This is a genomic window from Streptomyces sp. NPDC048671, assembly GCF_055587045.1.
Genome location: NZ_JBVJHB010000013.1, coordinates 1 through 111547, shown reverse-complemented (window position 1 = coordinate 111547; position 111547 = coordinate 1). Strand labels below are relative to the sequence as shown.

General features: G+C 69.4%; 105 protein-coding genes and 4 pseudogenes (1 of these 109 cut by a window edge). 47 read left to right on the top strand and 62 right to left on the bottom strand.

Going from position 1 to position 111547, the window contains the following annotated elements; genetic code table 11:
* The 11 genes in view from nuoK to ACZ6S6_RS26005 are tightly spaced (at most 29 nt apart) and all read right to left on the bottom strand, a layout consistent with a single transcriptional unit that may run on beyond the window.
* On the bottom strand, positions 1-103 hold the 5' end (the start) of the coding sequence (gene nuoK / locus ACZ6S6_RS26055) for an NADH-quinone oxidoreductase subunit NuoK (protein WP_362960508.1). It extends 197 nt beyond the left edge of the window; the window shows 103 of its 300 coding nt (coding positions 1-103); the start codon lies at positions 101-103; its stop codon lies beyond the left edge, outside the window.
* The gene (locus ACZ6S6_RS26050) at positions 100-930 is read right to left on the bottom strand and encodes an NADH-quinone oxidoreductase subunit J (RefSeq protein WP_469707083.1); all 831 of its coding nucleotides are present in this window, start codon (positions 928-930) and stop codon (positions 100-102) included. Before ACZ6S6_RS26050 ends, nuoK begins: the two co-directional genes overlap by 4 nt.
* Entirely contained in the window at positions 927-1655 is a 729-nt protein-coding gene (gene nuoI, locus ACZ6S6_RS26045) for an NADH-quinone oxidoreductase subunit NuoI (RefSeq protein ID WP_469707082.1), read from the bottom strand. Before nuoI ends, ACZ6S6_RS26050 begins: the two co-directional genes overlap by 4 nt.
* On the bottom strand, positions 1648-3051 hold the full coding sequence (gene nuoH / locus ACZ6S6_RS26040) for an NADH-quinone oxidoreductase subunit NuoH (RefSeq protein WP_469707081.1): 1404 nt from the start codon (positions 3049-3051) through the stop codon (positions 1648-1650). The genes nuoI and nuoH overlap by 8 nt, the downstream gene beginning before the upstream one ends.
* Positions 3048-5579 (bottom strand): NADH-quinone oxidoreductase subunit G, encoded by a 2532-nt coding sequence (locus ACZ6S6_RS26035; RefSeq protein ID WP_469707080.1) that lies wholly within the window; start codon positions 5577-5579, stop codon positions 3048-3050. The genes nuoH and ACZ6S6_RS26035 overlap by 4 nt, the downstream gene beginning before the upstream one ends.
* Positions 5576-6943: an NADH-quinone oxidoreductase subunit NuoF gene (gene nuoF, locus ACZ6S6_RS26030; RefSeq protein ID WP_362960493.1), complete on the bottom strand. Its 1368-nt coding sequence runs from the start codon at positions 6941-6943 to the stop codon at positions 5576-5578. Before nuoF ends, ACZ6S6_RS26035 begins: the two co-directional genes overlap by 4 nt.
* On the bottom strand, positions 6940-7755 hold the full coding sequence (gene nuoE, locus ACZ6S6_RS26025; RefSeq protein ID WP_362960685.1) for an NADH-quinone oxidoreductase subunit NuoE: 816 nt from the start codon (positions 7753-7755) through the stop codon (positions 6940-6942). The genes nuoF and nuoE overlap by 4 nt, the downstream gene beginning before the upstream one ends.
* Positions 7756-7784: 29 nt before the next feature.
* Positions 7785-9107: an NADH-quinone oxidoreductase subunit D gene (locus tag ACZ6S6_RS26020; protein ID WP_362960490.1), complete on the bottom strand. Its 1323-nt coding sequence runs from the start codon at positions 9105-9107 to the stop codon at positions 7785-7787.
* Positions 9107-9820 carry an NADH-quinone oxidoreductase subunit C gene (locus ACZ6S6_RS26015; RefSeq protein ID WP_362960487.1) on the bottom strand — a complete coding sequence of 238 codons (714 nt, stop codon included), beginning with the start codon at positions 9818-9820 and terminating at the stop codon, positions 9107-9109. Before ACZ6S6_RS26015 ends, ACZ6S6_RS26020 begins: the two co-directional genes overlap by 1 nt.
* On the bottom strand, positions 9817-10371 hold the full coding sequence (locus ACZ6S6_RS26010) for a NuoB/complex I 20 kDa subunit family protein (RefSeq protein WP_024491742.1): 555 nt from the start codon (positions 10369-10371) through the stop codon (positions 9817-9819). The genes ACZ6S6_RS26015 and ACZ6S6_RS26010 overlap by 4 nt, the downstream gene beginning before the upstream one ends.
* Positions 10372-10389: 18 nt before the next feature.
* Positions 10390-10749, bottom strand: coding sequence for an NADH-quinone oxidoreductase subunit A (locus ACZ6S6_RS26005; RefSeq protein ID WP_123460983.1), 360 nt, complete (start codon positions 10747-10749; stop codon positions 10390-10392).
* A 792-nt stretch (positions 10750-11541) separates the two neighbouring features.
* Here ACZ6S6_RS26005 and ACZ6S6_RS26000 point away from each other — a divergent pair.
* Together ACZ6S6_RS26000 and ACZ6S6_RS25995 are read left to right on the top strand one after the other, a co-directional pair.
* Positions 11542-12390 (top strand): C40 family peptidase, encoded by an 849-nt coding sequence (locus tag ACZ6S6_RS26000; RefSeq protein WP_469707079.1) that lies wholly within the window; start codon positions 11542-11544, stop codon positions 12388-12390.
* A 210-nt stretch (positions 12391-12600) separates the two neighbouring features.
* Complete coding sequence (locus ACZ6S6_RS25995; protein WP_362960481.1) at positions 12601-13497, top strand: glycosyltransferase family 2 protein; 897 nt, start codon at positions 12601-12603, stop codon at positions 13495-13497.
* A gap of 212 nt (positions 13498-13709) precedes the next feature.
* Here ACZ6S6_RS25995 and ACZ6S6_RS25990 read toward each other — a convergent pair whose 3' ends face one another.
* Complete coding sequence (locus ACZ6S6_RS25990; RefSeq protein WP_362960478.1) at positions 13710-14162, bottom strand: ATP-binding protein; 453 nt, start codon at positions 14160-14162, stop codon at positions 13710-13712.
* A gap of 255 nt (positions 14163-14417) precedes the next feature.
* Here ACZ6S6_RS25990 and ACZ6S6_RS25985 point away from each other — a divergent pair, with 255 nt between their 5' ends.
* The 3 genes from ACZ6S6_RS25985 to ACZ6S6_RS25975 all read left to right on the top strand — a co-directional run bounded on the left by ACZ6S6_RS25985 (position 14418) and on the right by ACZ6S6_RS25975 (position 16108).
* A complete protein-coding gene (locus ACZ6S6_RS25985) occupies positions 14418-15272 on the top strand; it encodes a helix-turn-helix domain-containing protein (RefSeq protein ID WP_362960475.1) in 855 nt (284 codons plus the stop codon).
* 11 nt (positions 15273-15283) lie between these two features.
* Complete coding sequence (locus tag ACZ6S6_RS25980; RefSeq protein WP_362960473.1) at positions 15284-15481, top strand: DUF397 domain-containing protein; 198 nt, start codon at positions 15284-15286, stop codon at positions 15479-15481.
* A gap of 240 nt (positions 15482-15721) precedes the next feature.
* A complete protein-coding gene (locus ACZ6S6_RS25975) occupies positions 15722-16108 on the top strand; it encodes a hypothetical protein (protein ID WP_362960470.1) in 387 nt (128 codons plus the stop codon).
* On the opposite strand, the pseudogene ACZ6S6_RS25970 reads toward ACZ6S6_RS25975, so the two are convergent.
* Positions 16074-16213, bottom strand: a pseudogene (locus tag ACZ6S6_RS25970) (FAD-dependent oxidoreductase); the annotation flags it as partial. The gene ACZ6S6_RS25975 and the pseudogene ACZ6S6_RS25970 overlap by 35 nt on opposite strands.
* A 303-nt stretch (positions 16214-16516) precedes the next feature.
* Here ACZ6S6_RS25970 and ACZ6S6_RS25965 point away from each other — a divergent pair.
* Entirely contained in the window at positions 16517-16948 is a 432-nt protein-coding gene (locus tag ACZ6S6_RS25965; protein WP_362960467.1) for a DUF8189 domain-containing protein, read from the top strand.
* Between the two features lie 159 nt (positions 16949-17107).
* Positions 17108-17395, top strand: a complete 288-nt coding sequence (locus ACZ6S6_RS25960) for a DNA-binding protein (protein ID WP_362960465.1) — start codon at positions 17108-17110, stop codon at positions 17393-17395.
* On the opposite strand, the pseudogene ACZ6S6_RS25955 reads toward ACZ6S6_RS25960, so the two are convergent.
* The 6 genes and pseudogenes from ACZ6S6_RS25955 to ACZ6S6_RS25930 all read right to left on the bottom strand — a co-directional run.
* Positions 17382-17833 (bottom strand): annotated as a pseudogene (locus ACZ6S6_RS25955) (hydroxymethylbilane synthase); the annotation flags it as partial. The gene ACZ6S6_RS25960 and the pseudogene ACZ6S6_RS25955 sit on opposite strands and share 14 nt — an antisense overlap.
* 1706 nt (positions 17834-19539) lie before the next feature.
* On the bottom strand, positions 19540-20073 hold the full coding sequence (locus ACZ6S6_RS25950) for a hypothetical protein (RefSeq protein WP_362960462.1): 534 nt from the start codon (positions 20071-20073) through the stop codon (positions 19540-19542).
* A gap of 1175 nt (positions 20074-21248) precedes the next feature.
* Positions 21249-21662 carry a hypothetical protein gene (locus tag ACZ6S6_RS25945; protein WP_362960459.1) on the bottom strand — a complete coding sequence of 138 codons (414 nt, stop codon included), beginning with the start codon at positions 21660-21662 and terminating at the stop codon, positions 21249-21251.
* A gap of 93 nt (positions 21663-21755) precedes the next feature.
* The gene (locus ACZ6S6_RS25940; RefSeq protein ID WP_469707078.1) at positions 21756-22268 is read right to left on the bottom strand and encodes an integrase core domain-containing protein; all 513 of its coding nucleotides are present in this window, start codon (positions 22266-22268) and stop codon (positions 21756-21758) included.
* Positions 22269-22319: 51 nt separating this feature from the next.
* A complete protein-coding gene (locus ACZ6S6_RS25935) occupies positions 22320-22706 on the bottom strand; it encodes a hypothetical protein (RefSeq protein ID WP_362967559.1) in 387 nt (128 codons plus the stop codon).
* 847 nt (positions 22707-23553) lie between these two features.
* Positions 23554-23890, bottom strand: a pseudogene (locus ACZ6S6_RS25930) (RHS repeat-associated core domain-containing protein); the annotation flags it as partial.
* A gap of 358 nt (positions 23891-24248) precedes the next feature.
* Here ACZ6S6_RS25930 and ACZ6S6_RS25925 point away from each other — a divergent pair.
* Entirely contained in the window at positions 24249-24647 is a 399-nt protein-coding gene (locus ACZ6S6_RS25925) for a transposase (protein ID WP_469707077.1), read from the top strand.
* Positions 24648-24736: 89 nt separating this feature from the next.
* Here ACZ6S6_RS25925 and ACZ6S6_RS25920 read toward each other — a convergent pair whose 3' ends face one another.
* Both ACZ6S6_RS25920 and ACZ6S6_RS25915 read right to left on the bottom strand, forming a co-directional pair.
* A complete protein-coding gene (locus ACZ6S6_RS25920) occupies positions 24737-25003 on the bottom strand; it encodes a hypothetical protein (protein WP_362962102.1) in 267 nt (88 codons plus the stop codon).
* A gap of 58 nt (positions 25004-25061) precedes the next feature.
* Positions 25062-31379 carry an RHS repeat domain-containing protein gene (locus ACZ6S6_RS25915; protein ID WP_469707076.1) on the bottom strand — a complete coding sequence of 2106 codons (6318 nt, stop codon included), beginning with the start codon at positions 31377-31379 and terminating at the stop codon, positions 25062-25064.
* 357 nt (positions 31380-31736) lie between these two features.
* Between ACZ6S6_RS25915 and ACZ6S6_RS25910 the strand changes: the two genes are divergently transcribed.
* Positions 31737-34796 (top strand): FG-GAP-like repeat-containing protein, encoded by a 3060-nt coding sequence (locus ACZ6S6_RS25910; protein WP_469707075.1) that lies wholly within the window; start codon positions 31737-31739, stop codon positions 34794-34796.
* Between the two features lie 196 nt (positions 34797-34992).
* Positions 34993-37506, top strand: a complete 2514-nt coding sequence (locus ACZ6S6_RS25905) for an ATP-dependent Clp protease ATP-binding subunit (protein ID WP_469707074.1) — start codon at positions 34993-34995, stop codon at positions 37504-37506.
* Positions 37507-37601: 95 nt separating this feature from the next.
* Here the strand turns inward: ACZ6S6_RS25905 and ACZ6S6_RS25900 are convergent, their stop codons facing one another.
* Together ACZ6S6_RS25900 and ACZ6S6_RS25895 are read right to left on the bottom strand one after the other, a co-directional pair.
* Entirely contained in the window at positions 37602-38201 is a 600-nt protein-coding gene (locus tag ACZ6S6_RS25900) for a TIGR03086 family metal-binding protein (protein ID WP_469707073.1), read from the bottom strand.
* A gap of 216 nt (positions 38202-38417) precedes the next feature.
* Positions 38418-39701 carry a geranylgeranyl reductase family protein gene (locus ACZ6S6_RS25895; RefSeq protein WP_362962108.1) on the bottom strand — a complete coding sequence of 428 codons (1284 nt, stop codon included), beginning with the start codon at positions 39699-39701 and terminating at the stop codon, positions 38418-38420.
* A 97-nt stretch (positions 39702-39798) separates the two neighbouring features.
* Between ACZ6S6_RS25895 and ACZ6S6_RS25890 the strand changes: the two genes are divergently transcribed.
* Positions 39799-40323, top strand: a complete 525-nt coding sequence (locus ACZ6S6_RS25890) for a GNAT family N-acetyltransferase (RefSeq protein WP_362962110.1) — start codon at positions 39799-39801, stop codon at positions 40321-40323.
* A 47-nt stretch (positions 40324-40370) separates the two neighbouring features.
* Here the strand turns inward: ACZ6S6_RS25890 and ACZ6S6_RS25885 are convergent, their stop codons facing one another.
* The 5 genes from ACZ6S6_RS25885 to ACZ6S6_RS25865 all read right to left on the bottom strand — a co-directional run bounded on the left by ACZ6S6_RS25885 (position 40371) and on the right by ACZ6S6_RS25865 (position 44993).
* On the bottom strand, positions 40371-41063 hold the full coding sequence (locus ACZ6S6_RS25885) for a demethylmenaquinone methyltransferase (protein ID WP_469707072.1): 693 nt from the start codon (positions 41061-41063) through the stop codon (positions 40371-40373).
* A gap of 71 nt (positions 41064-41134) precedes the next feature.
* The gene (locus ACZ6S6_RS25880; protein ID WP_469707071.1) at positions 41135-42340 is read right to left on the bottom strand and encodes an ABC transporter permease; all 1206 of its coding nucleotides are present in this window, start codon (positions 42338-42340) and stop codon (positions 41135-41137) included.
* Positions 42337-43026 (bottom strand): ABC transporter ATP-binding protein, encoded by a 690-nt coding sequence (locus ACZ6S6_RS25875; protein WP_469707070.1) that lies wholly within the window; start codon positions 43024-43026, stop codon positions 42337-42339. Before ACZ6S6_RS25875 ends, ACZ6S6_RS25880 begins: the two co-directional genes overlap by 4 nt.
* Positions 43023-44441, bottom strand: a complete 1419-nt coding sequence (locus ACZ6S6_RS25870; RefSeq protein ID WP_469707069.1) for a peptidoglycan-binding protein — start codon at positions 44439-44441, stop codon at positions 43023-43025. The genes ACZ6S6_RS25875 and ACZ6S6_RS25870 overlap by 4 nt, the downstream gene beginning before the upstream one ends.
* A gap of 24 nt (positions 44442-44465) precedes the next feature.
* Positions 44466-44993, bottom strand: coding sequence for a hypothetical protein (locus tag ACZ6S6_RS25865; RefSeq protein WP_469707068.1), 528 nt, complete (start codon positions 44991-44993; stop codon positions 44466-44468).
* Positions 44994-45262: 269 nt separating this feature from the next.
* Here ACZ6S6_RS25865 and ACZ6S6_RS25860 point away from each other — a divergent pair, with 269 nt between their 5' ends.
* The 7 genes from ACZ6S6_RS25860 to ACZ6S6_RS25830 all read left to right on the top strand — a co-directional run bounded on the left by ACZ6S6_RS25860 (position 45263) and on the right by ACZ6S6_RS25830 (position 50577).
* Positions 45263-45688: a peptidase inhibitor family I36 protein gene (locus tag ACZ6S6_RS25860; protein WP_469707067.1), complete on the top strand. Its 426-nt coding sequence runs from the start codon at positions 45263-45265 to the stop codon at positions 45686-45688.
* 112 nt (positions 45689-45800) lie between these two features.
* A complete protein-coding gene (locus ACZ6S6_RS25855) occupies positions 45801-46772 on the top strand; it encodes a hypothetical protein (RefSeq protein ID WP_362962122.1) in 972 nt (323 codons plus the stop codon).
* 114 nt (positions 46773-46886) lie between these two features.
* Positions 46887-47351, top strand: a complete 465-nt coding sequence (locus ACZ6S6_RS25850; protein WP_469707066.1) for a helix-turn-helix domain-containing protein — start codon at positions 46887-46889, stop codon at positions 47349-47351.
* A 10-nt stretch (positions 47352-47361) separates the two neighbouring features.
* Positions 47362-47871: a SigE family RNA polymerase sigma factor gene (locus ACZ6S6_RS25845; protein ID WP_362962126.1), complete on the top strand. Its 510-nt coding sequence runs from the start codon at positions 47362-47364 to the stop codon at positions 47869-47871.
* 17 nt (positions 47872-47888) lie between these two features.
* A complete protein-coding gene (locus ACZ6S6_RS25840; protein ID WP_469707148.1) occupies positions 47889-48848 on the top strand; it encodes a hypothetical protein in 960 nt (319 codons plus the stop codon).
* Positions 48849-48951: 103 nt separating this feature from the next.
* Entirely contained in the window at positions 48952-49758 is an 807-nt protein-coding gene (locus tag ACZ6S6_RS25835) for a DUF3152 domain-containing protein (RefSeq protein WP_362962128.1), read from the top strand.
* A gap of 189 nt (positions 49759-49947) precedes the next feature.
* On the top strand, positions 49948-50577 hold the full coding sequence (locus ACZ6S6_RS25830; RefSeq protein ID WP_469707065.1) for a DUF3152 domain-containing protein: 630 nt from the start codon (positions 49948-49950) through the stop codon (positions 50575-50577).
* 64 nt (positions 50578-50641) lie between these two features.
* On the opposite strand, the gene ACZ6S6_RS25825 is transcribed toward ACZ6S6_RS25830, so the two are convergent.
* The 4 genes from ACZ6S6_RS25825 to ACZ6S6_RS25810 form a co-directional block, all read right to left on the bottom strand.
* The gene (locus ACZ6S6_RS25825; RefSeq protein WP_469707064.1) at positions 50642-51319 is read right to left on the bottom strand and encodes an amidohydrolase family protein; all 678 of its coding nucleotides are present in this window, start codon (positions 51317-51319) and stop codon (positions 50642-50644) included.
* Between the two features lie 7 nt (positions 51320-51326).
* Positions 51327-52526 (bottom strand): cyclic dehypoxanthinyl futalosine synthase, encoded by a 1200-nt coding sequence (gene mqnC, locus ACZ6S6_RS25820; protein WP_362962134.1) that lies wholly within the window; start codon positions 52524-52526, stop codon positions 51327-51329.
* Positions 52527-52598: 72 nt separating this feature from the next.
* Positions 52599-54320, bottom strand: coding sequence for a serine/threonine-protein kinase (locus tag ACZ6S6_RS25815; RefSeq protein WP_469707063.1), 1722 nt, complete (start codon positions 54318-54320; stop codon positions 52599-52601).
* Between the two features lie 379 nt (positions 54321-54699).
* On the bottom strand, positions 54700-55578 hold the full coding sequence (locus ACZ6S6_RS25810; protein WP_362962138.1) for a menaquinone biosynthetic enzyme MqnA/MqnD family protein: 879 nt from the start codon (positions 55576-55578) through the stop codon (positions 54700-54702).
* 353 nt (positions 55579-55931) lie between these two features.
* On the opposite strand from ACZ6S6_RS25810, the gene ACZ6S6_RS25805 reads away from it, so the two are divergent.
* Both ACZ6S6_RS25805 and ACZ6S6_RS25800 read left to right on the top strand, forming a co-directional pair.
* Complete coding sequence (locus ACZ6S6_RS25805; protein WP_003967102.1) at positions 55932-56135, top strand: cold-shock protein; 204 nt, start codon at positions 55932-55934, stop codon at positions 56133-56135.
* A gap of 209 nt (positions 56136-56344) precedes the next feature.
* Positions 56345-57172, top strand: coding sequence for a MerR family transcriptional regulator (locus ACZ6S6_RS25800; RefSeq protein WP_469707062.1), 828 nt, complete (start codon positions 56345-56347; stop codon positions 57170-57172).
* 187 nt (positions 57173-57359) lie between these two features.
* On the opposite strand, the gene ACZ6S6_RS25795 is transcribed toward ACZ6S6_RS25800, so the two are convergent.
* Positions 57360-58592, bottom strand: coding sequence for an amidohydrolase family protein (locus ACZ6S6_RS25795; RefSeq protein ID WP_362962142.1), 1233 nt, complete (start codon positions 58590-58592; stop codon positions 57360-57362).
* A gap of 236 nt (positions 58593-58828) precedes the next feature.
* Between ACZ6S6_RS25795 and afsR the strand changes: the two genes are divergently transcribed.
* Both afsR and ACZ6S6_RS25785 read left to right on the top strand, forming a co-directional pair.
* Complete coding sequence (gene afsR, locus ACZ6S6_RS25790) at positions 58829-61795, top strand: SARP-family global regulator AfsR (protein WP_469707061.1); 2967 nt, start codon at positions 58829-58831, stop codon at positions 61793-61795.
* Between the two features lie 201 nt (positions 61796-61996).
* Entirely contained in the window at positions 61997-62188 is a 192-nt protein-coding gene (locus tag ACZ6S6_RS25785) for a hypothetical protein (protein WP_145765001.1), read from the top strand.
* A 78-nt stretch (positions 62189-62266) separates the two neighbouring features.
* Here the strand turns inward: ACZ6S6_RS25785 and ACZ6S6_RS25780 are convergent.
* A pseudogene (locus tag ACZ6S6_RS25780) lies at positions 62267-62582 on the bottom strand (hypothetical protein).
* A 79-nt stretch (positions 62583-62661) separates the two neighbouring features.
* Here ACZ6S6_RS25780 and ACZ6S6_RS25775 point away from each other — a divergent pair.
* Positions 62662-62943, top strand: coding sequence for a hypothetical protein (locus ACZ6S6_RS25775; RefSeq protein WP_362962148.1), 282 nt, complete (start codon positions 62662-62664; stop codon positions 62941-62943).
* A complete protein-coding gene (locus tag ACZ6S6_RS25770; protein WP_362962150.1) occupies positions 62940-63338 on the top strand; it encodes a type II toxin-antitoxin system VapC family toxin in 399 nt (132 codons plus the stop codon). Before ACZ6S6_RS25775 ends, ACZ6S6_RS25770 begins: the two co-directional genes overlap by 4 nt.
* A 4-nt stretch (positions 63339-63342) precedes the next feature.
* On the opposite strand, the gene ACZ6S6_RS25765 is transcribed toward ACZ6S6_RS25770, so the two are convergent.
* Positions 63343-64917, bottom strand: coding sequence for a FadD3 family acyl-CoA ligase (locus ACZ6S6_RS25765; protein WP_469707060.1), 1575 nt, complete (start codon positions 64915-64917; stop codon positions 63343-63345).
* Positions 64918-65051: 134 nt separating this feature from the next.
* Here ACZ6S6_RS25765 and ACZ6S6_RS25760 point away from each other — a divergent pair, with 134 nt between their 5' ends.
* The 4 genes from ACZ6S6_RS25760 to ACZ6S6_RS25745 are packed head-to-tail and all read left to right on the top strand — an operon-like array spanning position 65052 to position 67587.
* Positions 65052-66200 (top strand): lipid-transfer protein, encoded by a 1149-nt coding sequence (locus ACZ6S6_RS25760; protein ID WP_362962261.1) that lies wholly within the window; start codon positions 65052-65054, stop codon positions 66198-66200.
* A 5-nt stretch (positions 66201-66205) separates the two neighbouring features.
* Positions 66206-66646, top strand: coding sequence for a Zn-ribbon domain-containing OB-fold protein (locus ACZ6S6_RS25755; protein WP_362962154.1), 441 nt, complete (start codon positions 66206-66208; stop codon positions 66644-66646).
* Positions 66647-66652: 6 nt separating this feature from the next.
* On the top strand, positions 66653-67438 hold the full coding sequence (locus ACZ6S6_RS25750) for an enoyl-CoA hydratase/isomerase family protein (RefSeq protein ID WP_362962156.1): 786 nt from the start codon (positions 66653-66655) through the stop codon (positions 67436-67438).
* Positions 67435-67587 carry a hypothetical protein gene (locus ACZ6S6_RS25745; protein WP_469707059.1) on the top strand — a complete coding sequence of 51 codons (153 nt, stop codon included), beginning with the start codon at positions 67435-67437 and terminating at the stop codon, positions 67585-67587. The genes ACZ6S6_RS25750 and ACZ6S6_RS25745 overlap by 4 nt, the downstream gene beginning before the upstream one ends.
* Here the strand turns inward: ACZ6S6_RS25745 and ACZ6S6_RS25740 are convergent.
* A complete protein-coding gene (locus ACZ6S6_RS25740; protein ID WP_469707058.1) occupies positions 67577-68107 on the bottom strand; it encodes a hypothetical protein in 531 nt (176 codons plus the stop codon). The two genes, ACZ6S6_RS25745 and ACZ6S6_RS25740, sit on opposite strands and share 11 nt — an antisense overlap.
* Before the next feature lie 254 nt (positions 68108-68361).
* Here ACZ6S6_RS25740 and ACZ6S6_RS25735 point away from each other — a divergent pair, with 254 nt between their 5' ends.
* Positions 68362-68967, top strand: coding sequence for a hypothetical protein (locus ACZ6S6_RS25735; protein WP_362962160.1), 606 nt, complete (start codon positions 68362-68364; stop codon positions 68965-68967).
* A gap of 61 nt (positions 68968-69028) precedes the next feature.
* Here ACZ6S6_RS25735 and afsK read toward each other — a convergent pair whose 3' ends face one another.
* The gene (afsK, locus tag ACZ6S6_RS25730) at positions 69029-71443 is read right to left on the bottom strand and encodes a protein serine/threonine kinase AfsK (protein WP_469707057.1); all 2415 of its coding nucleotides are present in this window, start codon (positions 71441-71443) and stop codon (positions 69029-69031) included.
* Positions 71444-71622: 179 nt separating this feature from the next.
* Complete coding sequence (locus ACZ6S6_RS25725; protein ID WP_469707056.1) at positions 71623-72423, bottom strand: VOC family protein; 801 nt, start codon at positions 72421-72423, stop codon at positions 71623-71625.
* Positions 72424-72745: 322 nt separating this feature from the next.
* Between ACZ6S6_RS25725 and ACZ6S6_RS25720 the strand changes: the two genes are divergently transcribed.
* On the top strand, positions 72746-73393 hold the full coding sequence (locus ACZ6S6_RS25720; protein WP_362962166.1) for a TetR family transcriptional regulator: 648 nt from the start codon (positions 72746-72748) through the stop codon (positions 73391-73393).
* 298 nt (positions 73394-73691) lie between these two features.
* Here the strand turns inward: ACZ6S6_RS25720 and ACZ6S6_RS25715 are convergent, their stop codons facing one another.
* Positions 73692-74213, bottom strand: coding sequence for a nitroreductase family deazaflavin-dependent oxidoreductase (locus tag ACZ6S6_RS25715; RefSeq protein WP_469707055.1), 522 nt, complete (start codon positions 74211-74213; stop codon positions 73692-73694).
* Positions 74213-75448, bottom strand: a complete 1236-nt coding sequence (locus ACZ6S6_RS25710) for an acyl-CoA dehydrogenase family protein (protein WP_469707054.1) — start codon at positions 75446-75448, stop codon at positions 74213-74215. The genes ACZ6S6_RS25715 and ACZ6S6_RS25710 overlap by 1 nt, the downstream gene beginning before the upstream one ends.
* A 163-nt stretch (positions 75449-75611) precedes the next feature.
* On the opposite strand from ACZ6S6_RS25710, the gene ACZ6S6_RS25705 reads away from it, so the two are divergent.
* Complete coding sequence (locus ACZ6S6_RS25705) at positions 75612-76781, top strand: thiolase C-terminal domain-containing protein (protein ID WP_469707053.1); 1170 nt, start codon at positions 75612-75614, stop codon at positions 76779-76781.
* Between the two features lie 112 nt (positions 76782-76893).
* Here the strand turns inward: ACZ6S6_RS25705 and ACZ6S6_RS25700 are convergent, their stop codons facing one another.
* The gene (locus tag ACZ6S6_RS25700; protein WP_469707052.1) at positions 76894-77172 is read right to left on the bottom strand and encodes a type II toxin-antitoxin system Phd/YefM family antitoxin; all 279 of its coding nucleotides are present in this window, start codon (positions 77170-77172) and stop codon (positions 76894-76896) included.
* A 78-nt stretch (positions 77173-77250) separates the two neighbouring features.
* On the opposite strand from ACZ6S6_RS25700, the gene ACZ6S6_RS25695 reads away from it, so the two are divergent.
* Positions 77251-77973 (top strand): pyridoxine/pyridoxamine 5'-phosphate oxidase, encoded by a 723-nt coding sequence (locus ACZ6S6_RS25695; protein WP_469707051.1) that lies wholly within the window; start codon positions 77251-77253, stop codon positions 77971-77973.
* Between the two features lie 144 nt (positions 77974-78117).
* On the opposite strand, the gene ACZ6S6_RS25690 is transcribed toward ACZ6S6_RS25695, so the two are convergent.
* Positions 78118-78306, bottom strand: a complete 189-nt coding sequence (locus tag ACZ6S6_RS25690) for a ferredoxin (protein WP_123462335.1) — start codon at positions 78304-78306, stop codon at positions 78118-78120.
* A gap of 35 nt (positions 78307-78341) precedes the next feature.
* On the bottom strand, positions 78342-79562 hold the full coding sequence (locus ACZ6S6_RS25685; RefSeq protein WP_362962178.1) for a cytochrome P450: 1221 nt from the start codon (positions 79560-79562) through the stop codon (positions 78342-78344).
* 284 nt (positions 79563-79846) lie between these two features.
* Here ACZ6S6_RS25685 and htpX point away from each other — a divergent pair, with 284 nt between their 5' ends.
* Positions 79847-80758 carry a zinc metalloprotease HtpX gene (htpX, locus tag ACZ6S6_RS25680; protein ID WP_362962179.1) on the top strand — a complete coding sequence of 304 codons (912 nt, stop codon included), beginning with the start codon at positions 79847-79849 and terminating at the stop codon, positions 80756-80758.
* A gap of 9 nt (positions 80759-80767) precedes the next feature.
* Complete coding sequence (gene pspAB, locus ACZ6S6_RS25675) at positions 80768-81349, top strand: PspA-associated protein PspAB (protein ID WP_362962181.1); 582 nt, start codon at positions 80768-80770, stop codon at positions 81347-81349.
* A 177-nt stretch (positions 81350-81526) separates the two neighbouring features.
* Here pspAB and ACZ6S6_RS25670 read toward each other — a convergent pair whose 3' ends face one another.
* From ACZ6S6_RS25670 to ACZ6S6_RS25640, 7 genes are read right to left on the bottom strand one after another with little or no spacing between them, the layout of a single operon-like run.
* On the bottom strand, positions 81527-81982 hold the full coding sequence (locus ACZ6S6_RS25670; protein ID WP_362962183.1) for an NUDIX hydrolase: 456 nt from the start codon (positions 81980-81982) through the stop codon (positions 81527-81529).
* 22 nt (positions 81983-82004) lie between these two features.
* A complete protein-coding gene (locus ACZ6S6_RS25665; RefSeq protein WP_362962185.1) occupies positions 82005-83624 on the bottom strand; it encodes a carbamoyltransferase family protein in 1620 nt (539 codons plus the stop codon).
* Positions 83624-84490, bottom strand: coding sequence for an AAA family ATPase (locus ACZ6S6_RS25660; RefSeq protein WP_362962187.1), 867 nt, complete (start codon positions 84488-84490; stop codon positions 83624-83626). Before ACZ6S6_RS25660 ends, ACZ6S6_RS25665 begins: the two co-directional genes overlap by 1 nt.
* A 1-nt stretch (position 84491) precedes the next feature.
* Positions 84492-85523, bottom strand: a complete 1032-nt coding sequence (locus ACZ6S6_RS25655) for a Gfo/Idh/MocA family oxidoreductase (protein ID WP_469707050.1) — start codon at positions 85521-85523, stop codon at positions 84492-84494.
* Complete coding sequence (locus tag ACZ6S6_RS25650) at positions 85520-86422, bottom strand: sugar phosphate isomerase/epimerase family protein (protein ID WP_362962191.1); 903 nt, start codon at positions 86420-86422, stop codon at positions 85520-85522. The genes ACZ6S6_RS25655 and ACZ6S6_RS25650 overlap by 4 nt, the downstream gene beginning before the upstream one ends.
* Positions 86419-87663: a methionine adenosyltransferase gene (locus ACZ6S6_RS25645; protein WP_469707049.1), complete on the bottom strand. Its 1245-nt coding sequence runs from the start codon at positions 87661-87663 to the stop codon at positions 86419-86421. The genes ACZ6S6_RS25650 and ACZ6S6_RS25645 overlap by 4 nt, the downstream gene beginning before the upstream one ends.
* Complete coding sequence (locus ACZ6S6_RS25640) at positions 87663-88649, bottom strand: glycosyltransferase family 2 protein (protein ID WP_469707048.1); 987 nt, start codon at positions 88647-88649, stop codon at positions 87663-87665. The genes ACZ6S6_RS25645 and ACZ6S6_RS25640 overlap by 1 nt, the downstream gene beginning before the upstream one ends.
* Before the next feature lie 182 nt (positions 88650-88831).
* Here ACZ6S6_RS25640 and ACZ6S6_RS25635 point away from each other — a divergent pair, with 182 nt between their 5' ends.
* Positions 88832-90190 (top strand): hypothetical protein, encoded by a 1359-nt coding sequence (locus tag ACZ6S6_RS25635; protein ID WP_469707047.1) that lies wholly within the window; start codon positions 88832-88834, stop codon positions 90188-90190.
* A 534-nt stretch (positions 90191-90724) separates the two neighbouring features.
* Here ACZ6S6_RS25635 and ACZ6S6_RS25630 read toward each other — a convergent pair.
* Entirely contained in the window at positions 90725-90973 is a 249-nt protein-coding gene (locus ACZ6S6_RS25630) for a DUF397 domain-containing protein (protein WP_469707046.1), read from the bottom strand.
* Positions 90970-91797, bottom strand: coding sequence for a helix-turn-helix domain-containing protein (locus ACZ6S6_RS25625; RefSeq protein WP_469707045.1), 828 nt, complete (start codon positions 91795-91797; stop codon positions 90970-90972). Before ACZ6S6_RS25625 ends, ACZ6S6_RS25630 begins: the two co-directional genes overlap by 4 nt.
* Before the next feature lie 72 nt (positions 91798-91869).
* On the opposite strand from ACZ6S6_RS25625, the gene ACZ6S6_RS25620 reads away from it, so the two are divergent.
* Together ACZ6S6_RS25620 and ACZ6S6_RS25615 are read left to right on the top strand one after the other, a co-directional pair.
* Positions 91870-92274, top strand: a complete 405-nt coding sequence (locus ACZ6S6_RS25620; protein WP_362962203.1) for a hypothetical protein — start codon at positions 91870-91872, stop codon at positions 92272-92274.
* Between the two features lie 66 nt (positions 92275-92340).
* Positions 92341-92931 (top strand): DUF1707 SHOCT-like domain-containing protein, encoded by a 591-nt coding sequence (locus tag ACZ6S6_RS25615; protein ID WP_362962205.1) that lies wholly within the window; start codon positions 92341-92343, stop codon positions 92929-92931.
* A gap of 21 nt (positions 92932-92952) precedes the next feature.
* Here ACZ6S6_RS25615 and ACZ6S6_RS25610 read toward each other — a convergent pair whose 3' ends face one another.
* Positions 92953-93735 (bottom strand): thioesterase family protein, encoded by a 783-nt coding sequence (locus ACZ6S6_RS25610; RefSeq protein WP_362962207.1) that lies wholly within the window; start codon positions 93733-93735, stop codon positions 92953-92955.
* A 200-nt stretch (positions 93736-93935) separates the two neighbouring features.
* Positions 93936-94904, bottom strand: coding sequence for a helix-turn-helix transcriptional regulator (locus ACZ6S6_RS25605; RefSeq protein ID WP_469707044.1), 969 nt, complete (start codon positions 94902-94904; stop codon positions 93936-93938).
* Positions 94905-95146: 242 nt separating this feature from the next.
* On the opposite strand from ACZ6S6_RS25605, the gene ACZ6S6_RS25600 reads away from it, so the two are divergent.
* From ACZ6S6_RS25600 to ACZ6S6_RS25590, 3 genes are all read left to right on the top strand, one after another.
* Positions 95147-95347 carry a hypothetical protein gene (locus ACZ6S6_RS25600; protein WP_362962211.1) on the top strand — a complete coding sequence of 67 codons (201 nt, stop codon included), beginning with the start codon at positions 95147-95149 and terminating at the stop codon, positions 95345-95347.
* A gap of 161 nt (positions 95348-95508) precedes the next feature.
* The gene (locus tag ACZ6S6_RS25595) at positions 95509-96012 is read left to right on the top strand and encodes a hypothetical protein (protein ID WP_362962213.1); all 504 of its coding nucleotides are present in this window, start codon (positions 95509-95511) and stop codon (positions 96010-96012) included.
* Positions 96013-96152: 140 nt separating this feature from the next.
* Positions 96153-96377 carry a hypothetical protein gene (locus tag ACZ6S6_RS25590; protein WP_362962215.1) on the top strand — a complete coding sequence of 75 codons (225 nt, stop codon included), beginning with the start codon at positions 96153-96155 and terminating at the stop codon, positions 96375-96377.
* Between the two features lie 142 nt (positions 96378-96519).
* On the opposite strand, the gene ACZ6S6_RS25585 is transcribed toward ACZ6S6_RS25590, so the two are convergent.
* Positions 96520-96873 carry a hypothetical protein gene (locus ACZ6S6_RS25585; protein ID WP_362962217.1) on the bottom strand — a complete coding sequence of 118 codons (354 nt, stop codon included), beginning with the start codon at positions 96871-96873 and terminating at the stop codon, positions 96520-96522.
* Positions 96874-97399: 526 nt separating this feature from the next.
* Here ACZ6S6_RS25585 and ACZ6S6_RS25580 point away from each other — a divergent pair.
* Entirely contained in the window at positions 97400-97900 is a 501-nt protein-coding gene (locus ACZ6S6_RS25580) for an RICIN domain-containing protein (RefSeq protein ID WP_362962219.1), read from the top strand.
* Positions 97901-98004: 104 nt separating this feature from the next.
* Entirely contained in the window at positions 98005-98502 is a 498-nt protein-coding gene (locus ACZ6S6_RS25575) for an RICIN domain-containing protein (protein ID WP_469707043.1), read from the top strand.
* Positions 98503-98777: 275 nt separating this feature from the next.
* Here the strand turns inward: ACZ6S6_RS25575 and ACZ6S6_RS25570 are convergent, their stop codons facing one another.
* Together ACZ6S6_RS25570 and ACZ6S6_RS25565 are read right to left on the bottom strand one after the other, a co-directional pair.
* Positions 98778-99242, bottom strand: a complete 465-nt coding sequence (locus ACZ6S6_RS25570) for a Zn-ribbon domain-containing OB-fold protein (RefSeq protein ID WP_469707042.1) — start codon at positions 99240-99242, stop codon at positions 98778-98780.
* A complete protein-coding gene (locus ACZ6S6_RS25565) occupies positions 99239-99691 on the bottom strand; it encodes a DoxX family protein (protein WP_469707041.1) in 453 nt (150 codons plus the stop codon). Before ACZ6S6_RS25565 ends, ACZ6S6_RS25570 begins: the two co-directional genes overlap by 4 nt.
* Before the next feature lie 174 nt (positions 99692-99865).
* Here ACZ6S6_RS25565 and ACZ6S6_RS25560 point away from each other — a divergent pair, with 174 nt between their 5' ends.
* The 3 genes from ACZ6S6_RS25560 to ACZ6S6_RS25550 all read left to right on the top strand — a co-directional run bounded on the left by ACZ6S6_RS25560 (position 99866) and on the right by ACZ6S6_RS25550 (position 104491).
* Complete coding sequence (locus ACZ6S6_RS25560; RefSeq protein ID WP_469707040.1) at positions 99866-101053, top strand: flavin-containing monooxygenase; 1188 nt, start codon at positions 99866-99868, stop codon at positions 101051-101053.
* Positions 101054-101334: 281 nt separating this feature from the next.
* On the top strand, positions 101335-103563 hold the full coding sequence (locus ACZ6S6_RS25555; protein WP_469707039.1) for an acetate--CoA ligase family protein: 2229 nt from the start codon (positions 101335-101337) through the stop codon (positions 103561-103563).
* A gap of 79 nt (positions 103564-103642) precedes the next feature.
* Entirely contained in the window at positions 103643-104491 is an 849-nt protein-coding gene (locus tag ACZ6S6_RS25550) for an enoyl-CoA hydratase/isomerase family protein (RefSeq protein WP_469707038.1), read from the top strand.
* A gap of 30 nt (positions 104492-104521) precedes the next feature.
* Here the strand turns inward: ACZ6S6_RS25550 and ACZ6S6_RS25545 are convergent, their stop codons facing one another.
* Entirely contained in the window at positions 104522-105085 is a 564-nt protein-coding gene (locus tag ACZ6S6_RS25545) for a Uma2 family endonuclease (protein WP_362962231.1), read from the bottom strand.
* Positions 105086-105329: 244 nt separating this feature from the next.
* On the opposite strand from ACZ6S6_RS25545, the gene ACZ6S6_RS25540 reads away from it, so the two are divergent.
* The gene (locus tag ACZ6S6_RS25540; RefSeq protein WP_469707037.1) at positions 105330-105959 is read left to right on the top strand and encodes a flavin reductase family protein; all 630 of its coding nucleotides are present in this window, start codon (positions 105330-105332) and stop codon (positions 105957-105959) included.
* A gap of 36 nt (positions 105960-105995) precedes the next feature.
* Here ACZ6S6_RS25540 and ACZ6S6_RS25535 read toward each other — a convergent pair whose 3' ends face one another.
* The 3 genes from ACZ6S6_RS25535 to ACZ6S6_RS25525 are packed head-to-tail and all read right to left on the bottom strand — an operon-like array spanning position 105996 to position 109046.
* Positions 105996-107312 (bottom strand): MFS transporter, encoded by a 1317-nt coding sequence (locus tag ACZ6S6_RS25535; protein WP_362962235.1) that lies wholly within the window; start codon positions 107310-107312, stop codon positions 105996-105998.
* Positions 107313-107343: 31 nt separating this feature from the next.
* Complete coding sequence (locus ACZ6S6_RS25530) at positions 107344-107757, bottom strand: ribosomal maturation YjgA family protein (RefSeq protein ID WP_469707036.1); 414 nt, start codon at positions 107755-107757, stop codon at positions 107344-107346.
* 2 nt (positions 107758-107759) lie between these two features.
* Positions 107760-109046, bottom strand: coding sequence for an MFS transporter (locus tag ACZ6S6_RS25525; protein WP_469707035.1), 1287 nt, complete (start codon positions 109044-109046; stop codon positions 107760-107762).
* Positions 109047-109160: 114 nt separating this feature from the next.
* Here ACZ6S6_RS25525 and ACZ6S6_RS25520 point away from each other — a divergent pair, with 114 nt between their 5' ends.
* Entirely contained in the window at positions 109161-110153 is a 993-nt protein-coding gene (locus ACZ6S6_RS25520; RefSeq protein WP_362962238.1) for a GlxA family transcriptional regulator, read from the top strand.
* Positions 110154-110190: 37 nt separating this feature from the next.
* Here the strand turns inward: ACZ6S6_RS25520 and ACZ6S6_RS25515 are convergent, their stop codons facing one another.
* Positions 110191-111240: a Zn-dependent alcohol dehydrogenase gene (locus ACZ6S6_RS25515; protein WP_362962239.1), complete on the bottom strand. Its 1050-nt coding sequence runs from the start codon at positions 111238-111240 to the stop codon at positions 110191-110193.
* Positions 111241-111547 lie beyond the last annotated feature (307 nt).

Below are 111547 nucleotides of genomic sequence, written 5' to 3'. Positions count from 1 at the left end.
CCACGCACATGAACACCACGATCGCGTTCCGCCTGACCAGCACCCCGGACGCGCCGATGGTGAACAACAGGGCGGCGAGATAGAGGTAGTTGACCGGATTCACTTGCCGACCTCCTCGTCTTCGGTGTTGTCCCGGCCGAGCCGCTCGCCGGAGCGCTGTTCGAGCGCCTTGAGCTCGGCCAGCGCCTCGTCGGAGACATCGCGCATCTGGCCGCGCTTACGCAGCGTCTGCATCACGGTGAGTTCGGACGGTGTGCCGTCGGGGAGCAGTCCGGCGATGTCCACGGCGTTGTGCCGGGCGTAGACGCCGGGGGCGGGCAGCGGCGGCAGATGGCTGCTGCGTACGCGCTCCTCGGACATCTCCCGCTGGGTCTTGGCCCGTTCGGTGCGCTCGCGGTGGGTGAGCACCATCGCGCCGACGGTCGCCGTGATCAGCAGGGCACCGGTGATCTCGAAGGCGAAGACGTACCTGGTGAAGATGAGGCTGGCGAGCCCCTCCACGTTTCCGCCGTGCTCGGCGTTGGCGGCGCCGAGCCCGTTGAAGCTGTTCAGAGAGGCGTTGCCGATGCCGGCGATCAGGAGGACACCGAAGCCGAGCCCGCAGCCGACGGCCATCCAGCGCTGGCCCTTGAGGGTCTCCTTCAGCGAGTCCGCCGCCGTGACACCGACGAGCATGACCACGAACAGGAACAGCATCATGATCGCGCCGGTGTAGACGACGACCTGGACGATCCCCAGGAAGTAGGCGCCGTTGGCGAGGTAGAAGACCGCCAGGATGATCATGGTCCCGGCGAGGCTCAGCGCACTGTGCACGGCCCTCTTCATCAGTACGGTGGACAGCGCGCCGATCACGGCGACGGTGCCGAGCACCCAGAACTGAAAGGCCTCACCGGTCGAGGTCTGGGAGGCCGCGGCGGCCAGGCCGGTCATGCGTCCACCTCCTGCGCCGAGCCGTTGCTCTCGCTGTCGCCGTCGGACGGCTTCTCGCCCTTGGAGACGGCGACCTGGCGCTGCGTACCGGGGGCGACCTCGGTCACCAGGCCCCGGTAGTAGTCCTGTTCGTCCGTGCCGGGGAAGATCGCGTGCGGGCTGTCGACCATGCCTTCCTCCAGGCCCGCGAGCAGCTCGTCCTTGGTGTAGATGAGGCTCTCGCGGGTGGTGTTGGCGAGCTCGAACTCATTGGTCATCGTCAGCGCCCGGGTCGGGCAGGCCTCGATGCACAGTCCGCAGAGGATGCAGCGCGCGTAGTTGATCTGGTAGACGCGGCCGTAGCGCTCCCCCGGGGAGTAGCGCTCCTCTTCGGTGTTGTCCGCGCCCTCGACGTAGATCGCGTCCGCCGGGCAGGCCCAGGCGCACAGCTCGCAGCCGATGCACTTCTCCAGGCCGTCCGGATGGCGGTTGAGCTGGTGCCGGCCGTGGAAGCGCGGCGCCGTCACCTTCGGCGTCTCCGGATACTGCTCGGTCAGCCGCTTCTTGAACATGGCCTTGAAGGTCACGCCGAAGCCGGCCACCGGATTCTGGAACTTGTCGTCCGAGGACTGCGGGGACTGGGCGGACCCGCCGGTCCCCGTGCCCCCGGAAGACACGCTCGACCCCGTCGGCCCGCTGGCCTCCGGCGGCCTCTCGGACCCCCGCGACTCAGGCAGTTCAGACATGGTCGGCCTCCTTTCCGTCACTCGGATTTCCGTCACTCTGAGTATCCGTGCCACCACTGACAACGAGCTCCCGCTCACGGCGCGGCACACGCCGCGGCACCGGCGGCAAGGTCTGTCCGGGCAGGGGCGGCACCGGGAATCCGCCCGCCATCGGGTCGAACGCCGGCTCCGGTTCCGCCTCGGCCTCCGCGGCCCGGCCCTTCTTGTCGCGGAACATGTCCACGACGAAGGAGATCAGCAGGATCGCGATCACGGCCCCGGCCACGTAGAGCAGGATCTTCGAGTAGTCGTAGCCCTCGTTGCGCAGCGCCCGCACCGTGGCGACCAGCATCAGCCAGACCACGGAGACCGGGATCAGGACCTTCCAGCCCAGCTTCATCAGCTGGTCGTAGCGGACCCGGGGCAGCGTGCCGCGCAGCCAGATGAAGAAGAACAGCAGCAGCTGGACCTTGAGGACGAACCAGAGCATCGGCCACCAGCCGTGGTTCGCGCCCTCCCAGAAGGTGCTGATCGGCCACGGGGCCCGCCAGCCACCCAGGAACAGGGTGATGGAGACAGCGGAGACGGTGACCATGTTGACGTACTCGGCGAGCATGAACATCGCGAACTTGATCGACGAGTACTCGGTGTTGAAGCCGCCGACCAGGTCACCCTCGGACTCCGGCATGTCGAACGGGGCGCGGTTGGTCTCACCGACCATCGTGATGATGTAGATGATGAACGAGACCGGCAGCAGGAGGATGAACCAGCGGTCCTGCTGCGCCTCCACGATCTTCGAGGTCGACATCGACCCGGAGTAGAGGAACACCGAGGCGAACGCGGCGCCCATCGCGATCTCGTAGCTGATCATCTGCGCGCACGAGCGCAGGCCGCCGAGCAGCGGGTACGTCGATCCGGATGACCAGCCCGCCAGCACGATGCCGTAGATACCGACCGAGGCGACCGCGAGGATGTAGAGCATCGCGATCGGGAGGTCGGTGAGCTGCATCGCCGTACGGTGCCCGAAGATCGAGACCTCGTTGCCGGACGGGCCGAACGGGATCACCGCGATCGCCATGAACGCCGGTACGGCGGCGACGATCGGGGCGAGGATGTAGACGACCTTGTCCGCCCGCTTGACGACCAGGTCCTCCTTCAGCATCAGCTTGATGCCGTCGGCCAGCGACTGGAGCATGCCCCAGGGGCCGTGCCGGTTGGGACCGATGCGCAGCTGCATCCAGGCGACGACCTTGCGCTCCCACACGATGGAGAAGAGCACGGTCACCATCAGGAACGCGAAGCAGAAGACCGCCTTGACGACGACCAGCCACCAGGGGTCGGTACCGAACATCGACAGGTCCTCGGCGGCGAGCACCGCACCGTGCGGGGTCGCGGCCAGTTGAGCGAGGGCAGTCACGCTCGCACCTCCGGTGTGACGTCGGGAGTACCCGGTGCGGCGGGAGCGATCCGCACCAGACCGCCGGGCCGGGCGCCGGTCCCGGCCGGCACACCCCGTCCGACGGAGTTCAGCGGCACCCAGACCACCCGGTCCGGCATGTCGGTGACCTGGAGCGGGAGTTCGACACTGCCCGCCGGGCCGCTGACGGCCAGCAGATCGCCGTCCTTGACACCGGTCTCGGCGGCGGTGACGGCGGAGAGCCGGGCGACCGCCGCGTGCCGGGTCCCGGCCAGCGCCGTATCGCCCTCCTGGAGCCGGCCCAGGTCGAGCAGCATCCGGTGGCCCGCGAGGACGGCCTCGCCGTCGCCGGGCCGGGGCAGCGGCTGGGCGGGCTCGCGCGGGTCGTCCGCGTGCGTGCCCTGCCAGCCGCCGAGGCGGTCCAGCTCGCGGCGCACCGACTTCAGGTCCGGCAGCGCGAAGTGACTGATCCGGTCAGCGCCTCCGGCGCGGGCCAGCGCGTCGGCCAGCATGTGCAGCACCCGGGCGTCGCCCGGCGCGAGGGGCCGGGCCATCTGCTCCGGCTTCAGCGCGGCCTCGAACATCCGCGCCCTGCCCTCCCAGTTGAGGAAGGTGCCGGACTTCTCCGCGACCGCGGCCACCGGGAACACCACGTCGGCGCGGTCGGTGACCTCGCTGGGGCGCAGCTCCAGGGAGACCAGGAAGCCGACCCGGTCCAGGGCCTCCAGGGCCCGGTCCGGATCGGGCAGGTCCGCGGTCTCGACCCCGGCGACGAGCAGTGCGCCCAGTTCGCCGGTGGCCGCGGCCTCGATGATCTGGCCGGTGTCGCGGCCGAACCGGGACGGGAGTTCGGCGACGCCCCAGACGGCCGCCACCTCGTCCCGGGCCCGCGGGTCGGTGGACGGGCGGCCGCCGGGCAGCAGCGACGGGAGTGCGCCCGCCTCCACCGCACCGCGCTCGCCGGCCCGCCGGGGAATCCACACCAGGGTGGCGCCGGTGGCGGTCGCGGCCCGTACCGCGGCGGTCGGACCGCCCGGCACGCCGGCCAGCCGCTCCCCCACCACGATCAGGGCGCCGCCGCCGCGCAGCGCCTCGGCGGCGGCCGCGCCGTCGCCGTCCAGGCCGACACCGCCCGCGATCGCGTCCAGCCACTCCGTCTCGGTACCGGGGGCGGCGGGCAGCAGCGTGCCGCCCGCCTTCGTGAGCCCGCGGGTGGCGTGCGAGGCGACGGCGAAGGTCCGCTGTCCGTGGTTGCGGTTGGCCTTGCGCAGCCGCAGGAAGACGCCGGGCGCCTCCTCCTCGGACTCGAAGCCGACCAGCAGTACGGCCGGCGCCTTCTCCAGCGAGGTGTACGTGACCCCGGCGCCGTCCAGGTCGCGTCCGCGGCCGGCGACGCGGGCGGCCAGGAAGTCGCCCTCCTCGCTGCTGTGCACCCGGGCCCGGAAGTCGATGTCGTTGGTGTCCAGGGCGACCCGGGCGAACTTGCTGTACGCGTAGGCGTCCTCGACGGTCAGCCGGCCGCCCGTGAGGACTCCGGTCCGGCCGCGTGCGGCGGAGAGTCCGGCGGCGGCCACCTCAAGCGCCTCGGGCCAGCTCGCCGGTTCCAGCTCGCCGGCCTCGTTGCGTACCAGCGGGGTGGTGAGCCGGTCGCGCTGCTGCGCGTAGCGGAAGCCGAAGCGGCCCTTGTCGCAGAGCCACTCCTCGTTGACCTCGGGGTCGTTGGAGGCGAGCCGCCGCATGACCTTGCCGCGCCGGTGGTCGGTGCGGGTGGCACAGCCCCCCGCGCAGTGCTCGCACACCGAGGGCGTCGACACCAGGTCGAACGGGCGGGAGCGGAACCGGTACGCCGCCGAGGTCAGCGCCCCGACCGGGCAGATCTGGATCGTGTTGCCGGAGAAGTACGACTCGAACGGGTCGCCCTCGCCGATGCCGACCTGCTGGAGCGCCCCGCGCTCGATCAGCTCGATCATCGGGTCGCCCGCCACCTGGTTGGAGAACCGGGTGCAGCGCGCGCAGAGCACGCACCGCTCGCGGTCCAGCAGCACCTGGGTGGAGATCGCGACGGGCTTCTCGTACGTCCGCTTCTTCCCGTCGAAGCGGGAGGTCGCGTCGCCGTGCGACATCGCCTGGTTCTGCAGCGGGCACTCGCCGCCCTTGTCGCAGACCGGGCAGTCCAGCGGGTGGTTGATGAGCAGCAGCTCCATCACACCGCGCTGCGCCTTGTCGGCGACGGGCGAGGTGATCTGCGACTTGACGACCATGCCGTCGGTGCAGGTGATGGTGCAGGACGCCATCGGCTTGCGCTGGCCCTCGACCTCGACGATGCACTGGCGGCAGGCTCCGGCCGGGTCGAGGAGCGGGTGGTCGCAGAAGCGCGGGATCTCGATGCCGAGGAGTTCGGCGGCCCGGATGACCAGGGTGCCCTTGGGCACGCTGATCGCGATGCCGTCGATGGTCAGCGTGACGAGGTCCTCGGGCGGGAGAGCCGCCTCGCCGCCCCCGGAGGGCGCACTCGTGGTGACTGTCATGCGTTCACCCCCCGGTGAGCGTTCTTGTCGTCGGCCCAGACGGTCGACTTGGCGGGATCGAAGGGGCAGCCCTTGCCCGTGATGTGCTGCTCGTACTCCTCACGGAAGTACTTGAGCGAGGAGAAGATCGGTGAGGCGGCGCCGTCGCCGAGGGCGCAGAACGACTTGCCGTTTATGTTGTCGGCGATGTCGTTCAGCTTGTCGAGGTCGGACATCTGTCCCTTGCCGGCCTCGATGTCGCGGAGCAACTGGACGAGCCAGTAGGTGCCCTCACGGCACGGCGTGCACTTGCCGCAGGACTCGTGGGCGTAGAACTCGGTCCACCGGGTGACGGCCCGCACGACGCAGGTCGTCTCGTCGAAGCACTGGAGCGCCTTGGTGCCGAGCATGGAGCCGGCGGCGCCGACGCCCTCGTAGTCGAGGGGCACATCGAGGTGCTCCTCGGTGAACATCGGGGTGGAGGAGCCGCCCGGGGTCCAGAACTTGAGCCGGTGGCCGGGGCGCATTCCGCCGCTGATGTCGAGGAGCTGGCGCAGGGTGACGCCGAGCGGGGCCTCGTACTGGCCGGGGCCCGAGACGTGTCCGCTGAGCGAGTAGAGCGTGAAGCCCGGGGACTTCTCGCTGCCCATGGACTTGAACCAGTCCTTGCCCTTGTTCAGGATCGCGGGAACCGAGGCGATGGACTCGACGTTGTTCACCACAGTGGGGCAGGCGTACAGACCGGCGACCGCGGGGAAGGGGGGCCGCAGCCGGGGCTGGCCACGCCGTCCTTCGAGAGAGTCGAGCAGCGCGGTTTCCTCACCACAGATGTACGCGCCGGCACCGGCGTGCACCGTGAGTTCCAGATCGAGTCCTGAACCCAGGATGTCCGTCCCCAGATAACCCGCCTCGTACGCCTCTCGTACGGCCTCGTGCAGCCGTCGCAGCACGGGGACGACCTCACCGCGCAGATAGATGAACGCGTGCGAGGAGCGGATCGCGTAGCAGGCGATCACGATGCCCTCGATGAGGCTGTGCGGGTTGGCGAAGAGGAGCGGGATGTCCTTGCAGGTCCCGGGCTCCGACTCGTCGGCGTTGACCACCAGGTAGTGCGGCTTGCCGTCGCCCTGCGGGATGAACTGCCACTTCATCCCGGTGGGGAAGCCCGCGCCGCCGCGGCCGCGCAGACCGGAGTCCTTGACGTACGCGATGAGGTCGTCCGGCGACATGGCCAGCGCCTTGCGCAGTCCCTCGTACCCCTCGTGGCGGCGGTAGGTCTCCAGGGTCCAGGACTCGGGCTCGTCCCAGAAGGCGGACAGGACCGGTGCCAGAAGCTTCTCGGGACTGGTCCCGTTCTTGTCGATTTCGGCGGCCAACGTCATCACTCCCCCTCCTCGGCAGCGGGACCGGCCGGGTTGTCCGGGTCGGATGCCGAGGTCTGCTGTGGTGCGTCATGGGAGCTGAGGTGCTCGGCGCCCTTCTGCGGTTCGTCGCGCGGGGCTTCGCCGCGCGGGCTCACGACGCGGGGCTGCGGTGTGGCCTCGCCCTTGGCCAGCTTGAGGCCGATCAGCGAGGCGTGGCCGGCGCCGCCGGTCGCCTCGACGGCACCGGGGCGCTCGTCGGGGAAACCGGCCAGTATCCGGGCGGTCTCCTTGTACGAGCACAGCGGGGCGCCGCGGGTCGGCTCGACGGTGCGGCCGGCGATCAGGTCGTCGACGAGCCGCGTCGCGCTCTCGGGCGTCTGGTTGTCGAAGAACTCCCAGTTCACCATCACGACGGGGGCGAAGTCGCAGGCCGCGTTGCACTCGATGTGTTCGAGGGTGACCTTGCCGTCCTCGGTCGTCTCGTCGTTGCCGACGCCGAGGTGGTCCTTGAGCCGGTCGAAGATCGCGTCGCCGCCCATCACCGCGCAGAGCGTGTTGGTGCAGACGCCGACCTGGTAGTCGCCGCTCGGCCTGCGGCGGTACATCGTGTAGAAGGTGGCGACCGCGGTGACCTCGGCCGTGGTGAGGCCGAGCAGCTCGGCACAGAACGCCATGCCCGTACGGGAGACGTACCCCTCTTCCGACTGCACGAGGTGCAGCAGCGGCAGCAGCGCGGAGCGGCTGCCGGGGTAGCGGGCGATCACCTCCTTCGCGTCCGCTTCGAGCCTGGCGCGCACCTCGGCCGGGTAGGCGGGGGCGGGGAGCTGCGGCATCCCCAGACTGACTTCGCTACGTGCTTCGGTCACCGGTCGACGCCTCCCATCACGGGGTCGATGGACGCGACGGCGACGATGACGTCGGCCACTTGGCCGCCCTCGCACATCGCCGCCATGGCCTGGAGGTTGGTGAAGGACGGGTCGCGGAAGTGGACCCGGTAGGGGCGGGTGCCGCCGTCCGAGACGACGTGCACGCCGAGTTCGCCCTTGGGCGACTCGACCGCGGTGTACGTCTGCCCGGCCGGGACCCGGAAGCCCTCGGTCACCAGCTTGAAGTGGTGGATCAGGGCCTCCATGGAGGTGCCCATGATCTTCCTGATGTGGTCGAGCGAGTTGCCGAGTCCGTCCGGTCCGAGCGCGAGCTGCGCGGGCCAGGCGATCTTCTTGTCGGCGACCATGACCGGGCCGGGGGCGAGCCGGTCGATGCACTGCTCGACGATCCGCAGCGACTGGCGCATCTCCTCGAGACGGATGAGGAAGCGGCCGTAGGAGTCGCAGCTGTCCGCCGTGGGGACGTCGAACTCGTAGTCCTCGTACCCGCAGTAGGGGTCCGTCTTGCGCAGGTCGTGCGGGAGCCCGGCGGAGCGCAGGACGGGACCGGTGGCGCCGAGCGCCATGCAGCCGCTCAGGTCGAGATAGCCGACGTCCTGCATACGGGCCTTGAAGATGGGGTTGCCGGTGGCGAGCTTGTCGTACTCCGGCAGGTTCTTCTTCATGGTCTTCACGAACTCGCGCAGGTGGTCGACCGTGCCCGCGGGCAGGTCCTGGGCGAGTCCGCCGGGCCGGACGAACGCGTGGTTCATCCGCAGGCCGGTGATCAGCTCGAAGAGGTCGAGAACGAGTTCACGATCGCGGAAGCCGTAGATCATGATCGTCGTGGCGCCGAGCTCCATGCCGCCGGTGGCGATGCACACCAGGTGCGAGGAGATCCGGTTGAGCTCCATCAGCAGCACGCGCAGGACGGTGGCCCGGTCGGGGATCTGGTCCTCGATGCCGAGGAGCTTCTCCACCCCCAGGCAGTACGCCGTCTCGTTGAAGAACGGCGTCAGGTAGTCCATGCGCGTGACGAAGGTGGTGCCCTGCGTCCAGTTCCGGAATTCGAGGTTCTTCTCGATGCCGGTGTGGAGGTAGCCGATGCCGCAGCGGGCCTCGGTGACGGTCTCGCCGTCGATCTCCAGGATCAGCCGGAGCACACCGTGGGTGGACGGGTGCTGGGGACCCATGTTGACGATGATGCGCTCGTCGTCGGAGGCGGCCGCCGACTGGACGACCTCGTCCCAGTCGCCGCCGGTGACTGTATATACAGTCCCCTCGGTCGTGGCCCTGGGTGTTGCGTGGGGAGTGGTCATCAGGAGTACGACCTCCGCTGGTCCGGAGCCGGGATCTGGGCGCCCTTGTACTCGATGGCGATGCCGCCGAGCGGGTAGTCCTTGCGCTGCGGGAAGCCCTGCCAGTCGTCCGGCATCATGATCCGGGTGAGGGCCGGGTGCCCGTCGAAGATGAGCCCGAAGAAGTCGTAGGTCTCGCGCTCGTGCCAGTCGTTGGTCGGGTAGACCGCGACGAGGGACGGTACGTGCGGATCGCTGTCCGGCGCGGACACCTCCAGCCGGATGAGCCGGCCGTGGGTGAGGGAGCGCAGGTGGTAGACGGCGTGCAGCTCACGTCCCTTGTCACCGAGGAAGTGGACGCCGCTCACCCCCGTACAGAGCTCGAAGCGCAGTGCCGGGTCGTCGCGCAGGGTCCTGGCGACGGTGAGCAGGTGCTCGCGGGCGATGTGGAAGGTCAGCTCGTCGCGGTCCACGACGGTCTTCTCGATGGCGTTGGCCGGGAGGAGATCCTGTTCCTCCAGGGCCCCTTCGAGCTCGTCGGCCACCTCGTCGAACCAGCCGCCGTACGGGCGCGAGGTGGCGCCCGGCAGGGCGACCGTGCGGATGAGCCCGCCGTAGCCGGAGGTGTCGCCACTGTTGCCGGCGCCGAACATGCCCTTGCGTACGCCGATGACCTCGCCGTGCTCGTCGCGCGGGGAGGGGACGGCGTTGGCGTTCTGCTCCTGGTCGCTCATCGCAGGAGCCCCTTCATCTCGATCAGGGGCAGTGCGTTGAGCGCCGCTTCCTCCGCCTCGCGGGCGGCCTCCTCCGCGTTGACCCCGAGCTTGGAGCCCTGGATCTTCTGGTGGAGCTTGAGGATCGCGTCGATCAGCATCTCGGGACGCGGCGGACATCCCGGCAAATAGATATCAACCGGGACGATATGATCAACACCCTGAACAATGGCGTAATTATTGAACATCCCGCCCGATGACGCGCAAACCCCCATGGAGATGACCCACTTGGGGTTCGGCATCTGGTCATAGACCTGCCGCAGAACGGGCGCCATCTTCTGGCTGACCCGCCCTGCCACGATCATCAGGTCCGCCTGCCGCGGCGATCCGCGGAAGACCTCCATCCCGAACCGGGCCAGGTCGTAGCGACCGGCCCCGGTCGTCATCATCTCGATGGCGCAGCAGGCGAGGCCGAAGGTGGCGGGGAATACGGACGACTTCCGTACCCAGCCGGCGGCCTGCTCGACAGTGGTCAGCACGAAGCCGCTGGGCAGCTTCTCTTCGAGTCCCATGGTGTGCCCCTCAGCCCCTCAGTCCCATTCCAGGCCGCCGCGACGCCATACATACGCATAGGCGACGAAGACGGTGAGCACGAAGAGCAGCATCTCGACGAGCCCGAAAATACCCAGGGCGTCGAAAGTGACCGCCCAGGGATAGAGGAAGACGATCTCGATGTCGAAGACGATGAAGAGCATCGCCGTCAGGTAGTACTTGATCGGGAAGCGGCCGCCTCCGGCTGGAGTGGGGGTGGGTTCGATACCGCACTCGTACGCTTCGAGCTTTGCCCGGTTGTACCGCTTGGGGCCGATAAGCGTGGCACTGACCACGGAGAAGATCGCAAACCCTGCCCCGAGGGCGCCGAGCACGAGGATGGGCGCGTAGGCATTCACGCTCCTCGCTCCTTCCAGTCGTCCTTGACCGTTGGACCGCATCGGGCAATCTGGCTCGCCACCTCACCAAGATCGTGCACATGTGAGGCAGTTCACAAGCCCGACTGCCCCGCATCCTATGCCCGAGGTCCTGTGATCTGCGACACGGGGTGCGACAACGCCTTTGTGATCTCCACCACCTGACGAACGATCATGAAGTCGGATGAGCGGTGATCTTCGTACACGAAGCGGCCGAGTGATCACGAGACGTGACATCCGGTGCCGTTACCGCTGGTCAAAGAGGTGCCGCTCTATCAAGCCGTGGTGGCTACAGACAAATTGGCGATGGACGCGATGCGGTGATATAGGGATCTGCCCCGGTCTGGGGCGACCAGGGGATCCCCCCGGGGGCATCCGGGAGAAGGTCGCCGTGCGCGAAGTGGAAGCATCCGGACATCAACGCCCTTCCGGACGAATAGGCCATCGCGCGCCGCCAGTTCCACACTCACGACCCACCCCTCGCGCGAGGTGCTCGTATGCCCATCACACCGAGACCATGCTGTGACCTGCATCACTCGACCACCCCCGCCACATAAGCGGACCTGGCCAATGGTGTGAACGGATGGTAGGTGACGGGCAATTCGGGCGTATTGCCGAAAACCCGTGATCACGACCTTGATCACGTCCGTCCGATTTGCCCGTTACGGCGTCAATAAAGGCCCTCAGGAAGCGGATTCACAGATTCCGGACGTAACTGTGTCGCAACACACGTTTCTTGATGGGACCCCTGAGGCCCTGATAGCGCTAGTACCCATGTCCCACACCGCTCTCATACCCAGCCACCGGAAGCCCCGCCAGAGCGCCTCGAAATCGGCGCTGCGGGCCGGAGTTGCCGGTGGCGTCCTCAGCACCATCGCGGTCGCAGGCGCTGCCGCTCCGGCCCAGGCCGAGCCGGTGACCCAGACCATCGAGATGCCCACCATCACGGCCGGCCTCTCCACCACCGTCGCGGCGTCCGCCGAGGCCACGCAGCAGGTCGCCCTGGACCTGGAGACGCAGGCCCACGAGGAGGCCGCGGCCACGACCGCCGCCAAGGCCGCCAAGAAGGCCAAGGCCGAGGCCGTCCGCAAGGCCGAGGCCAAGAAGAAGGCCGAGGCGGCCGCCAAGGCCAAGGCGGAGGCCGCCGAGCGCGCCTCCCGCACCGCCGAGCGCACGACGCTCAGCGCCCCCTCAGGCTCCTCCTCGGGCTCCTCCTCGTCCGGTTCCTCGGCGTCGACCACCTCGGCACCGGTCTCCTCCTCCGCCACGGGCTCCGCGGCCTCCGTCGTGTCGTTCGTGCAGATGCAGGTCGGGGACGCGTACGTGCCCGGCGGCACCGGCCCCAACTCGTGGGACTGCTCCGGCCTCGTCCAGGCCGCGTTCCGCAGCGTGGGCGTCGACCTGCCGCGCGTCTCGCAGAGCCAGTCGACCGCGGGCACCCAGGTCGGGCTCGGCAACCTCCAGCCGGGCGACATCCTTTACTGGGGCAGCGCGGGCAGCGCGTACCACGTCGGGGTCTACGTGGGCGGCGGCCAGTTCGTCGGCGCGCAGAACTCCTCGACCGGTGTGGTGCAGCGTTCCCTGGACTACGACATGCCGACGGGTGCGGTCCGCATCCTCTGAGCCAGGTCCTCCGAGCCGCGCCCACCGGGCCGCGCCTCTGAGTTCACGGATTCACAAGCGCCTCGGCGCACGTCGAAGAGCCGTCGCTCCCCCGCTCGGGAGCCGCGGCTCTTCGGCGTTTGCGCAGGACCTGTATGGAGGTTGTCCCGTGGAGGAAGGATCGGGAAGCGGTTCACATTCATCACTTGCCGCACCGTTAAGCTCGGCATCATGCCCAAGACGCCTCCCGTTTCCTCTGCGCCCATGCTTGGCAATGTGATTCTCACAATGGGTGATCGCCCGGCCGAGGTGGCAGCGCTCCTGGAGTCGGTAGAGAAACAGGACGGGGGGCCGGTACCCACCGTTGTGATCGGGCAGGGTGCCCCCTTGCCGCCGATGCCGGCCTGGGTGGACGCCGTCGAGCTGGCGGAGAATCTGGGTATCCCGGGAGGTCGCAATGTCGGTGTGCAACGCCTGCGGGATCGCGGCGACATCGATGTGGTGGTGGTCCTGGACGATGACGGTTTCCTGCCGCGCCAGGACACGATGCAGCTCATCCGTGAGGCCTTCGCCGCGTCACCCGGCCTCGGCGTAGCGGGTTTCCGTATCGAGGACGAGGAGGGGCTGACGCAGCGGCGCCACGTCCCGCGTCTGCGCGCGTCGGACCCCATGCGTTCAGGCAAGGTAACCACCTTCCTCGGCGGCGGCCACGCGATCCGGATGAGCGTGATCAACGAGGTGGGTGACTTCCCGGCCCCGTTCTTCTACGCGCACGAGGAGACCGATTTCGCATGGCGCGCGCTGGATGCCGGCTGGGACATCGAATACCGGGCCGACATGGTTCTCCGGCACCCCCGTACATCCCCGGCCCGGCATGCGGCCTACTACCGAAACGTGGCACGCAACCGGGTGTGGCTGGCCCGTCGGCATCTTCCCGCTGTCCTGGTCCCCGTCTATCTGGGGGTCTGGGCACTGCTCACGATGGTGCGCCGCCCGCCACTGTCTGGGCTTCGAGCGTGGTGGGGCGGGTTCTTCGAAGGAGTACGGACGCCATGCCCGCCTAGGCGGCCCATGCGCTGGAGAACGGTCTGGCGGATGACACGGCTGGGCCGTCCACCGGTCATCTGACCAGATGGACGACCCGGAACGGATCAGCTCAGGACAGTGTGCAGCGCACCCACGACCCTCATGCCGTCGTCGTCAGTCATCGCCGAACGCCATGACACAGACGTCAGCAGGATTTCGAGGCCTGACACCTGCGGGTTTCGCCTGGCAGCTGGAGTACCAGGGCCTGGGACGCCTCCGCAGGGCCGTTGACGGCACGGTCCGCGTTCCCCTGTTCACAAGCGTTCTCGGGCGTGCTCGACGAGGACGAACCAGACGGTCTTCGCGTTCCGCACCCGCCCACCGCGCGTCGTGGTCCCCCACCGCCCGGCCAGGCTCTCGACGATGACGAGTCCGCGCCCGCTCTCCGCGTCGGGAGCGGTGCCCGGATTCGGCAGCCGGCCCGGTTCGTCGTCGGTCACATAGACCATCACCTGACACCGGCTCACCATCACGTCGACCCGGATGCGCGCCGACCGCGTGTGGCGGTGCGCGTTGGACACCACCTCGCTCACGCACAGCCGGGCGTCGTCGACCAGCCCCGGATGCTCGGTGCTCCGCAGCAGCGTCCCCACGAAGTCCCGCGCGACACGGGGCGCGAGGGGGGTGTTCGGCGCGACGAGCCGGTAGCGCTCGCCGCGCTGCGGAAGGTACGGGGCGGGCGGGGGCGGAACGGTTACGGAGGTCATGGCGCGGTCTCCCTACGGGTGCGGGTCTCCGGGGTGGTGCGCGGTGGGCCTTGCTCGTGACATCGATCGATCCGGCGGGCAATCAACTTGCCCATGGATGACTGCACTTCGAGCAACAACGCCTTCGAGCACCTACCAGTGGGACCATAGAGAGCAAGATAGCCACGTAGCAAGATTGCCCCTATCTTTTCACGCGATCGGGTGGACCGTCATAACCCCGGCACGCGAGACTGCACACGAGCGAAGGATGGTGACATGCCACCAAGGGACAACCCGACTGCGCGCCAGACACGTTTGGGCTGCGAGCTGAGGAAGCTGCGTGAGCAGGCCGGCCGGACCGCCCGCGAGGCCGCCGCGCTCATCTCGACCGACCAGGCGAAGATCAGCCACACAGAATCGGGCCGCATCGGCATCAGCGAGGAGCGAATCCGCCGCCTGGCCAGTTTCTACGCCTGCGACGACGCCGCGTTGATCGAGGCGCTGTGCGCCATATCGCGGGAGCATCGGGGCCAGTTCTGGTGGGACGAGTACCGTGGCGTGCTGGCGCCGGGCTTCCTGAACATCGCGGAGCTGGAACACCACGCGAGCTACCTCCGCTGCCTCCAGGCCATGACGCTGCCGGGGCTGCTCCAGACCCCTGAGTACGCGCGCGCACTGTTCGAAGGCGTGCTGCCCAAGCTCCCCGAGGACGAAGTGGAGGCGAGGGTCGAGCACCGCATGCGCAGGGGCGCGGTACTCGACCGCGAGAAGCCGCCGAAATTCGACGTCATCGTCCATGAGGCAGCCCTCCGGATGCGGGTCGGCGGCCGAAAGGTCGCACGGGCCCAACTGGAACGCTTCCTGGAGGCGTCGGACCGCCCGTCGATAACTCTGCGCGTGATCCCTTTCGCGAGCGAGAGGTTCGTCGAAGTGACACAGACCGTGCTGTACGCGGGCGGGGTCACGCCGCACCTGGACACCGTCCACATCGACGCCCCGTTCAAAGGCGTCCAACTGGACGCCATGGCCGATCTGCACCGGTACCGTCTTCAGCTCGACTACGCGGAGCAGGTCGGCCTGGACCCCGAGGAGTCGCGGAGCTTCATTCACCACCTCACTCGCGACCTGTGATAATCCGCGGCATGAACACTGAAATCAGGTGGCAGAAGTCGTCGTTCTCCGGCGGCGGAGAGCAGTGCCTCGAGGTGGCCCAGGACGCAGAACAGATCCTGATGCGCGAGAGCGACGATCCTGGCGCCGTGACCACCACGAGCCGGGCCAAGTTCGCCGCGTTCATCAAGGGAGTCAAGGCCGGCGAGTTCGACCACTTCGCCCAGTAGGGCCGTCAGCCGCATCGACCACGAGAGCCCCCTGCCCAGCGGCGGGGGGCTTCCGCACGCCTCGAACACATACATGCACCGGGGCATGGTTGCGCCGCAAGACCGGGTGGCGCTACCGTCACCGTACGTCGCCCCCCGGTCGAGCGCACCGCTCAACCGCGCCAGGAGACGCCGTAACTCTGCGCACATTCAGGCCAGTTGCGGGCCGTGCGCCCCCACACCGCGATCGGACGGTCGACCATGCGCACGTCGCCACCCCGCCCCACCTCCGTAGAGGCCCGCGTCGAACGCGGGTTCCGGTTCGAAGTACTCCGGTACTCCCCCGCGACCGGCTTCGTCCCGGAACCGGTCGACCTCCGCGTCCTGCCCGGCCCCCGCGAAGCGATCCGCGTCATCCGCGTCCAGCTCCGCGCGAGCCACGTACTCGGGCTGACCCCGCGCGAAGCGGCGCGTGCGCTCTACTGGGCGGACCAGGGCGGATGGGTGCAGGCACTCGGCGCGCTCCATCGTGGCGAGCCCTGCGGATTCACTCTCCTGCTCCGCAAGGGGCGCCACATCGAATGGAACGTACGCCCGCTGCTGCACCTCACACTCAGGCCCGCGGGCCCAACTTCGTCAGGCCATTGATGATCCGGTCCATCGCATCGCCACCGTCGGGTCGGTCAGGTTGGACAGCATCTTCAGGGTGAACTTCATCAGCAGCGGGTACATGAGACCGCGCTGGGTGGCCATGCCCTCGGTTCGCGCTCGCAGGGATTGGGGACTTCGGCGTCCGTAGCCGACCAGGAGTCCGGGGTTCTGTTCGCAGCGCCCACCGGCCGGACAGCCCGCTTCGTGAAAGCGCCAGGTCATGCTCACGGAGCATCCCCGCGACTCGCGGGAGTGCTCGTCCGCGCGGGCGGAAGCGAATCGCCGACGGGACATTAGCGGGACGTTAGCGGCGGGGCCGAGAATGTTGACTCTCCAGGGGACGTCGAGGCGCTGGCTCACCCCCTTCCCCGGCACGACCACGCTACTCAGCAAAGGAACATGGACATGCGTAGATTCAGGAGTGCCCTCGCGGCAGTTGCGGCTCTGGCCGCCTTCGCCGGGGTGGGTGTCGCGGCGGCACCGGCACAGGCGGCGTCTTACTGCACGACCAAGGGGCAGAAATACTTCTGCGACTACAACATCACGACGACGAAGTTCCCCAACGGGACGAAGGAGGAGTTCGTCGTCGGCTCCGATCACGCGGTGTGGACGAACTGGACCCGTACCGACGGCTCCTGGAACGGGTGGGTGTCCATGGGCGGGTGGGTGCAGAGCCACATCGAGATCGGCTATTTGCAGAACAACCTCTTGGCCTTCACCATCGCGGCTATCGGCAGCGACGACAACTACTGGTTCCGAATGCGCTACCCCGACGGCTCCTGGACCAATTGGCAAGTGAGCTGCACCGTGGCCCCGAACGGTCCTAACTGCCCATGACCGCCGCAGGCGAGTGAGACGGGCCGGGCACCATGGCCCCGGGGACGAATCGGTGACACAGGACAGCTGCCACTCGACCGTGACCGGTGTGCGAGTTGCGCTGGGCCAGGCGCCACCCTGGTGCTCGGATTCGGATTCGGATTCGGCGACAATGCATAAGTGAAGACCTGGACCGACGGCCTCCCGCAGATACCCTTCTCCTGCTGCGACCTCCCGGAGGACGGCGAGTGGATGACTCAGGAAGAGGCCGCGCACTTTCTGGGTATTGGCCCGATCCATCTCAACGCGCTGACACACAACACTCACCGGATCGACCTGGTCCGCACCACCGGCAAGGACCTGGCCGTCACCCGCGTCAGCGTGGAAGCGGAGAAGCACTGGCGCGCCACCGCTCCCCGCTGGCGCAAGGCCCTGCGCCTACTCAAGGACACCGTTCTCTCGTTCTGAGCGGACCGATCGACGCCTGGATGCTGGGCGCCGGCCGAACGGTCAAGACCACTTGCCCATCGGTCAGGATCGCGTATCGGAGAGCAAGGGCCAGGAACAGGGCATTGGCCTCCCCGGCGGCGAGCTTCTCCAGGCGGCGGTTGGCGTTGCCCCACATCGGTACGCACTCCAGGTGGGGGTGCGGGTGGGCCGGCTGGGCGATGCGCCGGACCGACGAAGTGCCGACGCGGGTGCCGGTCGGAGGCTCGTCGAGGCGGAGGCCCCCGGGTGGAGATCCGCCTCGCCCGCGAGGAGCGCCTGGTCGGCCTCCTTCCTGAACGCACCCTTGCCCGCGATCGCCGCGAGATCCCCCATCCACTTGTCGCCGGTCGTCCTGTCGCCAGATGTCCTGACCGGGAGGACCTCGGTGACGGTGCCCGGGTGGCGGGCGGCCAGCAGGGCATCACGACAGACCTCGGCCCCGGGCGCCGGGCGCCGGGCAGTCGCCCGCGACGCCTACGCCTTCCGCGACCCCGGCAGCCCGCGCCCATGCACCCGCCGCACCACCACCCGGCGAGCCCGTGGGCGCCTCGACGCCCGCTGACCTGGTTTGGCCACCTCACTCAGCGGTTCGGTGCAGCCGGTATCGGGCTCTGCGACCGTGAATCGTCCCCCGCTGGGGACCACCCCGTCGTTCGGATCCTCCGGCGCGCAAAGCGTCGGCAACGAGTCGGGCGCGTTCGCGGTTGGTAGTACAGGCCGCGACGGTCTTGGGAAGGGCGTCCGGCCGGCCCACAACGCCGACACGGCCCGCCAGAGAAACCGACGGGGCCGTCACGACCGATTGAGGGTAGCTTGTCAGGGGCACCGGGCATTTCACGCCCGCCGCCCGGATTCCACTGGACCAATCCTCCAGGTGTCTTCCGTCGGACTCTTCCGATAGAAAACATTTGGCTGGATTGGTTCACACAGCGCCAGGAATACGTCTCCCTCACGAAGGAGTACTTTTTCGCGAAACACGGTGCCCCGATTCCTGCGCGCCCGAATTACCCGGAAGGTGAGCTCGTACTCCCCTGGCGGCAAGCCGACGAACATGGGGCGCTTGAAGGTAGTGCCGCTCATCCCGCAAAGCGTCTCCCCTCCCCACTCAATTGTGACGATCGACCATTTGAGTGTCATGCTACGAAAATTGTCTCGCATCGCACAGTGGAAGAGCAGCCCTGACTTCCCACGCCTCCTTGCGTACCAAAGAAGGAGGCGAGCGGACGTAGGCACCTTTGAACCGCTTTCGGTTCGGCTTACCCGAGGTGGCTGCTCTTCCATAATTTTTTACTCCCTCAAATTCGATCAATCGCGATCCCGGTTGAGCATTGGTGAGCTTATGCCCAAACCAGTGGCAAGTATGGAGCCAGCGCCGGCGACTTTGCCGCCCGCCTTCGCGAGATATGCCCCAGCGCCGATTGCGCCACCTTTAAGCTTCCCCGAATTCCCCGGCCGACCTAAACATTGATTCTGATGCCTTTGCTGCCTCAAATCCGACACCTATGAATCCCACACCTACCGCCCCAGTTGCGCATCCATTCCAGTTCTTCCTTACGCATGCGTCTGCCGTTGTTGCGACAGCTAGAGCCGTACCGAGGTAGAACGCAGCGACCGCAGCGGGGCCAAGAGGAGTAAACATGGACCAGGACAAATGAGGAAGCGCGACTGCAGTACTAGAACCCAAGGAATAGAATTTTGATGTTTATCAAAGCGAAAATCGACCCCGATACCGCAAGGAATGCGGCCGGAACTCTCAAGAAGATTTCATTGCGATAGAGGACCGAGAACACCTCATCCCCCAAGAAATGGCAGCCACCTCGGCGCAGCCTCGAATGTTAAACGCCAGGAGGGATCCAATAATGGCGACAACTACCCCTATGATTAGCTCTCCGTAATTGACAGAGTGCGAGGTTCGAGCCGCGAGGATCATTTCGTACATTCTTACCTCTGGAGAAGACGGGGATTCCTTGCCGGCTGATCCTGAACCCATTGACCGAAGTAACCTTGCACACCACTGCTGCCATGCCAATTCCGAACGGGGCAACCAATGCGCCACAAAGGACGGACCAGGAACACCGGCGCAGTAGTTTATCGCGCCCTGTCGATATCATGACGGTTCGTCGCTACACGTGGAAGATGTATCTTGAGAGTCCGTACAGTAGCGTGTGAAGCGCTGCGACAACCAGTGGAACTCTCAGAGACAAGGAAAAGGTCTGAAGTATCCTTTCGTTTTCGTGATGATCCGCGCTGCTCATAAATGGGAGAATTTCACGCTTGATCAGCTTGGCTGATGGATAGCCAACGAGCTGGCCAATCATCGAGGCGCTTACCACGCGTCCCTTGATTTCGCTACCGTCTCTGAGTTTGAAGGTCAGCCCGTTGCTGACGCTCACTCTGTTTATTTGTCCGTAGGGGATAACGCTCTCCGTTACCCAATTTCGCACTTTGATCGATCTTTCGGACAGCGTTATCTGGGGGCGAACGGCGAGTACCCATGCCATCCAGGCAATCGTGACGCTAAGGGTTCCACCTGTGAGTGACCTATTGATCAATGATTCCTCCACTTTCCCTGGAACTAGTGCAACGAACGCCCCTACCCCGAACATTGCAACGGTCGCAGCCAGGCCCAGGTAGCGCACCTTGCTGTAGAATTTCACGCCTTTTTGGGTGACGGCTGTAAAATTATCCAAAATAGTAAGTGCCCGCTCACGTGGATCAGTGGGTGTACCCGCCCTCGCCGGGGAGAGGTGAGGTTTGTAGGCGATCAAATAAGTTGGCGTCCCGCGCAAGGGACCGACTGCCGTACCGGCGGGCAAAGGTGCCCGATCAACGGACTCAGGATGCGCTTTCACATTTCACCTGGTCGTTCACCCATTTCCGGCTGACGATCTTTCCCTCCGACGTCAGGTATTCTCCATCCTTCAGGGGTGAGGATGGTTTCGCACATGGCCAGGAAAATGTCCCCTTCCCGGAGGCTCACCTCTTCCCGAAACACGGTTCCCTTACTCGCGCGCACAGAGCGAAACGAACATCAAGAAAAATATCCCATGCCCAAACTACTCATCGGCACGAAATAGGAATCGATTTCCCGATCGACCAAGCAGGCCAAGCGGCACCCATACGCGGTGGCCGAAAGGCACCCATCCCGGCCGCACATTCCACTGAGCATGAGTATCTGACCCTTAGGTGATCGTGACAGCCAATTACTCGCTGACACCTCTGAGGGTGACGGATTTCCAGGGGTGAGAGCCGCCACCCTCGCGAACTGCGAGCGCGTTTGCACGTTCTACAGAAGTCTCACGAATGTACGCGCATCGCGCTCAGGCTGCGCTTTCACATTTCAGCTGATTGTTCACCCATTTCCGACTGACGATCTTTCCGTCCGACGTCAGGTACTCCCCAGCCTTCAAGGGCGAGGATGGTCGAACTGACTGGTCTATCCAGTCACCCTTGGCAGACTTATGACCATCGCGTGAAATTTCGTCGACACCAACATAGAACCCCTCAGGTATCGCCTTCGTGAGGGGGGTTCCTCCCTGACGGAAACTGTCCGGCGCTCCCACCGTGAAAATGCCTCGTGCCACCTCGCTGGACGTAGCACCCTTAGCACTCCACAAAGTCTTGAAGCTACTCTTCTCGCCGTGCTGCACCCGGATGGTGATATCGGCACCCGACACCTTGTACCCAGGGCAGATGGGGTAAGCGATCACGACGTTCCCGTGGTCGTCCCATCGGTACCCGAACCTCAGCGAACTTGGATACGGCCCTCTGCACGATGTAAGGGCGGCGGTGAGGAGAAGCAGCGCCGCAACTGCAGTCCTTCCCGGCCTTCTCAACACGGAAGGTATCCGCCTTTCCCTAGGTCGGCATCGATCTCGTACCTGTTTTGGCAAGGGTCCATGCCAGCCGTGAAGTACTTGGGTACAAAGCTGAATCCCGACTTTTCCCACTGCTTGGTGTGGACTCTCTCATGCTCCAATCGCTGAGGGTAGATATATTCTCTTCGAAACCCCGTGACATACGTTCCACCAACGTTTGTCCCTCCACGTCCGTACATGGGTTGCGCTGTCTGGCACACTGTCAGCCCTTGATCTTCAAAGCACTTGGCTCCAGACACGCGTGCCAGAGTCTCGTAGGTGGCACCAGCCAGATGACTCTCCAGCTTGTTGACCTTCCCTATGGCACCCTGCAGGGCCGGCTTGGACTTGTTCCACGCCGTTCCGTAGTTTCCCTTGAGGACGCTCACAAGGACACCGTCCTTCTTGCGGCGTTCTGCCTCGGCTCTGGCCTGCGCTGCCGCTTGTGCCTCGGCTGAACCGCCCCGGGTTCGATAGAGACTCTAGATTGTGGCTGTGACCTGGGGTTCTTGTGTGTTTTGGTAGTGGGTGGCTTCGTATTCGGCGGGTGGGGCGTGTCCGATCTCACCGTGAAGCCGACGGTGGTTGTACCAGTCGACGTACTCAGCGGTGGCCAACTCGACGTCGCTGAGCGCCTTCCAGGGCCGTTGCGGCTTGATGAGTTCCGTTTTGTAGAGCCCGATGGTCGATTCCATCAGGGCGTTGTCGAGGGCGTCCCCGACAGTGCCGATGGATGCGGCGATCTGTTCGGCGGCCAGGTGGGTGGCGAGACGGAAGCTGGTGTACTGCGAGCCGGCATCGGAGTGGTGGATCAACTCCCGTGCGGTGACGGGGTTTCCGGCCCGGTCGCGCTGCCACAGCCCCATCTCCAGTGCGGACAGAACCAGCGGGGTCTGCTTGTTCGTCGCCGCGGACTCCGTCTTGTACTGATCACGAGTCTCCAGGACCAGACGCACGGCCCGCTCCTTGAGCTCCTTCGGATATCGCTTCGCCATAACGGACTCGATCCTTCCAAGGAAACGAGCCTCGATCAAATCCGGAACGGTTCACTTGTCGCACTTCATCTGGTCGTTCACCCATTTCCGGCTGACGATCTTGCCGCCCGATGTCACGTATTCGCCAGGCTTCAATGGGGATGAAGGGCGGACCGACTGATCTATCCAGTCCCCTCTGGAGGATTCCCGATCACCATCCCGCTTGATTTCTTTCACACTTACATAGAACCCTCCGGGCAGCTTACTTATAAGGGGTCTATTTTCGTGACGGAAGCTATCTGGTGATCCTACCGAGAAAAGCCCTTGTGCTACCTCTTCGGAATTTGCCCCTTCTGCGCTCCACAACGTCTTCGAGCTGACCTTTTCCCCATGCTCCACATGGACGTAGACCTTGGCCCTGGACACCTTGCTCGCCGGGCAGATGGGGTAGGCGATCACGACGTTCCCGTGGTCGTCCCATCGATACCCGAACCTCAGTGCGCTTGGATAGGGCCCCTTGCAGGAGGTTAGGGCAGCGGCGAGGAGAAGCAGTGTCGTGATTGACGCTCTTGCCGACCTTCTCAGCATGGGAGGTATCCACCTTTCCCTAGACCTGCGTCGATCTCATACCTGTTGTGACAGGGGTCAGTTCCAGCCATGAAATATTTCGGCACGAAGAGGAACCCCGACTTTTGCCACTGCTTCGTGTGCACTCTTTCGTGATCCAGCCGGTCGTCTTCGACGTAAGCTTTTTCAAATCCCGTGACGTAAGTTCCTCCGACGTTCGTCCCTCCGCGTCCGTACATGGGTTGCGCTGACTGGCACACTGTCAGGCCCTGTTTCTCAAAACATTTGGCCCCAGACACGCGTGCCAGAGTCTCGTAGGCGGCACCAGCCAGATGACTCTCCAACTTGTTGACCTTCCCTATGGCACCCTGCAGGGCCGGCTTGGACTTGTTCCACGCCGTTCCGTAGTTTCCCTTGAGGACGCTCACAAGGACACCGTCCTTCTTGCGGCGTTCTGCCTCGGCTCTGGCCTGCGCTGCCGCTTGTGCCTTGGCTCTGGCGGCAGCAGCCGCTGCCACGTGTGCGGCTCTGGCGGCAACCGCCGCTGCGGCGTTGTAGTGGAATACCTTGTAGGTGCTGGGGTTTGCCCGGTATGCCTGGTAGCGGGGATCGAACCAGGACTTGGGTGTCTGGTGCCAGACCCATTTGCCGCTCTTGTAGGTGTAGCCCGCGTTCATTCCACGGTCTTCTGCCCAGCGGTCGTCGTTGTACGTGGCGCCGCCGGCCGGGCCGTCCGGGCGGAGGCCGTCCGGGTCGGATTTGGTGAGGGGGCTGTTGTGGGCGTAGCTGTAGGCGTTCATCTGGGCCGGGTCTGCGGTGTCGATGATGGGGTCGACGCTGAGGAAGCGGCCGAGGGTGGGGTCGTATTCGCGGGCGCCGAGGTGGGTGAGGCCGGTGGGGTCGTTGGTTCCGCCGACGAAGCCGCGGTTTCCGAAGGCCGTTGACTGTGAGGATCTGAGCTGGCCGAAGGGGAGTTGTTTCCTTCGGGTGATGGCGAGGGTTCCGACGGCGATGGCGCTCATCGCGGTTCCCTGGTGGTCGCTGATGAGGTAGGAGACGGTGCCGCTCTGGGTTGCGGTTTGTCGATGGCACGGAGCTTTCGCACTGGTCCACACGCGAGTTGGCAAAATACCTGAAGCGGACCGAGGGCATCTCCGTGTCCTGGCACTACATCGCGCGAATCTGGCGCGAGGAGCATCTCAAGCCGCACCGGAACGGCACCTTCAAGATCTCGAAGGCCCCCACGTTCGCGGAGAAGGTCGCCGACGTGATCAGCCTCTACCTCGCCCCACCTGGTGGCGCGGTGGTCCTCTCGATTGACGAGAAGACGCAGATCCAGGCGACGAGCGAGAAGCGCACCGCCGACTACGTCCGGCACGGCACCACGAACCTGTTCGCCGCCCTGAACGTGACCGCCGGCGAAGTGATCGGCGAGTGCAAGCCGACCCGGAACGGCAAGGACTTCCTGGCCTTCTTGAAGAAGGCGTCAGACCGCACGCCGAGAAGGACATCCATGTCGTCCTGGACAACCTCTCGACGCACACCACCCCGGAGGTCAAGGAGTGGCTGGCCAAGAACCCGCACGTCCACTTTCATTTCACTTCCGTCGGGTCCTCGTGGCTGAACCTGATCGAGATCTGGTTCGGAATCCTGACCCGGCAGTCCATCGGCCGCGGCAACCTTCTCCAGCGTCAACGTCCTGATCAAGCAGGTCCGCGACTACATCAACTCCTGGAACGAGAGCGCGAACCCGTTCACCTGGACCGCGACCGCTGGCGAGGTCCTCGCGAAGGTCAGACTCGTCGCGACCAACGTGAAGAAACTCGTCAATAACAACTCGAACTGACATGAACGGGATCACGAAACACTAGGCTTCAAAAGGGCCCTGCGGCCAGGACAAATGAAGAAGCGTGACTGAAGTACTAGAACCCAAAGAATAGAATTTTGATGTTTATCAAAGCGAATATCAACCCCAATATTGCAAAGAATGCGGCCGGAACTCTCAAGAAGATTTCATTGTGATAGAGGGCCGGGAACGCCTTATTTCCCAAGAAGTCGGCAGCCGCCTCGGCGCAGCCTCGAGTGTTCAATGCCAGGACGGATCCAAATATAGCGACAATTGCCCCGATGGTGAGTTCTCCGTAGTTCACAGAATGCGAGGTTCGAGCCGCAAGGATCATTTCGTACATTCTTACCTCCGGAGGCGCACGGACTGATAGGTCCGTGCGCCTCAAGTGATCGCCAAAGTTACCGGGTGAAGAGGTGCCCTATCCTAGTGCCATATGCGCTCTGTACACCTACTTCGACCCCAACCCCGGCCCCTGCAGCCAAGGAGGTGGCCGTGACAGGCTCTCCGCGACTATTTCGTACTACAGTAACCGAATTCCCCGACCGATTTATGGCGTATTCGTGACTGCCGGAGACTTGCACGCCCATCCCAAGGGATGCATTAGCTCCGGTACTGTCGCCTCGCAGCTGTTCGAAATCGTCAGCGTTGCTGCCATACATCTCGTACTGCAGACCGGCCCCGAACGACAACATCTCCGCGCCGTAGTTGGCAGACAGCCCATAGTCTGTCTTTCCGTCGGGGCGCTTGGTAGTGACCAAGCAGACTTGCCCAGTGCCCCCGACTATGAATCCCGCTGAACCGCTAAGGCAGCGCCCCGCAGTATCTCCCGAAGTGTAGCTGTTCCACAACTTCTTCAGGTTTCCGACGGTCATCTCCGAGATGGCCTCTTTGACGCCCATCTCGCGGCGCTCGGCATCGGCGTTAGCTTTTCGGGCGGCCGCTAGTTTGACAGCTTGAGCTCTTTTCGCAGCTACCGCCTGCGCATTGTAGTGGAATACCTTGTAGGTGCTGGGTTTTGCCCTGTATGCCTGGTAGCGGGGGTCGAACCAGGACTTGGGTGTCTGGTGCCAGACCCATTTGCCGCTCTTGTAGGTGTAGCCCGCGTTCATTCCACGGTCTTCTGCCCAGCGGTCGTCGTTGTACGTGGCGCCGCCGGCCGGGCCGTCCGGGCGGAGGCCGTCCGGGTCGGATTTGGTGAGGGGGCTGTTGTGGGCGTAGCTGTAGGCGTTCATCTGGGCCGGGTCAGCGGTGTCGATGACGGGGTCGACGCTGAGGAAGCGGCCGAGGGTGGGGTCGTATTCGCGGGCGCCGAGGTGGGTGAGGCCGGTGGGGTCGTTGGTTCCGCCGACGAAGCCGCGGTTCCCGAAGGCCGTTGACTGTGAGGATCTGAGCTGGCCGAAGGGGAGTTGTTTCCTTCGGGTGATGGCGAGGGTTCCTACGGCGATGGCGCTCATCGCGGTGCCCTGATGGTCGCTGATGAGGTAGGAGATGGTTCCGCCGGTGCGGACCGCGACGGTTTCTCCGTTGTGCGTGTAGTAGCGGGTGCCGGTTTTGGTGCCGTTCGCGGCCAGGTCGAGCTGGTCGCCGTCGGGCAGGGTGAGGGTGCTGGAGCCGTCGGCGTTCTTGGTGATGAGCCGGTTGCCGTCGGCGTCGTAGAGGTAGCTGCTGGTCTTGCCGGCCTCGGTGAGGGTGGCGAGGTGGCCCTCCGGGTCCCAGGTCAGCTTCTGGGTGGTGGTGCCGATGGTGCGCTTGGTGGTGTTGCCCGTCTCGTCGTACTCGAAGGTGCTGGTGCGGCCGTTGTCCGGGCCGCCGTTGACCGTGGCCTGCTGCACACCGTGGGGCAGGCCCGTTCCGGGCGCGGGGTGGGTGTAGGTGGTGGTCGCGTCCGTGCCGGTGGTCGTGGCGGCGTGGTCGGTCTGCTCGGTGCGGTTGCCCAGGGCGTCGTAGCCGTAGCTCTGCCAGTAGGCGTCGGGCCCGCCAACCGTCGCTGTCGAAGGACCAGTGGCGCAGTCCGTCTTCGCGGTCCATGCCGCGGAGAGCCGGCCCAGGGGATCGTTCTTGAAGCACTGGGTGTCGGTGGACTTCTGCGCGTCCTGGCCGCTGACCGATGTCACTCCTGTGACGTTACCGGCGGGGTCGTAGGAGTACGAGGTGTCGTCCACGCGCTGGGGTGCGATGTCCCGGTCGGTGATCTGCCGGGTCACGCGGCCGGTGTGCTCGTCGTAGATCTGGGACTTGTAGACCTTCTTGCCCAGCGTGGCTCCGTACTCGAGTCGCTGGGAGCGGGAGAACTCGTCGTAGGTCGTGTTGGAGACCAGGACGCCGAGTCCCCCGCTGACGCGGAAGGGCAGGTCGTCGCTGTTGTAGTTGGTGGTGACGCGGTCGGCGGGAATGTTCCCGACAGCGGGGTTCAGCGTCCAGAGCAGAGCACCGGTCTCGGGCTTGTAGCCGTAGGTCCAGGTGTACGTGCCCGCCAGCCCTCCGGCCGCGGAGGGAACCGTGGTGGTGGTGGACGTGGGCTGGTACCGGTCGTCGAAGGCCCCGGCGGCGGTGGTGTACGCGGCGCCGTCCACGTAGCGCGTGCTACTGGTGAGCTGCCCCTTGGCCAGGGTGTCGTAGGTCCACTTCGCCAGTACGGTGTCGCCCTGCTTGACGCCGGTCTTGCGTCCGAGCTTGTCGTACTCCGTGGTCAGGGTGATGTGACGGTCGTTGGACGCAGCCGTGACGCGACCGGCGGCGTCGTACGTGCTGTGGACCTCGCCCTGGTCCGGGTCGTCGACCACGGTCTTCTGGCCACGGCTGTCGAAGGTGTAGCTCCAGACGTTGCCGTCCGGGTCGGTGACCGACTTCGGTTCGTCGTACTTTCCGTACGTGTACGTGGTCTTCTGTGACGCGGTCCGTGCTGTGTCGGTGTACTGGAGCAGTTCGGTCGTGCGGCCACGCGCGTCGGTCACCGTGGTTGAGGCGGTTCCGCCCTTCGGCGGGATCACCGTGGTCCGGTCACCGCCGAAAGCCGTCTTGGTGCGCCACTGCTCGTCCCCGTACTTGACCGACAGCGAGTCGGTGATCCGGCCCGTGCCGTCGAACAGGTTCTGTGTCGCGGCCGGGACCTTGTTCACCGTGGTGGACACGAGCTTCGCCGAGGGAAGCCCGGTCGCGTAGTAGGCGGCGTACGACTGCCAGGCCCAGCCACGGGTGTCGTACATCGTCTCGGTCATGATGCGGTCCTGGGTGCCGCTGGCCGGCGCCTGCGTCTGGCGTTCGCGCAGCAGCCCGTCGTACAGCGCGTAGGTGGTGCGGTAGTCGCCGTTCTGCTTCAACGTGCTGGTGGCGACGGCGTTGGCAGCCGTCTTGGAGATCGTGTAGCTGTACTGGGCGGACGGCTTGTCGGCGTGGTCGGCCTTGGCCCATCCCGGCTCCCACACCTTCAGCACGCGGCCGAGGCCGTCATGGACCGCGTCGGTGCGCTTCCCATTTGCATCCACCTCCGCGGTGGCGACGCCGCGGGCCGGCTCGTAGGTCGTGGTGGATTCGTGCTTCAACGCGTTGGTCACCTTGACCGAAGTGGGGGCTTCGGTGGTGGCCGGGGTGTATGCGGTCGTGGTGGTGTTCTGCAGCGCGTCGGTCGCGGTCTTCTCGCGGCCGTGCTGGTCGTAGGTGTGGGTGGCGGTGGTGAGATAGCCGGTGCCCTTGGCGTCCTGTTCGTCCAGGCGGGTCACATCGCCCTTGACGGGGGCGGTGGTGAGGCTGGTCGCACCGTCGTAGTAGTTCCGCTGTGCCGAGATCAGGTCATCGGGCAGCGTGGGGGTGGTACCGCACGCTCGGGCAACGGTCTTGGCCTCGGAGACGAGCGTGAGGATGTTGGCCGTCGCGTTGCGGGCGTAGGTCGTGGTGGTGCATTGCTCGTCGCCCGTCTTCGCGGTGTCCCCGAGTTCCGACTCCGTGAGGATCTGGCCCACGGCGTCGAAGGTCCGCTGGACCCGGGTGGTGCGCCACCCGTCCCCCACAGCCGTGCGCGTCTGCTCGCTCTCCCCGCCGGTGGCGTATGCCTTGAGCGCGGGGAGGCCTTCGGCCCTGGTCTCCGTGGCGGTGGCGGCGGACAGCCACGGTACGAAGCTCGTCGTCGATTCCAGCTTGCCGCCGTCACCGTTGTAGGTGGCCTCTTCGCGGGTCATCCCCGCGAAGGCCTCCTTGTCGGTGACAGCGACGCCCTCGTGGTCCTTGACGGCCGCTCCGTCGATGCCCCTGAAGTAGCGGTACTCCTTGAGCGTCCGCTGGTCGGGGGCCGCGCCGGTGCGGACCCGGACGCGGCCGTAGCCCTTGCGGTCGCTGTAGGTCAGGTGCTTGGCGGTGGTGAACTCGTCGTCCTTGGACTTGGCCCAGCCCATGCCGTCCTGGTAGCTGTAGTTCGTCTGCTTGGCCGGGGCTCCACCGGTGTTGTCCGTCTCCAGGATCTGGGTGACGACGTAGGAGTGGAACCAGTCCAGATACGGTTCGTAGTTCGCGGCGGGTGCGTCGGGCGGCGACCACTTCACGGGGTAGCAGCGTCGCGTGTTGGACGCGGGGGACGGCACGTCGCCGGCCTTGCAGTCGGCCGGTGAATACGTGATGCCGAGGGTTCCCCCGGTCTCCGTGTTGATGCCGTAGACGCGGTAGCGCCACATCGCCGGGACGGGGTCCGGATCGCCGCCGGTGGTGGCGCCCTCGACGCGGTTGGGAAGCGTCAGGCCCTTGAAGCCGACGGCCGGCAGGGTGACGTCGCCGGTGCCGGTGTGCCCGGTGCGGGTGATGGAGGCCAGCCACAGGGCCGGGTCACTGCCGTCGCCGGTGCTCGGGTACTGCTGAGCCAGGGCCCAGGTGTCGACCGGCTTGTACGCGCTGCCGACCCGCACCGAGGTATCTATCTTGGTGATGCGCTTGCGGCTCCAGAAGGACGGGGAGTACCGGTCCTTGCACTGGGTGCCCGAGGCGCAGTAGCGGTCGAAGGGAACGTCCGGCCAGTTCTTCGCGTGAGCCTTGTCGAAGGTTCCGCAGTCGCTCAGGCAACGCTCGGAGGTCGTGAAGTCGACCTTGGCCGCCGGCTTCTCGTAGAAATTGGTGGAGCGCAGGCCGTACTCGATGCGCTTGAGGGAACCGCCGCGGTCGTAGACGGTGGCAGTGGAGTCACCGGTGGACGGGTTGACGTTACGACCGTAGTAGTTGGTTTCCTTGTCCCAGTAGTACGTCATGGCATCGCCGTGCGGGTCGATGACCGCGTCCAGATTCCAGCGCCACGCCTGCTGGCACCAGGAGTCCTTGAACGCCGTGGCGTGGCAGGGCTCTCCGGTCTGGTTGCCGTAGACCGGAACGGTCCAGGTGGAGTTGGTCTCGGCCTTGCCCGTGGCCCAGCCCTGGGGCCGGTTGTAGCCGAAGTAGTAGATGGTTCCGTCGGGGGTGGTGACGCGCCAGTACTCGCCGTCGTTGTCCCCGTTGGCCAGGTCCGCGTTGGTGAGCTTGACGGCCTTGGTGCCGTCGTCGCTCTCCAGGTGCCACTCGCCCGAGACCGTGTCCTTGACAAGGCTGTTGGACTGGCCGCCGAGGTTGATGACGGCGTTGTCCTTCTTCCAGCACAGGTCACCGACCTTGGCGGTGGTGTTGCTGTTCTTGGTGTCGTCCGAGCACGAGACGTACTGGCGCTCGATGTACCCCGGCTCCATCGACCAACCGTCGCCGATGCTGTTGGCCTGGTTGTTCGTGGACGCGGTGCGCCCGTCCACCGACTGCGAGGAGTAGCTCAGCTTCAGGTCGGGCGCCGTCTCGCCGGGCACGTCCGGGACGCCGATCGGGTAGTTCCACGAGAACGCGCCGTTCGAGCCCCCGGCAGCCCACGAAGAAGACGGGGCGAGGGACGTCGCCTTGAAGTTGCCGGACGGCCCCGACTCGGCCGCCGTCGCGGCGAGGAGAACCGTCCCATCGGCCAGCGAGAGTTCCTGGCCGTGCGCCGTGACGGGCGCCGGAACCGATGCCTCGTCCGTGGCGGCGAGCGCGGGTGCGGCCGTGGGGAGAGTCAGCCGCGTCGTCAGGGAGCCGGCCTTGGTGTCGTTGCTCGTGGGCAGCGTCCGGCCCACAGCACAGCCCTTCCGGCCCGGAGTCGTCGCAGCGCAGTCAGGCAGCTGCCGCAGGGTCAGGCGGGAGGCCCAGTCCCCGCCGTAGGCATTGCGGAATCCGGAGTAGTCGACCTGGACGTCCACCGCGCCCCGGTCCCCTTCTGTGGGCCTGATCGCGAGTACGACCCCGTCGACGCCCAGGTTCTGGGTGGCCGCGCGGTCGAGTACCTGCACCTGGACCCGCTCGGGACCCGTCGGGTTCGTTGTCGCGCCGGCCTTGCCGGCAGCGCCGGCCTTACCGGCAGCCGGGCCCACGCGTACGGGCAGGGAACCTGCCTTGAGGGAACCGGTCCGGCGAAGCTCTGCGGTGGCGGTGCCCGCCTCCGGCCAGGTGACCCGAGGCTGCTTCCAGGGGTGCTGGAGCGCCCGGTCGGGTTTCGGATCCGGCTGTTTCTTCACTTCGGACGTGGGTACGGGGTCGGACTTCGCCAGCTTCAGCAGCTGTAGCTCGGCGGCGGCCACAACAGGTCCGGCCAGCAAACTCGCAAAAAGGAACGCGGTCAGCGCGACGGCTATCAGCCGCACCCGCCGCCCCATGCGTCTCGTGTCGACGCCCCCACCCAAGTACATGCGCGAAACTCCCCCAACTGTTCGATACAAGGAACACAGTTGGGCACGGAAGCTAGCACTCCGTACACACGCAACTCACTCAACGTCTGCACATCTTTGGCGGATTCAAGCCAACTTGAGGAATCCAGCGCGTTCATTTTGATGCGGTATGCAACTACTTGCTCGGTTCGATGTGACCCGATCGAGCCAAGTTCGGCCTCATTGAAACCCTTCGCCAGAACTCACCAAAAAAGCACACGCTTCACCGATCGATCACGCTCTAGTCTGCGAATCGATCAGACCCGGGAGGGGACTTCTTTAATGGAACTTTGCGGACAAAAGTCCAGACGAATAGCATCAAGAGGCGCCATCGCCGCTGTGTCAGCGGTAGCGACGCTGGCGGTGTTCCTGCCGCAGCAGATGGCGTCAGCCGCTGCACCAGCAAACGACAGCCAGACCGCCGGGCAGACAGCACGGCAACTCGGGGCCGACGAGAGCGCTCTGGCCGAGGCGGTCGATACCGGCGAGCCCACCGAGGTGCTTTCGCGGCGCACCGAGGCGTCCCAGGTGTTCGCCAATCCGGATGGGTCATTCACTCAGGACGCCTACGTACTGCCCCAGTTCGCCCGGCAGGACAACAAGCTCGTACCGATCGACACGCACCTGGAGGCGAACCCTGACGGGACACTGTCCCCGAAGGCCACCGAGACGGCCGTACGGTTCTCCGGCGGTGGTGACGGCCCCCTGGCGACGATCGTGCGTGACGGCCGCAGCATGTCGTGGAGCTGGCCCCATACGTTGCCCAGCGCCCAGGTCGACGGGGACACCGTAACCTTCGCAAACGTTCTGACCGATGTGGATCTCAAGCTCCGCGCCGGTCCCGCCGGATTCACCAGCCTGTTCGTCGTCAAGACGGCCCAGGCCGCCGCTGATCCGGCGCTGAAACAGATCCACTTCGATCTGGCCACCGACGGAGTGGAACCGAGCACGGATGAGTACGGCAACCTCACCGCCGTGAACCCGGCCGGTCAGGAGGTCTTCACCGCCCCCACTCCGCTGATGTGGGACAGCGGGACCGCCGACGCTCCCGAGGCGCGAACGGCCGGCGCCGACGTGGACGAAGGCCCTCCGCCGCCGGCGGACGAGTTCGAACCGGGCTACGGAGCGCAACAGGCTTCCATGGAAGCGGCCGTGGCGAATGGAAAGCTGACCCTCACGCCGAATCAGGAGCTGCTGACGGGTGAGGACACTCAGTACCCCGTCCTGCTGGACCCTTCGGTGTCAGGTTCCCGGTACGCCTGGACCATCGCCTACAAGGCGCAGCCCACGACTTCCTTCTACAACGGGGCGAACTTCGGCGGCGGCACCACGACGGCCCGCGCCGGCTACGAGAACGAGACAAACGGTCTGGCCCGCTCCTATTTCCGCATGAATACGGGCAACCTGTGGTCCACCGACAAGGTGATCTCCAGCTCCAAGTTCACCATCAAGAACACCTGGTCGTGGTCGTGCACCAAGAAGCCGATCGAGCTGTGGCACACCGAGTACATGAGCTCGGCCACGACCTGGAACAAGCAGCCCAAGAAGATCCGCACCCTGGGCTCGGTCACTGAAGCCCACGGCTGGGGCTCCGCCTGCCCGGCCGCCAAACTCGCCTTCAACACCACCGCCGCTGCCAAGGACGCCGTCAAGGGCCACTGGAACACCATCACCGTCGCCCTGAAGGCCGGCAGCGAGACGGACGTCTACGGCTGGAAGAAGTTCGACGCCAAGTCCGCCCTTCTGTCGACCACCTACAACACCCGTCCGAGCCTTCCCACCGGCCTGGACACCATTCCGTCCACCAAGAACAGCGCCGGCTGCGGCACCACCGCCCCCTACGGGCTGATCGGCAACACCGACCTGTATCTCACCGCCAAGGGCTCCGACCGGGACGGTGGCACGGTCAAGGTCCAGTTCAGTCTCTGGGCCACGGGACACCACCCCGTCGACGATCCCAACGGCGTGTTGATCGTGAACAAGACGGTGTCCGCCACCTCCGGTACCGTCGCCAAGCTCAAGGTCACGAAAGCCCAGCTCACCCCGTACCTGTCCAAGGCGAACGGGAACTTCTCCTGGAAGGCACAGACCCAGGACGGTTCGCTGTCCTCCGGCTGGGTGCCCGCCACCGGCAAGGCCGGCTGCCGCTTCGTCTTCGACCCCACCCGGCCCTCCACCCCGCCCGGCGTGACCTCCGTCCAGTTCCCCGACGGCTCCGACGGCTGGCCCGCCACCACCGGCGACGCTCGTGCCGAGGGCACCTTCACCCTCAGCAGCGGCGGAGTCGCCGACGTCACCAAGTACGAGTACTGGACCGACTGGGACAGCAAGAAGGTCTCCGCCAGCCCCTCCGCGCAGGGCGGATCCGTCAACGTCAAGCTCCGTCCGCTCGCGGCCGGCAACCACACGCTCTACGTGCACAGCATCGACAGGGCCGGCAACGTCTCCGACCGCAGCGCGTACATCTTCTACGCCAACAGCCTCGGCATCACCGACAAACCCGGTGACGTCAACGGGGACGGCAACACCGACATGTACGGCGTCCGCACCGACGGGACCCTGTGGCTCTACCCGGGCCAGGGCAACGGCCGGTACGCCCCCTACACCGTGGCCAGTGGCACGAACTTCAACGGCGCCTCCATCACCCATCGCGGGGACTGGACCGACGACGGCTACGAAGACCTCATCGCCGCCCAGCCCGGTGCGGACGGCCAGAAGAACCTGTACGTCTACCCCAACAACGGCCTCGGCTACGCGTGCACCGCACGGGGCGAGGAGGCCGACGGCGCCTCACAGGAATGCGGCTTCGACCGGGTGCCGCTCGACGTGTACAGCCCGGAGAACAACCACTGGAAGAACGCCGACCAGATCCTGGCCATCGGTGATGTCGACGGTCCGCTCGACGTCGACGGCGACGGCACGGTCGACGTGCCCGGCCACACCGACCTCCTGGTCAAGGAAGGCGACCACCTCTGGCTCTACTACGGCTCGGACAGCTTCTATATCGACGAGGTCACCGACCCCATCCTCATCGGTGACGGTGCCTGGGCCAACTACGAGATGGTCGCTCCCGGCGACGTCAACGGCGACGGCAAGGTCGACATGGTCGCCAGACAGAAGACGGACGGAAGGCTCCGCCTCTACACCGGCACCGGGCCGGCCGGTGAGGGACTCGGCCACACCACCATCGACCTCAAGGCCAGCGGCTGGGACACCACCACACACCCGCTGATCACCTCGGAGGGCGACAGCAACGGGGACGGCAAACCCGACCTCTTCGCCACCAGCCACGACACCGACAAGGGACTCTCCTTCTACCCCTCCATCACCCTCACCGGCATCGGCACACCCACCACGGTCGGCACCACGGGCTGGCTCAACTTCCAAGCACTGAGCTGAACCGGCACCGAGCTGATCCAGTCTGAGCCGAACCAGCCTGATGACGAGGCTGCGGGCCGCGCCTTCCCGGTGCGGCCCGCGGCCTCGTCTGCCTACGGGGTGGGCGGGCAGCGGACTCCCCGGGCGTTTGCTCAGGTTGCGGAGGCAGCGGCACCGGGTTTGAGTTGGAGGGGCCGTCACTGCACTAGGAGCTGCCATGTCGATGGGGTTCGGTTCACCTTTCGGATCGTCCGACCCTTTCAGCGAGATGCTCGACCGCTTCTTCGGCACGTCACCGGCCTCGTCGCCACCAGCTGTGCAGAGGGTGCCCATCGGCCGCCTCCTCACGGAGTCGTCGCACGAACTTCTCGGCCTGGCCACGCAGAAGGCGGCCGAGAACGGGACGTCCGACCTCGACACGGAACACCTCCTGTGGGCGGCCACTCAGGTCGACCCCGCACGGAGCCTCCTCACCCAGGCCGGTGTCGACGTCGACGCGCTCGCGGCCCGGATCGCCGAGGTGCTGCCCCGGGAGGCGGGCGAACCGTCCGCGTCACCCGGGCTCACACCGGCGGCGAAGCGCACCCTCGCCGCCGCCTACGCCGGCTCGCAGGCGGCGGAAGTGTCCTACATCGGCCCCGAGCACATCCTCGCCGCACTCCTGGAGGACCCGGACTCGGGTGCCAACCGGTTCCTGCGCGCTCAGGACGTGGACACACAGAAGCTGCGGGGTCACGCGGACCGGGCGGACGGTGCCCCCGCTGCCGGGAAGCAGCCTTCGACGACCCTGGACGAATTCGGCCGGGATCTCACGGAGGAGGCGAAGGCGGGCCGGCTCGACCCTGTCGTCGGCCGGGCCGAGGAGATCGAGCAGACCATCGAGATCCTCTCGCGGCGCTCCAAGAACAACCCGGTGCTCATCGGTGAGCCCGGGGTCGGGAAGACCGCCATCGTGGAGGGGCTGGCCCAGAGCATCGTGGCCGGCGAAGTGCCCGAGTCCCTGAAGGGCAAGAGGGTCGTCTCCCTCGACATGTCCGGCATGGTGGCCGGTGCGCAGTACCGGGGCCAGTTCGAGGAGCGGCTGAAGAAGGTCATCGAGGACGTCCAGGCGGCCGGCGGCGACATCATCCTCTTCATCGACGAACTGCACACGGTCGTCGGCGCGGGCGCGACGGGCGAGGGGGCGATGGACGCGGGCAACATGCTCAAGCCCGCACTCGCACGCGGCGAGCTCCACGTGGTGGGAGCGACGACCATCGACGAGTACCGCAAGCACATCGAGAAGGACGCCGCCCTCGAACGCCGCTTCCAGCCCGTTCTCATCCCCGAACCGAGTGTCGAGGAGACGGTGCAGATCCTCGAAGGGCTGCGCGACGCGTACGAGGCGCACCACCAGGTCCGCTTCGCCGACGGGGCCCTGACCGCGGCGGCGGAACTGTCCGACCGCTACATCAGCGACCGGTTCCTGCCGGACAAGGCGATCGACCTGATGGACCAGGCGGGTGCCCGGGTACGGCTGCGCAGCGCCGGCCGTTCCACCGAGGTCGTCAGCCGGGAGGACCGCCTCGCGAAGCTGCGACGCGAGAAGGACCAGGCCGTCGCCGGCGAGGAGTTCGACAGGGCCTCGGACCTGAAGCGGCAGATCGCCGAGGTGGAGGGCGAGCTCGCGGGCGTCGAGGAGCGCCGCGAAGGCGTCGTCTCCGTCACCGCCTCCGACATCGCGGACATCGTCTCCCGCCGCACGGGGATTCCGGTCTCCCAGCTCACCGCCAGCGAGAAGGAGAAGCTCCTCGGGCTGGAGGAGGAGATGCACGCCCGGATCGTCGGCCAGAACGAGGCGGTCACCGCGGTCTCCGAAGCCGTGCGCCGCAATCGCGCGGGCATGGGGGACCCGAACCGGCCCGTGGGCTCGTTCCTCTTCCTGGGCCCCACCGGTGTGGGCAAGACCGAACTCGCCAAGACGCTCGCCGAACTGCTCTTCGGCGACGCGGACCGGATGATCAGGTTCGACATGAGCGAGTTCCAGGAGAAGCACACGGTCGCCCGGCTCGTCGGCGCACCTCCCGGGTACGTCGGCTACGACGAGGCCGGTCAGCTCACCGAGAAGGTTCGCCGCAAGCCGTACAGCGTGGTGCTGTTCGACGAGGTGGAGAAGGCACACCCCGACGTGTTCAACACGCTGCTGCAGATCCTTGACGACGGCCGTCTGACGGACGCGCAGGGCCGCACGGTCGACTTCCGCCACTGCGTGGTCATCATGACGTCCAACATCGGCGCCCATCGCATCCTCGCTCACAAGGGCGATGCCGCGGAACTCAAGGACGAGCTGATGGACGACCTGCGGGGACGGTTCCTGCCCGAGTTCCTCAACCGGATCGACGACATCATCATCTTCCACAGCCTCACCGAGGAAGACCTGTCGGAGATCGTCGAGCACCTCCTGAACCGGAGCAAGCACCGCGTCCACGCTCAGGGCATGACGCTGAAGGTGACCGAAGCGGCGAAGAAGTTGCTGGTCGCCCATGGCTACCAGCCGGAGTTCGGTGCCCGCCCGCTGCGCCGCACCATCCAGACGGAGCTCGACAACCGCATCGCCTCACTGCTGCTGAGCGGCGAGAGCGACCCCGGCGACACGATCGTCGCCGATGTGCGGGACAACTCGCTCCACTGCACGGTCCGCAAGGGAGCCGCCCGGCCCGTGGAGGAAGCGGAAGCGGAAGAAGCTTCCTGACGACGCCGGCCCCTTGCCGGGACGGCATCGGACGCTTCTGGCGAAGCCGCGCCCAACCCGCGGATGCCGCAGGCCGAACGTGCTCCTCCCTCCGCTCAGCGCCCCATCAGCCGCAGCAACCGGGCCTGCCGGGTCTCCCCCGCCACCGGTGGAACCCCCGGGGCGGCGAAGAAGCGGTGGGTGGTGCCGGCGGAGACGGGTGACTCCGCCAAGCCGGCGTAGATGTCGGCGAGGTGGTCCTCGATCCAGGCGACGAGCCCCGGAGCGAGCTCCTCGGGAGCGCTGACGGCTCGGGCGAGGTCCCAGGTGTGGATGGTCGCGTCCGTGGTGCGCACGGCGAGGGCTTGTGCTCCGGTCACCGGGCCGAGGGGGTGGTCCAGGATCTGCTGGAGGGCGCCCGGCCTGCGGAACGCCTCGGCGCACTCCCGTACCGACCGGATGTGGGCGCCCACCGGATCTCGGCCCAGGGCGTCCTCGTCCCGGAGCCGGAGGAAGTCGGCGGCCGTGCCGCCGTCCAGCAGGGCGGCGTAGTTGAGGTTTCCCCGGGTCATGTGGTTGACGAGGTGGCGTACGTCCCACTCCGTGCAGGGGGTGGGGGCCGTCCACTGTTCGGGCCGCACCGCGCGCAGCCTGCGGGTGAACTCGGAACCGGAGAGCAGATAACGGTCGATGATGCCGGCGAAGCGGTAGGACATGGCCGCAGCGTAGGAGTGCCGGAGGCGACGCGCTGGCGGAAATCCGACGCCGAGCCCCCGTGGGCACGCCCGCCGGCCACGCACCCGCGAGGTGGGTCTCCCGGACCGAGTCAGCGGGGCCGTCACTTCTTGTTGACGTGCACGGCCCCACTGATCAGCGAGTGGCACGCAGACCGGTCGGCGGTCGCTGTTCCGGGCGACCGGCGAAGCCCCCGGTCACGAACGCGGCGCCACCTTCGTCAGGCCGTTGATGATGCGGTCCATCGCGTCGCCGCCCGTCGGGTCGGTGAGGTTGGCGAGCATCTTCAGCGTGAACTTCATCAGCAGCGGGTGCGTCAGGCCGCGCTGGGTGGCGACCTTCATGACCTTCGGGTTGCCGATCAGCTTCACGAAGGCGCGGCCCATCGTGTAGTAGCCGCCGTAGGTCTCCTTGAGCACCTTCGGGTAGTTGTTCAGGGCCAGTTCGCGCTGGGCCGGGGTCGAGCGGGCGTGGGCCTGGACGATGACGTCGGCGGCGATCTGGCCCGACTCCATGGCGTACGCGATGCCTTCGCCGTTGAACGGGTTGACCATGCCGCCCGCGTCACCGACGAGCAGCAGGCCCTTGGTGTAGTGCGGCTGGCGGTTGAAGGCCATCGGGAGGGCGGCACCGCGGATCGGCATCGTCATGTTCTCGGGGGTGTAGCCCCAGTCCTCCGGCATCGACGCGCACCACGCCTTGAGGACCTCGCGCCAGTCCAGCTCCTTGAAGGCGGAGGAGGAGTTGAGGATGCCGAGGCCGACGTTGGAGGTGCCGTCGCCCATGCCGAAGATCCAGCCGTAGCCGGGCAGCAGCCGGTCCTCGACCCCGCGCCGGTCCCAGAGTTCCAGCCAGGACTCCAGGTAGTCGTCGTCGTGGCGGGGCGAGGTGAAGTACGTACGGACCGCGACGCCCATCGGACGGTCCTCGCGGCGGTGCAGGCCCATCCCGACGGAGAGCCGGGTGGAGTTGCCGTCGGCGGCGACGACGAGGGGGGCGTGGAAGGTGACCGGGGTCTTCTCCTCGCCGAGCTTCGCGTGCACGCCGGTGATCCGGCCGGTGCGGGGGTCGGTGATCGGGGCGCCGACGTTGCAGCGCTCGTACAGCCGGGCGCCGCCCTTCTGCGCCTGGCGGGCCAGCTGCTCGTCGAAGTCGTCGCGCTTGCGGACCAGTCCGTAGTCCGGGTAGGAGGCGAGGTCCGGCCAGTCCAGCTGGAGCCGGACGCCGCCGCCGATGATGCGCAGGCCCTTGTTCCGGAGCCAGCCGGCCTCTTCCGAGATGTCGATGCCCATGGAGACGAGCTGCTTGGTGGCGCGCGGTGTGAGGCCGTCGCCGCAGACCTTCTCGCGGGGGAAGGCGGTCTTCTCCAGGAGGAGGACGTCGAGGCCCGCCTTGGCGAGGTAGTACGCGGTCGTGGAGCCGGCTGGGCCTGCCCCGACGACGATCACGTCCGCGCTGTGTTCGGACAGGGGCTCGGTCACGGTCGGATCTCCCGAAGACTCGAAATCGAGTGCCGCGCGGCACATGGCCAGGGCAGTCTATGGGGGCCTGCCGACCAACTTTCCGAAGGGCTCCCTCATGTCGATCGCGCCTCGCGCACTCCCTGTCGTACAGCTGCGTGTCCCGACCGACGAGGACGCGGTGGCCTGGCACCGCGCCTTCCGTGACCCGGAGGTGATGGAGTTCCTCGGCGGCCGTCCGTCCGAGCCGTCCCTGTACGAGGAGTGGACCGCCCGGCAGCGCAGACTCGACGCGGAGCGCGGCTTCTGCCTGTGGACCGTGCTCGACGCGGGCGGCGAGGTCGTCGGCTTCACCGGGGCGCAGCCCTGGCCGCAGACCGCGTACGGCCCGGTGGGCGAGATCGAGATCGGCTGGCGGCTGGCCCGTACGGCATGGGGCCGCGGCTACGTGACCGCGGCCGCGCACCTGGCGCTGGAGCGGGTGCGCGCGGCCGGGGTGGAGCGGGTGGTGGCGGCGGTCGACGAGCTCAACGAACGGTCGGTCGCTGTGGCCCGGCGCCTGGGCATGGAGCGGGCGGAGAGCTTCACCGTGCCCCGGTCGGGGCAGGAGGTGCGGTGCTTCCGGCTGGAGCTGGGCCGGTGACCGCCGCCCTGGGCCGGTGACCGCCGCCCTACGGCACCTGCCGCCCGTCAGGCGCGTACGCCCCGGTGCAGCGCCACCACGCCGCCGGTGAGGTTGCGCCAGGCGACCTTCGACCAGCTGGTCTCCTGGAGCATGGCGGCGAGCCCGGCCTGGTCGGGCCAGGCGCGGATCGACTCGGCGAGATAGACGTACGCGTCGGGGTTGGACGACACCGCGCGCGCGACCGGCGGCAGCGCCCGCATCAGGTACTCGGTGTAGACGGTCCGGAACGGCGTCCAGACCGGCTGGGAGAACTCGCAGATGACGACCCGGCCGCCCGGCTTCGTCACCCGGTACAGCTCGCGCAGCGCCGCGCCCGTGTCCTGGACGTTGCGCAGCCCGAAGGAGATGGTCACCGCGTCGAACACCTCGTCGCGGAACGGCAGCCGCGTCGCGTCGCCCGCGGTGAACGGCAGCCAGGAGTTGCGCGTCTTGCCCTCCTGGAGCATGCCGATGGAGAAGTCGCACGGCACGACGTACGCACCGGTCGCGGCGAACGGCAGCGAGGACGTCGCGGTCCCGGCGGCCAGGTCGAGGACCTTCTCCGCGGGCCGCGCGTGCACCGCCTTGGCGACCTCCTTGCGCCACAGCCGGGCCTGGCCGAGCGAGAGCACGTCGTTGGTGAGGTCGTAGTTCTCCGCCACGTCGTCGAACATCGAGGCGACTTCGTGCGGCTGCTTGTCCAGGGAGGCTCGGGTCACGCCTCCCATTCAAGCAGCCCGGCCCGGCGGCGGCGGGGCAGGCCCGCTGTCCGGGGACCGGGCGCCTGCGGTCAGCGACGCAGCGCTTCGGCGGGCTGGACGCGCGATGCCCGCCATGCCGGATACAGCCCGGCCAGTACTCCGGTGACCAGACCGATCACGGGGGCCGCCGCCGCGGTGACCGGATGCACGACCGGGGTCCAGCCACGGGCCACCGCCACCCCGACGACCGTCACCACACCCAGTGAGGTCCCGACGAGGCCGCCCAGAGCCCCGAGGACCCCGGACTCGGCGAGGAACTGAAGGGTGATGTGCCTGGCGCGGGCGCCGAGAGCGCGCCGCAGACCTATCTCGCCGGTCCGCTCCAGGACCGATACCAGGGTGGTGTTGGCGATCCCGACCGCGCCGATGACCAGGCAGATGCCCGCCAGGAGCAGGAACAGCTGGTTCAGGTCGTCGCCGACCGAGGAGCGGAGCATTCGGGGATCGGGCGGCGGCAGGGCCTTGAGGTATTCGGGATGGTCGGGCCGCAGCGCGGTCGGGGCCAGCCGGGCGACCTGCTGGGCCGCGCCCAGTTCCGTCGAGACGAGCATCGTCGCGCTGCCGCCGTCGGGCGGCCCCCAGATCTTCTCGGCCGTGGTGCGCGGGACGACCACGGACAGCAGCAGGTCGGCCTTGCGTTCGGTGTCCTCGATGATCCCGGTGACGGTGAACGGCTGGTCACCGACGAAGACGGCGGGCCGGGTCTCCAGCGTGGTGATCCCGAGCCGGGCCGCGACGCCCGACCCGATGACCGCGACGTACGCCCCGTCCTCGGACATGAGGTCGTCGTAGGTCCGTCCCTGGGACAGCGTGGGTTCGGCTGCCTCGAGCACGCCGGGGGAAGCCGCGACCACCTGTGTCCTCCCGCCGCTGCCGGCATCGCCCACCGGGGCGGACCGCACGGTCACGTCGGTGGGCAGGCGTACGGGCCAGTACACCCCGGCGCTGCGGACCCCGTTCAGCCTCTCCACCCGTGCGTCGGCGTCCGGCGGGAAGGCGGGCGCCGCGAACTCGTTCTGCTCCGCGGCCTTGTCCTCGACCGACACCTCCGTGGCGGTCAGCCCCAGAACGGCCACGAACGCGCCCACTCCCAGGACCGTGCCGAGCGCCGTCAGGGCGGAGCGGGCCGGGCGCTGAAGCATTCCGGCGACCGATTCGCCCAGCAGGTCACCGAAGGAGAACACCGAGGGCTCCACCGGACGGCTACGGCGCGTCCGCGGTCCGCCGCGGATCACCCGGCCGCCTCCTCTTGTTCGCACAGCACCCCGTCGCGGATCGTGACCGTACGCGCGCCGCGGCCGGCCACCTCCGGGTCGTGCGTGATCACCAGCACCGTCATGCCGTCGGTGTGCAGCTCCGCGAGCAGGCCGAGCACCGACCGCGCGGTGGCCGTGTCGAGGTTGCCGGTCGGCTCGTCGCAGAGCAGCAGGGAGGGCCTGGCCACCAGCGCCCGCGCGATCGCCACCCGCTGCCGCTCCCCGCCGGACAACCGGGCGGGCAGGGAGTCGACGCGGTGCCCGAGCCCGACCCGTACCAGCGCCTCCCGCGCCCGCCGCCGGCGCTCCTTGCGGGCCACGCCGCTGTAGACCATCGCCAGCGTGACGTTCTCCAGGGCGCTTCGGTGCGGCAGCAGATGGAAGGACTGGAAGACGAAGCCGATCCGGCGGCCCCGCAGTGAGGTGCGGTCGCCGTCCTTCAGCGCCCCGGTGTTCAGGCCGTCGAGGAGATACGTTCCCGCGGTCGGGGCGTCCAGCAGCCCGGCGATGTTGAGGAAGGTCGATTTGCCCGATCCGGACGGGCCGACGACGGTGACGAACTCGCCCCGGTCGATCACCAGATCGCAGGGCCGGAACGCGGCGACCGGCGGTGGTCCCGGGTAGGTGAGGGCGACCTGACGGAACTCGATGACGGGCACGCTCACTTCCGTACCCCGGTGATCACCCTGTCGCCGGCGCCCAGGGCGCCCTTCACCACGGGTACGACCGCGACGAAGCCGTCGCCGGACGTGCCGGGACGTACCTCCACGCGTTCGTGGTCACCGGATCCGGCGACCACAGTCACCACGGTTCTGCCGTCCGCACCCGCGGTGATCGCGGTGATCGGAACCACCAGGACCTTACCGCCGCTGGAGGCCGCCTCGATCGTCAAACGAACGTCCTGGCCGCTCAGTTGGGCATCGAGACCTTTGTCCGGGGTGATCTGCACCAGGTAGCCGACGGGTCCGGCCGCCGGGGCGCCGCCGCCGTCCGTCCCGGAAGTGGCGGCACTCCGGTCCGGTACGGTCTGCGTGTCGGCGACGCGGGTCACCTCGGCGCGCGCCGATACCCCGGTGGCCTCCGAGTAGATCTCCACGTGCTGGCCGGCGCGCAACAGCCCCTTCTGGTACTCGGGGACGTATGCCTGGACGACCAGCCGGACCGAGGACAGGGTCATCACCGTCCCGGACACCTTCGCGCCCACGGCGCCCTGCACCGCGTTCACCCGGGCCGGGAAACTCTCCAGGAACACCGCCTCGCCCGCGGGCAGCATCGGGCCCGACTTCGCCTGCGCCGTGGCATAGGCGGCGCGCGCGTCGGCCAGGTCCTCCTCGGCCCGTCGCACCGGCTTGCGCGGATCACCCGGCGCGCCCTCGTTCTTCGCCGCAGGTTCGGCTTCCTCGGCGTCCTCCAGCGCGCGCTCGGCCGACCGCACCGCCTCACCGGCCGGCCCGACCCCTTCGGCGTCGTCGTCCTGGGCGGGCAGCGGGTCGTAGCCGATGGACGCGTAGAAGGAGCTGAGCGCCGTCTTGGTCCCCGCGCCGAAGGTGCCGTCCGCGTCGGGTGCGGTGGGGTGTCCGAGGTCCCGCAGCGCCTTCTGGAGCTGCCGGACGTCATCGCCCTCGCTGCCGGGGCGCAGATCCCGGTAGACGGGCAGCTTCCCCCGCAGTACGAACACGGGGCGGCCGGAGACCTCCATCAGCAGCCGTCCGCTGCTCAGCACGTCCTGAGCCTTGACCGGCAGCTTGGTGATCACCGCACCGGCGGCCCCCTTGTCGCCGCCGGACACCTGGGGAGAGACGCTCACGGTCTGGCCCGCCCTCACCTGGCCCCGCGTGATCACCGAGGACACCAGAACCCGGCGCTCCACCGCTGCGGTCAGCACGTCCTCCTCCGGAGCGCGGGCCTCCGCCGCCGCCTGGGCCGGTGACCTGATGACCATCGACGCACCGACCCCGGCGATGCCGAGCAGCGCGGCGGCGACGGCGACCGCGACCACCCAGCGGCGGCGCCGGGTCAGCCCGCTGTCCCGCTCCTCACCGCCGTTGCCCGGCTCCTCGCCGCCGCTCTCGCCGTTCATCGGGACCTCCTCCCTCCGGACAGGTCAGCCGCCGGCCACGGAGTCGCCATCGGGCCGGGGATCACACGCCCGGTTCGCCTTGCGGTAGTCGGGGTCCGTCTTCATCGCGTGGGCCAACTCGGCGCTGAGCGGGGCATCCCCGCCCGGCCCGGGGTCCGGATAGTCCTTGACGCCGTGCTCCCGCAGGCACGCGCTCAGTTTCCTCGCCCGCACCATGTCCTCCTCGGTCGCGGAGGCCGTGGCCGGGGAGGGCTGGAGCCCGGCACACTTCTTCTCCGCCGCCAGGATTGCCGCGTTGTTGTCCTTGCCCTTGCGGACCCGCAGCATGCCGTCGTCGGTCGTCTCCAACGCGATCCCCTGGTCCTCCAGGCACCGGTAATACGCCGTTTCGTCCGCCCCCTGGGCGGGCTTCGGTGACGACTTCACCTGCGGCTGCGACTGTCCGCGCCCCGTCGAGTCCTTCGAGTCCTTCGAGTCCGAGCATCCGGCGGTCACGAGGGAGAGCAGCGCCAGCGCCACGACAGCTCTGAAGACAGCGGGAACGGGGCGCATACGGGACTCCCGGGAGAGGAACAGCGGAGTGTGGAGACAGTCACCGCGCATGATGCGTCAGCTGCTCGTCGCGCATCCAACAGCCGTCCTCGAAAAGGCCACTTGGCGGCCGGTGACGCAGTCTCGGATGCTCAAAGTACAGACCCCGCACACGGACAACAACTGTCCTTGAGGGCAGTACCCATTTCCATGCACGCCGCATTGAATTGCTGGCGCTCACGACTCATCAGCCCCCCACACGCGACCTCACCACACGGAGGAGAGACCGAATGACTCGTTTAATCGCCATGCGACGTCTGACCGGCATCACCCTGGCCGCGACCGCGGTCACCGGGCTGATACTCACGACCGCGGGCACGGCGACCGCCGCCGGACACAAGAACGGAAACGTGGACAGCGGGGAGTTCGGGCTCTACTACAACTCGAACTACGCCGGCTGCGTCTTCGACCTTCTCCATTCGGACGAAAGGTTCTCCGACGACCGCTTCATCTCATCGACGAGCTCCCAGACCTGCCCCGGTCAGAACCAGACCACCGATGACAACACCGCGTCGTACTGGAACCGCGACGTGACGACCTGGGACGTGTACACCAACCCCCTGCGGGGCGGGATCCACGGCTCCCTGCCGCTCGACTACTACGGCAACGCCTCCACCACGTTCAAGAACGAGATCTCGTCGGCGTACTACTTCTGACCGGCCGGGAGACGTACACCAGCCGCTGAACCGCACCGCTGTTCTGCCCGTAAGCGCCGGGCGGAACAGCGGCTGCCACATCGTACGACCAGGTCACCTGCGAAGGATCCGCATGCACCCGCTCTCCGGCCGCCGCCACCTCCACCGTTCGGTCGGTGTGGTCTGCGCCGCCGTCCTCCTCGCCGCCTGCTCCTCCCCCGCCGGCAAGGGGCGGACCGACGAGAAGTCGGAACCCGAGATCTCGTCCACCCCCACGATGCCCAGCACCGTGGGGCTGCGGTTCCCCCTGGACGCCTACGACGCCACTCAGGAGGAGACCACCGCGCTCCAGCAGGGCCAGGGCGTCCTCATCTCCCGGTGCATGGAACGCTTCGGATTCCGCTACAGCCTCCCGTCGAGACCGGCCTCCGCCGCTGCCGGCCGGACGAACGCACGGATCTTCGGAGTGGTGGACGAGAACGAGGCGGCGCGGTACGGCTACAGCGCCCCGGGAGACGCGCAGCCACCCGGGCGGACCTCGCAGAGCCTCACCGCGTCCGAGGAGATCGCGTTGCACGGCGCCCCGGACCTGAAGCCCGCGGACATGCCGATGAGCCAGGCGGAGGCGGAGAAGAAGGGCGGCGGCAAGCAGCGGATCAACGGCAAGGCGGTACCCGTCGGCGGCTGCGGCCGTGAGGCGTTCCTGAAGCTGTACGCCCCCGAGCCGAACGCGGTGGACGCGTTGTACGTGTTCAACCTCAAGTCCCAGGCGGAATCCCGGGCGCGCGAGGACTCCCGCACCAAGACGGTCAACAAGAACTGGTCCGACTGCATGGCGCGCAAGGGGCACACCGCGTCCGATCCGATGAACGCCACCACGGAACTCGGCATCACCGACGACGCCCTCACCTCGCCTGCCGCCATCACCGCCGCCAAGGCCGATGCCGCCTGCAAGAGGGAGGTCGGCCTGATCGGCGTGTACTTCGCAGTCCAGTCCGCTTACCAGAAACGGCAGATCGACAAGAACGCCGAGACGCTCGATCTGGCGAAGAAGCAACTCAAGGACCGGCTGAAACTCGCCGCTTCACTCATTTCGTCGCCCTGAACAATCAGCCCCAAACCTCTCTCCCGCGCCGACCACATCCTGAATCGCAACCGGAATCCCCCTCCCTCCGTGCTACATTCCTGCCGCTCTTGAACCAGCACCCGGGGGGGAATCATGACGGTTCAATGCCTCGTCTGTGCTGGTCCGGTCTTTGACGACCCGTATGTACACGCATCCGCAGCTCATCCTGTACCACCAGCTCGCCGTCGGCTCACCGCCATGGAGGAGCAGCTTTTCGCCACATTGCACAGCGCTCCGTCGAATGAGGAGATCGCGGCCCGTCTGCACGTATCTCCGCGAACGGTGAAGTTTCATCTCGCCAATATCCGGGCGAAACTCGACGGGATATCGAGACTTCGGCTCTGCCTGTTGTCCGCGCTGCACCGCAGGGGTCTGCGGTCGCTGTGCCGCGCCTGCGCGGCGGTGCTCCCGAGAGCGGCGGACGCCTCGGTGGCAGGTGCGATACCTGCGGGCACCAGCCCACCTGCCCAGGTTTCGGACACGGATTCGGATTCGGCTTCAACCTTTCCGGCCCGTCAGCTCTCAGTAACAGGAGGAGAGACCACCGACGGACCGTGAAGGGGGCCGGATGAGCGCGGGGCCCAGCCGGGACGCCGACAGCTTCGAGGAGTTCGCGCGGGCGAGCCAGCGCCGGCTGTACCGCACCGCGTACCTGCTGTGCGGGGACGCCGAGGCGGCCCGTGATCTGACGCAGACGACGCTGGCCAAGCTGTTCCAGCACTGGCACCGGCTGAGCGCCGCCCGCCATCCGGACGCCTACGCCAGGACCGTACTGACCCGCACCTATATCGCCGAGCGCCGCCGGCGGCTGCGCGACTTCCGTGCCCATACGCCGATCGCCGCACACGCACCAGCGGTCGGCCCCGAGCTGACGGTCACTCTGCTGGCCGCGCTGGCTGACCTGCCGCCCCGCGCGCGGGCGATGGTCGTCCTGCGCTACTGGGAGGACCTGAGCGTGGAGACGGTCGCCGAGCTGCTGCGGTGCAGCCCGTCCACCGTGAAGAGCCAGTGCTCGCGGGCGCTCGCCACGCTGCGTACGCGGCTGGGCGACCCACACCTCTACACCACCCGAAGCTGAGGAGAACCGTCGTGGACATGTCTTCTGACCGCTTTCCCGGCCGGGCACCGGACAAGGGGGCCGCGGAGGCCGCGGAGGCCGAGATCCTGCTGATCAGGGCCGCCATGGAACAGGCGACCGACGGTGCGCCGACCCCGCCCGACCTGGTGCCCGCCGCCCTGGTCCAGGGCCGCCGGCGCCGCACCCGGGCCCGCGCGGCCATCGGGGCGGCGGTGACGGGCGTGGTGACGCTCGGCGTGCTCGGCGTGGTCCTGCCGATGTGGGGTGGGAGCGGCGGTACGGAACCCGCTCGGACGTGGTCCGCCGCCTCGCAGCGTACGAGCATCGCGCCCTCACCGGCGCCCACGGACACACCGTCACCGGTGCCCACGGACGCGCCGTCACCGGCGCCCACGGACACACCGCAACCGCCTCCCGTGCATGTCGAGCCGTCCCGCGGCCAGTCGTCCATGGCCGACCTGCCGGCCGCCGAGCGGGCCCGGCAGGAGGAGTTCCAGCAGCGTGTCGCGCTGCTGCTCGGGGAGTTGCTGCCGCAGGTCGGCCCGGTCCACCCGGTGGACCTCGCCGTCAGCCGGTACCAGGCCGGGAGGGACGGCAACGTCTTCCCCGTCGTCTTCTCGGTACGCGCCGAGAGCGGTCGGAGTGTCGCTCCGCAGGAAGGGCCCTGCCCCAACTACCCGGACAGGAAGCTGCGTTGCAAACGGGCGATGCTTCCCGGCGGGATCGAGGCGCATGCCGCGACCGTGGTCACCGGCCCGAACGGATCACCGGCCCCGACGAGCACCGTCGTCCGCTTCATGTACGGCGACAGCACCGTCGTCCTCTCGGTCGACGGTGACGAGGCCACGAGGGAGCCGTCACCCGTCACCGCCGATCAATTGCTCGCCGTCGCAGGGAGCCCCAGGTTCCTGAAGCTCGTGAAGTCCGCGGCGGAACACCCCATGGAATCGAAGGAGTACGCGGATCGTGTCGGCTGAGGTACGGAGAAAGCAGACACGGCGACGGGGCGGGGGGCCACGGCGGCGCTCGCGGCAGGAGCGCCGCCGCCGTGGCCGGATACGGTTGCTGGTCGCGGTCCTCGTGCCGACGGCCCTCATCTGCATCGCGGTCGCGGCCGCGCCGCTGTGGAGTGGCGGGGACGATGTGTCGGCCGCGGCGGCCGCGTCCGGATCGGCCGGTTCCGTCAAGGACCCGTCTCCATCGGCCTCCGCGTCCGGTCCCGTGTCAAAGGCCGGGGCGAGCACCAGGCCGAAGGCGAGAGCCAAGCCCAGCACGAAGACCAAGCCGAGTTCCGACTCCACCTCCGACTCCGGTGGCCATCCGGTCATTCCCCCGACCGGCCCCGGCACCTTCACGGTCGCCCGCGCGGGGGCCAAGAACACCGGCAGGGGCAATGCCTACCGGGTCGAGGTGGAGGACGGTTCCGGCGTCGACCCGGACGCGGCCGCCGCCCAGATCGCCGGGTTCCTGGCCGCGCCGCGCGGCTGGGCGCACGGCGGGGAGCACTCGTTCCACCAGATCGCGGAAGGGCCCGCGGGGCTGGTCGTCCGTATCGCCACGGCGGCGACCACCGACAAGATCTGCGGGAGCAGCGGTCTCAACACCCACGGTGAGGTCAACTGCCGCGTCGGCGTCAACGTCATGGTCAACCTCAAACGCTGGCAGACCGGTTCACCCGAATTCGACGGACCCCTCGCCGACTACCGCGCCCTCATCATCAACCACGAAGTCGGCCACTGGCTCGGCCACGGCCACGAAACCTGCCCCGGCAAGGGCCGCCCCGCCCCCGCCATGATGCAGCAGATATACGGCCTCAAGGGATGCGTCGCCAACCCCTGGCCCTACGACACCAAGGGCCAGTACCTGGGCGGACCATCGGTGCCATGAGGCCCGTGAGGCCCGTGAGGCACCCGCCCGCGTCCGCTTCGTGAGCGAGTGGACTGAACCAATTCGCGCCAACAGCAGTCATTACAGGGGGAGCAAGGGACACCGGAGTACTGGGGAGGGGCGCGGATGCCGGGATCTGGCGTGCGTCGGCAGGGGCAGCGGGGACGTGGCCGGAACCGGCTGTTCGTGATGGCCATCGTTCCGGCCGTGCTGGTGGCGGGCGCCGTGGTGGGGCTCCGGTGGAAGAGCGAGCACTCGGACGGCACCGGCGCTTCGTCCTCCTTCACCGTCGCCCGCGCGGGCGCGTCGGACACCGGCAAGGGCAACGCCTACCGGGTCGAGGTGGAGGACGGTTCGGGCCTGGACCCGGACAAGGCCGCGGCCGAGGTCGCCCGCATCCTGGCCTCCCCCCGGGGCTGGTCGCACCACGGCGAGAACACCTTCCGCCAGGTGGCCGAGGGCCCGGCGGGGCTGGTCATACGGATCGCGTCGCCCCGGACCACCGACAGGATCTGCGGGAAGAGCGGTCTCGACACGCACGGTGAGGTCAACTGCCGCGTCGGTGTGGACGTGATGGTCAACCTCAAGCGCTGGCAGACTGGTTCACCCGAATTCGACGGACCCCTCGCCGACTACCGCGCCCTCATCATCAACCACGAAGTCGGCCACTGGCTCGGCCACGGCCACGAAACCTGCCCCGGCAAGGGCCGCCCCGCCCCCGCCATGATGCAGCAGATATACGGCCTCAAGGGATGCGTCGCCAACGCCTGGCCCTACGACGCCAAGGGCCAGTACCTGGGCGGCCCATCGGTGCCGTGAGAGCTGTTGCTGAGAGCGGTACGTGAGAGCGGTACGTGAGAGCGGATGTACGACGCCGACGCGCTCAGCGCCGGCGGTAGACCAGGCGCCCCGCCAGGACGGTGACCACGCAGGACGCCGCCCCCGCCGCGACGAGCGCGGCCTCGTCGGGCACGTCGAAGACCGCGAAGTCGGCGCGGGCGCCGGTGACGAGCGGGGCGTGCACGGAGCCCGGCAGGTCACGTCCCACGGCGAACGGGTCCAGGTCCGGCCCACCGGCCGTAACGCCGTCCGGCCCGCCGCCCGCAACGCCGGGGGCCACGGCGGACGGCATCTCGACCAGGCCCGCGCGGGACACCGCGGTCCGCACGGCCGGGTCGCGGAACGGGCCGGTGAGGTGCGTCGTGCCGTACCGCAGCATCTGCTGGAGACCCCGCCGCACGCTGCCGGCCCACCGGGTCGCGTCCAGTTCCCCCGCCAGCCGGTCGAACGCCTCGCCGGACAGCGGATCGGTTCCGAGTCCGTCCGCCTCGCGCGGGTCGGGGTGGTAGCAGCGGGTGAGCAGCCAGGCGGCGTGGCGCTGGCGGAGGCCCGGCGTGATGACGCCCGGCCACTGCCGTACGCGCGCCGCCGGATGGGCGGCGGCGACCTCTTCGTACGGACCGAGGGCGACGATCCGGTCGCCCTCCACGGCCACCGCACCCCGCTCGACGGCGGCCGCGCCGACCGGAAGAACCAGCGGCGCGGCGTGAACGGTCAGCATGACGGCTTCAGTTGGCGCTCAGGAGCTTGAGCTCCGGGTGGGCCGTGCCGCCCTCGATCGCGGTGGACGAGATGTGCGAGACGACGCGCTCGTCGACCGGGTCGTCTTCCGGGTTGTCGTGGACGACGAGGTGCTCGTAGGTGGTGGCGCGCTGGGCCGGGACCCGGTCCGCCTTGCGGATCAGGTCGATGATCTCCATGCGGTTGGAGCGGTGCTTCGCACCGGCGGAGGAGACGACGTTCTCCTCCAGCATGATCGAGCCGAGGTCGTCCGCGCCGTAGTGCAGCGACAGCTGGCCGACCTCCTTGCCCGTGGTCAGCCAGGAGCCCTGGATGTGGGCGACGTTGTCCAGGAAGAGCCGGGCGATGGCGATGATCCGCAGGTACTCGAAGAGCGTGGCCTGCGTCTGGCCCTTCAGCTTGTTGTTCTCCGGCTGGTACGTGTACGGGATGAAGGCGCGGAAGCCGCCGGTACGGTCCTGCACGTCGCGGATCATGCTCAGGTGCTCGATGCGCTCGGCGTTGGTCTCGCCGGTGCCCATCAGCATGGTGGAGGTGGACTCGACACCGAGGCGGTGGGCGATCTCCATGATCTCCAGCCAGCGCTCGCCGGACTCCTTGAGCGGGGCGATCGCGGTGCGCGGCCGGGCCGGCAGCAGCTCGGCGCCGGCGCCCGCGAAGGAGTCGAGGCCGGCGGCGTGGATGCGCTGGATGGCCTCCTCGGCGGAGACCTTGGAGATACGGGCCATGTGCTCGACCTCGGAGGCGCCGAGCGAGTGGATGACCAGCTGCGGGAACGCCTTCTTGATCGCGGAGAAGTGCTCCTCGTAGTACTCCACGCCGTAGTCCGGGTGGTGCCCGCCCTGGAACATGATCTGGGTGCCGCCGAGCTCGACCGTCTCCGCGCAGCGGCGCAGGATGTCGTCGAGGTCGCGGGACCAGCCCTTGTCGGTGTCCTTGGGCGCCGCGTAGAAGGCGCAGAACTTGCACGCCGTGACGCACACGTTCGTGTAGTTGATGTTGCGCTCGATGATGTACGTCGCGATGTGCTCCGTACCGGCGTAACGGCGCCGGCGTACGGCGTCGGCGGCGGCGCCCAGCGCGTGCAGGGGTGCGGAGCGGTAGAGGTCGAGCGCCTCCGCCGGACTGATCCGGCCGCCTTCGGCGGCTCGGTCGAGGATGGGCTGGAGGTCGGCCTTCTCGGTCACCGGGCTGTCACCTTTCGGCGGTTTTTCAACGGATCTTCGGACCGGTTCAGCGTACGCCAGCCACGCTCCGGGTCAGCCGCCGGACCGGTTGAGCGTGCCGTACGGAAGCCCGGCGCCCCGCTCGTCGGACCGGAAGCGCAGCGTGTCGTCTCCGGCGCGGGTGAAGTGGATGTCCGTAGTGGTGGTCGTGCACAGGCCCGCGGTGCCGGGGCGGTCGGGATCGGCGCGCTCGCGCAACGTCAGCTCCTTGTCGGTGCCGGAGGTGAGGGACGCGATGCTGTGGCAGCTGACCTCGATGCCGAGGCTGGAGACCGTCGTGCTCGTACGGACCACGTCGGCGCCCTTCTTCCCCTTCCTGATCACCACGCTGAGCGTGCCGTGCGACTGGCCGGTCGTCTTCTCGGTGATCGGCCCCTCCCAGGTGCCGATGAAGCTCTTCGGCACCTCGGTGACCTGGCCGCCCGGAGTCACGGTGGCGGTGTCCGCCGGTGCGGACGGCTCGGCCGGCGCGGTGGCGCCAGGGGTCCGGCCGGTGTCCGCGTGCCCGGCGGTGTCGCGGCCGCCACCGCCCGGCATCAGGTGGAAGAGATGGGCGCCGCCCACCGTCACCGCGGCGAGCGCGCCGGCCACCGCGAGGGCGACGGTGCAGCTCAGCCTGCGCCCCCGGCGCCCGCCCGGCCCGGATTCGGCGCTCACGCCGACGGTGAACCGGGGGTCGGGGGTGCGCTGCCCCGGCACCCCGTCCGTTCCCGCGGCGGGCGGGTACGGCGGCGGGGCCGGGGTCGGGCCCGCCCTGTGGGCCGGTTCGACCGGCGGGCCGAACACACCGGGAGTGCCCCCGTTGAACCCGTACGAGGCGTTGGTGAACGGCACCGGCCCCGACTGCACGGGGGCCTCCTGCGGTTCCAGGTCCAGCAGCGCGACCGCCGACCGGCTGACCTCGCGCTCCAGTGGGCCGGGCAGCCAGCCCGCCGCCACCCGGGCCGCCGCGCCGCCGGGCGCCAGCTGCTCCGCGAGCTGAGCCGGGGTGGGCCGGTGCGCCGGGTTCTTCGCCAGGCAGGAGGCGACGACCTCGCGCAGCGCGCCCTCCAGATCGCCCAGTTCGGGTTCCTCGTGCACCACCTTGTAGAGCAGTACGGCGGACGAGTCGCCGAGGAAGGGGGCGGCGCCGGTGGCCGCGTACGCGAGCACCGCGCCCAGCGAGAAGATGTCGGCCGCGCCCGAGATGTCCAGGCCGCGGATCTGCTCCGGCGCCATGTAGCCGGGCGAGCCGACCGAGACCCCGGTGGAGGTGAGCGAGGCGGTGGCGTCGATGGCCCTGGCGATGCCGAAGTCGATCAGGCGGGGGCCGTCGAGGGCGAGCAGGACGTTGGAGGGCTTCACGTCCCGGTGGATCAGGCCCTGTCCGTGGACCGCGGTGAGCGCCTCGGCGAGGCCGGCGCCCAGGGTGCGTACCGCCTGCTCGGGCAGCGGGCCGTGTTCGGTGACCGCGGCCGAGAGCGGCGGGCCGGCGACGTAGCCGGTGGCCACCCACGGGACGGGGGCGTCGGGGTCGGCGTCCAGGACGGGCGCGGTCCACTGGGCGCCGATCCGCCGTGCCGCGTCCACCTCGCGCCTGAACCGGGCGCGGAACTGCTCGTCGAGCGCGAAGTGCGGATGGACCACCTTGACCGCCACGGTGCGGCCGCCGGCGCTGCGTCCCAGATAGACGCGCCCCATGCCACCGGCACCGAGTCTGCCGAGCAGTCGGTAGGCACCGATGCTCAGCGGTTCGCCGGCTTCCAGCGGCTGCATATGCGGACTCCCCCTGTGGACCGGCCGGACCTCCGACCGAATCCTAGGGTCTGTCCGGCGGACAGAACCCGGAGGCGAAGGTCATCGGGTCACACGCAAACCATCCGCCGATTTCGTCTCCAAGGGAACGAACAACGCCATTCATCACCGGAAAAGGGCGTGAATGTGCCGTTCCGGATGACAGGGCGATTGGCGGGAGACGCCGGGGACATACTTCCGACGCCTCCCGCCCGCCAATCGGCCATTCGACGCGTATTACCCGAATCGATATCTCACGGGATCTGCCCGGGAACGAAGGCCGCGGCGGGAACACGGAAAGGGGAGGCAGGTGGAATGGTGCGCATTCCACCCGCCCGGCGCGCGAGTCCGGCGCGTGTCCTCAGCCGCCGAGCAGCTCCACGTTCACGTCCGCGGCGAACCCCGTCGTCGGCCCGGTCCGGCGCGCGAACTCCTGGACGCCCGCGAGCTGCGCGGGTCCGAAGCGGAAGTCGAGGGTCGTGAAGTAGCGCTCCAGGACCTCGGCGTCGAAGGCCTCCCAGCGTGCCGCCTGTTCCGCGACCTTGGTGACCTCCTCCAGGGAGACGTCCCGCGAGGCCAGGAACGCCTCGTGCACCTTCTTCACCGCGGTGGGCTCGGCCGCCAGGTAGTCCTTGCGGGCCGCCCAGACGGCGAAGACGAACGGCAGCCCCGTCCACTCCTTCCACATCGCGCCCAGGTCGTGGACCTGGAGCCCGAGCCTGGGGGCGTCGTGCAGGTTGGCGCGCAGCGCGGCGTCACCGATGAGGACGGCGGCGTCCGCTTCCTGCATCATCACGCCGAGGTCGGGCGGGCAGGTGTAGTAGTCGGGGGTCACCCCGTACCGCTCGGCGAGCAGCAGCTGCGCCAGCCGTACGGAGGTGCGGGAGGTCGAACCGAGCGCCACCCGGGCGCGGTCGAGGTCCTCCAGGGGGCGCTGCGACACGATCACGCATGACATGACGGGCCCGTCGCAGCCGACCGCGATGTCGGGGAAGGCGACCAGGTCGTCGGCGTTGCGCAGGAACTCCACGAGGGTGACGGGGCCGATGTCCAGATCGCCCCTGATCAGCTGCTCGCTGAGCTTCTCCGGGGTGTCCTTCGAGAGCTCCAGGTCGAGCAGGGTCCCGGTCCGTGCCAGTCCCCAGTAGAGGGGAAGGCAGTTGAGGAACTGGATGTGGCCGACGCGCGGCCGGTTGCGACGGTCGTCGCCTGCGACGGTTGTGACGGTTGAATTGTCCACATCGCGAGGCTAGACCTGTCGCCCCCCGACAGCCCCACCGGGGGCGCGCGGCGCCGCACGATCCCTCTCACGGGGGTCTCCGTAATGCTGCCGGAGCGCCCCTCCGCAAGGGCTCCCCGAGCTGCTCGAAGGGCCTCTCGGACCGTGTGGGTGCACGGCAATCAAACATTCGAGTGAAGTGATCTTTCCCCCTACCCTTCGGCACATGCTGCGTGCTAGGCTCAACGCCAAGTTGCAGTTTGGTTTCCCTTGCAGTACAGAGCCTGCGGAGCATGTAACCCGCAGGCTTTTGTAGTTTTCAGACTTCTTTGCAGGTTCTGGAGCAGGGCAACCCTTTGGCCCAAGGAGGGCTTATGGCTACCGGAACCGTCAAGTGGTTCAACGCTGAAAAGGGCTTCGGCTTCATCGCCCAGGACGGCGGCGGCCCGGATGTCTTCGTCCATTACTCCGCGATCAACGCGTCCGGGTTCCGCTCCCTTGAGGAGAACCAGGTCGTGAACTTCGACGTCACTCAGGGACCCAAGGGTCCGCAGGCTGAGAACGTCACCCCGGCCTAGTTGCCCGGGTCGGCCGATCGCGGCCGGTATCGCAGTACCCAAGGAGCCCCGCTCCTCCGCCTCGGCGGAGAAGCGGGGCTCCTGCCTGTGCTCCACGTCAGGTCCTGTCCACGGCGGCCGCCGGGTTCCAGTGGTGTGCGTCACATCCGGGTCGGGGCGCTGCGGTCCTTGACCTTGACACCGTGTGAGGCCGTGCACTGGGAGACGTCATGTTCACCATCGGAGACTTCGCCCGGTACGGGCGGGTGTCGGCCCGGATGCTGCGTCACTACGACGCGATCGGGCTACTGCACCCCGACAGTACCGACCCCGCCACCGGCTACCGCCACTACGGCGGCGGCCAGCTCGCCCGGCTCAACCGGATCATCGCCCTCAAGGATCTCGGCTTCACGCTCCAGCAGGTGCGGGCCGTCCTCGACGAGGAGGTGGGTCCCGACGAGCTGCGCGGGATGCTCCGGCTGCGGCGGTCGGAGCTGGAGGCGGCGATGGCCGCGGCGGCGGCACGGCTGGCCCAGGTCGAGGCGAGGCTCCGGTCGATCGAGAGCGAGGGACACATGTCCGCGGACGATGTGGTGGTCAGGTACGTTCCGGCGGTACGGGTCGCGGAGTTGACCGGGGTGGCCGGCGGCTACGAACCGGGGGACATCACTCCGGTGATCCGCCCGCTGTACGAGCAGCTGTTCCCGCTGCTGGGCCGGGCCGGGGTCGCCCCGACGGGCCCCGGGATCGCGCGCTACGAGGACGCCCCTCAGGGCGGCGGAGCGGTCGTCGTCCACGCCGGGGTGACGGTCTCCGCGCCGGTGGGGCCGCTGGGCGACACCGGGGTCACGGTGGTCGAGCTGCCCGCATTCGAGGCGGCGACCGTCATCCACCGGGGCCCGATGGACGGCGTCCTGCCGACGGCTCAGGCCCTGGCCCACTGGATCGACGGCTCCGGCTACCGGTCGGCGGGGTACGCGCGTGAGGTCAGCCTGGAGTGCCCCGAGGACGAGGCGAAGTGGGTGACGGAGCTCCAGGAGCCGGTCACCGGAGGCTGACGGCGGGAGGGGTGGGTGCCGTGGCCGTCCGCCCGGACGGCCCCGGCACCCACCCCATTCACGCGCCGAGCGTCCGAACGGCCACGGCACCCGCCCCTTTCACCTGCCGGACGCCCGAACGGCCCCCGCACCCACCCCTCTCACGTACCGAGCGCCCGAACGGCCCCCGCACCCGGATCCGCCCGTTTCACGCCCCGGTGCCGGGACCCGCCCACAGTCCGTCCGGGGTCAGCCCGAGCAGCTCGATCGCGTTGCGGCGCACGATGCGGTCCACCACGTCCGCGTCCAGGTGCCCCATCTGTTCCTCCCCGACCTCGCGGGACTTGGGCCAGGTCGAGTCGGAGTGCGGGTAGTCCGTCTCGTACAGCACGTTGCCGACGCCGATCGCGTCCAGGTTCTTCAGCCCGAAGGCGTCGTCGAAGAAGCAGCCGTAGACATGCTCGGTGAACAGCTCCGACGGCGGCTGGTGGACCTTGTCGGCGACTCCGCCCCAGCCGCGGTTCTCCTCCCAGACCACGTCGGCGCGTTCCAGGATGTACGGGATCCAGCCGATCTGGCCCTCCGCGTACATGATCCGCAGGTTCGGGAAGCGCTCGAACTTGCCGCTCATCAGCCAGTCGACCATCGAGAAGCAGCAGTTGGCGAAGGTGATGGTGGAGCCGACGGCGGGCGGGGCGTCGGCCGAGGTGGACGGCATCTTCGAGGACGAGCCGATGTGCATGGCGATCACCGTCCCCGTCTCGTCGCAGGCCCGGAGGAACGGATCCCACTCGTCCGTATGAATGGAAGGCAGACCGAGATGTGGAGGTATTTCGGAGAACGCCACCGCACGTACTCCGCGCGCCGCGTTGCGCCTGACCTCGTCGGCGGCCAGCTGTGCGTCCCAGAGGGGGACCAGGGTGAGCGGTATGAGCCGGCCGTGCGCGGCCGGTCCGCACCACTCGTCCACCATCCAGTCGTTGTACGCCCGCACCCCGAGCAGGCCGAGTTCGCGGTCCTTCGCTTCGGTGAAGGTCTGGCCGCAGAAGCGGGGGAAGGTCGGGAAGCAGAGCGCGGACTGCACGTGGTTGATGTCCATGTCGGCGAGCCGCTCGGGCACCGAGAACGAACCGGGGCGCATCTGCTCGTAAGTGATGACTTCGAGCTTGATCTCGTCCCTGTCGTAGCCGACGGAGGTGTCGAGCCGGGTGAGCGGGCGGTGCAGGTCCTCGTACACCCACCAGTCGCCGACCGGTCCGTCGTCGCCCTTCGCACCCATCACGGGCGCGAACTTTCCGCCCATGAACGTCATTTCCTTGAGGGGCGCCCGGACGATGCGCGGACCGGAGTCCGCGTACTTGGACGGGAGCCGGTCCCGCCAGACATGAGGGGGCTCCACCGTGTGGTCGTCCACCGAGATGATCTTCGGGAAGGTCTCCATACCTCTTACGGTAGCGCTGATCTGACGAACCGTCAGCTATCTGTGCGAGGCTCCGTTCCACAATCCTTGTCGAGGGCTCGTGCAGAGAGTCACCCACTGCTGACGTGCCCCCCCTTCACAAGGCAGACTGTTGACGGCGATACCAACGGTATGGAGCAATCCGGATCTCCTCGGCGGTGTCCCGACATGCGCGGAGCGGCACTGGGCAGTGGTGGAGAGCAGGACAGGAGGCGGCAATGGGCCGTGACGACGGGCCACGGGTGCATGTTCCGGAACAGCGAGCTCCGGAGCGACGGCCGGGGGACGACACGGACCTGCGCTTCTCCGTGCTCGGCCCGGTACGGGCCCGGCGGGGCGGCGAGACGCTGCCCTCCGGTTCGCCGCAGCAGCGCGCCCTGTTGACGGCCCTCCTGCTGCGGGGCGGGCACACCGCCACGGCCGCCGAACTCATCGACGCCCTCTGGGGCGACGAGCCGCCCTCGCAGGCACTGGCCGCCGTGCGTACGTATGCCTCCCGGCTCCGCAAGATCCTGGGTCCGCAGACCCTGGCGAGCGATTCCGGCGGGTACGCGATGCGGACCGGGCCCGACGCCGTCGATGTGACCGTGGCCGAGGAACTGGCCGCCGGCGCCGACAAGGCCCGCGCCGCGGGCGACCGCTCCCGGGCCAGGGCGCTCCTGAACAAGGCGCTCGCCCTGTGGGACGGCGAGGCGCTCGCCTCCGTACCCGGCCCGTACGCCGAGAACCAGCGCACCCGGCTGGAGGAGTGGCGCCTCCAGCTCACCGAGACCCGCCTCGACCTGGACCTTGAGGTCGGCTGCCACGCGGAGGCGGTCTCCGAACTGACCGCGCTCACCGCCGCGCACCCGCTGCGCGAACGGCTGCGCGAGCTCCTGATGGTGGCCCTGTACCGCAGCGGCCGCCAGGCCGAGGCCCTCGCGGTGTACGCCGACACCCGCCGGCTGCTCGCCGAGGAACTGGGCGTCGACCCGCGCCCCGAACTCGCCCAGCTCCAGCAGCGCATCCTGCGGGCCGACGAGGAGCTGGCCCGCCCGGCCGACGACCCCACCCCGGCCGCCGCCCCGGTCCGCCCGGCGCAGCTCCCGGCCACCGTCCCGGACTTCACCGGCCGCGCCTCCTTCGTACGGGAACTGGGCGAGCGCCTCGCCACCGCCGAGGGCTCCGTCATGGCCGTCTCCGCACTGGCCGGCATCGGCGGCGTCGGCAAGACGACCCTCGCGGTGCACGTCGCCCACCAGGGCCGCAAGCACTTCCCGGACGGCCAGCTGTACGTCGACCTCCAGGGCGCGGGCTCCCGCGCCGCCGAACCGGAGACGGTGCTCGGCGCGTTCCTGCGCGCCCTGGGCACACCCGACTCGGCGATCCCCGACTCCCTCGACGAACGCGCCGCGCTCTACCGCTCCACGCTCGACGGCCGCCGCATCCTGATCCTCCTGGACAACGCCCACGACGCGGCCCAGATCCGCCCCCTGCTCCCCGGCACGACGGGCTGCGCGGCGCTGGTCACCAGCCGGGTCCGGATGGTCGACCTGGCGGGCGCGCACCTGGTCGACCTGGACGTGATGTCGCCCGAGGAGGCGCTCCAGCTCTTCACCCGCATCGTGGGCGAGGAGCGCATCAACTCCGAGCGCAAGGCCGCCCTCGACGTCGTCGCCGCCTGCGGCTTCCTCCCCCTCGCCATCCGCATCGCCGCCTCCCGCCTGGCCTCCCGCCGCACCTGGACGGTCTCGGTGCTGGCCGCCAAGCTCGCGGACGAGCGCCGCCGCCTGGACGAGCTCCAGGCGGGCGACCTCGCGGTGAAGGCGACCTTCGAACTCGGCTACGGCCAGCTGGAGCCCGCCCAGGCCCGCGCCTTCCGCCTCCTGGGCCTCGCGGACGGCCCCGACATCTCCCTCGCCGCCGCGGCCGCCCTGCTGGACCTGGAGACGCACGCGGCGGAGGACCTCCTGGAGGCCCTGGTCGACACCTCCCTCGTGGAATCGGCCGCACCGGGCCGCTACCGCTACCACGACCTGGTGCGCCTCTACGCGCGTTCCTGCGCCGAGCGGGACGAACAGCCACCGGTGAAGAGGGAGTTGGCGCTGTCGCGGCTGCTGGACTTCTATCTGGCCACGGCGGCGGGGGTGTACGCGCTGGAGCGGCCGGGGGAGCGCGTGCTCGACCACTTCTCGCGCACCTCGTACCCGGGGCTTGTCTTCCAGGTCCGCGAGGCCGCACTGGACTGGCTGTTCACCGAGTCCAGCGGGCTGCTCGCCTGTGCGCGGCAGTCGGCCACCATCGGGATGCCACGACGCGCATCGGATCTGCTGATGGCCGTGGTCGACCTGGGTGAATCGGGCGCGAACTCACACCAGTTCGCCACGGCGGCCACATCCGTTGCGCAGGCGGCCGAGGCCGCCGGCGAGGCACAGGCCGAGGCCAGGGCCCGCACCATGCTGTCCCACGTCCACAGCGTCTCGGGCCGTTTCGCCGAGGCGGAGACCCAGGCGATCAGGGCCCTGAACCTGGGGCGCCTGGCGCAGGACCCGGTTTCGCAGGGACAGGCCCCCAACCAGCTGGGCATCATCGCCCTCTACGAGAACCGTCACGAAGACGCGGAGTCCCACTTCTCGCAGGCCATGACCGCGTTCCGCGCCGACGGCAACAAGCCCGGCGAGGCGGCGGCGCTGTGCAACCTCTCGCGCGTGCACCTCGCGACCGGCCGGACCACGAGCGCCGTGCGGCTCGCCCAGCGGGGCGTCGCCATCTACGAGGACGACGCCACCGGCCTGGCGCTGCGCCTCGCCAACGGCAAGTACGCACTCGGGCTGGCGCTCATCGGCAGCCGGCAGACCGCCGGGGCGCAGAACGTGCTGCTGGAGGCATTGCGCATCTTCCGGGAGAGCCGGCAGCAGCTGTGGCACGGCATGACGCTCTTCCGGCTGGCCGAACTGCACCTGGCGGAACAGGAAGCGCCCCAGGCGGCGGCCCACGCGGAACAGGCGCTGGCTGTGCTCCGGGGCATCGGCGGGGACTGGCGCAGGGCCAACGTACTGACGGTGCTCGGCCAGGCCCTGGCGGTCATCGGGCAGACCGACCGGGCGCAGGTCTGCTGGAGCGAGGCGTTGTCGATCTTCGAGGAGCTCGGCTCCCCGGAGGCCGAAACGGTGCGACGGCTCCTCGACCCGGCCGCCGTGGCCTGACCCTGCCCGGCGTTCATCAATCGTTTATCGCCGCACGCCACTCTCTAGTCATCGATCCGCCGCGTCGGGGGGCAGACGGATCGGCATGCGGCCTCACCGATTAGGGTGAACGGCCCTGCAAGGCCCGCCCGGCAGTCCACGGGGGAACAGCCGGGCGGGCCTGACCGACCCACACGCCCAACTTTTCAGGAGTTGACCTTCATGGCCGCCAACAAGGACAGTCTCAAGCCGACCGACGCGCACGCCACCGGCGAGGAGATCACCACGCAGGACGCGCACGCGACCAGCGAGCCCGCGAAGCCGGTGAAGCCGCTGAAGCCGACCGACGCCCACGCGACGTCCGAGCCGGTGAAGCCGACCGACGCCCACGCGACGTCCGAGCCGGCCAACTAGTCCAACCTGCACGGGGGCACGGCCGCGGCGGCGCGGAGGGGGAGCCGTCGCGGCCGTTGCATGTTCGCGTCCGGACGGTCAGCGCGATCTGGGCACGCAGAGGGCCTGAGCCACCCGGGGGGCCGCCTTCCGGCGCGGCGCCGCGTCCGCTCCCTGCTCCTCGAACCACTGCTCGATCTCACGCCGCTCGGCCTCGGCCGCCGCCAGATCAGCATCCGTCACCGGGCCGTACTCGCCCTCCAGCCGCTCCACCAGCTCCGCCAGCCGGTCACGCTCCCGCTGACGCTCCAGGGCATGGGTGACATACGCGCTGAACGCCCCCGGCCCCACCGGCGCTCCGGATCTCCTCCGCAAGCTCCTCCGGCAGCGTGACCGTGTACTTCCTGGTTGCCATACCTGTCACTATGCCCCGCATCAGCCGGGCACATCCACCGAAACCGACCCTATAGCACTTCAAATGCTATAGTGGCCGCATGGACGAGAGCTCCGACTTCCCACTCGGCGACGGCCCCAGCAGCGGGATCTCCGTCAGCCTCACCGCCGGAACGCTCCACGCGATCCGCGAGCGGGTCGGCAAGCGCGGCGTCTCCGCGTACCTGGAGAAAGCGGCACAGCGCCAGATCGAACGCGACAGCCTCGATGAGCTCCTCGCCGTCTTCGAGGAGGCCAACGGGCCGGCCGATCCGGGTGCGGTGAGCGACAAGCGCACCAAGCTCACCGGCAGCGGCACACCCGAGTCGGGTACGGCCGCGTGAGCGGTGCCCTGATCCTCGACAGCGAAGGGCTGGCGCAGGCGGTCCTACGGGGCCGGGAGGTCCAGGAGTGGCTGGAGGCGGCCCGCGATGCGGACCTCCCCGTCATCACCTCGGCCGTCGTGCTCGTCGAGGTGATCCATCCACGGATCAACCGCGCCGCGCTCGACTGGACGCTCTCGCGCCTGCGGGTCGAACCGGTCAGCCAGTCGATCGCGCACTCCGCCGCAGCGCTGCTCCGGAACGCCGGACTGCACGGTCACAAGTACGCCATCGACGCGATGCTCTGTGCGACCGCACTGGCGCACCCGGGCCGCGTGACGGTCCTGACGTCCGACGTGGAGGACATCCGGCTGCTCACCGCCGGCCATCACCGCCTGGTGGCGGAGAAGGTCTGACCGGTCAAGCGCCACCGCCCCCCTGCCCCCGCCCCCGCAGCTCCCCCTTCAGCACCTTGCCGCTCGCGTTGCGCGGCAGCTCCGTCACGAACTCCACCGCCCTGGGCACCTTGTAGTTCGCCATCTCGCGCCGCGACCAGGCGATCAGGTCGTCGGCGGTCACCGTCGCACCCGGCCGGCGCACCGCGTACGCCTTGCCGACCTCGCCGAGGCGGGGGTCGGGGACGCCGATGACCGCGACGTCCGCCACGTCCGGGTGCAGGCCCAGGAGCTGTTCGATCTCCGCGGGGTAGGCGTTGAAGCCGCCGACGATGAACATGTCCTTGATCCGGTCCGTGATCCGCAGACTGCCGTCCTCGTCGAGGACGCCCACGTCGCCGGTGTGCAGCCAGCCGTCCGAGGTGATCGTGGCGGCCGTGGTCTCCGGGTCCTCGAAGTAGCCCCGCATCACGTTGAAGCCTCGGACCAGGACCTCGCCCGGTGTGCCGGGGGCCGCCAGCACGCGGATCTCCGTGCCGGGGATCGCCCGGCCGGAGGTGGAGGCGATGACCTCCGCCGGGTCGCCGCGGCGGCACATCGAGACGATGCCGCTCGCCTCGGAGAGGCCGTAGGCGGTGAGGACCGTGGCTATGCCGAGTTCGGCGCGCAGGCGCTCCACCAGCTGGAGCGGGACGACCGCCGCGCCCGTCACGACCAGGCGGAGTGCCGAGAGGTCGTGGCTGGAGCGGGCCGGGTGGTCCAGGAGCGACTGGTGGAGGGTGGGCGGGCCGGGGAGGACCGAGATGCGCTCCGCGGCGATGTTGGCGAGGACCGTGTCCACGTTGAAGACCGGCTGCGGGATCATCGTCGCGCCCCGCATCAGGCACGCGATGACGCCCGCCTTGTAGCCGAAGGTGTGGAAGAACGGGTTCACGATCAAGTAGCGGTCGCCCTCGCGCAGACCGGCCAGCTCGCTCCAGATCTCGTAGCAGCGCAGGGTCTGGGTGTGGCTGATGACGGCCCCCTTGGGGCGTCCCGTGGTGCCCGAGGTGTAGATGATGTCGGAGGGGGCGGACGGGGAGACCGCGTCCGCCCGTTCGCGTACCCGCTCGGGAGAGATCCGCTCCCCGGCGGCCAGGAAGTCCTTCCAGGTGACGTAGTCGGCGGGGGCGGTGTCCGCGAGGACCACCACCGTCTCCAGGTGCGGGAGTTCGACGTCGGCGCGGCGCAGGGACGCCACGTACGACGTACCGAGGAAGGTGCCCGTGACGAAGAGCAGCTTCGCCCGGCTCTGCTCCAGTACGTACGCCGCCTCCGTGCCCTTGAAGCGGGTGTTGAGCGGGACCAGGACCGCGCCGGCCGTCACCGCGCCCAGCGCGGAGACGATCCAGTCCAGAGTGTTGGGGGCCCAGACCGCCACCCGGTCCCCCGGCTCCACCCCCGAGGCCATGCACGCGGCGGCGGCCCGCTCCACGCGGTCGCCGAGTTCCGTGTACGTGATCCTGGTGCGCCCCTCGACCACCGCCTCGCGGTCGCCGTACCGCCGCGCCGCCTCCCGTACCAGGTTCGGGACGGTGGACCATTCCTCGTCGCCGCGCATCTCGTGCCCTCCCGTCTTGGACCGACCGGCCGTTGGAGGGCGGTCGGTCTCACAGAACCGCAGTAGCTGACTATCCGTCAGATTAGCTGTAGCCTCCTCCGCTGTCAGCAGTCATGACGGCTTCGGAGGTGGCGGTGACGACGCTCAAGGACAAGGCAGCGATAGCCGGCATAGGGCAGACGCGGTTCGCGAAACATCTGCCCGAGTCGGAGAAGACCCTGGCCTGCCGGGCCATCGTCGCGGCGCTCGACGACGCGGGCATCGCCGCGTCGGAGGTGGACGCGTTCGCCTCGTACACGATGGAGGAGACCGACGAGGTCGAGGTAGCCAAGGCCATCGGGGCCGGCGATGTCACCTTCTTCAGCAAGGTGGGCTACGGGGGCGGCGGCTCCTGTGCGACGCTCGCGCACCTCGCCGGCGCCGTAGCGACCGGGCAGGCGAGTGTGGGGGTCGCCTGGCGGTCGCGGAAGCGGGGGTCGGGGCCGCGGCCGTGGAAGAACACCGCGGTGCAACTGCCCACCCCCGCCCAGTGGACCCGGCCGTACGGGCTGCTGCGGCCCGCCGACGAGATCGGGATGCTGGCCCGGCGGTACATGCACGAGTACGGGGCGACCCGCGACCACCTCTTCAACGTGGCACTGGCCTGCCGCAACCGGGCCAACCAGAACCCCGCCGCCGTGATGTACGAACGGCCGCTGACCCGCGACATGTATATGACCTCGCGCTGGATCAGCGAGCCGCTCTGCCTCTTCGACAACTGCCTGGAGACGGACGGGGCCCTGGCCTGTGTCATCGTCTCCGCCGAACGGGCCCGCGACTGCCGGCAGAAGCCCGTCTACCTCCACTCCGTCGCCCAGGGCCTGCCCGCCCAGCACCACGGGATGGTCAACTACTGGAACGACGACCCGCTCACCGGTCCGGCCTGGGCCGCCGCCCGACAGCTGTGGAAGCAGGCCGACTTCGGGCCGGACGACGTCGATGTCGCCCAGATCTACGACGCGTTCACCCCGCTCATCCCGCTCTCCCTGGAGGGGTACGGATTCTGCGGGCGCGGCGAGGGCGCCGCGTTCACCGAGGGCGGTGCGCTGGAGAGCGGGGGCCGGCTGCCGATCAACACGGGCGGCGGCGGGCTCAGCGAGGGGTACGTGCACGGCTTCAACCTCATCAACGAGGGCGTGAAGCAGTTGCGCGGCGTCTCCACCGCCCAGGTCCCGGACGCCTCGACCTGCCTGGTCACCGCCGGGGAGGGCGTGCCCACATCCGCCGTACTGCTGAGGAGCTGACCGAGATGGATGGACTGCTGCTGCCCGCCGTGGACGAGGACGGCGCGCCCTTCTGGGAGTACGCGGCCCGTGGTGAACTGCGCGTCCAGGCGTGCGCCGCCCCGGACTGCGGCCGGCTCCGCTTCCCGCCCCGGCCGTGCTGCCCGCACTGCCAGTCGTTCGACAGCGAGTGGCGGGCGATGAGCGGGCGCGGCCGCATCTGGTCGTACGTGCTGCCGCATCCGCCACTGCTGCCCGCCTACGCGGCGCAGGCCCCGTACAACGCGGTGGTGGTCGAACTGGCCGACGCCCCGGAGATCCGGCTGGTCGGCAACGTGGTGACCGGGCCGGACGCGCCGCTGAACTCGGTCGATCCGTCGCGGCTGCGGATCGGGGCGGCGGTGAAGGCGGTCTTCTGCCCCGCCTCCCCCGAAGTGACCCTGGTCCGCTGGCTGCTGGAGCGGTGAGCCGCGATGGCGCTGCGCACGGAGACGGACAAGGGGACCGGGGTCGCGCTGCTCACCCTGGACCGGCCCGGAAAACACAACGCGATCGACCTCGCGACGGCCGCCGAACTGAAGGCCGCCTGGCGGGCGTTCCGGTACGACGACGGGGTGCGGGCCGTCGTCGTGACGGGGGCGGGCGGCCGCGCGTTCTGCACCGGGATCGACCGGGGCGTGGACGTCCCGCAGCCCTCGTCCCCGTACACGATCGACGATCCGCTGATCGCGATCGGGCCGAAGGCGAACGACCTGTGGAAGCCGGTGATCGCGGCCGTGGAGGGGATGGCCTGCGGTGGGGCGTTCTACCTGCTGGGTGAGTCGGAGTTCGTCATCGCGTCCGAGGAGGCGACGTTCTTCGACCCGCACACCACGTACGGCATGGTCAGCGCCTACGAGGCGATCTCGATGGCGCAGCGGATGCCGTTCGGTGAGGTCGCCCGGATGTCCCTGATGGGGACGGCCGAACGGGTCACGGCCCGGCGCGCGTACGAGACCGGGCTGGTCAGCGAGGTCACCGAGCCCGGTGGCGCGGTCCTGGCGGCGCTGCGGGCGGCGGCGGTCATCGCCTCGTACCCGACCGAGGCGGTGCAGGGGACGGTACGGGCCGTCTGGTCCGCGAAGGAGGCGGCGAGGACGCAGGCACTGGCCCATGCCCCGCACCTGATCGCGCTCGGCAACCTGACGCCGCAACGGCAGGCGGAGCTGTTCGAGGGGCGGGGCAGGGAGGCCGGTGGCGGCGGGTACCGGCTGCGGTGAGTACGGAGCCGCTGCCGGTCTCACTGTCGGTGTCGGCTTCGCTGCCGCTGCCGGCGTCGCTGCCGCTGCCGGCGTCGCTGCCGGTGTCGGCGTCGCTGCCGGTGTCGGCGTCGCTGTCGGTGTCGGCTTCGCTGTCGGTCAGTAGGTGAGCTCGGCGGTGACCGAGCACTTCTTCACCCGGGAGACCTTGCTCGGGCTGTCCATCCGGACGGAGACGGTCTTCGTCTCGCCGCCGTCCGCGGCCACGCTCGCCTCGCCCGTGTCGACGGTGTTGCCGCGCGAGTCGAGGAACGTCACGTCGACGTCGTAGCTGTGGCTGCCGGCCGCGCTCGCGGTGAGCCGCACGGTGGAGGTGGTGACGGCCTTGCGCTTGCCCTTGCGGGGCGTCGCGCAGCGGAAGACGTACGCCCTGGGCGCGTCCGTCGCGGTGGCGGCGGGGGTGGCCGTGGAGCCGCTGGACGAGCTGCCCGACGAGCCGTAGTCGTCATCGTTGTAGTCGGTGTGGTGGTAGGTGCCGTTGCTCTTCTTGGAGTTGGAGCACCCGCCGCCGCTACTGCTGCCGGATTTCCTGCTCTTGCTGCCGTGGCCGTGGCTGGAGCTGGAGAAGCCGGTGAGCGCGAGCACCACCGCGGTCAGGACCACTGTCAGTTTCATGTGCTGCCGCATCATCGATGCCGCCCCCCTTGTGTTGTGGCTCAGTCGTGCGGCGTTCGGCACTGCTGTCGAACAGCCGCGCGACACCGTAGCGCACAGCATGGCCGGTTTCGATCGACGCCTCGGTCATGACCCTGTCACGATCTCGTCATCGTCTGCGCGTCCCCGTCTGGTGGCGAGGGGCATGCGCCCGGCGTAGCGTCGAGGCGAGAGCGGCGCTGATCCACGCCACCGGCCGGTGGCGCCCCGCACACCCGCTGGAGGCCGAGATGATCCGTAACGTCCTCGGCTCGATCGTCGCTCTCGCAGGAGCGGCGGCCGCCGTGCTGAGCCCCTTCCGTGACTGGTACGACGGCCGCCTCGGGCGGCATTACCGGATCGGCGACCTCTTCACCGGCATCACCGGGGCGCACCCCGGCGTGTTCGGTTCGATCCTGCTGCCCTTTCTCTTCGCCGCGGTCGTGACGGTCGTCGGCGTGGTGCTGCGGTCCCGGCTGCTGGTCGTCCTCGCGGGCGTGGTGGTGCTCGGGTTCACGGTGCTGTGGATGGTCCGTCAGGGCCAGGCGGCCGGAGAGCTGACGGCCTCGGGCGACGGTTCCGGGCTCCAGCTGGGGGTGGCGCTCGCGGCGGGCGGCGGGGCGCTGCTGCTGCTGGGTGCGGCGCTGATGTCGGGGCGCGGTGGTACGCGGCTCGGGGCGCGGGCGGACCGGAGCCGGCCGTACAACGCGCCGGGGTCCGAGAACCCCGACACCTGGCCGCCCACGCGGGAGCCGGGCCCGTCGATGGAGACGGGCCCCTGGCCGGAGCCGGAGGCCGATCCGTACGTGGGTCCGGACGACCGTCGCCCTCCGGACGACCGCCCCTCACAGCCCTGACCCCCACCTGGGCCTGCCTTCCAAGCCCGTCCGGCGATTGAGGACGGACAAGGCGTCCCGGCTACGCGCGGGGCCTGTTGCCCGTGCCGGTGCCCTTCAGCGCGTCCAGGGCGTACACGCAGCGGTCCTTGCTGCACGCGTACACCACCCCGCCCTGCGCCACCGGCGAACCCGTGATCTCGCCGCCCGTGGCGAGCTTCCAGCGGAGCTGGCCGCCCGCCGCGTCCAGGGTGTAGAGGACGTGGTCGGCCGAGCCGAAGTGGACCCGCCCGTCGGCGACGACCGGTGCGCCCACCACCTCGCCGCCCGCCGCGAACCGCCACTTCGGGGTGCCGGTGACCGCGTCCAGCGTGTACAGCGCGCTGCCGCTGCCGACATGGACGTTCCCCGTCGTCACCAGCACCGGTTCGGTCGACTGGCGGGACTCCGTGGCGATGCGCCAGCGGTCCTTGCCGGTCGAGGCGTCCAGCGCGTACACCGTGCCGAGGTAGTCCGCGAGGTACACCCCGCCGCCGGTGACCGCCGGGCCGGGCGCGAACGCGGGCGGCGAGAGGAAGACCGCCGGTGACTCGAAGTGCCAGCGCACCCGGCCGGAGGCGATGTCCAGCGCGAGGACCCGGGTTCCCGCGCAGACGTACGCGTAGCCGTCCGGCGCCGGGGTCACCCGGAGCGGCACCCCGCCGCAGGAGGCCGCGTCGCCGACCGGGTAGGACCAGCGCTCGATGCCCGTACGGGCGTCCACGGCCCGCAGCCGGGCGTCCTGCCAGAGGTAGACCGTGCCGTCGTGGACGGCCGGTCCGGCCTCCGCCGTCTCGAAGTCCGTCTGCGCGCCGGTGGTCTCCCAGAGCTTCTCCCCGGTGGACGCCTCCCACGCCTGGATGCCGCCGCCCCTGGTGCCGGTGACGACCGTGCCGCGGTCGGCCTTGAGCGAGTACACCCACGCATCGGTCCGCAGCCTCCACCGCTCGGCGCCGGTGACCGCGTCCAGGGCGTAGAGCGACGGGCCGTCCGAGGCGTGGATGCGGCCCCCGTCCACGGCCATCGCCCAGGCGACATCACGGGTCTTGAACTGGCGCCGCCCGTTGCCGGTGTCCAGCGCGTGGACCTCGAAGGAGGTGACGTACAGCAGGCCGCCGACGACGACCGGCGTCCCCCACACGTCGTTCGACATCCGGAACCGCCAGGGCCGCCAGCGTTCCGGAGCGGAGGCCGCGTTGTCCGGCGCGTGCGCCGGAGCGGGCACGGGGGCGGCCGGGACCGCGCTGTTCACCCCGGCGGGCGGGCGCACCCAGCCGGTCGCCGGAGCCTCCTCGGCGGCGGCGGCCGAGGCGTGGACGTCCTGGGCGCGCGGACCGGGGCCGATCGGCACCCGCGCACCGGACAGCCGCACCGGCCCGCCCCCGTCGGGGGCCTCCATCGGCGAGGTGGCCGGCGTGGGCGAGGCGGCCGGGGGGCGCAGGTCGGCGCCGCTGCGCCAGGCGGTGTCCCAGTCGGCGCCCGGCGGCCTGGCGGGCGGCGGCGGCACGGGTGCGGGGGCCGGGGCGGGTGCGGGTGCGGGTGCGGGTGCGGCGGGGACCACGCGTCCGCCGCCGCGGCGCAGCTCGATCATCTCGGTGGCGGAGGCCGGCAGCCAGGCCGACGCCGTACCGCTGTCGTCGCCGCCGGAGGCGAAGAGGTGCGGGGAGAGCTGGGACTGGAGCTCGGCCGGGGTGGGCCGGCGCGAGGCGTCCATCTGCATGCACGACTCGATCAGCGACCGCAGATCGTCGGGCAGACCGGTGACGTCGGGGCCCTCGCGCAGCAGCATGAAGACCGTCTCGACCGGGTTGGCCCCGTGGAACGGCGCATGGCCCGTCGCGGCGAAGACGAGCGTCGAGCCGAGCGAGAAGATGTCGCTGGCGCCCGTGACGCTGCGCGAGTCCCGCGCCTGCTCGGGCGACATGTACGCGGGTGTGCCCACGGCGACGTTCGTCATGGTGAGCCGGGTGTTGGAGACGCCGGACGCGATCCCGAAGTCGATGACCCGGGGGCCGTCCTCCACGACGAGCACGTTCGAGGGCTTCATGTCGCGGTGGACGAGCTTCGCGCCGTGGATCGACTGCAGGGCCTCCGCGATGCCCGCGGCCAGCCAGCGCACCGCCTGGGTCGGCATCGGCCCGCACTCATTCACTATTTCCTCAAGCGAGGGCGCGGGCACATAGGCGGTGGCGAGCCACGGCACGGCGGCACGCGGATCGGCGTCCACCACGGCGGCGGTGTAGAAGCCGCTGACCGCGCGGGCGGCCTCCACCTCACGCGTGAAGCGGACCCGGAACAGCTGGTCCTCGGCCAGTTCCGTACGTACCGTCTTGATCGCCACCCGCCGGCCCGACGCCGAGCGGGCGAGATAGACCAGCCCCATGCCGCCGGCCCCGAGCCGTCCCAGCACCTCGAACGGGCCGATCCGCCTCGGGTCGTGCTGCGTCAGCTGCTCCATCACTTACCTGCCACCCTCCCCGTACGGACCTCAGTCGACAGAGGCCCGCGAAAAACCGCCCTGTGCAGCGTCTCACCACTGGGCACCACCCGACGGTGCGCACCCCGATTGTTCCTGGCCGAGGCGCCGGTTGCGAACCCGGGGGCAGAAGCGGGTGTCATGGATCACTCCGGGCCTTATCAGGACACCGGTGGCTGAAGTACGGCGAAGACGGCGCCCTGGTCGTCCTGGAGTACCGACATCCGCCCGTACGGGATGTCGAAGGGCGGTGCGGAGACCCGGCCGCCGAGCCGCAGGACGGTCGCGGCCGTCGCGTCGCAGTCCGCCACGGCGAAGTAGGTGAGGAAGTGGCTCGGCATCATGGCGGGGAACGCGTCGGTGATGACGCTGCGCCCGCCGATCGCGGTGTCCGGCCCGGGTTCCGTGCCCGCCGGTGACCACATGCGGAAGTCGACACCGGCCTCGTCCGTGCCCGGAACGCCGGTGCCGGCCTCGTCCGGATCGACGGAGCGGAAGCCGAAGACCTGCTCGTAGAAGGGGTCGACGCGTTCCTTCTGCCGGGTGTAGACCTCGGTCCAGCAGAAGGAGCCCGGCTCGTTCTGCTTCTGGAAGCCCTTGCGTTCACCCGCCTGCCACAGCCCGAAGACCGCGCCGCCGGGGTCGGCGGCCTGGGCGAGCACCCCCGACCGGCCGGCCCGGACCGGTTCGGTGATCACCTGCCCGCCCGCCTCCCGGACGCGGGCGACGGAGGCGGTGATGTCGTCCGTCGCGAAGTAGACGCCCCAGGCGGTCGGCATCCGGCCGTCCTGCTTGGCGGCGAGGGCGGCGACCAGGGCCCCGTCACTGAGGGCGTCGGCGAAGGGCCCGTCGCCCGCCCGGAAGGTCCAGCCGAAGAGCTCACCGTAGAAGCGCTTGCCCGCCGCGAGGTCGGGCAGCTGCACATCCACCCAGCACGGCGCGGACTGCGCGAATGCGGCCATGGGCCCGGATCCTTCCGTCGCGGTGACGCTCGTCACAGCCAACGTAACCGCGAGGCGCCCGGCGCGCGCCTCAGCCCCTTCCATACGAACATAAGTTCGAGAATGAGCACCCGAATGCCGTCGTCACAGAAAGTTATCCACGGAAGTTGTCCACAGGCTGTTGATAACATTAATCAGACTGTGGGCAACGGTGTGCGGAAAGGCATGCGGAACCGGGGGACACATCATCGGAAATCCCCGCACTCCCCCCACCGCGCCTGCCGCCCTCCCCATTTGCAGTCGGCCGAATCGCGCTCCGATCACCCGTCGGTAAGCTGACGGCATGACAGGACAAGTACGTACCGTCGACGGCCGCGTGGCCGGTCGACGCGGACAGGCGACGCGGCAGAAGCTGCTCGACTGCCTCAGCGAGATGCTCAGCTCCTCGCCGTACCGGGACGTCAAAGTCATCGACGTCGCCCGGAAGGCGGGGACTTCACCCGCGACCTTCTATCAGTACTTCCCCGACGTCGAGGGCGCCGTCCTCGAGATCGCCGAAGAGATGGCCAAGGAGGGCGCCGGACTGACCGAACTGGTCGCCGGGCGCTCCTGGGTCGGCAAGTCGGGCTGGCAGACCGCCGAAGAACTCGTCGAGGGGTTCCTCGACTTCTGGCGGCGCAACGACGCGATCCTGCGCGTGGTCGACCTCGGCGCGGCCGAGGGCGACAAGCGGTTCTACAAGATCCGCATGAAGATCCTCAACTCCGTCACCAACTCCCTCACGGAATCGGTGAAGGAGCTCCAGGCCAAGGGCAAGGTGGACAAGGACATCAGCCCCGCGGCGATGGCCGGTTCCCTGGTCGCGATGCTGGCCGCGGTCGCCTCGCACCAGAAGGGCTTCACCACCTGGGGCGTGAAGCAGGCCGAACTCCGTCCGAACCTCGCGCTGTTGGTGCATCTGGGCATCACCGGCAAGAAGCCGACGAAGTAGCGCCCGCGCCGGATTCCCCGTACTGGGTGACGCGCGGTGATCCCGGGCGCCCCAGGTCCTGTCTCACCGACGGCGGACCACGCATGTGGTCCGCCGTCGGTGTACCCGGACACATCCGCCGTCGGTGTACCCGAACCCATCGGCCATCGGCGTACCCGGACACAGCCGCCGCCGGCGCATCCGAACACATCGGCCGTCGGCGCGTCCGAACACATCCGCACACATCGGCCGTCGACGCGTCCGAACACATCCGCGTCGGTGCATCCGGACGTGGACACAGCCGTGAGCCCGCGCGCCCTCACCCCGAATCGTCGCGCCGCTCCAGCCGGAACAGCCGGATCTCGCGGTCGATCCGCGCCTGGTACGCCGCGTAGGGCGGCCAGAACCTCAGCGCCGTCTCCCACACCGCCGCCCGCTCGGCGCCCGCCAGCAGCCTGGCCCGTACCGGGATGTCGCGGCCCTTCCAGCTGATGACGGCCGCCTCCGGATGCGCCAGCAGGTTCGCCGTCCAGGCCGGGTGCCCCGTACGGCCGAAGTTGCTGCCGACCAGAATCCAGCTGCCCGGCTCACCCTTGCCCCGACCGCCACCACCACCGTCGCCGTGCTCCGGCATGCAGGCCAGCGGGGTGGTCCTGAGCTGCCCGCTCCGCGCCCCCGGCACCGTCAGCACGACCCCCGGCAGCATCTGCGCGCTGAGCAGCACCCGGCCGCGGGTGAGCCGGTGGACCGTGCGGTCCATGGCCGGTACGAGATGGGGTGCGATCCGGGCGAAGGTCCGGGTCGAGGAGACTTTCTGGACGAGGCGGACGCCGGGCGCCATCAGACCGCCACCCGATCGGCCGGTCCCTGCTCGACGGGTCCCTGTTCGCCCGTACCGGGGCCGAAGAGCCCCGCCCGCTCGGCCGCGTGGTCGCGGAGCCGGTGCACCGGGCCGAGGAGCAGCTCATCGGCGGCGGCCCGCTTGAAGTACAGACGCGCCTCGTGCTCCCAGGTGAAGCCGACACCGCCGTGCAGTTGCACGGCCTCGGCGGTGGTGACGTGCAGGACCTCCAGCGCCTGGGCGAGGGCGAGCCCGCCGGCCTCCGGGTCACGGGCCGCGTAGTACGCCGCGGAACGGGCCGACTGCACCCGTACGTACAGATCCGCGAGGCGGTGCTGCACGGTCCGGGAGGAGCCGGTCGCGCGGCCGAGCCGCTCGCGCTCCCCGACGTGGGCGACCGTCCGCTCCAGCGCGCTCGCCGCCGCCCCCACCGCCTCGGCGGCGAGTGCCGCGGCCACGGCCCGGCCGGCCACGGCGAGGGCCGCCGAGGCATCCACCGTGTCATCGGCGCCGAGGAGTTCGGCCTCCGTGTCACGCAGCTGGACGCGGGCGAGCGGCCGGGTCTCGTCGAGTGCGGTCTGCCGGGTGCGGACGAGTCCGGCGGGCGCCTGCGGCCCGTCCGTCCGGACCAGGAACAGCAGGGTGCGACTGCGCGGGAAGCCGCCCGTGTGCGCGGCGACCAGGAGCAGTCCGGCGCTGTGCCCGTCCAGCACCTGGTCGGCTTCCCCGTACAGCCGCCATCCCCCGCCGTCACCGGCCGGCCGGGCCTGGACGCCGCCCGCCCGGCCGCCGCCCGCCCAGCTTCCGCCGGTCAGGTCGCCGGTGAGGCCGAGTGCGGTGGCGAGCGAGCCGCCGGGGACGGCCAGCGCCGCGGTGAGCTCGCCCGTCGCGACGGCCGGCAGCAGGGCGGTGCGCTGCTCCTCGGTGCCGAGGGCGGCGATCAGGGGCGCGGCGAGTACGGCGGTGGCGAGCAGCGGGGACGGCAGCAGCGCGCGGCCCGCCTCCTCGCAGACGACGGCGAGCTCGGCGGGCCCGCGGCCGGCACCTCCGTACTCCTGCGGGAGGGCGATTCCGGGCAGCCCGAGGTCCTGGGCGAGCCGGCGCCACAGCGCGGCGTCGTACCCGTCCCGCGTGCCCATCGCGCTCCTGACGTCGTCGGGGCCGCTGTGTCTGGCCAGCAGTTCGCGCAAGGTGCGGCGGATCTCGTCCTGTTCCGCGGTGAAGGCGGCATCCATCGTCGGACTCCTTCCCCTCAGAGGCCGACGGCCTCTGATCTGACGGGCCGTCATGCTAGGGCGGATCTGGCGAGATTCCCAGAGCCGCGCACCGCGACGCCCCACAAGATCCCACTGTCGCGAGCCGGTTCACCCGATCCCAATCTGATGTACCGTCAGATTCATGCCTTCTTCCCACCGCAAGGTCGCTGTCGTCGGCATATCCCTCGCCGACTGCGGACGTGTCGACACCGCCACGCCGTACGCCCTGCACGCCCAGGCCGCCCGCCGGGCGCTCGCCGACTCTGGTCTCGACCGGTCGGTCGTCGACGGATTCGCCTCCGCCGGTCTCGGCACGCTCGCCCCGGTCGAGGTCGCGGAGTACCTGGGGCTGAAACCCACCTGGGTGGACTCCACCTCGGTGGGCGGCTCGACCTGGGAGGTGATGGCGGCCCATGCGGCGGACGCCATCGCGGCGGGCCGCGCCAACGCCGTACTCCTGGTGTACGGATCGACGGCACGCGCGGACATCAAGGCGGGCCGCCGCACGTCCAACCTCTCCTTCGGCGCCCGCGGCCCGCTCCAGTTCGAGGTGCCGTACGGGCACTCGCTGATCGCCAAGTACGCGATGGCCGCGCGCCGCCACATGCACGAGTACGGCACCACCCTGGAGCAGCTCGCGGAGGTGGCGGTGCAGGCCCGCGCCAACGCGGCCGCCAACCCGGACGCGATGTTCCGCGATCCGGTCACCGTGGACGAGGTGCTGTCGGGCCCGATGATCGCCGACCCGTTCACCAAGCTGCACTGCTGCATCCGCAGCGACGGCGGCTGCGCGGTGCTGCTGGCGGCCGAGGAGTACGTACCGGACACGGCGAAGGACCCGGTCTGGATTCTCGGCACCGGCGAGCACGTCTCGCACTCCGCGATGTCCGAGTGGGACGACTTCACGGTCTCCCCCGCCGCCGTGTCGGGCCGGCTGGCCTTCGAGCGGGCGGGGGTGCGGCCCGCCGACATCGATCTGGCCGAGATCTATGACGCGTTCACCTATATGACCCTGGTGACCCTGGAGGACCTGGGCTTCTGCGCGAAGGGCGAGGGCGGCGCGTTCGTCGAGAAGGGCCGCACCGGTCTGACCGGCGAGCTCCCGGTGAACACCGACGGCGGAGGCCTCTCCGCCTGCCACCCCGGGATGCGCGGACTGTTCCTGCTGGTGGAGGCGGTACGCCAACTACGCGGCGAGGCGGGGGCCCGCCAGGTCCGCAAGACGGGCGGGCGACTGCCGGAGCTGGCGGTGGCGTCGGGGACGGGCGGCTGGTTCTGCTCGTCGGGGACGGTGGTGCTGGGGCGGGGGTGAGGGGGCGGGGTGGGGTGGTCAGGAGCCGGGATCTCGGGCCCCGGGCCTCGCCGGATCACACTGCGACGACGGTGAGCCGGCTTCTCCGTCCACGCCGCGCGCACGGTGGCGCTCAGCCACGCGCACGTTCCCACGGATCGTCGTCCCCGGCCCGGTCATCGTCACCGGAGAACTCGTCCGCTTCGCGACGCGTCAGCGCACCGTCCACGCGGGGAAGCCTCCGGTGCCGGGCCACCAGCTCCTCCGCGCTCAGCCTCCGCATGCGCGTGAGCGGCCGGAGCTCCGCGACCTCTGTCCCGTTACGGGTGATGCGGAAGATCTCGCCCTCTGCCACAGCGTCCATGACATCCGCGGACCGGCTCCGAAGCTCGCGCAGGGTAATGGTCTTCATGGCTTCAGCGTGGCCCCGCGTGACTCCTCGTGCCACATCATTCTCGGTGCCGACCGGACCATGAGGTCCAATGGCCGCATGACCGACGCATCCGCCTCCGCCGCACAGCACGCCTTCCGTGATCTGCTCCACGCCCAGCGTGTGTGGGACATCGAGCTGCCCGCCTTCGACCCGGCCGCCGCGCCCCGGGCCCCGCTCCCCCTCTTCCACTCCTGGTTCACCGAGGCGGTGGCCGCCGGGCAGGTGGAGCCGCACACCATGACCCTGGCCACGGCCGACGCGGAGGGCCGGCCCGATGTGCGCACCCTGATGCTGCACGACGCGGACGAGCGCGGCTGGCACTTCGCCACGCACGCCACCAGCGCGAAGGGCCGCCAGCTCGCCGGCCGCCCCCATGCCGCCCTCGGCTTCTACTGGCCCGCGCAGGGACGGCAGGTACGGGTGCGGGGACCGGTCACCGTGTGCTCCGCCGCCGAGAGCCGGGCCGATCTGCACGCCCGTTCCACCGGGGCGCTGGCCTCCGCGCTGGTGGGGCGGCAGAGCGAGGTGCTGGGCTCGTCCGCCGAGCTGGACCGCGCCTCCGACGCCGCCTGGGACCGGGCGCGTGAGGAGCCGGAGGCGGAGGTGGCGAGCTGGAGGCGGTACGTGGTCGAGCCGTACGAGGTCGAGTTCTTCCAGGGCGACGCGCGGCGCCGGCACATCCGGCTGCGCTACCACCGGGAGACCGGGGCGGCGGGGGCCGGGGCCGCAGAAACCTCGGAGCCCGCCGGGGCCTGGCAGCGGGAGCTGCTCTGGCCCTGACCGGCGGACGGCCGGGCGGACGGGCAGACGGGCGGGCAGACGGGCAGACGGGCGGACGGGCGAGCCGGCGGGCAGACGGCCGGGCCGGCAGACGGACCCGCGGCCGCCCCGCCCCCGTGCTGTGCGGGGCAGCCGCCCGGCCGCTCAGTTCACCGTGATCGCCTGCACAGGGCAGGCGCGGGCCGCCTCACCGACCAGGGGCCCGGCGAGGGCGTCTCCCGGTTCGGGCAGCAGCTCACTGAACCCGTCGTCGTCCTGGGTGAACACCTTCGGCGCGGCGAGCGCGCACTGCCCCGCGCCGATGCACACGTCCCGGTCGATATCGATCTTGATCTGCATCCCAGCAGGGCCTTCCGGTCGGATTTCGGTCACCACGTCACGGGCAGTTCCAGGAGCCCCTGGATCGTGTCCCCCGGTTTGAACGGAACGTCCTCGGCGGGCACCGCCAGCCGCAGACCGGGAAGACGCTCGAAGAGGGCGGGCAGCGCGATCTCCAGTTCGGCCCGCGCCAGGTTCTGGCCCAGGCACTGATGGACACCGAACCCGAACGCCACGTGATTGCGCGCGTTGCGGCCGAGGTCCAGCTCATCGGGCGCCGGGTACACGGACTCGTCCCGGTTGCTCACCGACGTGGACAGGAGCACGCCGTCCCCCGCCCGGACGGTCACCCCGCCCACCTCGATGTCCTCGACGGCCACCCGCGACAGCCCGTCCGCGATGGACAGGAACCGCAGCAGCTCCTCCACCGCGGCAGGCATCCCAGGACCGGGCTCGTCATCGGTACCGGAACCCGCGGCGCGCAGCAGGGCCAGCTGCTCCGGGTGCTGGAGAAGGGTGAAGGTGCCGAGCGAGATCATGTTCGCGGTCGTCTCGTGGCCCGCCACGAGCAGGATCTCGGCCAGCCGCACCAGCTCCTCGCCGTCCACCGCCCCGGTCTCCAGCTGCTTGGCGATCAGCTCGTCCAGCAGCCCGTCGCCAGGATCGCGCCGCTTGCGCTCGATCAGTACCCGGAAGTACTCGTCGAGGGCGTCCCGCGCGACTTCGACATCGGAGGCCTCCGGGCCGCGGAGCAGCTTGCGCGACTGCGCCTCGAAGAACTCGTGGTCCCCGTAGGGCACCCCGAGCAGCGCGCAGATGACCATGGACGGCACCGGCAGCGCGAAGGCGTTGACCAGGTCGGCCGGCGGACCCTGCTCGACCATCGCGTCCAGCAGGGTGTCCACGGTCGCCCGGATCTGCGGCCGCAGGGCCGCCGTCCGCCTGACCGTGAAGCTCGGGATCAGCATCCGGCGCTGAACGTTGTGCTCCGGATCGTCGACGCCGATCAGCTCCACGCGCCGCTGGGTGGTCTCGGCCTGCCGCTTGGCGAACAGCGGGAACTCGGGGTGCTCCCGGTCGGACGACAGCCTGGGGTCCGCCAGGAGCGACCGCGCCTCGGCGTGACCGGTCACCAGCCACACGGTCCGGCCGGTGTAGATACGGACGGGGGTCACCGACTGCTGCCCCCGGCTCTCACTCGGATATCCCGTCGGCGGGTGGTAGGGGCAGGTGCGGTTCTGCGGAAAGGTGACGGTCTCGGTCTCTGCCATGGAGGACCTCGCAAAGAGATGAGGGGAGTCCTGCCGATCACCCCCACTAGATGCCCGAGGCACCTAGATGGGCTAGGCGTTGTTCGGCCAAATCCCCCGTATCCACCCATCGAACGACGGCCGGAACCGCACCCCCCGTTTACCGGCCGCCCCACCGATGGCCTCACCCGTGGCCTCACCGGTCGCCTCACCGGTCCATTTACCCGTCTGTTTACCGGTCGCCCTTATCCGCTTCCAACCGCCGAGGAGCACTATGGGAAGCAGATGAGGACTGGAGGTCACCCATGACCCGAACCCGTAGCCGGTACGCACCGGACCGCGGCTTGACCACACGCATGGTTTCCACCATGTTCCTGATCGGTCTGCTGTACGTGGTACTGGTCGGCGTACTGCTCGCCGTGCTGCGCGGCGCCTGGCCGATCATCCTGATCATCGTCGGTGGGATGTTCATCGCCCAGTTCTGGTTCAGCGACCGCATCGCGGCCTTCAGCATGGGCGCCCGCGAGGTCACCCCGGAGCAGGCGCCAGAACTGCACGGCACCATCGACCGGATCTGCGCCCTCGCCGACATGCCCAAACCGCGAGTGGCCATCGCCCAGAGCGACGTACCGAACGCCTTCGCCACCGGCCGCTCCGAGAAGACCGCCCTCGTCTGCGCGACCACCGGTCTGCTGCGCAGACTGGAGCCCGAGGAGCTGGAGGGCGTGCTCGCCCATGAGATGTCGCACGTCGCACACCGTGACGTCGCCGTCATGACGATCGCCTCGTTCCTCGGCGTACTCGCCGGCATCATCACCCGTGTCGCCCTGTGGGGCGGACTTTCCCGTTCCAGCCGGAGCAACGACCCCATCGGCATCGCGATCATGCTGATTCCGCTGGTCAGCGCGGTGGTCTATGCACTGAGCTTCCTGCTGACCCGGTTGCTGTCGCGCTACCGCGAGCTGTCCGCCGACCGCACCGCCGCACTGCTCACCGGCCGTCCCTCGGCCCTCGCCTCCGCCCTCACCAAGGTGAGCGGCCAGATGGCCCGGATCCCGACGGAGGACCTGCGGAAGGCGGAGCCGTACAACGCCTTCTACTTCGTCCCGGCCTTCTCCTCCAAGCAGAGCCTGGGCCGGCTGCTCTCCTCGCACCCGACGCTGGAACAGCGCCTGGACCAGCTGGCCCGTATCTCCGCCGACCTCGCCCGCCCGTAAGGAGCGTCCATGGGCCTGCTCGACACCATCCTGGGCCGCAGCAAACCGGTCCGCCCCGACCTCGACCAGCTCTTCGCCGTCCCGTCCGCCGCCCTCACCCTCCAGGCGGCGACGGGCTTCGTCCCGACCGGCCTCGGCTCGGTGTGCTTCGCGGGCGTGGAGGGCGGCACCTTCGCCCGGATCCAGCAGGACGTACGGGAGCTGCTGGACGCGGACACCGCGAGCGGCGGAATCCCGGTGGAGTTCAGCCGGGACTCCTACGGCTACACCTGGCTGCTCGCCCGGCAGGCAGCCGAGGACACCGCCTCGCTCGTCAACGACCTGCACGCGGTGAACACGCTGCTCCAGGACGGCGGCTTCGGCCCGCAGCTCCTCTGCTCACTGATCGGCTTCCGGGACGAGCGGGAACGGCCGCTGGCGCTGGTCTACCTCTACAAGCGCGGCACGTTCTACCCCTTCGCCCCGCTGCCGGGCGGCGAGAAGCGCGACAACGAACTCGAACTCCAGGTCCGGGCCGCCCTCGGGGACGACCTCCGCGTGGAGAAGGACCTGGCCCGGTGGTTCCCGGTGTGGGGGGCGCCGGGGCTGTGAGGCAGCACAGCTCAGGAGGTACGGATCTTCCTCACCCGTTGTCATGCGGGGTGTGGCCGTGTTGACCGCACCCCGGACCCCGAATTTCTACCATCACGGCCATGTCGGTCCCTGTGGCTCGTACGGTTGATCTCCGCCCCGAATCCGTGGACAACGTGTTCGACCAGGTCGAACGGCTCAGGACAGCTGTTGTTCTGGTGTGCCGTTGCTGAGAATGTCGGCAATGAGGTCGGCGAGGCCGCTGGGGTAGACCGTCTCGCTGGTAGCGCGTAGTTCGCTCAGGGTCCACCAGCGGCTGGATTGGATGTTGTCGGTCTGGGTAGCGCGGGACTGGTCGATGTCGGAGGCCGCGATACGCGCGAGGAAATACTTCTCGACCTGGCGGACCTCGCGGCCGCCGACGGGATGGTTCTGGCTGCGTTCAGCGATCTGTGCGACCAGCAGGACGTCCGTGGCCCCGAGTTCTTCGCCGAGCTCTCTCAGGACGGCCGTGGGGTAGTCCTCACCGGATTCCAGGCTGCCACCGGGGGTGGCCCAGAAGCCGCCGTTCTCTTCGTAGCGCAGCAGCAGGACGCGCTGGCGGGCGTCGAGAACGACGGCTCGGGCCGCCTCCCGGAGGGGCAGAGTGTTCATGGGTCCAGTCTGGCAGGCTGGTTCAGTTGCGCTCGACGAGATAGTCCCCGATGCACATGGCGTCCAGGTCGCACGCCTGGAACGTGGCCAGGGCGTGGGCCGGGGTTTCCACGATGGGTTCCCGGTCGTTGAAGCTCGTGTTCAGCACGACGGGAACGCCCGTGATCTGGTGGACGTGTTTGATCAGGGTTGCGAAGACCGGGGACGCCCCCGGGTCGACGGTCTGGACGCGGGCGGTTCGGTCGACATGCACGACTCCCGCGATCTGGTCCGCCCGGTCCGGTCTGACCGGTGGGGCGATCAGCATGAAGGGGCTGGGCACGTCGAGTTCGAACCACTCGTGTGCGTGGCCGGCGAGAATGGCGGGCGCGAAGGGGCGGAACGGCTCGCGGTGCTTGATGCGGTCATTCAGCGCCTCGGAGTTCGCCGTGGTGCGGGGGTCGGCAAGAATGCTGCGGCCGCCGAGGGCACGGGGGCCGAGTTCGCTGCCGCCCTGGAACCAGCCGATGATCCTTCCGGCGGCGATCATCTGCGCGGCGGTGGCTGCGATGTCACTTTCGCGCCGCCACCGGTACGGCGTCCGACGGCACTCGTCCAGTCCGGAGCGTGGGTCACGGGTGAGAGCTTGCTCGATCTCGGTGTCCGTATAGGTGCGGCCGAAGTAGTCGTGGGTGAGCGGACGGCGCGGGAGGTCGCCGGTCAGCTGGTGCCACGCGTAGAGGGCGCAGCCCAGTGCCTGGCCCCGGTCGGAGGATGCCGGCGGCGCGAAGTACCCGGTGACCGCGTCCAGGCGTCGGAGTTTGTCGGCAGCCACGCAGTTGAGGGCTACACCGCCGGCAAAGCACAGGTTGCTCAGGCCGGTGGCGGCGATGGTCTGTTCGGCCAGGGCACACAAGGCCTGTTCGGTCTGGGCCTGGACGTAGGCGGCGGCATCTGTTCCGCGCGGGTGCTCGCCCCGGCTGCCGGGCGGCCCGAAGTCGGCGCCGGTGCGTTTGGCGAGTTCGGCGACGCCTGCGGCGTGGGTGCGGGTGAGGTTGCCGTGGACGGTGGCGTCGGTGACGTCGAACAGCGGGGCCTGGTAGGTGCCTGGGTCGCCGTATGAGGCGAGGGCCATCGTTTTCCCGGCCTCTTGCTCGTGCCACCCGAGCCAGTTCGTGTACGCCTCGTACGTGGCGCCGATGCCTCCGGCACGGGGCCGGGTGGGCGGGTTGCCGCCGAGGCGGTGAATTCCGTCGGGGGTGGCGGCGTAGTAGGTCTCGGTGTCGTGGTTGTTGCCGCCGCCGTCGACTACCAGGACAGTTGCCTTGTCATATGGGCTGAGGCAGTACGCCGTGTAGGCGTGGCTGAGGTGGTGGTCGACAGGGACGATCCTTGCCGGGTCGACGCCGAGGTGGGACAGGCCGGTCTCACTGGCGGTGGGCGGGTGGTGGCCGATGCCGCTGACGGCGATCAGGTCGATGTCCTCCAGCCGTACGTCGGCGGCGCGCAGGCAGTACAGGAGGGCGGCCTGCCAGCCGGGGCTGTAGCGGGTGCGGTTGAGGCGTTCTTCGCTGATCGCGACCATCGTGGTGTCGGTGATGAGGGCGGCGCCGCCGTCGTGGCCGAGGTTGATGCCGGCCACGACCGGGGTTCGGGCAGTCATCAGGCGGCCTCCTGTTCGAGTCCGGCCAGCAGGTCCCATAGCCCGGTGTGGCCTGCCGGGTCGCGGTACAGGGTGCCGAGCTGGCACAGCTGCACCGTGCTGCCGCGATGGTCGAGCGGGTCGGTGAAGGGGTGACCGAAGGACTCCAGCCCGCCGAGCGCGTCGTAAACGGCCCGGAAGCGGGGGTCCAGTGCCGGGTGGGTGTCCGGGGTCGGGGCGGTGGTGAGCTTCGTTGCGGTGTCGGTAAGTCCGGCATCGGCCAGGAAGCCGCTGACCTGGGCGAGGACGGTGTCTGGGGTGGTGCCGTCGGTCTTGATGATCAGTGGTGGAGTGGGGCACAGGGTCGGGGCGATGTCGGTGTAGAAGGTGTGCAGCCGCTCCAGCAGTCCTTCGTCGAACCACTGCTTCCAGCGGGGCCGTTCGGCCACGTTTCCCCGGCGCGTAAGGCTCTCGCCGGGGCTGACGAGGAGAATCGCGGTCAGGACCTGCTCGGGCAGGGCGGGGGCGATGTGGCGGGCGTAGAAGTCGCGGGCGGTGCGGTAGGGGAGGCTGTCGTCCGCGCGGGTCGCCCAGCAGTAGGCCAGGGCGCCGAGGTGGTTGCGGTCGGAGATCAGCAGCCGGGTGTCGGGGTCGGCGGCGAGTCGGGCGGCTGCCTGGGCCTTGTCCAGCTCGTGCCGTAGGAACCACAGGCTGTGCCCCGCGGTGGAGGGGTGCACGGGGGCTTGGAGACCGGTGCTCAGCCGTGCGTTGGGCTCGGTGAACCAAAGGCACTCGTCGCCCAGGACGGGCACCATCCGCGCGAGCAGAGAGGTCTTGCCGGCTCCGGGGGGCCCGTCGAGTACGAGTACGGGGGCGTCGGTGGGCATGTCAGTCCTTCCGGGGATGCGGGCCTGGGCGGCAGATGGCGGCCAGTGCGAACGCGAGGTCTTCCACCCGTACCGCGAGTGCGGCGCTGGTGGGCAGATCGGCCGGGCACTGTCCGGCCAGCCGGTCACTGACGGCCTGCCACATAGTGGCGAACGGGTCGGGGAACCCGCTCTGCTCGCCGGTGGCTGTGGTGACGCGCGTCTCGGTGGGCGGCTCGTAGGGGCGGGCGAAGTCGACCGTGGCCGCGTCCACCGAGCCGCTGAAGTGGATCTGCTCCAGGAAGCGGCCTGGTGCCGTGGCGCTGATGACCAGGGTGAAGGGCTCGGCAGCTGGGCCGTACAGCAGCGCGTGGAGAGACTGGCCGTCGGCGTCTAGGGTGCACGCGGCCGGTGTGACGCCGGGGACGGCCAGGGCCAGGGCGGTCAGCAGGTGGTAGCCCTGCCACAGCAAGATCTGGAGTGCGGTGACCTGGTGCGGGTCGGCAAGCTGCTCGGGTACCGCCTGGGTCGGGTCGTCCGTAAAGGTGTACGGGCTGAAGCCGGGGGGCAGCAGGCGCCGTCGGGCGGCCTCGTCCACGCCGTCGGCCTTGATGAGCCAGCCGCCCGCCGGGTTGGGGACTGCCGCGAGGGCGGCGTGCAGGGCCGGGTCGTGGGCGCGCATCACCCCGACTTCCAGCAGTAGTCCCGCCTCCTGCGCGCGGGCGGCCAGTTTGCGGGTGCCGGTGACGTCCAGGCCGACCGGCTTCTCGGTGAAGACGTGTACGTGTCCGTCCAGCGCCCCTTCGATCAGGTCCTCGTGGACACCGGTGAGGATCACCAGCATGTCCGCGCCGTCGAGGAGATCCTTCGTGTTCGCTGCGACGCGGGGCACGGCGAAGCGGGTGGCGGCGGCGCGGGCACGCGCGGGGTCGCGGTCGGCCAGTGCCGTCACCTCGAAGGCGGTGCTGGAGGTGAGCAGAGGGAGGTGGAGACCGAACGCGGCGGCGCCGCATCCGGCGACGGCCAGCCTCCACGGCCGGGTCGGCGAGCTCATCGCGGTGTCTCCTGGGGGGCCCAGCAGCCGGTGGCCGCGTGATGGGAACGGGCAGCGATCTCGTCCTCGGGCAGGCCCCGCAGGACGGGGTTGAACAGCTCCACCGAGGTGGCCCCGGTGTAGCCGACCTGAGTGAGCGCGTCGGCGAAGGCAGGCCAGTTGAGGGCTCCGTCGCCGGGGAACAGCCGAAGGCTGTCCGTCCAGCCGTACGGGGTGCCGGTGTGGGGGACGTCGGCGATCTGCACGTGAGCGACCCCGCCCGCGCCAAGGGCCCTGATGTGGTCCGGATCGGCTCCGGCGACCGCCCAATGGAAGGAGTCGACCAGCACAGCAGCGTTCTCGGTACCGCTCTCGTGCAGCAGCTCGGCGACAGCGGGCAGAGTGGCGGCCACCGGGTGGGGTCCGTCGAGTTCGGGTGGCAGTCCGTCCACGACGCTGACGGCCTCCACCGCGAGCCGCACACCGTATGCGGCTGCGCTGTCGGCGAGTTGGACAATCCGCCGGCGTGCGACGACCAGGGCCTCGCCCTGGCCGAGCGCGGAGAAGGGGTTGAGGACAGTCGTGGCGACGGGGCAGCCCAGTTCAGCGAACGTCTTCAGCCGCTCAGGGAGGGTCTGAAGGTGCTCGTCGTACGCCGCGCTGTCGACCAGCAGCGGGGCAGGCAGCACGGGTCCGGCGGGCAGGATGCCGCTGGCAGCCGCCACCCTCAGCCCGTGCTCGGCCAGCAGGTCTCGCACCCGGACGGCGCCCAGGGCCTGGGCCTGCTGGATGGACAGCTCGACCGCCTCAAATCCGGCGGCCGCCGCCAGGGCGAAGAAGTCGGGCAGGGTAACGCCGGAGAGGGTGGCGGGGTTCAGGCATGGCCGGAACAGGGCGACGGCCTCGGGGCGGGCGCTCATGCGGTGGCCAGCTTCCCGGCCAGCAGCTGCTCCCGCAGGCTCCCCAGGTCCTCCATTACCGCGGTGAGGACACGGCGGGCATCTGCGGCCAGGAACGGGGTCGGTCCGGAGGTCTGGACGACGGCCTGCCACGGGTCGGCCAGGTCTCGGCCGGACTGCGAGACGAGAGCGACCGCACACTCCAGCCCGGTCTCCTCGTGCAGCCGACGGGCGGCCTCCGTGGCGGCCAGATTGTAGAGCTTGCCCACGTGGTAGACGGGGTTCTTGCCGGAGACGCCTTCCGCCGACCAGGGGCGGAGCATCGAGATCAGCCCGTTGGAGCGGTTGCCCCGGCCGACCACTCCCTCGTCGCCCGACTCGATCGACGATCCGGTGGCCGTCAGGTAGAGCTCGGGCCGCTGGTCCTGGTCACGGGTGTTGACGAAGACCTCGACGTCCATGCCCGGCGCGATCCGCGCGGCCGTCTGCGTGATCAGTTCCCGGGCCAGGGCACGGCGGTCGACGTAGGTGTCCAGGTCCGGGGTGTGGCGGGCGATCTGCGGCACGCACGCCGTCAGGCGCACGCTGGTGCCGGTGCGCACGACCATCAGCTTGATGTCCGTGCCGAAGTACGGGTGCTCGGCGCGGAAGCTCTCACTGCTCAGGTGGGTCTCGATACCGCCGGCGAGCTGTTCCCCGATGCCCAGGGGTGCGTAGCCGACACCGGCGGAGGTGTCGTTGGAGAACAGCCGGTGCCGCTCGGCGAGGTCGTCCAGGCTTCGCGGGGCGAACCAGCGCTGCCGGGATGCCTCCCGGTCGGCGTTCGCGCCGGCGCTGACCGCTCCGGGGCTGGACGCCTGGGTCAGCCGGGGCCTGACCTGTACCCACCGGTCGGTGTCCAGCATCGGTAGAGCGGCGCCCAGGAACTCCCGCGCCGCCGTGGTGACGATGTCCTGGACGGGGATGCTCTCCTCGCCCAGCGCGGTCGTGATCCGCCCGTTGACCAGGACCTGGATCGGGGCGGTCATCTCGCCGTGCCCGAACGCCACGTCGGCGGCGCCGCCCAGCAACGCGAGCTTGTCGGTGTTGTGGTGCAGGATCGCACCGAAGCGGTCCAGGCAGTACGCGCTGTAGGCGCGGGAGATCGCCTCTGCCATGCCGTCGGCGAGGGTGTCGGGGTGGCCGGAGCCCTTCCGCTCGATCACCTCGACGGCGCTCTCAGCGGCGGCGGGGTACAGCCCTGCGGTCGTGATGACGTCCATCAGTAGCTCTCCTTGGTCTTCTGGACAGGCAGTTGGGCGAGCGCGACCGGACGGCGGCCGAGCAGCCGCAGACGTCCGCGCTCCAGGTGGTAGGCCCCGATGCGGGACAGGTCGCGGGCCGACTCCACGGCGCGGGAGCGGTCCAGGAAGGTCCATCCGGCGGCCAGTCCGATCACGGCCTGGTGCAGGGCCTCGCACCCGGCCTGGATCGCGGCGGGCTCGACGCGCACACTCAGGTGCATCCGAGCAACGCACACCCCGTGGCCGGCGCCCTGGCGGACGAAGTACCGCAGGGTCGTCTCCGGCCGGTAGACGGGGTGGGAGACGACGGCGGCAGGCTCGATGAGGGTCTGATGACCGGCCTGGCGGGCGCGGTCCACGAACTCCAGGTCCTCGCAGTCCCCGAGCCACCGGCCCCGGCGTCCCAGGTCGGTGCGGAAAAGGCCGATGCCGAGCGCGGTCTGACGGTCGAACAGCAGGTTGCAGCCGGTGACCCAGTACGGCCACATGGCCAGCTCGCGGTGACCGGGCCAGTCCACCGCGCCGTGGCACTCGCGCAGGGCCTTCGTCAGCGCGGTCACCTCACCGCCGGGGTACTCCACGACGGTGCGGCCGCCGACGGCGAACACCTCCTCCTCCTCGATCGCGGTCACCAGGGTCCGCAGCCAATCCGGCTCGGGGGTGATGTCCGGATCGGTGATGGCGACGTAGCGTCCCCGGGCCGCACAGATCCCTCTGTTGCGCCCCGCGCTCAGGCCCGGCGTCGGCTCGTACAGCACCCGTACCGCGAACGGCCAAGTACCTTCCCTCACCGCCTCGGCAACCGGGCGGACCGGTCCGGGGAGGTCGTTGTCCACGACCACCGCCTCGAACCCGCCCGCGGGCATGCTCTGGCGGGCAAGAGCATTCAGCAGGTTCCGCAGCCGCGCGGTGTTCCCGCGGGCGCTCACCACGACCGACACCAGCGGTGCGTCCAACTCGCCCATGGCGCTCCCTCCTTCACACGACGTGTACGACGGGTCCCATGGCACCGCCACCCACCCCGGTCCGGGAAGGCAAATCCTGTTGCTGCGCTGTTGCTGAGCCTTCTCCGAACCGCTCCACGGCGGCCGGGCAAATGGCTACTGTGCGGGCCATCGAGAGGATGTCGCGTGAGGAGAAGACTGCGATGACCGTCCAGCCGCTCTTACTGCACCCGCTGGCCGCACTGCGCTCCGAGATCGGCCTGACCGGTGAGAAATACCTGGACCGGCTCGACGACGCACACCACACACTCGGGTACGGCCGGATGGCCAAGCGCCGGGAAAAGGTCTCCCGCTGGGAGACCGGCGTCAACGAACCCGACGAACCCACCCGCTACGCGATGGCACGCCTCCACGGCATCCCGCCGACAGCCGTCACCGAACTCGGCTGGCCCGGATTTCTCCTGCTCGCCTTCCCCGGCGACCGCCCAGTACTCGACAACCCCTGGTCCCCTGCGGGTACCGTGGCAGCAGTAGCGGCTGCCGCTCTGGGAGGGGCCATGGACCGACGGGGATTCCTGATCTCCAGCGGTGCGACGCTGTCCGGCATCGCAATGAACTGGAGCAACGCGGTCACTGCTCTCCCGCGCCCTCTCGCTGCCCCCGGCCGCCGCCTGGACCCGGACATGATGACCCGCCTCGAACGGCGCCTGGACGATCTACGGCACCTGGACGACGTCCTCAGCGGCAGCGACCTGCTCCCGTCGGCCGTGGCGGAATACCAGCTCCTCAGCGGTTATGCCAGCAACACGACCTGCGACAGCGGTATCAGCCAACGTCTGTTCTCCACCCTCGCCGAAGCCTCCCGCATCTGCGGCTGGCTGCACTTCGACGCCGACCAGCACGCACAGGCCCAGCGCTTCTACATCACCTCCCTGCGGGCGTCCGCCTCCGCCGGTGACCCCGAAGTCGGCGCCAATACCCTGAACTTCATGGCGATTCAGACCTACTCCAAGGGAAACCCGCAGGACGCCATCAACCTCGTACGGACCGCCCAGGACCGTTTGACGGGAGCGACCACGCCCCGCGTCCGTGCCCTGCTCCACGCCCGTGCCGGACGGGCCCTGTCCAAGACCGGCGATCTGAAGGGCTGCGCCAGAGAGATCAACGCAGCCTGTGATGCCTTCGCCAAAGGCACTCACGACGACGACCCGCCCTGGGCCTACTCGATCACCGAGGGCGAAATCGAGATGCTGGCGGGCTCCTCCGCTCTCGACCTCGGAGACCCACGCCGGGCTTTGCGCAGCTTCGCCGCCGCCCAGCAGGCCGAGTACAGCGCCGCCGGCCACGTACGCGACGGCCTGCTCTACCTCACCCGCACAGCCCGCGCCCATCTCGAACTCGGAGACGTCGATGCAGCCTGTGCCACGGCTGCCGAAGCGCTACAGCAGAACAGCAGCGTCAACTCCGTCCGCCCCTCCGACGCCCTCACCGACCTCCGCGACCAGCTCGCCCCACATCGCGAGGTTCGGACCGTACGCGAATTCCTACAGATGAGCGCCTGAACAGTCCGCCTCTGTCCCGCTGCGTAAGACTCAGCTGGTGACTTCCGGGAACGAGGAGTTCGAGCTGAATGTCGCCGGCCTGGAGCTCGGCGGACAGCGTCATCGACTCGGCCGCGTTCCTCGCGAGGCGCGCTTGAGCTCGTGCACGGCCAGGATGACCGGCGTCTCGGGCACCGCCTCCTTGAACTGGTGGGCCAGTGCGAGCGCCTTCTCCAGGCCCTGGACTACGGATGTCCGGTGTATCCGATCGAGCGCTTCGGGAGTCGATCTGTCCGTCGCACGGTATCCCCGAGCATAGGCAGCGGCAGGGGGACAGCGATTCCCGTGCGGTACGCGGGGGCTCACGTCACGGGTGAACAGCTTCGGGGTGACGCAGGAGGCCGCCGCGTCCGCCAGCAGCCGCCCGCCCACACCCCGGCCACGGGCGCCACCATCAGCATCGTGACGACGCCCTGCTCGCAGAACGTGTACTCCACCGCGCGCGCATGGTCGCACGGCGAACCCCCGGGCGGCTCCGCGTCTACGGGGCTGTGATCAGCCGTTCGCCGCGTGCCGCAGGAACGCGGTCCAGGCGGCGGGGGCGACCGCGAAGGCCGGCCCGTCGGTGACCTTGGAGTCGCGGACGTGGACGGTGTGCGGGCAGGCGGCTACCTCTACGCAGGCTTCGCCCTCGTTGTTGCTGTAGCTGGACTTGTGCCAGTCGTAGGCGACTTCGATGCACTCGCCGCCCTCGTTGCCGCTGTAGCTGGACTTGAACCAGGTTAGTCCGGGTCCGTGGCTCACAGTTGTCCCACCTTCGTCTCGATGATCTCCGCGGACTTCCAGGGGTTGAGTGCCTGGGCTCGCAAGATGCCAAAGAGGTCGAACAGATCGCTCACCTGCTCCGGCTTCGGGATAAACCTACCGCCGCCCTGCCCCTCCGCGAACAGCACATTGCGGCCTTCCGCTGTGGACATCAACTGCATGGGCCCGTTCAACCCCGCGTGCGTGTGCTGGGCCGATGGCATCACCTGCACCGTCAGGTGGTTGAACCGCTCAATGCAGTCGATAACGTGCCGCAGTTGCTCCTTCAGCACCTCGGGCCCGCCGAGCGTCCGGTCCAGGACCGATTCCTCGATGACGTACCCGATGTGTGGCGGGGTCGTGCGTCCCAGCACCGCCTGCCGTTCCAGCCTCGCTTCGACGAGGCGGACGATCTGGGACTCGGTGTACGCCGGTACGCGCGCCCGGTGCAGCGCGTACGCGTACTCCTCCGTCTGAAGCAACCCCGGGATCAGCATCGTCTCGTACGCACTGATGACCCGCGCGGCCCGCTCCAACTTTGCCCAGTCCAGGAACTTCGGCGGATACTTCTCCCCGTCCACCAACTCCGCACACGCCCGCAACGCCCCGCCCGCGTCGAACACCTTGTCCGCGTCGCACAGGAACTCCAGGGCCGGAATACGCTCCGCCCGCTCGTACGCCCCCAGCAGGGATTCCGACACCAACAGCTTCTCCGACGCGTCCTTCTGGGTCAGCCCCGCGCGCACCCGATGGATGCGAATCAGGTCCCCCACCAGCCTCCGCACCTGCGACGGCTCATTGCTCGTCCCCACAGCCACCACCACCCTTCCCACATCACCTTGATGTGGACCGTGTCCTGCTGGTCACGCTACGCAACCAACGGAATGCTCGTAGCCATGACGCAGAAGAAACTCCCCGAATGGGTACCCGCCTCTGGGCTCCAACTCCATCTGTCCGGCATTCACTTCGACGCGATCCGGCTGCGCGGCGTACGGGGCGAGGCAGTGCTGCACCATCTGGCGACCCTCACCGACGGCGATCCGGGGCCCGTCGTGCGGGAGATCGCGGGGGCGCGGTGGACGTACTTCCTGCTGGCGCCCGGTGCGAGCCAGGGGTTCGGCTGGCCGCCCGGCGCGAAGTGCTTCGGGCCGGCCGCCCGTGACCAGTACGTGGGGATTCCGGCGGCGTACGGCAACACATATCCGCTGAGCTGGCGGTGCGGGGCGCCGGACGAGGGGGACTTCGTGGACGCGGAGTTGCTGTACGGAGTGGTGACGGCGCAGCTCGTACCCGAGGAGTAACCCGAGGAGTGACCGGCCGGGGCGAGCGCCGCCGCCGGGTGTGAGGGCGTCCGTATCATCAGGTGCATGACTGCAGAGCCCTCGCGATCCGCCGGCCGTATGCGTGCCTCCGACGCCGACCGCGAGGCGGTCGTGGACCAGTTGCGGGAGGCGGCGGCCGAGGGCCGGATCGACCTCGAAGAGCTGGACACCCGGCTGGGTCAGGCTCTCGTGGCCAAGACCCGCGGCGAACTCGTGCCGCTCACCGATGACCTCGGGCCGGCCGTGTTCGACTCGGGCGAGCCGCTGGTGCTGCGGGGCGGCATGCACGGCGCGGAGCGGACCGGTCGCTGGAAGGTGCCGCCGCGGATTCACGCCCAGGGCGGCATGGGCGGCGTACGCCTCGACTTCACGCGGGCGGAGTGCACGCTGCGTGAGATCGAGGTGGAGGTGAACGCGCAGATGGCCGGGGTGCGGATCGTGATCCCGGTCGGCTGGCAGGCGAACACCGACGGGCTGAATCCCTCGCTCGGCGGCCTCAAGGACAAGACGTCCGACCAGCGGCTGCCGGGCGCGCCGCTGATCCGGCTCACGGGCACGTGCGGCATGGGCGGCGTGATCATCCGCCACCCCAACCTCCTGGAGCGCCGCAGGCAGCGCAAGGACCAGGCGCGCTGAGCGGGCGGGGGCCGGACGGTACTACGAGGGCCGGACGGTGAGGATCTGCTGGGCCTGGCCGATGGGTCCGTTGATGTCGTGCAGGACGGTGCTGGTGATGCCCTGGCCGGTCGGACCGAAGACGACCGTGGTGTCGAGCCCGGTCCAGCGGCCTTCGGGCTGCCGGTGCAGGTGGATGGTCAGGTCGACGTTGGGGAACGTCCAGGCGGTGGGGTGCTGGCGTACGGCGATGCCGTTGGCCGTGTCGACGAGCGCGACGTAGGACGCGAGCGTGCTGACGGGCTCACCCGCGACGAGGTCGAGCGGCGAGGAGATCCAGGCGGTTGTTCGGCCCGGCTGGGGCGGCGCGAGGGGGCGGACGTCGATGGACGCGATGTAGCCGCCGGGCCAGACCTCGGCCATGGCCCAGGGCGCGAGTGTCTCGGGGGCCGTGAGCCGGTCGGCGGCGCCCCCGGCGACGGCTGCGGTGTCGCCGGAGGCGAGGCACCAGGCTCTCGCGCGTACGACGGGGCGGTCGGCGATGAGGGCGACGGCTTCGACCAGTTCGATGGTGCGGCCGGGGCGGATCGTCTCGACCCGGATCTCGCACTCGTCGAGGGCGAGCCGGCCGAGGATGTCGAAGCTGATCCGGGAGAGCAGGAGTCCGTCCCCCGGCCGGTCGGCCAGGTGCTGGTCGATGGCGTGGACGACGAGGCCGCCGAGCGGGCTGAAGTGCACTTCGTCCGTGCTCCACGCGCCGCTCGCGTGGGCGGTGGGCTTGTAGTGGTGTGCGTCGATGCGCTCGTAGTAGCTGCCGGTGTTCATCGGGTGCGTCCCTCGCGGCCGTGCGGATCAGGAAACCTCCAGCCTGACACCGCACCCGCGCCGCCCGCCGCCCGGGTCCCCGCAGCGCCACGGGCCCTGAGCCCCGATCCACCGGATGATGGTTCGTCCAGTGCCTGGACATGAACGTGGAGATGCACTCTGACCTGGGAAAATAGGAGTTCTCCAGGATCGAGGCGCAGTCAGATCCAGCCGCGTTCGCGGGCGCGGAGTGCGGCCTGGAAGCGGTTGTCGGCGTCGAGTCTGTCCATGAGGCGGGCAACGTATTTGCGGTAGGTGCGCAGTGCCATGTTGAGCTGGCGCGCTCCTGTCTCGTCCTTGTCGACGACATAGAGGGTTTCGAGAATTCGCCGTTCGGTCTCGGTGAGGGAGGGCAGGGCTTCCTCGGGCAGCTCCTGGCCTGCCGCCCACATCCGTTCGAAGAGTGAGACCACCGTGCTCACCAGGCCTGGTTCTCGTGTCAGCAGAGCTCCGCGGGCCGTGTTGTCGGGGTCGAGCGGGGTCAGGGCCACGGCCCGGTCGCAGATGATCATCCGTTCGAGAGGGTGTGCGGAGATACGGATCTCGGCGCCACGGGTGGCGAGTTCCCTCAAGTACGCGATGGTCTTCTCGTCCTGTAGGCAGGCCGACGCCATCAGCGTCCGCATCCGCACCCCGCGGCGCAGGATTCGCAGGTCGATCGGACGCGATATCTCGATCGATTCCGCGGAGAGCACCCCGACCGGGTTGGTCGTCAGGTTCTCGGTGTGCGCGAAGAAGGTCACTTCGTCGATGACGCTGCGTACGGCCTCCAGGCCCTCGATCTGCTGGACCACGGGATTGAGCGGGCCCGGCGCATCCGCAGGAGTGCCGTCCGCGCTCAGGTGCTCGGCTACTTTGTTGAGCCGGGCGGTCTCCTGAAGGCCGTCCTTGAGCTGGCCGACCTGATGCTCAATCAGCCTTTCGAGGGTCCGCTTGGGTGAGAGCGCCCGCAGGCCACCAGACGTCGTGCGCACCACGATGCCCAGTTCCAGGACGCGGGTGAGTGTGGCCGGGTCGTGGCCGGTGGTGTCGTCACGGTCTCTCAGCAGCGCGAGGTAGAGCTGTTCCTCCTGCTCTGAAACACGCAGGAAGCCAAGGGAGTTGGGTGCTTCGCCGGTCTTCATCGCCACCCCCGAAGCACACCGGTGGGGCGAACTGCGTACGAGGGCTGCGAACTGTCCGGTGCCGGTGGCGGGGTCGTGCAGGAAAGTGCACGGGAACCGGGCCGTTTGCTGCACGGTCGGCCCCCGCCGAAGGCCCTTCCCGGCGGGCAACATTCTTCTTGTGAGGGCGGCCCGCCGGAACGAGAACAGCGGGAGGGCCCGAGCAGAACGCCCCCGTCCAGCGCCACCGCCAACCCAGGAGGTAACCCGTGAACCGCATCGGATCCCGTCTCGCGCTCGGTACCGTCACCGCACTCCTGGTGTTCGGCGGCGCGGGGGCCGCCCAGGCCGACGGCGTGGACGCGGCCCGCCCGGCCGCAGCCGCCACCGGTCGGACCGAGGCGCCCGAGCCCGCTCCGGAGCCCACGCCCATCCCCGTCGTCGGTCCGCTGACCAACGACTGGGGATGAGCGGGCCGGGGTGAGCGCGGACGGACCGGCTCTCACCTCCCGCTCGGGCCGACTCGTCCGGACAGCGTGTCCCGGCAGGTCTCCCGCCACTTCCTGATCCACCCCTCCACCCACCTTCACCGGGCATCCCTGTGCCCGGAACATCCTCAAAGGAGCACACCATGTCGAAGAACCTGAAGCGCGCGGCCCTCACCGTCGTCGGCGCCGTCACCGCCGCCGGCCTGCTGCTGCCCGCCACCGCCCAGGCCGCCACCAATCCGGCGCCCGCACAGGCTCGGGCCGTTTCTCAGCAGGCCGAGATGATGGCCGGCGGATACCGGACGGAGATCTTCGTCGATGCGATGGGGCGCATCGGAGAATGCATCGGGAACGTGCTGAGCGACCTCATTCTGGAGAAGCAGCGGCCCGAGTTCGTACAGCGGCAGGTGGACGAGACCCTGAAGTCGTACCCGGGCTACAGCGTCATGGTCATCAATGACAAGCTCGACTACTCCCTGGAGCTTTACGGGCTGGTCGCCAACGCCCGTGTCACCCAGGGCAGTGCCACCTACCGGGTCCTCGCCTTCAAGTCGGGCACGATCGTCAACCGGGGCGACGGCGGCTGGCTCAACTGGGGCTTCGGCGGCTGGTACACCCGCAACGGCAACACCGTGACGTTCGGCTGAGCTCGACCGCCCCATCCGATCTCCTGAGTCCTTCTGGAACTTCGCCCCTTACGCAGCACGGGCCGGCCACCTCACGGGAACCGGCCCACGCTGTGTCCACCCCAGGGCCGCAGGGCCCGCGATCCGAAGGAGACGCGGCCGTGGAACACCGGGTCCACATCGCCGGGCCGCCCGAAGCCGCCCCCGAGCTGGCGTGCCTGCGCATCATCGCCCGCCTCCCGCCCCAGTGGTCGATCGGAATCCTGGGATGCGGGACCGGCTACGCAATTCTCGGTCTGCACACACACGCCTCAGCTGAATACGTCGCAGCCAGGGTTGACGAGGTGATCACCGAGCTGCCACTGCGGGGGTGGCGCCGAAGCTGACACGAAAGGGGCCAGGTGAACCGGACGACAACGGTCTTGTGGTTCCACTCGCAGAGCTCTTGTCGTTCCACTCGCAGAGCTGGGGTTCCCGTCCACTGCCGATGGCTGCGGTGCCTACCCTCAGGACTGGCGGTGCTTACCCTCAGGACTGGGTGAACTGGACTTTGGTGGCCCTGTCGTTGAACTCGCCGAGCCGAGGCTCCCATCCCACTTTCAGGTAGTTGTTGTACTTGTCCTGGATGCCCATTCTGCAACTCATGCTTTTGACGGAAGAAGTTATCTCCTTCCACATGTCCGGCAGCTCGAAGTACGCGGCGCACGAGTTTCCGCGGAATTCAAGTATCGCCCCGGAATAGTCGACGTGTTCATAGATGATTCCGAGCGTCATGGTTCCCTGCCCCAAGGTCATCAGATCCGGCCTTTCCGCGGCGCTGGCCGGAGAAGCCGAACCGAGCAACAGGGCTGCGGCAAGAGTACCCAGAACCTTCTTGTTCATCGATATGACCACCCTCGTGAGATCGGACGTGGCTGATGGCGGAAACTATCCGGCCAGCCTGATCAGCCGGAGAGATGTCCACCAAGGAATGGCTCATTCCGCCCGGTGCTTTGATCGAATCTGACCGAATCTCACCCTGCGTTAGTATTTCATTAGCAGAGCGTTAGCGGCGCTGGTCATCATCAACCTCCCTCGCAGGATCAGACCTGGGCCGGCGGGCAGAAGCTCGGCGGAGAGGTGTGGATGTGAACCGTGTGTCTGTGGAGACTGCCCGGGATGCCAGAAGGCTTCCCGGGCAGTGCTGTTGGCGCCGGATGGTGGCGCGTTCACCATGTCGTTTCAGCCAGCACCCCCCGGCCCGGACGGACAGGACACCCCTGCGTGAGCAATTCCCGTTCGGATTCACCACGAGCACATCACCCGGCGCAACTCGCTCACGATTCATTGCGTTCGACCTCAGAGCGCAGCACCGGGAACCGCAGGGCATGGAAAATTCCGCGTCATTCGGAGAAGAGGTCCTATGCGCATGCGCGCGAAGATAACCGGAGTCCTGACCGCTGCAGGAGCAGGCATCCTGCTCACCATGGGCACGGCCCCGGCCGCCCATGCCACCGAAAATTCCGCCCAGGCCGCCGGAAACATTGTCACCTTCCAGTACCGGAACGTGCAGACCGGGCTCTGCCTCGACTCCGACAGCAAGGGCAATATCTACACCAAGGGGTGCGGCTCAACTAACCCCTACCAGCAATGGGAACGTGCGGAAAGCGGCGGCCAGGTCGTACTCCGGAATGTGGCCACCCGCCGATGCCTGGCCAAGAAAGACCCCTTCTTCAACCCGACCGTCCTCGAAACCAACGCGAAGTGCACTGACACGTGGAAGGAAACCATTGCCGGCGGAAAATTCCGCATGCTCGACAACTACAGCGGCAACCTGGCACTCGACTCCAACGCCAAGGGCAACGTCTACCTGCACGAATACGGTGCGGACAACCCCTACCAGCAGTGGAACCCCGCCTTGGTGAACTGACACGCGCCCTCAGCCGGCACGCACCGACATCTTGCGGTGCAGAACCACGCACACCGTCCTCATCGCGACAGCGTCAGCTCAGCTTTTCCAAGGAGAGCATCCCCATGAACGTTCGCAAGGGCATCGGAAGCCTCGCAGCCACCGCAGGAGCGACTGCACTCCTGGTCACCGGCATGACCACGCCCGCCCACGCCGCCGGCGGCCCCAACAGCGGCACCTACCGGCTCCAGAACGCCCAGACCGGGCGCTGCCTCAACAGCACCGGTCCCTTCACCCACGTCACCACCACCGACTGCAAGAGCACAGACCATTACCAACACTGGTCGTACACCCGCATCAACGGCAGGATCCAGCTCAAGAACACGGGTAGCGGCAGATGCCTGAAGCCGACGAACGCCTTCTCGAAGGAACTGACGACCGCGCCGTGCGGCATTGACGACAACGACTACTGGAACGAAGAGTTCATCGACGCGAAAGCCCGGCTCATCAGTGCCGGAGGCAACGCCGTGGACGCGGACGCCAAGGGCAACGCCTACCTGAACCCGTACGGTTCGAACAACCCCTACCAGCAGTGGTACCTGACGTTCACCATGCCTGGTTAAAGCCGGCCCGAACCAGCCGAAGGGCACGCACCGGATCTGCTCCTGGGCGTGAAACGATTGCACGACCAGCCAACGCAGCCGGGATTCTCCTCCCGCCACGCGGAAGGAAAATCCCGGCTGCGCGGCGCGCTCCGGGCGCGAGAAGGCCCGCCAGGAGCACGAGGAAGCCCGCCGGCACCACGAGTGCAGGAGCAGGCGGCACAACGCGCGTGCCTGGGCGCTGCGATGGGTCTCCCCTGCCGAGGCGAGCGCTCCTGCCCCACCCCTGGCCTTGGCTAAGGCCGGAACACCGCCACCGCCTCGCGCCCCTCCTCCTCCCGGAACGTCACCCGGAGTTCCATGCCGATGGCGAGCGCGGCCTCCTCGCACTCCACGACCTCCGTCATCATCCGGGGCCCCTCCGCCAGGTCGACGACGGCCGCGACATACGGCACGCGGGTGCCGAACGGCGGCAGGTCGTTGCGGTGGACGACGGACCAGGTGTAGAGCGTGGCCCGGCCGCTCGCCCGCTCCCAGTCGACGTCCTCGCTCCAGCAGTGCGGGCAGAACTCGCGCGGGTAGTGGTGCGCCCGGTCGCAGGCCCGGCAGCGGCGCAGCAGCAGATGCCCCTCGGCGGCGGCGTCCCAGTAGGGGCGGGTGGAGGCGTCCGGCTCCGGCAGGTCGTAGCGGGGGGCCGGAGCGGTGGACCCCTGGGGGGCCGGAGCGGTGGACTCCTGGGGGGCCGGTGGGGTCGCCGTCACAGGAAGAGTCCGATCGCGTGGTCGAGGGACCAGGTCTGCCAGGACATGGCGAACAGTGCGACGAGGGAGCTCAGCGCCATCATCGCGTTCTGCCCCTGCTCGGCCCAGTCGTGGATCATCAGCACCAGGTAGAGCAGGTTGAGCAGGAGCCCGGCGATGAGCGCGACCGGGGTCAGGAGGCCGGTGACCAGGCCCAGCCCCAGGGCGAGTTCCGCGTAGACGACGACGTACGCCATCGCCTTCGGGCGCGGCGCGACGATCCTCTCGAAGCCGCCGCGCACCACCGCCCAGCGGTGCTTCTCCGCCACGCCCGCCGCCCAGGCGATGCCGGTGCCGCGCTCGAACCAGCCCTTCTTGTCCTTGTGCCGCCAGCTCTCCAGCCACCACAGGCCGAGGCCTATCCGGAGCACGGCGAGCCATTCGGCTCCGTCGAGCCAGATCGTCCGCATGGGGCCCTCCCGCTTCACGTAATCTGACGATGCGTCAGTTCGCGTACGTCAGTTCACCCGATAGCGGCGGGCCGCGCAAGGGGATGCGCATGAGTGCGCACCCGTGATCAATTCGCAATCGATTCCGGTCTTGACCGAGACCCATCAAGAGGGTGCGCGATTACGATCCAAACCATGCCCGACAGCACATCTGCCCCCGGTAGCCCCATTCCGGCCCCCACGGACCTCACCGAGGACCGCCCCGTGTACGTCATCGGCGGCGGTCCGGGTGGGCTCGCCGCCGCGGCGGCCCTGCGTGCACAGGGGCAACGGGCCGTCGTACTGGAGAAGTCCGCGGACGTCGGCGCATCCTGGCGGCGCCACTACGACCGGCTGCACCTGCACACCACCCGGCGCTGGTCCGCCCTCCCCGGGCTGCCCATGCCCCGCCGGTTCGGCCGCTGGGTGTCCCGCGACAACGTGGTGCGCTACCTGGAGAAGTACGCCGAGCACCACGAGCTGGAAGTGGTGACGGGCGTCGAGGTCTCCCGCATCGACCGGGCGCCGGACGGCACCGGGTGGCGGCTGACCGCGACCGGCGGCCGTGAGCTGACCGGCCGGGCCGTGGTCGTGGCCACCGGCTTCAACCACACCCCGCGCATCCCCGACTGGTCCGGGCGCGACACCTTCACCGGCGCACTGGTGCACGCCGCCGACTACCGCGACCCGGCCCCCTACGCGGGCAAGGACGTCCTCGTCGTGGGCGTCGGCAACACGGGGGCGGAGATCGCCGTCGACCTGGTGGAGGGCGGGGCGTCACGGGTGCGGCTCGCGGTGCGCACCGTCCCGCACATCCTGCGCCGCTCCACGGCGGGCTGGCCCGCCCAGGGCACCGGCATCCTGGTGCGCCGGCTGCCGGTCGCGCTCGTCGACCGGGCGGGGGGCCTGCTGACCCGCGTCTCCATGCCCGACCTCGCCGAACAGGGACTCCCCCGACCGGACACCGGCCTGTACTCACGGGTCAAGGACGGGGCCATCCCGGTCCAGGACGTGGGGCTGATCGACGCGGTGAAGGGCGGCCGGGTGGTCCCGGTGGCGGCCGTCGAGTCGTTCGACGAGGACGCGGTGGTGCTGGCCGACGGGACCCGGATCACCCCGGACGCGGTCATCGCGGCCACCGGCTATCTGCGCTCCCTGGAGGGGCTGGTCGGCCACCTCGGAGTGCTGGACGCCCGGGGGCGGCCGGTGGTACACGGCGGCCGCACACCGAAGCAGGCACCCGGGCTGTACTTCACCGGGTTCACCAACCCGATCAGCGGCATGCTCCGCGAACTGGCCCTGGACGCGGAGAAGATCGCGAAGAAGCTCGCCCGCACCCGCTGATCCACCACCGCCGATCCGCCACTGCCGCTCCACTGCCGATCCACCACCGCTCCACCACCGCCCCCCGCCCTCGGTCTCCGCCCCCGACCTCCACCTTCAGCCCCCGCCGGACGCCCCGGCGGGGGCTGCGGCGACCCCGCTCCGGAAAGGCCACTCTCAGCCTTTGCCTGCACACCCATTCCTGACGGGGCGTCAGTTCAGTAACCTGACACTGCGTCAGCTTATGACGCCGGCCGGTCAGCACGAGCGCCGAGGACCTTCGAGCAGGAGTGGGCGGAACGATGCTTGGATCGACTCACGGCACCCTCACCACCGACTTCCGAGCCAGGGTGGTGGCCTGTGGCGAGGAGCCGCACGCCGCCGTCCACAGCATGACGGCCGCCGCCGCGGAAGGCGATCTCGATGTCAGCGGCCGTCCGCTGCAGGCGGCCGTGCCGGACCTGGACCGGTTCTTCCGGCCGGAGTCCGTGGCCGTCATCGGCGCCTCCGACACCGATGGCCGGCCCAATACCGGGATCACCCGGCAGCTGATCGCCTGGGCCGAGCGGGTCGGGGCGCGGCTGTATCCGGTGCACCCCACGCGGGAGTCCGTCTTCGGGCGGGCCTGTTCTCCTTCCGTCGCCGAGCTGCCGGAGCAGGTGGACCTGGCGGTGCTGCTGGTCGGCGACCCGCTCCCGGTGATCGAGGAACTCGCGCACGCCAAGGTGAAGTTCGCCGTCGCCTTCGCCTCCGGTTTCGCGGAGACCGGGGCTCAGGGCGCCGCCGCGCAGGCCCGGCTGGCCGCCGCGGTGGAGCGGTCGGGGCTGCGGCTGCTCGGACCGAACACCAACCTCAACGCCTTCGAGGAGTTCCGGGACGACCTGGACGGGCCGGCGATCGCGCTGATCACCCAGTCCGGCCACCAGGGGCGCCCCGTGTACACCCTTCAGGAGCTGGGCGTGCGGCTCTCGCACTGGGCTCCCACGGGCAACGAGGCGGATCTGGAGACCTCCGACTTCATCGCGTACTTCTCCCAGCGCCCCGAGGTCGGGGCCATCGCCTGCTACGTGGAGGGGCTCAAGGACGGGCGCTCCTTCCTGCTCGCCGCCGACCGGGCGGCACGGGCCGGGGTCCCGGTGGTGGCGGTCAAGGTCGGGCGGACGGAGACGGGGGCCAGGATGGCCGCGTCACACACCGGCAAGCTGACCGGCGCCGACCAGGTCGTCGACGCGGCGATGCGGCAGTTCGGCGTGATCCGGGTGGACGGCCTCGACGAACTCCAGGACACCGCGGCCCTCCTGGCACGGGCGCGCAAGCCGCTGGCCGACGGGGTCGTGGTCTATTCGATCTCGGGCGGCACGGGCGCGCACTTCTCGGACCTGGCGACCGCGGCGGGCCTGGAGATCCCGGTCCTGTCCGAGGAGAAGCAGGCCGAGCTGCACACCTGGATACCTGACTACCTGAACGTGGCGAACCCGGTCGACAACGGCGGTCACCCGGTGGGCGACTGGCGCGGCCGGAAGATCATCGACGCGATTCTCGCGGACCCCGGGGTCGGGGTACTGATCTGTCCGATCACCGGCCCCTTCCCTCCCATGAGCGACAAACTCGCGCAGGACCTGGTGGACGCGGCGGAAGCCACGGACAAGCTGGTGTGCGTGGTGTGGGGTTCGCCGGTCGGCACCGAGGACGCGTACCGCACGACGCTGCTCGGCTCCTCCCGCGTCGCCACCTTCCGTACGTTCGGCAACTGCATCACCGCGGTGAAGGCCTATCTGGACCACCACCGGTTCGCCGCCTCCTACCGCTCCCCCTTCGACGAGGCGCCGCGCACGCCGTCGCCGTCCTTCCGCAAGGCGCAGGCACTGATGCGTCCGGGCCACCAGCTGAGCGAGCACGCGGCGAAGCAGCTGCTGCGGGCGTACGGAATCCGGGTGCCCCGCGAGCAGTTGGTGACCAGCGCCGCGGCCGCCGTCCGGGCGGCGGGGCTGGTCGGCTACCCCGTCGTCATGAAGGCGTCCGGCGCACGGCTGGCCCACAAGACCGAACTGGGCCTGGTCAAGGTCGGCCTCACCTCCGCCAGCCAGGTGCGGGACGCCTATCGCGAACTGACCGACATCGCGCGCTTCGAGGACATCGAGCTGGACGGAATCCTGGTCTGCCAGATGGTCGAGCGCGGCGTCGAGATGATGGTCGGCGTCACGCAGGACGCCCTGTTCGGCCCGACCGTGACCGTCGGGCTCGGTGGCGTACTGGTCGAGGTGCTGCACGACGCGGCGGTGCGGGTCCCGCCGTTCGGCGAGGACCAGGCGCGGGCGATGCTCGGCGAGCTGCGCGGCCGGGCCCTGCTGGAAGGGGTGCGCGGCGGAGCGCCGGTGGACGTGGACGCGCTCGTCGAAGTGGTGCTGCGGGTGCAGCGGATGGCGCTGGAACTGGGCGACGACCTCTGCGAACTGGACATCAACCCGCTGATGGTGCTGGGACGCGGACAGGGCGCGGTGGCGCTGGACGCACTCGCCGTCTGCCGCTGACCTGCCCCGCCGCCGCACCCGCACCCGCGCCCGCGCCCGCGCCCGCCATCGAGCCCACCACCCGCTCAGGAGCTGCCTCATGCCGTCCTCCCCCGAAGACACCGCCGACCGCACAGACCAGCACGACCCGTCCGGATCGCCTGAATCATTGATACTCCACGCCACTGACAACGGCGTCTCGTGGATCACCCTCAACCGCCCCGAGGCGATGAACGCCGTCACCTGGGACCAGCGCGAACGCGTCATCACGCTGCTCGCCGAGGCCTCCGCCGACCCCGGGGTCCGGGCCGTCGTCCTGACCGCCACCGGCCGCGGCTTCTGCGCCGGAGCCGACCTGCGGGGCGCCCCGGCCACCGGCGACCGGGTGCCCGGCGATGTCGCCCGGACGATCCGGCTCGGCGCGCAGCGCCTGATCGCCGCGGTCCTGGACTGCGAGAAGCCCGTCATCGCGGCCGTCAACGGCACCGCGGCCGGCATCGGAGCCCATCTCGCGTTCGCCTGCGACCTGGTGCTGGCCGCCGAGTCGGCGAAGTTCATCGAGGTGTTCGTGCGCCGCGGCCTCGTACCGGACGGCGGTGGCGCGTATCTGCTGCCCCGGCTGATCGGGCCGCAGCGCGCCAAGGAGCTGATGTTCTTCGGTGACTCGCTCCCGGCCCGGGACGCGGAGCGCCTGGGGCTCGTCAACCGGACCGTTCCGGACGAGGAGCTGGCGGCGACGGCGCGGGCGTGGGCCCAGCGGCTGGCGGAGGGGCCCACCCGTTCGATCGCCCTCACCAAGCAGCTGGTCAACGCCTCACTGGACGCCGACCGGGCCACGGCGTTCGCCGCCGAGGCCATGGCGCAGGAGATCAACATGACGACGCTGGACGCCAACGAGGGCGTGGCGAGCTTCGTGGAGCGTCGGGCCCCGAAGTACCGGGGGATCTAGGACGTACCCGGCCGGGCGCGGCGCGCCCCTTTACGCGGGTGACAGCCCGCTGGTGTCCAGGTCCAGGCCGAACGGGTCCGGAAGGCGCAGAGCCGCACCGAACGGGTGCGGACCGTCCACCCGGGTGTAGCCCAAGTGGCCCGGCTCGGAGAACAGGGTCACGCTGCCCTCGATCCGGTCGACGAGGAGGTACAGCGGCGCTCGGTACTCCGCGTACCGGCGGCGCTTCACGACCCGGCCGGTTTCCGCGTTCGACTCCGACGTGACCTCCACGACGAGGAGTGTCTGCTCGGGGAGCAGAGCACCGCCCCCTTTGGCGAGCGCCTCGGGGACCACTGCGATGTCAGGGACGTACCAATTGGAGGACCCGGGCAGGTCCAGGTTCCCGGAGCCTTCGACGCACCCCAGCTCGTCGACACGTTCCTCGATCTGCCGGCGAACCACTCGGGCGGCACGTTCGTGGTCCCAGGTCGGTGACACGTGCTCGATGATCCCCTCGATGATCTGCACACGGTCCCCGCGGATCCGCTGCACGGCGAACTTCAGGGCACGTTCGGAGTCAATGCCCTGGCCGTAGTCGGGCGCACTGGTCATCTCGCACCTCCTCCCGCTCCACCGAATCCCTGACGACTCAGCGTAGCGGTTGGGGAACCAGGTGTCGTCGCGACGCCGAGCGCCGAAGCATTGGGGATCCGGCTTTCCGCAGTGCCGGGCCGCCCTCCGGCCGCGTACGGCCGCGGGCGCGGCCGGCCTCTGACGAAGGCGGGGAGCCGGTCCCGCACCCCTTCCCATCTGACATGCCGTCAGGTCTAATCGAAGGGTGATGGGACACGCAGGAATGGCCGCGACCGCAGTCCGCTACCTCAGGTCCGTCGGCGCCGCGACGGCCGCCGCTCCGGCGCCGGTCGATCCGCTGCCGCGCCCGGCCCTGCGGGCCGTCGCGGACGACGAGCGGCTGCCCGTCGATCCGGGCGAGTTCCGCCGGGTGCTCGGGCACTTCGCCAGCGGGGTCACCATCGTCACCGCGCACGATCCGAACGCCACCGACGGCACAGCCGGTCCGGCCGGCTTCGCCTGCCAGTCGTTCGCCTCGCTCTCGCTGGACCCGCCGCTGGTCACGTTCATGGTCGCCCGTACGTCGACGACCTGGCCGCGCATCGCCCGCGCCGGGGCCTTCTGCGTCAACATCCTGGGGGCGGAACAGGGCGCGCTGTGCCGGTCCTTCGCGGTCAGCGGGGCCGACAAGTTCGCCGGGGTGGCCCACACCCCCGCCCCCGCGACCGGGTCGCCGCTGCTGGACTCCGTGCCCGCCTGGGTCGACTGCCGCATCCAGGCCGTCCACACCGGCGGCGACCACCTGATCGTGGTCGGCCGGGTGGAGGCGCTGGGGGCGGCGACGGACGGGGACGGAACCGGGAGCGGTCCGCTGCTGTTCCACCAGGGGACGTTCGGGCGGTTCAGCCGCTAGGGCCGTGTCCGACGGATCAGGCGGATCAGGTCGGACTCACAGGACGACGGCGTCCTCCGGCCGCCGGACCCGCTGGATCACCAGCGCCATCAGCGCCGCGACCGCGCACAGCGCCCCCGCCGCGTACCAGACCAGGTCGTACGAGCCGAAGTGGTCCCGCGCCACCCCGCCGAGGAACGCCACCAGCGCCGCACCCACCTGGTGGGAGGCCAGCACCCAGCCGAAGACGATCGCGCTGTCCTCTCCGTACTGCTCCCGGCACAGGGCCAGGGTCGGCGGGACCGTGGCGACCCAGTCAAGGCCGTAGAACACGATGAAGAAGACCATCGGCGGATGCACGGTCGGCGCCAGCAGCATCGGCAGGAACAGCAGCGAGATCCCGCGCAGCGCGTAGTAGACGGCCAGCAGCCGGCGGGCGTCGAAGCGGTCGGTGAGCCAGCCCGAGAAGATCGTGCCGATGATGTCGAAGATCCCGATGACGGCCAGCAGCGAGGCCGCGGCGGTGATGGGCATGTGGTGGTCGTGCGCCGAGGGCACGAAGTGGGTGCGGATCAGACCGTTGGTCGAGGCGCCGCAGATCGCGAAGGTGCCGGCCAGCAGCCAGAACGGTCCGGTGCGGGCCGCGTCGAACAGGACGCGTACGGTCCGGCTCGCCGCACCCCGGGCGGGCGCGGGCTTCTCCACGTACTCCCCGCCGTACGGAGCCTGGCCCACGTCGGCCGGGTGGTCGCGCATCAGCAGCCAGACGAACGGGACGACGGCCAGGGCCGCGAGCGCGACGGTCACCGAGGCCGGGCGCCAGCCGTGCTGGTCGACGATCCACGCGCAGAGCGGGAGGAAGACCAGCTGGCCGGAGGCGCCGGCCGCGGTGAGGATGCCGGTGACCAGGCCCCGCCGGGCGACGAACCAGCGGTTGGTGACCGTCGCGGAGAAGGCCATCGCCATCGAGCCGGTGCCGAGGCCGACGAGCAGCCCCCAATAGATCATCAGCTGCCAGGCGGCCGTCATCCAGACACTGGCCAGCGCCCCGGCGGCGACCGCGCTGAGCGCGACGACCACGACCCTGCGGATGCCGAACCGGTCCATCAGCGCCGCGGCGAACGGGGCGGTGAGCCCGTACAGCGCCATGTCGATGGAGACCGCGAGACCGATCTCCCCGCGCGACCAGCCGAACTCCGTGTTCAGCGGGTCGATGAGCAGGCCGGGGAGGGAGTTGAAGGCCGCACCGCCGATGATCGTCACGAAAGTGACGGCGGCGACGATCCACGCGCGGTGGATACGCGGCCGGCGCCGCCCCTCGGGGGAGATCCGCCGGCGGGCATCCCGGGCGGCACTTTCGGTTGTCTGGGTCACGTCACTCAGCATCCCGGCGGCGCGCCCCTCCTCACGAGTGGCCGGAGGGACACTGTTCGCAGGAATCGGGCCACGCGAAGCGCCAGGCGCCCCAGGCCGCCGCCGCGCCCACCGCGTACCAGAGCAGATCGGGCGCGTTGAACGTCGAGCCCAGCACCAGCCGCGCCACCGCACTGTGCCGGGACAGCTCCGCGGGCACCCCGGTCAGCTGGCTCAGCTCGACCGCCCAGCTGAGCGCCAGCCCCGTGCCGGCCACGGCGAGCGGCCGGGCACGGGGCGCGCACAGCGCGACGAGGGCACAGATCAGGACCGTGTAGAGCGCGTCCCCGGCGTACTTGGCGCCGGCGCCGTCCGCGACGGTACGCACCCCGAGCCCGGCCGCGACCGTCACCACGGCCGCGCACAGCGCGACGAACCGGTACCGGTACGCACCCCGTCCGCGCACCCTCACCCGATCCGCTCCAGCCGCCTGATCGGCCGGGCCGCCAGCAGCACGCCCACCGCCAGTATGTTGATCACCGCCCCGGCCAGCAGCACCTCCGACGCGCCCACCCGGTCGGCGACCGGTCCCGCCAGTGCCCGGCCCGCCGCCAGCATCAGCAGCGATCCGGCCACGTCGTACGCGTGCAGCCGGTTCAGCGCCTCCGGCGGCACCTGCGTCTGGACGGTCGTCGACCACATCACCAGCCAGAACGCGAACGCCGCACCCGCGATGAACTGACCGATCCCCAGCGCGAACACGGGCATCCCGAGCCCCAGCGCCAACAGGTTCACGCACACCCCGGTCAGCGCCACGGCCCCCGCCGCCAGCGGGCGGCGCGGCCGCAGTCGCAGGGCGAGCAGGCCACCGACGACGCTGCCCGCGCCGTTCACCGCCATCATCGCGCCGTACGTCCCCGAGCCGTGCGCCTCGGTGACCTCGACGGCGGTCAGCGGGAGCATCGGGCCGAGCACGCTGAAGCCGTACACCGTCCAGATCGCGATCACGCCCCACAGCCAGCTGCGCGCCCGGAACTCGTGCCAGCCATCCACCAGTTCCGCGACGAACGTGCCGCGCTGCGCCTCGTCCGACGGGGCCGGGGCCAGCCGCAGCAGGAAGAGGCAGATGCCGGAGACCAGGAACGTCGAGGCGTTCGCCGCGTAGACCGCTCCGGCGCTCGCCAGCCCGACGAGCACACCCGCGAACGCCGGACCCGCCATGGTCATCAGCGCCTCGGAGACGCGGAGCACCGCGTTGCCGCGCTGCACGTCCGAGGCCACCCGCGGCACGGTCGAGGCGACACCCGGCTGGAAGAGCGCCGCGCCCACACCGGCCACCGCGCTCAGCGAGTACACCGCCCACAGCGGCGGGTTGCCGACCGCGAAGGAGACCGCGAGCGCGGAGGCGCCGATCAGCCGCAGCGCGTCGGCGATGATCATCATCCGGCGCGGGGTGAACCGGTCCGCCAGCACGCCGCCGAAGAGCACGAACAGCGCCAGCGGCCCCATCCAGGCCGCCAGCGCGTACCCCACCGAGGAGTGCGGGCGCCCCGCCCCCAGCAGGCCCGCGGTGAGGGCCACCGGGATCATCCCGTCACCGAAGAGCGCCGCGGTGCGGGCGACGAAGAAGAGCCGGAAGTTGCGGCTCCAGAGCCGGTCCGGCCCGAGGGGCAAGGACGGCAGGGGCGGCAGGGGCGGCTCGGGCGGCAGGGACGACGGCCCGGCCAACGGAACCAAGGGGGGCGAATCACGCAAAGCGCTCTCGCTGTCCACGGCGGGAATGCATGCGTGGTCTGCTGACTTTTCCTTCACACCGATGACATGTATCAGCTTATGGTCTATACCAGCTAGTGGTGAAGGGAGTCCGCCGTGCCACACCGAGTCGTCGTCCTCGCCCTCGATGGGCTGCTCCCGTTCGAACTGGGCATCCCACAAAGGATATTCGGCCGCTCCTTCGGAATCGAGCCGTTCAACCCGGTCCACAAACTCTACGAAGTCGTCACCTGTTCCATCCGCCCGCCGGGCCCGGTCCACACCGACGCGGACTTCACGATCACGGTCGAGCACGGCCCGGAGGCCCTCGCCACCGCCGACACGGTGGTGATCCCCGCCAGCTACGAACTCGGCCCCGTCCACACCGAGGGCCGGCTGACCGACGAACTCGCCGCCGCGCTCGCGTACATCAGGCCCGGCACCCGGATGGTCTCCATCTGCACCGGCGGCTACGTGCTCGCCGCCGCCGGATACCTCGACGGCCGCCCCGCCACCACCCACTGGTCATCCGCCGAACACTTCCAGAAGCTGTTCCCGGCGGTACGGGTCGACCCCGACGTCCTGTTCATCGACGACGGGGACGTCCTGACGTCCGCCGGGGTCGCCGCCGGGATCGACCTCTGCCTGCACATCGTGCGCCGCGACCACGGCACCGCCGTCGCCAACGACGTCGCCCGGCGCACCGTCGTACCGCCGCACCGCGACGGCGGCCAGGCGCAGTACATCCAGCGCCCGGTCCCCGACGCCCAGATCGCCGGCACGACCACCGCACGGGCCTGGGCGCTCGGGCGGCTGGAACGGCCGATCCTGCTGCGCGACATGGCGCAGCAGGAGTCGATGAGCGTACGGACGTTCACCCGCCGCTTCCGTGAGGAGGTCGGGATCAGTCCCGTCCAGTGGCTGACCCAGCAGCGGGTGGAACGGGCCCGTCAGCTGCTGGAGTCCACCGACCTGTCGATCGACCAGGTCGCCCGCGACGCCGGCTTCGGCACGCCCACCTCGCTGCGGCAGCACCTCCAGGCGGCGCTGGGGGTGTCGCCGACGATGTACCGCCGGACGTTCCGGGCGACGGCGGGCGACCGCTGCTGAGGGGCCGCCGGGTGGCCTTTCAGCCGGTTCTGCCGCCTCAGAACACCAGCACCCCCCGGGCCACCCGCCCGTGGTGCGCGTCGTCCGCCGCCTTGGCGAAGTCCTCCACCGGGTAGGTCTCGGTGACGAGTTCGTCCAGCAGCAGCCGGCCCTCCCGGTACAGGTCCGCGTACAGGGCGATGTCCCGCTGCGGGCGCGAGGAGCCGTAGCGGCAGCCCAGGATCGACTTGTCCAGGTACATCGACGAGACCAGGAACGACGCCTCGGCCGTCGCCGCCGGCACACCCAGCAGGACCGCCTGGCCGTGCCGGTCCAGCAGGTCGATCGCGGTACGGATCAGCTCGGTGCGGCCCACGCACTCGAAGGCGTGGTCGGCGCCGCTCGGCAGGATCTCCCGGACGCCCTCGGCCGAGGTCAGGAAGTGGGTGGCGCCGAACTGCCGGGCCACCGCCTCCTTCTCCGGGTTGGAGTCGACCGCGACGATCGTCAGCGCACCGGCGATCCGCGCCCCCTGGATCACGTTGAGCCCGATGCCGCCCGTGCCGATCACGACGACGCTCTCACCTCGGTCGACCCTGGCCCGGTTCAGTACGGCTCCGACTCCCGTGAGCACCCCGCAGCCGATCAGGGCCGCCGAGGTGAGGGGCAGGTCCGCGGGTATCTTGACCGCCTGCACGGCCTTGACCAGGGTCCGTTCGGCGAACGCCGAGTTGGACGCGAACTGGTACAGCGGCTTCCCGCCCCGCGAGAACGGCTGCCCCGGCATCCCGATCGCCTTGCGGCACATCGTCGGCCGGCCCCGGTCGCACTGCGCGCACGCGCCGCAGCTGGCCAGCGTGGACAGCGACACGTGGTCGCCGGGCGTCACATGGCTCACGCCCGCGCCGACCGCCTCCACCACGCCCGCGCCCTCGTGGCCGAGCACCACCGGCAGCGGGAACGGGATCGTCCCGTCGATCACCGACAGATCACTGTGGCAGAGGCCTGCCGCGGCCACCGCGACCAGCACCTCGCCTGGACCCGGATCACGTATCTCCAGATCGTCGACGACCTCGGTCCGCTTGCCGTCGAAGACGACGCCTCTCATCTCGGCTCCCTCGGTAGGCCGAGCACGCGCTCGGCGATGATGTTCCGCTGCGTTTTGCAACCCAGCCCGTCCGGGACTCGGTGCCCCCCCGGCCCGTCCGGGGTTCGGCGCCCCAATCCAGCCCGTCCGGCGATTGAGGACCGGGGTCCGGGGCAGCGCCCCGGCAACGCGCCCGCGCGCCCGGCAACCGGGGGGGGGGGGGGGGGGGGGGGGGGGGGGGGGGGGGGGGGGGGGGGGGGGGGGGGGGGGGGGGGGGGGGGGGGGGGGGGGGGGGCGGGGGGGGTGGGTGCCGGGGTGCCCCCCGGCT

What these genes read in the sequence shown, in the direction of transcription:
- ACZ6S6_RS25655 (WP_469707050.1), bottom strand. Translation starts at nt 85,523, where the DNA reads ATGAGCTCGCCGACCCGGCCGTGGAGGCTGGCCGTCGCCGGATGCGGC.
- ACZ6S6_RS26035 (WP_469707080.1), bottom strand. Translation starts at nt 5,579, where the DNA reads ATGACAGTCACCACGAGTGCGCCCTCCGGGGGCGGCGAGGCGGCTCTC.
- ACZ6S6_RS25940 (WP_469707078.1), bottom strand. Translation starts at nt 22,268, where the DNA reads ATGGCGAAGCGATATCCGAAGGAGCTCAAGGAGCGGGCCGTGCGTCTG.
- ACZ6S6_RS25870 (WP_469707069.1), bottom strand. Translation starts at nt 44,441, where the DNA reads ATGAACGGCGAGAGCGGCGGCGAGGAGCCGGGCAACGGCGGTGAGGAG.
- ACZ6S6_RS25545 (WP_362962231.1), bottom strand. Translation starts at nt 105,085, where the DNA reads ATGACCAGTGCGCCCGACTACGGCCAGGGCATTGACTCCGAACGTGCC.
- ACZ6S6_RS25685 (WP_362962178.1), bottom strand. Translation starts at nt 79,562, where the DNA reads ATGGCAGAGACCGAGACCGTCACCTTTCCGCAGAACCGCACCTGCCCC.
- ACZ6S6_RS25715 (WP_469707055.1), bottom strand. Translation starts at nt 74,213, where the DNA reads ATGGCGCCCGGCGTCCGCCTCGTCCAGAAAGTCTCCTCGACCCGGACC.
- ACZ6S6_RS25890 (WP_362962110.1), top strand. Translation starts at nt 39,799, where the DNA reads ATGTCGATCGCGCCTCGCGCACTCCCTGTCGTACAGCTGCGTGTCCCG.
- ACZ6S6_RS25665 (WP_362962185.1), bottom strand. Translation starts at nt 83,624, where the DNA reads ATGACTGCCCGAACCCCGGTCGTGGCCGGCATCAACCTCGGCCACGAC.
- ACZ6S6_RS25805 (WP_003967102.1), top strand. Translation starts at nt 55,932, where the DNA reads ATGGCTACCGGAACCGTCAAGTGGTTCAACGCTGAAAAGGGCTTCGGC.
- ACZ6S6_RS25700 (WP_469707052.1), bottom strand. Translation starts at nt 77,172, where the DNA reads ATGAAGACCATTACCCTGCGCGAGCTTCGGAGCCGGTCCGCGGATGTC.
- ACZ6S6_RS25775 (WP_362962148.1), top strand. Translation starts at nt 62,662, where the DNA reads ATGGACGAGAGCTCCGACTTCCCACTCGGCGACGGCCCCAGCAGCGGG.
- ACZ6S6_RS25785 (WP_145765001.1), top strand. Translation starts at nt 61,997, where the DNA reads ATGGCCGCCAACAAGGACAGTCTCAAGCCGACCGACGCGCACGCCACC.
- ACZ6S6_RS25575 (WP_469707043.1), top strand. Translation starts at nt 98,005, where the DNA reads ATGAACGTTCGCAAGGGCATCGGAAGCCTCGCAGCCACCGCAGGAGCG.
- ACZ6S6_RS25815 (WP_469707063.1), bottom strand. Translation starts at nt 54,320, where the DNA reads ATGCAGCCGCTGGAAGCCGGCGAACCGCTGAGCATCGGTGCCTACCGA.
- ACZ6S6_RS26015 (WP_362960487.1), bottom strand. Translation starts at nt 9,820, where the DNA reads ATGAGCGACCAGGAGCAGAACGCCAACGCCGTCCCCTCCCCGCGCGAC.
- ACZ6S6_RS25905 (WP_469707074.1), top strand. Translation starts at nt 34,993, where the DNA reads ATGTCGATGGGGTTCGGTTCACCTTTCGGATCGTCCGACCCTTTCAGC.
- ACZ6S6_RS25540 (WP_469707037.1), top strand. Translation starts at nt 105,330, where the DNA reads ATGGCCGCGACCGCAGTCCGCTACCTCAGGTCCGTCGGCGCCGCGACG.
- ACZ6S6_RS25750 (WP_362962156.1), top strand. Translation starts at nt 66,653, where the DNA reads ATGGCGCTGCGCACGGAGACGGACAAGGGGACCGGGGTCGCGCTGCTC.
- afsK (WP_469707057.1), bottom strand. Translation starts at nt 71,443, where the DNA reads ATGGAGCAGCTGACGCAGCACGACCCGAGGCGGATCGGCCCGTTCGAG.
- ACZ6S6_RS25635 (WP_469707047.1), top strand. Translation starts at nt 88,832, where the DNA reads ATGACCGTCCAGCCGCTCTTACTGCACCCGCTGGCCGCACTGCGCTCC.
- ACZ6S6_RS25595 (WP_362962213.1), top strand. Translation starts at nt 95,509, where the DNA reads ATGTCGAAGAACCTGAAGCGCGCGGCCCTCACCGTCGTCGGCGCCGTC.
- ACZ6S6_RS25920 (WP_362962102.1), bottom strand. Translation starts at nt 25,003, where the DNA reads ATGTACGAAATGATCCTTGCGGCTCGAACCTCGCATTCTGTGAACTAC.
- ACZ6S6_RS25990 (WP_362960478.1), bottom strand. Translation starts at nt 14,162, where the DNA reads ATGACCTCCGTAACCGTTCCGCCCCCGCCCGCCCCGTACCTTCCGCAG.
- ACZ6S6_RS25995 (WP_362960481.1), top strand. Translation starts at nt 12,601, where the DNA reads ATGCCCAAGACGCCTCCCGTTTCCTCTGCGCCCATGCTTGGCAATGTG.
- ACZ6S6_RS25610 (WP_362962207.1), bottom strand. Translation starts at nt 93,735, where the DNA reads ATGAACACCGGCAGCTACTACGAGCGCATCGACGCACACCACTACAAG.
- ACZ6S6_RS25650 (WP_362962191.1), bottom strand. Translation starts at nt 86,422, where the DNA reads ATGAGCGCCCGCCCCGAGGCCGTCGCCCTGTTCCGGCCATGCCTGAAC.
- ACZ6S6_RS25840 (WP_469707148.1), top strand. Translation starts at nt 47,889, where the DNA reads ATGTCTTCTGACCGCTTTCCCGGCCGGGCACCGGACAAGGGGGCCGCG.
- ACZ6S6_RS25695 (WP_469707051.1), top strand. Translation starts at nt 77,251, where the DNA reads ATGACCGACGCATCCGCCTCCGCCGCACAGCACGCCTTCCGTGATCTG.
- ACZ6S6_RS25900 (WP_469707073.1), bottom strand. Translation starts at nt 38,201, where the DNA reads ATGTCCTACCGCTTCGCCGGCATCATCGACCGTTATCTGCTCTCCGGT.
- ACZ6S6_RS25825 (WP_469707064.1), bottom strand. Translation starts at nt 51,319, where the DNA reads ATGCTGACCGTTCACGCCGCGCCGCTGGTTCTTCCGGTCGGCGCGGCC.
- ACZ6S6_RS25850 (WP_469707066.1), top strand. Translation starts at nt 46,887, where the DNA reads ATGACGGTTCAATGCCTCGTCTGTGCTGGTCCGGTCTTTGACGACCCG.
- ACZ6S6_RS26050 (WP_469707083.1), bottom strand. Translation starts at nt 930, where the DNA reads ATGACCGGCCTGGCCGCCGCGGCCTCCCAGACCTCGACCGGTGAGGCC.
- ACZ6S6_RS25845 (WP_362962126.1), top strand. Translation starts at nt 47,362, where the DNA reads ATGAGCGCGGGGCCCAGCCGGGACGCCGACAGCTTCGAGGAGTTCGCG.
- ACZ6S6_RS25735 (WP_362962160.1), top strand. Translation starts at nt 68,362, where the DNA reads ATGATCCGTAACGTCCTCGGCTCGATCGTCGCTCTCGCAGGAGCGGCG.
- ACZ6S6_RS25725 (WP_469707056.1), bottom strand. Translation starts at nt 72,423, where the DNA reads ATGGCCGCATTCGCGCAGTCCGCGCCGTGCTGGGTGGATGTGCAGCTG.
- ACZ6S6_RS25755 (WP_362962154.1), top strand. Translation starts at nt 66,206, where the DNA reads ATGGATGGACTGCTGCTGCCCGCCGTGGACGAGGACGGCGCGCCCTTC.
- ACZ6S6_RS25800 (WP_469707062.1), top strand. Translation starts at nt 56,345, where the DNA reads ATGTTCACCATCGGAGACTTCGCCCGGTACGGGCGGGTGTCGGCCCGG.
- ACZ6S6_RS25855 (WP_362962122.1), top strand. Translation starts at nt 45,801, where the DNA reads ATGCACCCGCTCTCCGGCCGCCGCCACCTCCACCGTTCGGTCGGTGTG.
- nuoI (WP_469707082.1), bottom strand. Translation starts at nt 1,655, where the DNA reads ATGTCTGAACTGCCTGAGTCGCGGGGGTCCGAGAGGCCGCCGGAGGCC.
- afsR (WP_469707061.1), top strand. Translation starts at nt 58,829, where the DNA reads ATGGGCCGTGACGACGGGCCACGGGTGCATGTTCCGGAACAGCGAGCT.
- nuoE (WP_362960685.1), bottom strand. Translation starts at nt 7,755, where the DNA reads ATGCCGCAGCTCCCCGCCCCCGCCTACCCGGCCGAGGTGCGCGCCAGG.
- ACZ6S6_RS25915 (WP_469707076.1), bottom strand. Translation starts at nt 31,379, where the DNA reads ATGTACTTGGGTGGGGGCGTCGACACGAGACGCATGGGGCGGCGGGTG.
- ACZ6S6_RS25985 (WP_362960475.1), top strand. Translation starts at nt 14,418, where the DNA reads ATGCCACCAAGGGACAACCCGACTGCGCGCCAGACACGTTTGGGCTGC.
- ACZ6S6_RS25975 (WP_362960470.1), top strand. Translation starts at nt 15,722, where the DNA reads ATGCGCACGTCGCCACCCCGCCCCACCTCCGTAGAGGCCCGCGTCGAA.
- ACZ6S6_RS25740 (WP_469707058.1), bottom strand. Translation starts at nt 68,107, where the DNA reads ATGATGCGGCAGCACATGAAACTGACAGTGGTCCTGACCGCGGTGGTG.
- ACZ6S6_RS25830 (WP_469707065.1), top strand. Translation starts at nt 49,948, where the DNA reads ATGGCCATCGTTCCGGCCGTGCTGGTGGCGGGCGCCGTGGTGGGGCTC.
- ACZ6S6_RS25865 (WP_469707068.1), bottom strand. Translation starts at nt 44,993, where the DNA reads ATGCGCCCCGTTCCCGCTGTCTTCAGAGCTGTCGTGGCGCTGGCGCTG.
- ACZ6S6_RS25555 (WP_469707039.1), top strand. Translation starts at nt 101,335, where the DNA reads ATGCTTGGATCGACTCACGGCACCCTCACCACCGACTTCCGAGCCAGG.
- ACZ6S6_RS26000 (WP_469707079.1), top strand. Translation starts at nt 11,542, where the DNA reads ATGTCCCACACCGCTCTCATACCCAGCCACCGGAAGCCCCGCCAGAGC.
- ACZ6S6_RS25560 (WP_469707040.1), top strand. Translation starts at nt 99,866, where the DNA reads ATGCCCGACAGCACATCTGCCCCCGGTAGCCCCATTCCGGCCCCCACG.
- ACZ6S6_RS26020 (WP_362960490.1), bottom strand. Translation starts at nt 9,107, where the DNA reads ATGACCACTCCCCACGCAACACCCAGGGCCACGACCGAGGGGACTGTA.
- ACZ6S6_RS25660 (WP_362962187.1), bottom strand. Translation starts at nt 84,490, where the DNA reads ATGCCCACCGACGCCCCCGTACTCGTACTCGACGGGCCCCCCGGAGCC.
- ACZ6S6_RS25965 (WP_362960467.1), top strand. Translation starts at nt 16,517, where the DNA reads ATGCGTAGATTCAGGAGTGCCCTCGCGGCAGTTGCGGCTCTGGCCGCC.
- ACZ6S6_RS25640 (WP_469707048.1), bottom strand. Translation starts at nt 88,649, where the DNA reads ATGGGCGAGTTGGACGCACCGCTGGTGTCGGTCGTGGTGAGCGCCCGC.
- ACZ6S6_RS25565 (WP_469707041.1), bottom strand. Translation starts at nt 99,691, where the DNA reads ATGCGGACGATCTGGCTCGACGGAGCCGAATGGCTCGCCGTGCTCCGG.
- ACZ6S6_RS26010 (WP_024491742.1), bottom strand. Translation starts at nt 10,371, where the DNA reads ATGGGACTCGAAGAGAAGCTGCCCAGCGGCTTCGTGCTGACCACTGTC.
- htpX (WP_362962179.1), top strand. Translation starts at nt 79,847, where the DNA reads ATGACCCGAACCCGTAGCCGGTACGCACCGGACCGCGGCTTGACCACA.
- ACZ6S6_RS25670 (WP_362962183.1), bottom strand. Translation starts at nt 81,982, where the DNA reads ATGAACACTCTGCCCCTCCGGGAGGCGGCCCGAGCCGTCGTTCTCGAC.
- ACZ6S6_RS25980 (WP_362960473.1), top strand. Translation starts at nt 15,284, where the DNA reads ATGAACACTGAAATCAGGTGGCAGAAGTCGTCGTTCTCCGGCGGCGGA.
- ACZ6S6_RS25515 (WP_362962239.1), bottom strand. Translation starts at nt 111,240, where the DNA reads ATGAGAGGCGTCGTCTTCGACGGCAAGCGGACCGAGGTCGTCGACGAT.
- pspAB (WP_362962181.1), top strand. Translation starts at nt 80,768, where the DNA reads ATGGGCCTGCTCGACACCATCCTGGGCCGCAGCAAACCGGTCCGCCCC.
- ACZ6S6_RS25645 (WP_469707049.1), bottom strand. Translation starts at nt 87,663, where the DNA reads ATGGACGTCATCACGACCGCAGGGCTGTACCCCGCCGCCGCTGAGAGC.
- ACZ6S6_RS25860 (WP_469707067.1), top strand. Translation starts at nt 45,263, where the DNA reads ATGACTCGTTTAATCGCCATGCGACGTCTGACCGGCATCACCCTGGCC.
- ACZ6S6_RS25615 (WP_362962205.1), top strand. Translation starts at nt 92,341, where the DNA reads ATGACTGCAGAGCCCTCGCGATCCGCCGGCCGTATGCGTGCCTCCGAC.
- ACZ6S6_RS25620 (WP_362962203.1), top strand. Translation starts at nt 91,870, where the DNA reads ATGACGCAGAAGAAACTCCCCGAATGGGTACCCGCCTCTGGGCTCCAA.
- ACZ6S6_RS25580 (WP_362962219.1), top strand. Translation starts at nt 97,400, where the DNA reads ATGCGCGCGAAGATAACCGGAGTCCTGACCGCTGCAGGAGCAGGCATC.
- ACZ6S6_RS25585 (WP_362962217.1), bottom strand. Translation starts at nt 96,873, where the DNA reads ATGAACAAGAAGGTTCTGGGTACTCTTGCCGCAGCCCTGTTGCTCGGT.
- ACZ6S6_RS25705 (WP_469707053.1), top strand. Translation starts at nt 75,612, where the DNA reads ATGCCTTCTTCCCACCGCAAGGTCGCTGTCGTCGGCATATCCCTCGCC.
- ACZ6S6_RS25795 (WP_362962142.1), bottom strand. Translation starts at nt 58,592, where the DNA reads ATGGAGACCTTCCCGAAGATCATCTCGGTGGACGACCACACGGTGGAG.
- ACZ6S6_RS25710 (WP_469707054.1), bottom strand. Translation starts at nt 75,448, where the DNA reads ATGGATGCCGCCTTCACCGCGGAACAGGACGAGATCCGCCGCACCTTG.
- ACZ6S6_RS25765 (WP_469707060.1), bottom strand. Translation starts at nt 64,917, where the DNA reads ATGCGCGGCGACGAGGAATGGTCCACCGTCCCGAACCTGGTACGGGAG.
- ACZ6S6_RS25720 (WP_362962166.1), top strand. Translation starts at nt 72,746, where the DNA reads ATGACAGGACAAGTACGTACCGTCGACGGCCGCGTGGCCGGTCGACGC.
- ACZ6S6_RS25550 (WP_469707038.1), top strand. Translation starts at nt 103,643, where the DNA reads ATGCCGTCCTCCCCCGAAGACACCGCCGACCGCACAGACCAGCACGAC.